Raw genomic sequence first — 115343 nt, 5'->3', positions numbered from 1 at the left:
GCGCCGTAGCATGTGGGGAGTCCGGCGCCGTTGCCCACCTCTGCGCTGCCGGCCATCTCACCTGGCTGTCCCACCTCTTCCCTGCCCCCGCTCTGTCACCCCGCCGAGTCCGCTGTTCCACACCCGGTTCTCCCCCGCCTGGTTTCACTTCCCGCCGATGGGTAGCCGCCGCTGCATCCCCTCGTAGACGGGGTACAGCGGCCTGTACAGCCGGTACGGCGTGTGCCTCGCCACCGCGCGGAGCACCCGGTGTTTCAACTTCGGGCCCGCCTGCGCCGTGTACTGCTCGAAGTCGGCGTTCCGGAGCCACCGGTAGAACTCGCGCACCTCGCGGGGTTCCTCGGACACGTCCTCGGGGACCCGTTCCTGTATCTCCCCCCAGAAGTACGGCTTGTCGCCCCTGAGGTGCCACTCCGCGCTCTCGAAGCGCGACTGGATGTCCGCCAGCACCTCCTTCGAGTAGTCGTACCCGAACTCGTTCGGGTCGACGCCCTCCAGGTCGAGCGCGACCATGGTCCGGTAGCACTTCTCGCAACCGCTGCAGTTACCGCCCGCGTCGTCGTAGATGCACGTCCGGATGTCGAAGTCCTGCGTGTCCGCTCGCTCGGCGTGGGACGCGAGCAACCCGACCTTCTCCTGGCGCGTGAGCTCGAACCCGTCGTGAACCGCGGTCGTCCCTGTCCACGAGACGCGCTCGTCGATGGTGGGGTGCGAGCCCCAGGCGACGTCGTACCCCTTCGTGTGCGTCGACGCGATGTGCAACTCGCCGATGCCGCGTTCGTAGGCCAGCGGCGCGCAGAGGCTCAACAACCCGATACCGTGCCCGACGTCGCTGTACCAGCTGCCGTCGTAGTGCGGGCGGAAGTGCGCGTCGAGCATCGTCACGTTCAGGAACGAGAGCATGTTCGACCGCACCGTCCGGTGTTCGAGCCCTCTGTCGCTGGCGAACTGCGACAGGTACCGCATCGTCTCCCGCCAGTGGTCGTCGTCGTCGGCGTCGACGGACCACCCGTGGACGCTGAGCAGCGTCGGGTCCTCCTCGTGGTGGCGGACGTACGTCGCCAGCGAGTCGACGCCGCCCGTGAACAGTTGGGCCGTCTCCTCCCCGTCCCGGTCGGGGGACTCCTCGACGACCTCCCGCGCCCTGATCTCGGTCGCGTCAGTGACGAACGCGGGATGCATCTCGACGAGCGCGTCCCTGACGGTGGGCAGCGACTCGACGTACTCGCGGTCGACGACGCCGACGGACACGTCCGCGCCCACCGCCCACGCGACGGGGCAGACGTGCCCGAGGACGGGAATCGCCAGAACGCCCTCGGGAACGCTCGAGACGTCCTGGTCGTACTCGACGACGAACGGTCCGTCGCCGAAGAATCGATTCAGGCTCGGTGGCACGTCGACGTCGCATTCCAGTGTGTTGCCGTCCGCTCTGACGTCAGTGATGGAGATGGTGGCCATGTGTGCTGTCGGTGTGTCTGGTCGAGGTCCGGCACCCCACCGGGTCGACCGTTCGTCCGGGCTGAATGACGGAAATCCGGAGTAAAGTTATCCGTCACCATCTGTTCCCAGTACAGTTCCACGTACTCACGACCTCGCGTCCAGTTGCGTCCTGTCTACGAACTCTGGGTCCAGTTGCGTCCTGGCCCACCTCCTCCCAAGCAGCCTCGTCTGGTCTCCGTCCACGGCCGAACGCACGCCCCAGACGACAGCTACAAGGTTCATCCGGGTGACTTCCCGGCAGCATGGACGTCGACACCGCCGCCCGGACGACGACCGACGTGACCGACGCCGTGAGCGAGGCGGTCGTGACCGACCGCGCGTTCCTCGAGACCGTGCTGTCGGGGGCGCTCGCCCGCGGCCACGTCCTCCTCGAGGACGTCCCCGGCACCGGAAAGACGCTCACCGCGCGCAGCCTCGCGAACGCGCTCGGCCTCGAGTTCACCCGCATCCAGTTTACCCCCGACCTCCTCCCCGCGGACATCACCGGCTCGCACGTCTACGACGCCGACACCGAATCGTTCGACTTCAACCCCGGTCCCGTGTTCGCGAACGTGGTGCTGGCCGACGAGATCAACCGCGCCCCGCCGAAGACGCAGGCCGCACTCCTCGAAGCAATGGAGGAAGGACAGGTCAGCGTCGACGGCGAGACGCGCCAACTTCCCGACCCGTTCTTCGTCATCGCCACCCAGAACCCCGTCGAGCAGGAAGGGACGTTCCGCCTCCCCGAAGCCCAGCGCGACCGCTTCGCAGTGAAGGCCGACATCGGCTATCCGGACCGCGGCGGCGAGCGCGAACTCATCGACCGCCGCGCCGACCGAACCACCACCACGCCCGAAGTCTCGCAGGTCGTCGAGGACGACGCGCTCGCGCGCCTCCAGACCGTTCCCGAGACCGTCACCGTCGCGGACGGCGTGCGGGACTACGTCGTCGATGTCGGGCGCGCCACCCGCGAGGACGACCGCGTCGAGGTCGGCGTCAGCCCGCGCGGCATCCAGAAACTGTTCGAGGTCGCCCGCGCCCGCGCCGTCGTCCACGGCCGCGACTACGTCACCCCCGACGACGTCAAGCAGGTCGCCAGGCCTGTGCTCGTCCACCGCCTCGTGCTCACCGGCCAGGCGAACGTCGAACAGACCGACGCCGCGGACGTCGTCGCGGACGTCCTCGACCGCGTGGACGTGCCGGCGGTCTCCTGACCACTCGGCAGACCAGAACACTTCCGCGCCACCCGGCTATCGGTGGTGGCATGCGACGCCGTCAGTTCCTCGCGAGCGGCACAGCCCTCCTCTCCGTCGCGCTCGCCGGCTGCGCCCACCCACCCGTCGTCCTCGACATGGACGAGGCGACGGCGTGCGACATCGCCGACGAGGTTTCGACGACGGCCGACCCCGCCTCCGAGGTGCACGCGGTCGAGTACGCCGACCTCCCGGCGGCGGACCGGAAGCGTCTCGACTCGGTCGTTCCGGAGACCGAGTCCCACAGCCAGGACGGGTACGACGTCGGCGTCGGGTACGGGACCGCTTCGGAGGTCGGGGACGAGTCCGTGTTCGTCCCGGAGCGCCGGTACGACATCCTCGTCTACGACGGGAACCGGTATCGCGTCGCGGTCGACTCGCGGACCGCGTCCGAGGCGACGTACCGCTACCAGGTGACCGAGGTGGCGTCCGGCGTCGAGGCGTTCGCCGACCAGGTCCGCGACCGGTACCTGTTCACGCTCTCGTGTGTCTCCGACGCCGAACGCGGCGTCGTCGAGACGGCGACCGACGGCGGATACTTCGAGGACAGCGACGCCTTCCGGTCGGTTGTCGACCGAATAAGGGGCCACGAGGCGATTCGCGCGGACGACTCCTATGGGACGTGGCTCCTCGAGTACGACGGCACCGAGTACCTCACGTACGTCGAGTGGTAGTGGACGTGCGCTTTCGTTTCTCAGGTGGATAGCGCGACCGAAGTGACGCTACCGCTCTCCCCGCACGTCACTCGCCGTACGTCTCCCACAGGTACGCCACGATGTCCTCGCTCTCGTTCATTCCGTCGACGCCGCGCTCGGTGTCGACGAGCACCGGCACCTCTGATTGCCCGCTCACCTCGCGAACCTCGTCGCGCCGGAACTGGAAGAACGAAACTCGGTGTGTTTCGTACTCCAGCCCGAGGTCCGAGAGCGCCCGATTGACCTTCCGGCAGTACGGACAGAACGGCTGTACGTACAGTTCGAGCATACCGGTGATTTGCATGCACCCGGCATAAACCCCGCTTCCAGACCATCTGGTAAATAGCGTTAGGAGCGCGAGCGTGAACGTACTACACATGGCCGAATCCGGACAGACGGCGGTTGTCCACTACACCGCGCGCCTGGCGTCGGGGCCGGACGCGGGGGCGCTCGTCGACACGACCGACGTGGACGTGGCGCTCGCCGAGGACGCGTACGACGGAACCCGCGACTACGAACCCCTCGAGTTCGAGGTTGGCGCGGGCGAGACGTTCGACGCCGTCGACGATGCGATGGGCGAGATGGAGTCCGGTGACACCCGGACACTCACACTCGGCCCCGACGACGCGTTCGGGCCGTACAGCGACGAGCGCGTCGTGGAGGTGCCCCGCGAGGGACTCGAGGAGCGAAGCGGCGTCGAGGTGACACCCGGCGAGATAGTCGTGAGCGACGCCGGCGATTCCGGGTGGATTACCGACGTCTCCGAGGACACCGCCACCGTGGACTTCAACCACGAACTCGCGGACGAGCGCCTCGATGTCGAATTGCAGGTACTCGACGTGCGTTGACGTCCTGTTGAGGCGATTCCATTCCGTCACTCGCCACACCCCGGGAGGAAAATAAGATACTCCAAAGTATTGTACTCTGAAGTACGATACTAGGTAGTACAATTAACACGGGTATTATACCCTGCGAGCGTGTTGTCCGACCATGACCGGTTTCGTGGACCGAACTGAAGAGCTGTCGAGACTGCGTTCGCTGTACGACTCGGACGAAGCCGAACTCGCGGTCATCTTCGGTCGACGACGCCTCGGAAAAACAGCACTCGTCAGAGAGTCACTCAGAGACGACGACGCTGTCGTTTACCAGGCGAAACAGAAGACGAGTGCACTCCAACGGCAGCAGTTCGTCGACACCGCCGCGGACTCCTATCCCGGAATCACCCGGATTCGTGAGGACTGGGAAGCGATCCTGGGTTATCTCACCGAACAGGACGCCACCATCGTTCTCGACGAGTTCCCCTACCTCGTCGAACAGGACCAGAGCCTCCCGTCCGTACTGCAGGCGATGTTCGACCACGAACTCGACGACTCGAGTGCGACAATCGTGCTCGTCGGCTCGTCGATCAGCATGATGGAAGACGCGGCGCTCCTCGGTAACAGTCCACTCTACGGTCGGTCGTCGCTGAAACTCGACATCAGGCAGCTTCCGTTCGACGCCGCGATGGAGTTCTTCGACGACACCGACACCGCAGACGAGCAGGTCTTCAGATGGGGGGTCTTCGGTGGCGTTCCGTACTATCTCGAAGAGGTCTCGCCCACTGCGACGCTCGCGGAGAACATCCACCGAACGATCCTCTCCCGTCACGGGACCCTCCACAACGAACCGGACTACGTGCTTCGCATGGAACTCACGGAGCCAACTCGGTACTTCTCGATTCTGGAGGCGATCGCCGGCGGGAGCACGAGCCGAAACGAGATCTCCGGCACGACGGGAATCGACTACAACCAGCTTTCGAAGTACCTCGACCGGCTGTCTCGGCTGCGACTCGTCGACCAGCACGTTCCGGTCACCGAGCAGAAAGAACGAAGCAAGCGAAGCCGATACCGCATCCGTGACCCCTTCTTCCGGTTCTGGTTCCACTTCGTGTACGGAACCGGGGACCGATACGACGAACTCGGTGGCGGCGCTTACGAGGCGCTCATCGAACCCGAGTTGGCGGACTTCGTGAGCCACCCGTTCGAAGACCTCTGTTGTTCTGCGCTCCGAACGCTGTACACAGACCACACGATCACGGACACGGGTCAGTGGTGGTACCAGGACCACGAGGTCGACGTGGTCGGACTGAGTGCCGGCCGCACGTTGATCGCGGGTGAGTGCAAGTTCCAGCAGTCTCCGCTCGGGTACGACGCGTTCTCGAAACTCCAGAGTCACGTCGAGGAACTCCGCTGGACACCCAGCGACGGCCGTGAGCGGACTGTGGAGTACGCCCTCTTCTCCCGGAGTGGATTCACGTCGTCTGTCGAGAGCGCTGCCAGTGAGCGGGACGACCTTCGACTGTTCACTGCCGAAGACGTCACCGCTGCGTTGAGAGCGTGAATCCCGTGCTCCCGAGCACCAATCGTTACTACTCCGTGGTCGCGTCTGTCGTCGTCATTCCATGGTCGCGTTGCCGGTCGTCGGCGCCTGCGTCGTCTCGTTCCCCGTCGTCTCACTGCCGGTCGTTCCGGACTGTAACTCTTCGACGGTGACGTTCACGCCGTGGGGCACGTACGCGGTGTTCCCGTAGCCGTCCTGGTTCCAGGGGTACTTGTTGTTCGTGATGCCGCGCAGTCCCTCCTCGGGGTCGGAGACGGTCGCTGGTTGCGTGCGGCCCTGGCCGTCCGTGGCCCGCGAGACGAGCGTGTGCTCGCCGGGTTCGGGCGTCCAGACGTATCGGAACAGCCGCCACGAGTACTTCCCGACGTCCGGCTGGAGGAACTCCGCGTCGTTCCAGGAGTCGCCGCCGTCCGTCGACACCTCGACGCTCTCGACGCCGTCGTCGCCCGCCCACGCGACGCCCACGACCTCGACGTTGCCGTCGCGCCGCGGCGACACCGTCGCGCCCTTGCCGGGGAAGCCGATGAGCGACTTCACGAGCTGGTCGTACATGTAGGCGTTCTGTATCTTGTCGGTCGCCTGCATCTGCTCGTACGTGTCGAAGATGTCGATGGACCGGTACTGCTGGGCCTCCTCGTCCTGGGCGGGGATGATGCGGTAGGAGTACTGCTGCCAGTGGGTGTACGTGCGCTGGTCGCCGTCCTCCCACTCCTCGCCGTACACCATCATGTCCATGACGTGCATCCGGTCGACCCACTTCACGTTGTTGTTGCCGAACCAGCCCGGAACGAGAAAGCGCACGGGGTGGCCGTGGTCGGCGGGGATGGGGGCGCCGTTCATCTGGTAGACGAGCAGGCAGTCGTCCATCACCTTCGACATCGGGATCGACCGCGTGAAGATGTCCTCGCCCTCGGGGGCGTCTCCGCCCATCACGGAGAGCCACTTCCCTTCGGAGGTGTCCGCGCCGTACGCCTCCAGAATCTCGCTCACGGGTGTGCCCGTCCATTCGGCGTTCCCCACCGCGCCGAACGTCCACTGGTTTCCGCCGACCTGAGGCTCGAAGTACGCTCGGCCGTTCCCTGAGCATTGCATCGTGTGGAACACCGTCTCCGTGGAGAAGCCGTTCTTGAGTTCCTCGATCGACAGTTCGACCTCCTGGTCGACCATCCCGGTCAGGGAGACGGTCCACTCGCTCTCCTCGATGCTCGGCGTCGGGTAGTGATTCCGGATGTAGAACTCCTCGGCGGGCGTCACCATCGTGGTGTACGTCGCGCGCTCGGCGGCCTCGGCGTTCTCGGGCTCCGGCGAGAGGATGCGCAGGCCCGGGTACTTCTCCTGGAGTGACTGCCCGTCCGGGGGTTCCTCGGTCGTCGTGCCGGGCGCTTCGGTCGTCTCGCCCGGCGACGTGCCGGGCTGCCCCGACGGGAAGTCCTCGGCGCTCGGACACCCCGCGAGTAGGCTCGTCGCCGCTACGGCGCCCGTCGCCTGCAGGAATCGTCGTCGCTTCAGGAACCGCTCGCGCGTCCCGTCACCGCTCGATTCACCCTCACCGCCGCCGCGGCCTTCGTCGCCGTCCGGCCGCTCCCCCCTGTCATTTGGTGGCATAACTCACTAGAGTACGTGTCAGCCACGCCATTGGTCGTTTTCTCGGGATGGTTGCGGCCAGCCGACCACCTACTGCTCGGTTACGGTGACGTACCCGACCATCCCCTGGTCCGAGTGTGGTTCACAGACGTAGACGTACTCGCCGGCCACCGTGAACGTGTGCTGGAACGTCGCTCCGACGGGTTCGATGGCGTAGTGCCGACTCTCCTCGTAGGACGCGAACGGCTCCGCACCCGCGGGATTCTGCACCTTCTCGGACGCGCCGGGAAGCGATGTGACGTTGTGGCCCGCGCTCTCGAACGTCCACCGGATGGTGTCACCGACCGTCAACTCGACTCGCTCCGGGGCGAATCTGAGCCGGCCTTCCGGACCGACCGCAACGTCCACTACCTCGCCCGGCGGCGTCGCGGCGGTCGTCTCCGGCGCGCTCGTCGTCTGCGTGGACTCCGTCGGCTCCGCCGTGGTCGGCTCTTCGGTTGTCGGCTCCGCCGTCGTCTCCTCGGCGGTCGTCTGCGGACGCTGGGTCGTCTCGGGGGCGTCCGTCGTCCCCGCTGGCGTCGTCTCGCGTGCCGTCGTTCCAGGCTCCTCTGTCGTGGCCGGTTCGCCCGTCCCATCCCCGAAACTCGGCGGTCTCGCGCAGCCAGCGACCAGCGCTATCAGTCCCACCGTCCCACCGCTGCGGAGCAGTTGCCGTCTCGTTGGCATACACACCGCATCGTCCGCGGTAATTGTCAACGCACGGACTGGCGAGGCCAAACCGACGCCAATCGGCGGGTAACGCGCCGCCACCCGGCATCGACTGGGCAGTATCGATACCCGTTCTGGTCTCCGTTTCGACAGGTCTCGATTGCCGCTCTCAGGATTCCTGGCTGTCCGCCGGCGCGCACGCGTGCTCCACGAGGCGGATGCGCTCGGTCGGGTCCGGCGCGCCGAGGCGAACCCGCTCGGTGACGTAGTGGGGCGCGACCCGAACGAGCGTGGACTCGTGGTTCGCGCTCCACTCCGTACACAGGTAGTCCGCGAACGCGTGCTGGAGCGCGACGTCGTCGCTCCGCCACAGGTCCACGAGGTACTTCCGCCACCGTGCGGTGGGGTAGGTGGCGGCGACGTCCGGCGGTTTCGTCCACCTGACGGCGCCGCCGTGGAACGCGTCGACGCGTTCGCTTCGCGCGCCCTCACTCGACGCGAGTTCGCCCGGGACGACGTACCACCCGTCGACGTTCAGTGGCTCGGGAGCGAACATGTCCCACCGGCGCTCTTCGGGGTCGACGGTCGACGCGACGCTGTCGGGCGTCGCGACCAGGCCGACGGACATCGCCGTCCAGACGAGCACGAACGCCAGGAACACCGCCGCGACCGCCGGCGTGACGCGCGCCCTCCACCGACCGACGGCCGCCCGCAGGCCGCCACTGGTGTCGATTCGAGCGCTCGCTGTCGGCCGCCTCGGCGCGAACGGCAGCGCGCCGGCGAGCCGATTTCGCGTGCGCGAGAGTGCGTTCTGGGGACGCTCCGGGACGCACGCTGCGAGTTCGTTCCACACCACTGGTGGGAGGAACGGAACGAGCGCGACCACCGAGATGAGCGGGAACAGGCCGAGTTGCATCGTGAGCAGCATGCCGAGGTGGACGCTCGCGAACAGCCCCGCAAACACCGCCCGACGCCGCCCAGCCAGTACGATGAGTAGTGGTGACGCCACGAGCATCGTGAGCCACACGTGGCTGGCCATCTCGAGGAGCGCCGGATACTGCGCCAGGGCGTCCCCCAGGAACACGGTGAACTGGTCGAGGGCGAACACCACCCGCACCGCGTCACCCGACAGCCAGGCGTCCCCGCGGAGTTTCAACACCGCGTTGACCACGTACACCAACACCACCTGGACCAACAGCGCCGCAGACGCCACGCTGGCGACGTGGTCACGCACACTGGAACGTCGGGACGCCCCGGCCGCGTCGACGCTCCAGCGCGCGCCCAGCGGCAGGAACGCGCCCCACAGCAGGAGTCGCCGTAGGAGGGAGTCGCCGGCGTTCAACACCAGCGGGTTGCGGGCGTGGAGGGACGCCAGCAGGACTAGCGAGACGACGGTTGCGAGGCGCGTTCTGTAGCCGACCAACAGACACAGCGCGGCGACGCCCGCCACCGCGAACAGCACGACTTGAAACCACGCTGCGCCCGATAGGGCGTGCAGGGAGAACGCTGCAAACGCCGGATACTGTTCGGCCAGCAGTGGTCGCGGCAAAACACCCGCGTCCGTGTAGAACGCGGTCAGATTTCGTGCGCGCAACGCCAGGTCCGCGAGCAACAGCGCGCCCACGCCGACACGAAACGCCGCCAGCGCCCGCGCGTCGACGCTCACGCGGCGAGCCAGCGCTGCGCGAACTGCGGGGAGTCCGCGCCGGAGTCGTGTCACTGTGCCCGCTTCCCCCATACCGGTTGTCGGTGGTTCACCGAATCCGGACAAGTACCTTGTGGATGGTCGCGGTGTTGTCTGCCTCGCGGGCTCGGCTGATTGTCAACTGACTCGCGAATACGACGACACAGCCCGGAATATCCGCCCCCTAAGTCAATTTATGCCCGGTAGGTAGATTTAGGTGGGTGCACTCGCAACGCTACGTCAACATGGACGCCGAGGACTTCGCGGACGGGCCGGGAACCGTCGACCGCCACAACGGCCTGCCGTGCTACCGTCCGGCGAGCCTCCCCCCGGACCTCGAGTTCACCGACGACGCGATGCGGGTGTACGGCGACGCCCAGTACGCGCTCGGGCGCCTCGCCACGCTCCACCGCAGCGTGGACAACGAGAACCTCCTCATCGCGCCGTTCGTCGTTCGCGAGGCCGCCACCAGCTCCCAGATCGAGGGCACGAACGTCACCGTTTCGGACATCATCCTCCACGACATCGAGACCTCCCCGGAGCGAGCGGCCGCCGACTCGAAGGATGTCCGCGAGGCGTACAACTACGTCGACGCGGTCCGCGAAGGCTTCGCGCGCCTCGAAGCCGGCGAGGACATCTCCGTCGAGTTGATCTGCGACCTCCACGAGACGCTGCTCAGTGACGCCCGCGGCGTCGACGCCAACCCCGGCGAGTTGCGCGACGTTCCCGTCTACATCGGGTCGCCCGACGGCTCCGCGGCGAACGCGCGCTTCGTCCCCGCCAACCCGGACACCGTCGAGATTCTCCTCGAACAGCTCGTCACGTACATCAACAGCGGATCCCACCCGCCGCTCGTGGACGTCGCCATCACGCACTACCAGTTCGAGACCATCCATCCGTTCTACGACGGCAACGGCCGGCTCGGCCGCCTCCTGATGATGCTCCAGTTGTACGACGCGGGCCTCCTGCCGGAGCCGTACCTCTATCTGAGCGCGTACTTCAACCGCCGCCGTCAGCGGTACCTCGATTACCTCCTCGAGGTGAGCCGCGACGGCGCGTGGGACCAGTGGCTCTCGTTCGTGTTGAACGCGATCGCCGAGCAGGCCATCGACGCCTACGACTGTGGCGTGGAACTCCAGTCCCTCCAGGAGACCTACCACGCGAAGTTCCCGTCCCGTCCCGCAGTCCGTGACGTCGTCGACTACGTCTTCGAGGAACCCTACCTCACGGCGCCCCGCGCCATCGACGCGACTGGCCGCTCCCGGCAGGCAGTGTACGACGCCGTCGACGCGCTCGAGAGCGAGGGCATCGTCGAACAGGTCTCCGGCTCGGAGCGCTACCGCGTGTACGAGGCTCCTGAGGTGCTCGCCGTCGTCGGGTCACCGTGACCGCGAGCCGACGACCCACCAGCCAACGGGCCCCGGACACGCCACCGCGTCCGCTGTTCTTCGCGTCGTCGTCCCCGGGTCCGACCGTCACTCCGCGAGCGCGGCGACGAGCGCGGCGACGCCGATAGCGCCGCCCACGAGCACGGCGAGCGCCGTCGCCCCGTCCGGCGTGCCGACGCCAGCAGTGAGGTCGTGGAGGACGCTCGTGCCGTAGTACGCGACGAGACCGACGCCGACTGCCGCGCCGACGTGCACGAACTCGGCGCGGGCAGAGGGCGCGCGCCGGTCGAGTTCCGCGACGAGGCCGACGCCGTACTCGCCGACGTCCCAGACCACCATACCCGCGGCGACGAGTGCGAACACGAACCCGGGCGCCGCGTTCTGGACGCCGGCGAACGCGCCGGCGAGCACTAGGCCGGCGGCGGCGACGGCCGCGGGCGCGCCCCGCTTCGGGATGGCGCGCAGCCGTCCCAGTCCGGCGAACGCGAGCAGGAGCGCCGAGAGACAGACGAGCGGGACGACGAGGCCGAGGAGCGCGAGCGTCGGCGTGCCGAACACTCGGATGGTTTCGCCAGCCAGTTCTCTGGACTGTTCGGGGAGCGCTTCGACCACGCCGCGGACGAGCGGCTGGGCGTACACGACGCCGACGACGACGGCGAGCACGCCACTGCCCGCCGTCGGCGCGACCCGACGCAGGCCGTCGCTCACGTCACCGGTGACGAGGCGCGCGAGTCGCAGGCCGCCAGCGACGACACCGGACACGGCGACGACGACGAGCAGCACGACTCGGAGCACGCTCGAGGACGCCATTCCACCGACGAGTGCGAGGAGGGCGTCGGGGAGCGGGTCCACGAGCCCAGTGCCGAAGCCGAAGACGAATGCCACCAAGAACAGGCCCCAGAGCACCGCCAGCAGTCGCCACACGGAGAGACAGACCGACACGACGGTCTGGCTCGCGCGAGCCACCTGGCTCCGGCGCGCTCTCGGCGCGAGTTCCGCGAGCGGCGCGGCGGTGACTCCCCCGGCGAGCGCGCGAGCAGCGGCGGCGAGCACCACCACGAACACCACCACGTCGACGCCGGTTCCGGTCGGCGCGACGACGAGACGGGCGACGGCCCGAGACGCGCCGGCGACGACGTCGACGAGCGGAGCATCCGACCCGATGTTTCCGAGGAACGCCACGACCGCCGCAAGGAACGGGAGGATCGTCGTCGCGACGACGACGGAGAACGCGCGCCCGACCGCTCCGCCGCCGACCCCGCCGGTGAACGCCGCGACGGCGCCGAACCCGGCGGCGGCGAGCGCCACCAGCACCAGCGGGTCGAGCACGCCCTCCAGCAGCGGGAGGTCGGCGAGTGAGAACCCGGCGGCGGCGAGCACCGCGACGCCGCCGACGGGCATCAGCATCGACGACGCGAACACTGCGAGCGGTTCGTCCCGGGACGCCAGCCCGGTTGCGAGTCCGAGCACGCCGCCGCCCGCCACGGCGAGGAACGCGAGCACGTCGTAGGTCACGGCGGCGTCGTTCGCGGCGAACACGACCACCGCGAGAACCGCGAGGCCGGTGAGCGTGGACGGTCGACGAACCACTGTCGCGTCGCCGGTCATCGTTTCCCATCCTCGACGGCGGCAGTGGCGCGCGCGACGGCCTGCGAGAGCGACTCCTCGGGCGACCAGTCCACCACTCGCGCGCCGGTCGCGCGCAGCGAGTCGACGGCGAGCGCGCGGTCCGCCGCCGCCAGCGTGTTCCCCGGCGTGTCCGTCGCCGTCACGTCCGGGCAGACCGCCGTCACGCGGTGGTCGTCCGCGCGCAGGCGGCGCGCCAGGTCCGCAGCGAACCCGTCGAGCGCGGGCGAGCACACCACCACCTGCACGCCGGGTTGTAGCCGCCCGGCCAGCCGGCCGATGCAGTCGTCGCCGCCGTCTGGCGCCGCAGCAGGGGGCGCCCGCTCGCTCGCTTCGCCGTCGCTCGACCCCGGTTCGTCCGGGCCGGAGCCGTCTTCGTCGCCGGCCTCGCTCTCGACGTCCGTTGCGTCCGCCGGCGATTCGAGCGCGGTATCGAGCACCGTCGCCAGGCGCGCGTGATGTGCGTCGCCGGTCCCCGGCGGCACCCACGCGGGGTCGTCTGCGTCCGTCAACGGGTCGTCGACGCCGAACACCGCGACGCCGACCTGGTGGCCCGCAGCCTCCAGCGGGCTGACCGCCTGCGCCGCGGCGTAGGCCGACAGCGACGCGCCCGAGGGCGTCCCCGACTGCGCGGCGATGTCGCTCTCCTCGCGGGCGTCCACGACCAGCACGACCGCCGCCGCGCGGCGCTCCCGGTAGTTCACCGTCGAGAGGTCGCCGGTTTTCGCGTACCGCCGCCAGTTGATGCGGCTCACGGGGTCACCGTGCTGGTAGTCCCGCGTCGAATGGAACTCGATGCCCGGACCGCCCGTGTCCGTCGGGAGCGCGCCCGCGTGCGCCGTCGTCTGGCGGCGGAGCGGCAGGTCAGCCACGTTCACCCTGCAGACCAGTGCGTCGTCGCCGTCCGCGGGCCGGCGGACCGTCCGGTCAGCCGACGCGCTCGCGCCGCGGACGCGCACCGTCGGCGGGTCGAAGGCGAACTGCCCGCGGTCCGCGACGACTGCGTACGAGAGCGTCGTCTCGTCGCCGGGCGGGAGCGCGAACGCCCCCTCCGTCGTCCCGGACACGACCCGCAGGTCGTCGGGGACGCCGTCCACGACGCGCACGTCTGCGAGCACCGAGTCCGTCTCGTTGCGCACCGTCAGCGTCACCGCCACGCGGTCGCCCGGGAGCGGTGACGACTCGGACAGCGTTCGCTCGACCCGCACACCCTCGGCGGGCGGCGGGGAGGAGAGCGCGCCGTACGCGACGAACACCAGTGGAATTGCCGCCGCGACGAACAACGTCGCCCGGCCGCTCGCCACGCCCGCCGCCACGAGCACGAGCGTCGCCAGCAGGCCGCCCACGAACCGCGAACTCCGGGTCACTGCGACCCCTCCGTGGCGAGTCGGTGCGCGGCGTCGACCGCCCGCTTCGCGCGCCGCCGGTACGCGCGGTCCGGGTGGACCCACCCACGGAGGCGCTCCCGGAGCGGGAATCGCGGCGCGCGCTCGTCGCCCGCGAACGCCGCCGCGACGACGTCGTCGGTCCACGCGCCCTCGGCCACCGAGTTCCGGGCGTCCTCCCGCGAGACGCCGTGACGACGGGCGTAAGCGCGAACCGCTGTCTCTCGCACGCGCTCCCGGACGTCCTCTCTGGCGCCCTGCACGTCCGGCGTGGCTACGTCCCGTGACGCCAGTTCGAGGTCGTCGTCGAACCGTCCGCCGGAGTTGTCAGCGTCGCCCTCGTCTCGCGTTCCCGCGAGTCGCGACTCGCCGTTTCTCCGGTCGTTCCGCCGCCGCCGGGCGAACGCGTACCCGAGCAGTCCCACGCCGAGCACGCCCGTCACGACGGTCGCATCGACAGCGGTCACGACCCCGGTGACGGCGGCTGGCGCGAGTCCGACCGCCGCCCCGACGGCGAACGCCACGCCGGCGACGCCGACCGCCGCGAGCACCGTCTCGCGCGTACTGACGCTCATCGGTCCCCCTCCGCGCTCTGCTGGCCGCTCTCCTCCTCGTCGCTATCGCCGAGTTCGCTCAGCGCCGACTGCGCGCGCTCCGCGTGCTCGCGCTCCGGGCGACCACCGTAGGCCGCGTCGCGGAACGCGTTCGTCAGCGCGTACACGGGGCGCTTCGGGAACCCCGAGCGTACCGCACGCCGCGCCACCTCGCCGGGCGTCTTCGTCTCCCAGCGCTCCACGCCGACGAGCGAGACGAACCGCCACCACACGGACTGCAGACGCCCCGACGCCCCGGCGTCGTCGCCCCGCTGGTCGTCTGACACGCCGCTCGTGCCGCCCGAGCGTTCCTCGCGCACCGCGGCGAGCACGCCTGTGAGCCACGCCCGGACGGCCGGCGCGCGGACCCGTCCCGGGAGCGACGCCAGCCACTCCAGGACGCCGCGCCACCCGTCCCGGGACGCGTCCCGGAACTCCGCCGCGAGTTTCTCCAGCGCGTCCGCGACCCCAACCACCGCGCGGACCGTTGCTGAAGCGGCCTCGTTCACCGCGCGAACGAGCAGCGTCACCGCGTCGTCTACCGTGACGCCTCGCCGACGCACGGCACGGACGCCGCCGGCCAGCGCCACGAGAGCCGCGAGAACCGTCACCGCGAACGCCGGCAGCACGCCGTCCACGTACGTCACTGCGTGCTTGTCGGCGGTTGCGGACGACACCTGTGGAACGCGGGAGAGCGGGATCTCGAAGTTAACTGTTCCGTCCTCGCCGGTCCGCCCGACGACCTCCCCGTCGAGTTCCACGACGGCGCCGGTCACCGCCTCACCGCCGGACGTCACGCGCGCGGTCGCCTCGGTCCACGGCAGCGGCGCGACCAGCGACGGCGACACCGACACTACCAGTCCGTCGACCGGGTACGTCTCCGTCTGCGTGATGTCCCCCCTCGACGCCGTCACTTCGAGGACGCCGCTGGCGTCCTCCGGGATGGTCACCTCGAGGACGCCGCGCTGATTCGTCTTCCCGACCCGCTCCCCCGCCAGCCGGATTGTCGCGCCCGGGAACCGCTTGCTGCCGACGAACGCCTGCAGCGTCACTGTCGACCCGGGTTCGACGTCGCTCCGGAACTGGAAGCTCACGTCCGCGTTGACCGGGAACGTGTGGTCGGTCCCGTTCTCCCCACTGTCGTTCCCGAACGCGTCGGCGTCTTGCGCTGTCACTCTCCCACCCTGATCTGTCGACCTTCCGTTTCGCCCCGTCGCGGCCTCGATTTCTCCCGCGATCTTCGGTGGGGGCACGTTCGCGACTACCGCGCGGTCGACGCCGGGTGGACTTCCGACTGTATCGAGGCGTAGCCCTCTCGCCGTAGTCACCCCACCCGCGGACGGACCGGCCACGAGTTCTGCAGCACCACCCGTCGCCGACACGTTCGTCCCCCGCAGGTCGATGTCGATCTCCTCCGCGTACGGCACCGTGAACGCCACCTCGCCGTCGTGGTCGGTCGCGCCGACGGACTCACCGTTCACCGTCACAGAGACGCCCGACACCGGTTCCCCGGCTGCGGTCACCGTCGCGGTGACGCGCTCGCCGGGCGTCGCGGTTCCGTTCAGGCTCACCCGGTACGTCGAGTCGCCGCGGAGCGCCTCGTCCGTCGCCTGCCGTGGTGCGCTCGGCGTCGGGTCGAAGCGGACCCAGCCGACGCCCTCGAAGTACACCTCGACCCACGCGTGGGCGTCCGCACCGCGAACGAGGTATCTGTTCTCGCCGACGCGTTCGCCGCCCGCGTAGCCGACGACGTACCGCGCCGGGATGTCCTGCGTGCGCAACATCACCGCCATGCTCGACGCGAAGTGCTCGCAGTAGCCCGCGTTCTGCTCGAAGAGGAACTCGTCCACGACGTTATCGCCCGCCGCCGTCCCGTTCGACAGCGAGTACATCTTCGACTCCTCGAGGTAGCGCTCGACGGCCTTCACCTTCCCGTAGCGCGTATCCGCGTCGTCCGTCACCTGCGCGGCGAGCGACCGGACCCGGGACGTCGTCGACACCTCCGAGTAGTCGGAGGTGGGGTAGCCTCTCGTCGACTCGTCACCGTCTCCGGCGGCCGTCAGCGCCTCCTCGCCCCGTGGTGGCTTGCTCGCGGCGACCTTGTAGGTAGTTCCGGGTTCGAGTCCGGACGGCGCACGAACACTGCCAGTGGTCCAGTACTGGAGGTCGACGTTACAGTCCTCCCCCCAACCGCAGTCCGGAACGTCGCTCAGACTCACGTCGAGTGGCCGCCAGACCACCGGGAGGGACGTCGTCGACCGCTTCAGCGTCACTGTGTACGTCATCGACAACTCCCGAGTCTCCCGCACCGGGTCCGAGGCGCTCCCCGTCCTGTACGCACCATCCCGATTCTGCCATCCAGATCCGGTGTACTCGACGTACGCGCCGGTCCGCCAGTACGTCCGGCTGGGTGCCGTGGCCACGAAGTGCGGTTGGCTCGCCAGCGCTCGCGCTGACTTCGATATCGCGCCGCCGACGCTCGTCGACTGGCCGGGAGTGAGTGCGCCGAGCAGGCTTCCGGCGCCACTCGGTGTCTGTGGTGGCTCGTCACCGAACAGCCAGTTCAGGGCGTCCATCTCCAGGAGGAACTCCGGCACCTGGCTCGGTGCCTGCGGGGAGTCGAGGCCGCCGAGCGGCGTGTCGCCCGCGAGCGCGGGCGCTGCCGTCGACGCGGCGATCAGGCCGAGGACACAGAGGAGGGCGAGCACCGCGCGCCGGGTGTCGGGACCAGGGGCGTCGTCGCTCATCGTCCACCTGTTTCCGCGCCCGTGTACCTATATCTCCCGGAGAGTCAACTGGTCACTTTCTCTACGGTGCCTCACGACTCTCCGCTCGCCGCTTCGAGTGGTTGCTGTGTCGCTCTCCACCGGCCGACCCAGGTAGTCAGTATGGTCAGTAATACTGTGCAGTTTTATTGGCTAGTGTTTCTGTAGGTGATGTCGTTTGTCCGCACTGTTTGCCACCCCCGATATGTCTGCTGGCTTGTCTGGGTCTTCGACATCTTTCACGTCTCCGGTACCAGTCAACGCGGCACCTCCTGATCGTCGCCACATCTAGAGAGTACGTCCAGGCAGTACGTCTAAATGTACTGTCTGCGCAGTATTACTGGTCAGTAGTACTGTTCTTCTAAGGTCGGTTCCTGTCTCGACAGCTCCAGAAGAACTACGTTGGCAATCTGGCCCGTTCGTTCATCTCGATCGATTGGCCAGACATTGTCTACAGTTCAGTTAGTCAGGCGGTCTGGCCAGTTCTTCTACCCAGGCCATACACTCAATGTGTGTAGTCGATTTGGTCAGTACAGTTGACTGGATGTATTGGCCAGTCGGTCTGGATGGAATTGTTGAACAATCCTGCTGTCTGGGCCTCTTACATAATACAACTGGCCAGATTTATTGTCCAGTAATACTGGTCAGTCTGTCTGAATGGTCTGCCTGGGCTTCTCTCGTGGTCATCCCACTCTCGTCACTCGATCTCCGAAACGCCGACGACCGAGAGCACGGCCTGTCCGAGTAGCACGACTGCCAGCACGCTCGCCGCGAACAGCGTCGGCGCCGCGAGCAGTCGCGCCGTCCGGTACGGGAGCACGAGACGACTGAACCCGAGCACCACGAAACTCACGAACACCAGCCCGAACAGCACGGCAGACAGTTTCACGAAGGTGTTCCGGCGCATACTCCCTATCGGTCGACCTGCGGTTTAGGCGTACTGTCCTACGCCGCCGACTCGTGTCGCTCGTAGCGCTCCTCGAAGCGCGCGCGGCACGACGAACAGCAGAAGTGGTGGCGCTCGCCGCCGACCTCCGCCGTTTCCCCCTCGTTCGTCACGGTGTTCCCGCACTCGGCACACGCGAGCGCGATGTCGTTCCCGACGCTCGGGTTCCACGCGGACTCCGCGAGCACCTCGACGTCGTACGACCCGAGGACGTCGCGGTCGACAACGTCGGTCACCCAGGAACGGACGTTCTCGACGGGAACGTTGGCCACGCAGACGACGTCCCCGGACGCCGTGACGAACACGTGCTCGACAGCGTCGGCCGCACTGACCGACTCGCGGACCGCGTCCTCGTCGCCGGGCGTCGGCGACAGCGTCACGAGCACCTGACTGCCACCCCGGAGCGCGGAGTGGTCGACATCAACCGTAAATCGGTTTATGATGCCGCTCCCCCGGAGCTTCGAGACGCGCTCTGAGACCGCGGGTGCCGACAGGCCTACGTCGTCCGCGATGTCACTGTACGGTCGTCTCGCATCCGCTGCGAGCAACTCGAGGATTCTACGGTCTGTCTCGTCGAGTTCGGCCATACGCCCGGTTCGAACCGGACACCCAAACCGATTCCGGGGCAACACGCTGGAATCCGAACCCGAGGCCGGGTTCGACTCCGCGTTCGGCGTGTTGTTCGCCGGTGGGTGCTCGGACCGTCATCACACTCATCGTCCGGTGTCGTCACTCCTTCGTCGTCCGGTGTCGTTAACCCGCTCTCGCCCGTACGTCGGGTATGAGCAAGCAAGCCACGTTCGGCGGTGGGTGTTTCTGGTGTATCGAGGCGGCCCTCGAGGAACTGGACGGGGTGACCGACGTGACCTCCGGGTATGCAGGCGGCGACACGGAGAATCCGACGTACCGGGAGGTCTGCCGGGGGGACACGGGACACGCCGAGGTCGTCCAGGTCACCTACGACGAGGACGAACTCTCCTACGAGGACCTCCTGGAGGTCTTTTTCACCGTTCACGACCCGACGACGGTGAACCGCCAGGGGCCGGACGTCGGGTCGCAGTACCGCTCGATCGTGCTCTACCACGACGACGAGCAGCGCGAACTCGTCGAGGCGTTCGTCGCGGAACTCGAGGAACGCGACGCGTTCGAGGACTCCATCGTCACCGAGGTAGAGCCTTTAGAGGGGTTCTACGAGGCCGAAGACGAGCACCAGAACTACTACGAGAACAACCCCGACGCGGCCTACTGCACGGTCAACATCGCGCCGAAGGTGTCGAAGGTCCGGGAGCAGTTCGCCGAACAGGTCCAGTGACGCCGCACCGATAGTATACGGGCGGTTCAGCGGTTCAGGACGTCCCGCAACTGCTCGCGTCCGTGTTCCTCGCGGTCGGTCCGTTCTTCGTCGTCGACGAACTGCGAGCGGTCGTGTTCGACGACGAACGCTGTGACCCGCTCGATGCGCTCCTCGCTCACGTTCTCGTCGTCGGGGACGCTGTCGCGGACCCACGACTCGATGTGCTCGCGCCGGTCGTCGGTGCGCTCGGTGTCGTACCGCACCCAGTCCCAGTACTGGACCGCGATAGCTCGCCAGAAATCGCGTTCGTCGACCAGCCAGTCCTCGACGAGCGTCGTCGCGACGTCCGCGCCGTCGCCCGCGGCGACGATCGCCTGATCGGTGGTGCCCACGAGAGGACCGGCGGCGTACACGCCCTCGACGGCCGTTCTTCCGTCGTCGTCCGCGGCAACGTGCCGGCGGTCCGCCCCGCGGAACAGGTCGCCGTCGTCGAGCGCGTGGAGGTACTCCGCACCGTACTTCGTGGTTGCGAGCACGCGGTCGGTGCGAACTGGGTCTCCCTCCTCGCGTTCGACGAGGAGGTCGCCGTCGACGCGAGTGATACTGCTGACGTGGTCGTCCGCGTACGCACAGCCGGTCTCCTCGAGATGGCGACGGGTGAGGTCGCGGAACGTCGAGACACTGACGCCGCCCGGGAACCCGAGGTAGTTCTCGAGGTGCGCGCACCTGTCGAGTGAGGCGCGGCCGCGGTCACAGACGAGCACGTCGAGGCCGGCGCGACCGAGGAACACGGCCGCCGAGGCGCCCGCGGGACCGCCGCCCACGACCACCGCGTCGTGGTTACGGGGCATTCACACCTCCGCTGTGCTGTCCGGCAGCCAGCTCCGTCTGGGGTGCTCGCTGCCCGTCGTTCGTTCCGGCCACTGCAATCATGGTTTAGGTCAGCCTAATCGGCCGGATAGGCGTTTCGGTTCTGGGGACCACCGGCGGGACGTTAGCTCACTCGTGGCAGTGCGCGTCTGTGTGCGCCTCACCGACCGCTTCGACTGTGGCGTGCCCGACCCCGAACTCCGCCTCGAGGCGCTCGTGCACGTGCTCGACGACCCGGTCGCGCTCCGCGGTGGTCTCACAGTCGTCGACGAGGTAGACGGTGGCCACGAGCAGGTCGCTGTGGAGGTGCCAGAGGTGAACGTCGGGAACGCGCTGGACGCCCGGGACGCCGGCGACGACCGCTCGCACGTCGCCCGTGGCGACCGGACTTTTCTGGAAGAGGACGGCGACGCTCTCGCGGAGCACGCCGACCGCCGACCACACGATGAGCGCCGCGACGGCGACGGCCGCCAGCGGGTCGAACAGCGAGATTCCGGTGACTGCGACGGCGGCGGTGGCGACGATGACGGCGACCGACCCCGCGGCGTCCGCGAGCAGGTGGACGTACGCGCCGCGCTCGTTCAACGAGAGGTCCTCGCCCTCCAGCACGTAGACCGAAAAGAGGTTGATGCCGAGGCCGAACGCGCCCAGGAGGATGGTCATCTGGGCGTTTATCGCGGTGGGGTCGAGGAACCGCTGGTAGGATTCGTAGAGCAGGTAGCCGACGGTGGGGACGAGCAGCAACCCGTTGACGAACGCCGCGAACGGTTCAGCCCGGGCGAGACCGTACGTCCAGCGCTCGCCGGGGTCGCTGCGCGCGACGACGACCGCCGCGGCCCACGCGAACACGTACGCGGTGGCGTCGAACAGCATGTGGAACGCGTCGCTCAGGAGGGCGACCGACCCGAACGCGAGGCCGCCAGCTAACTCGACGACGAACCCGACGGCGTTGATGGCGGCGACGACGCCGAGCGTGCGCGCGCTGTCGCTGCGCTTGTCGTGGCTGTCGTGGTCGTGATTCCCGCCGTGGTCGTGCTTCCCGTCGTGGCCGTGACTGTCGTGTTTGTGGCTGCTGGGGTCGCCGTCGCCGGGCTGGTCGGCGCTGTGGCTACTCTCGTGTTCGGCGTCGCTGTCGTCGCGCTCGCCGGGACCGTGACGTTCGTCGCCGTGTCCCACGCGGTGTCACTCCCGTTCGAGTTCGGGTTCGACCCGGGAGAGGCGCATCGCGTTCCCGGTGACTGCCGTCGTCATGCCGGCGTCCCCGACCAGCACCGCCGCCCAGATGGGGACGTATCCCAGGGGGACGCCCGCAGCGAGCACCGCCTTCGCAGCGAGACTCGTCCAGACGTTCTGGCGGATGACGCCGTTCGCGCGATGCGAGAGGTCGTAGAGATACGGCAGGCGCGTGAGGTCGTCGCCCATCAGCGCGACGTCTGCCGTCTCCAGGGCGGTGTCGGTGCCCGCCGCACCCATCGCGATGCCGACGGTCGCGGTGGCGAGCGCTGGCGCGTCGTTCACGCCGTCGCCGACCATCGCCACTGCGTCGAACTCCTCGGTGAGGTCGCCGACGGCCTCGACCTTCTCCTCGGGCAGGAGTTCGGCGCGGAACTCGTCGACGCCGACCTGCTCGGCGATGGCGCGCGCGGTGCGCTCGTTGTCGCCGGTGAGCATCACGGTGCGCTCCAGGCCGAGCGATTTCAGGCGTTCGACGGCGGCCGCGGCCTCCGGGCGCACCTCGTCCGCGACGGCGATGACTCCCTCCACTTCGTCCGCTGTTCCGACGAGCACGACGGTCTTGCCCTCGGCCTGGAGTTCGGGGACGAGTTCCTCCAGCAGGTCGAGGCAGCCGTTGCGCTCGCAGAGGTTCTGTGACGTCCGGGTGACCACTCCACCGTCCGTCGTCGCGTGGACGTGCGAGAGGTCGAAGCCGAGTTCGTCGAACAGGCCGGGTTTGCCGGCGTAGTGGGTCGTTCCACCGAGCTCTGCGGTGACTCCCTTTCCGGTGATGGACTCGAACCCATCGACGTCTCGCTTTTCGACGTCCGCGTCCTCGGCGTGCTCCACGATGGCGTCACCGATCGGGTGCTCGCTCCGGGATTCGAGGCCGCGAGCGCACCGCAGCACGTCCTCCGCTGTGTTGTCGTTGAGCGGCACGACGTCGGTGACAGTGAGTTCGCCCTTCGTGAGCGTGCCCGTCTTGTCGAACGCGACGGCGTCGACGTCCCCCATCGACTCGAGGTATCGCCCGCCCTTCACGAGCACGCCGTTGCGGGCCGCGCTCGTCACGCCCGAGACCACGGAGACGGGCGTCGAGATGACGAACGCGCAGGGGCACGCGAGCACGAACAGAGTGAGGCCGCGCACGACCCAGGTCGCCCACGCGCCGCCGAACAGGAGCGGCGGGACGACACCGACGAGGACTCCGGCGGTGACGACGACGGGTGTGTAGTAGTCTGCGAACCGCTCGACGAACTGCTCGCGGTCGGTCTGCTCTGCGTTCGCGTCCTCCACGAGGTCCACGACTCGCGCGAGTGTGTTGTCCGTCGACTCGGCGGTCACCTCTACTTCGAGGTAGCCGCCCTCGTTGATGGTGCCCGCGTACACCTCGTCGCCCTCGGCCTTGTCCACGGGCACGCTCTCGCCCGTGATGGGCGCCTGATTCACCGCGCTCTCGCCCTCGACGACGTCGCCGTCCATCGGAATCTTCTCGCCGGGACGCACCACGACGACGTCGCCGACGTGGACGTCCTCGACGGGGAGCGTGCGTTCTTCACCGTCGCGTCGAACCGTCGCCTCGTCCGGCGATAGCTCCATCAGCTCCCGGATCGAGCCGCGGGCCTTGTCCATCGAGTAGCGCTCCAGGAGTTCGGAGACGCTGAACAGGAACGCGAGGGTCGCCGCCTCGAAGTAGAGGCGCTCCCCGAACGCCACGCTCGCCGCGATGGCGCCGAGGATGGCGATGGTCATCAGCAGGTCGATGTCGAGGCTCAGGTTCTTCAGCGAGTAGTAGCCGTTCCGCACGATGGCCTGTCCGCCGACCGCGACCGCCGCGAGGAACGCCGCATCCGCGACGAGCACCTCGGTCCCGAGCACCGTCGCGACGACGGCGTTCTGGCCCGTCAGGAGGAACTCGAAGACGAACCCGAGCGCGACGAGCAGCCCGCTCGCCCACGTTTTCAGCGCCCGCGTGCTCGTCCACACCGACTCGCTGGCTGCTGTGTCCGCGCCGCCTGCGCCACTCGAAGCGTCCGCGCCGTCGCTCCCGTCGCCCGACCGCCCGACGACCTCGTAACCGGCGCCCTCGATGGCCGTCGCGACCGTATCCTCGTCGCTCCGCTCGGTGTCGTATCCGACGACCGCACGCCCGGTGGTGGGCCGCGTGTCGATGCGCTCGACGCCGTCCTCGCGCTCGAGCGCGTTCTCGACTTTCCCCGCGCAGGACGCACAGTCCATATCGGGGACTGCGAACTCCACTGTGCGCTCGCCTTCGGGTGCGTCGCCCGCTCCGTCGCGCCCCCTGTGGCCGTGGGTGTGGTCGTGTTCCCCGTCGTGGTCGTGCTCGTCGCCCGACGGATCCGATTCGGTCATTGGCTGAGCGTAGCCACTACTAGGTTATTAATTCAGCTGTTACTAGAGCCGGCACAGGTGGCACGTACTAGCAATGTACTGGGTTCGAGTTATTAACTCCGTGTCGTACTCGAGACCAGCGGTGGGCGGTTCCGGGGTGACCCGGCGCTGGCCCGACGACATAAGTGGCTCCGCTGAGTGCCGCTGCACATGGACGAAGTACTCGAAGCCGCGGAGATGGCACAGGACGCCGGACTCGAGGGCGCGTTCGTGTGGCTCTTCCGCATCATCGGTCTGCTCGCCGTCCTCGCGGGCTTGGCGCTCTGGCTGTTCGCGAACTGGTCGCTGCTGTGGATTCCCGCCGCGCTCATCGTCGCCGGCGTGCTGTTGCTCGCCATTCCGCAACTGTTGCTCGAACTCCTCGAACTCGCGGGGTAGGCCGGCCTGGCAGAACAGTTATCTGAACTAGCTCTGTCGCTCCACGCATGGCAGTCAATCCGCGAGCGAGACGCGCGCTGACCCACCCGTCGGTATGGGTGGTATTCGCGCTACTCAGCGCCTTCTGGGTGGTCGCTCTCGTCGACATTCCCGACGGCAGCGCACTCCTCGCCGTGGTTCGCGCCCTCGCGCTCCCGGGCTACCTCGTCGTGATCGCGGTGAACCTTCTCAACGCGGCCACGCTCGACCTTGCGTCGACGAACCCGGTGTTGTATCTCGCCATCCTGCTGGCGTTCTACGGCGTGTCCGTCGCGCTCGGCGCGGGCGTTCGCGCGGTTGCGCGACGGCTATCGTGACGCTGTCGGGACCGTGTGGCTAAGGCCACTGATCAAAAAAACCTCGAACCGTTGTTCGCCAGACAAGCAGACAGACCGTCCCGGAGCGTAGCAGTAACCCCGAACGGTGCCCGCGGTACGTCAGTTCTCTCGCTCGTTCACCAGCCCCGAGTGCCCGTCACCAGCGAGTAGACGGTGTTCCCGTGCTCACCGTACACCATGACGGCCGTGAAGGTGTACTCCCCGCGCGCCTGCTCGTTGTGGAGTGCGAACGACGAGGCGTTTCCATCGGCCCCCGCAGTCACGTAGACGGCGTCGCCGGACTCGAGTCGCGCGTCAGTGGTGACGGTCCCGTGCTCGCCAAGAGGGCTGATGTGGGGCACCCGGTGCTCGGTCGCGTTTTCCACGTAGACCTCGAACGACACGTTCGCCGGGAGGGCTGGCCCGCCGGTGTTCCGGATTTCGAGCGCGTGCCCGTCTTCGACCACCGAGATCGAGAGATGTGGGAGGTCGCCCATCCACGGCGGCGGCCCGGACCAGTCGACGCTGGTGTCGAGCGTCATCGACTCCTCGTAGGATTCTTTGCTGTCGTCGATCTCCTGGACCATGGACATATCGACACTGTAGATGACGCCCTCGGGCGTGACGAGCGCCGTCCCCTCGTACGACGTCGTCGACAGTTCCTTCGCTTTCTTCGAGGGTTCGTCGGCGGTGAGTTGGACGAGCGTCCGGCCGTTGCGTTCGACGGTGCCGTTGACGCTGTAGTTCCCGGCCATGAGGGCGGAATCGAGGTGGAGCCGTGGGCCCACGAATGGGCCGTTTGGTCTACAGTAGTTGCCGTAGGAGGTGGAGTTCTGCGTGACGGTGTACACCGTTCGGTTGGGGACGGCGGCCCGGCTGTAGCAGTTCGAGCGCGTCAGGTAGGACTCCGTCACAAACTGCTTTCCGTCGGTCGTGCGATTGACTGTGCGGTAGGTCGGCATCCCGCCCGCGGCGTGTGCGAAGCGGCGGACGACGTGCTCGTTCGCGGTCTTCGATTCGATAGTGTGCACTACCGATTCGTTCGCCGTCGCGTCGAAGTGCGCGTTGAGGAGGGTGGTGCGGTTCGTGAGCGTGCCGTTCGCCGCGACGCCCGGCGGGTACTGCTCCACGCTGGCGTTCGGCGACCAGGTGCCGGTCGAAGTTGTGGTGGCCGGGGCGCTGGTCGTGGTGGTGGCACCGGTCGTGGTGGTGTCGGGCGACGTGGTAGTGCTAGTCGGGGTCGTCCCGCCGCTACAGCCGGCGGTGACGAGGAGGAGGGCGACGCAGACGGCGAGCGCCGCGCGTCGTGTCGGGGACCTCATAAAACGAAACCACAATGTAACACTGTAAATACTTCGTGGTCTACCGATTGTCTTCCCTACCTTGTCTCCTGATTCTCTGTCGCTGTAGCGGGGCCTTCGACGACGGCCGACGAACCGGGACTGCTTCGACGTCCGAACACCCACCACCATGTACACACGAGTCATCGTCTCCATCGATTTTGCGCCCCAATCACAGACTCGTTTCTCCAGGTTCGTCCCCACCAAACAACACACTCTCGCCGTTTCAGCCGGAGAACTTATTCCCGATACGGCCGTCGTACAGGGGACGATGGCTTCCGCGAAGGAGAACTTCAGGACGGCGGTGAACAAGACGCCGAGCCGCCACGAACGCGAGGACGCGATCGACGACCTGATCTCGGCCGGCGAGTGCGAGAAACTCGCGCTGCTCGTGCAACTAAGTGGCCTGCGCGGGTCGCTGCGCCGCCGCGCGCTGAACGGCATGGCGGACGCCGACTGTGACGACCTGCTGGCGACGCTCGCGGAGACCGGCGGCCTCGAGGAGTCGCTGCAGGAGGACGCCGAGGAGTTGCTCGAACGTGAGGGATAATCTCGGGTCGCCGGACCGACCCACTAGCGCTTCCTGTGACGACGGCGTCCAGACTCCCTCGCGTACTCACCACGGTTTGAGTCCGCCCTGAACAGCGAGAGCGAACTTTGGATTTCAAAATCTACGCACCGAGACACCCCGAAGATTCGTGCCACAATCGAGTTAGTCCGGTAACCCGTATTTAGAGACATGGACCGAACGGACTACGCGATACTCTCGGTCATCGCGCTCGCGACTGTCGCCATCGGCGTGTTCACCACGACGAAGCCGTTGTCGACGTTCTTCGTCGAGAGCACACGGCAGTTCGTGACGACGACCGCCGCGATGGCGTGGATCACGTGGTGGGCGCTGGTCATCGGGTTCGCGATCGCCGGCGGCGTCGAAGCCTGGACCTCCGGTGAGACCATCTCGAACCTCCTCGAGGGTCACGGCCCGCGGGAACTCGGCTACGGGACGCTGTTCGGATTCGTCTCCTCGTCGTGTTCGTACAGCGCCATCGCCACTGCGAAGAACCTCTTCAAGAAGGGCGGGTCCGCCGCCGCCACCCTCGGCGCGTTCATGTTCGCGTCGACGAATCTCGTCATCGAGATCGGCGTCGTCATCTGGCTCCTGCTCGGCTGGCAGTTCCTGCTCGCCGACATCGTCGGCGGGTTCATGCTCATCGGCCTGATGGCGTTCGGATTCATCTACCTCGTCCCCGACGAGGTCGTCGAGCAGGCGCGCCAGAACGTCCTCGACGAGGACACGCTGACCGCTCGGGACCCCGTCTGCGGGATGGAGGTCGACCCGGAGAACGCCGACTACTCTATCGAGCACGACGGCCAGACGTACTACTTCTGCTCTGCGTCCTGCAAGGACAGTTTCGACCCCGAGGAAGCGAACACGACCATCCGCGAGCAGGCGACGTCGCTCTCGGGATGGAAGGCGCTGGCGGACAAGCAGTGGTCCGAGTGGGGGATGCTCTGGGACGAAATCGCCATCGGGTTCGTGTTCGCCGGTCTCGTCGCGGGGTTCATCCCCGAGCAGGTCTGGACGACGGTGTTCTCCGGAGCGACGTTCGGGCTACCGGTGTACGTCTTCTGGACTGCAGTCCTGGGCGCTGGCATCGGCGTCGCCACGTTCGTCTGTTCGGTGGGGAACGTTCCGTTCGCCGCGGTGTTGTTCAGCAACGGACTCCCGTTCGGGTCGGTGCTCTCCTACATCTACGCCGACCTCATCGTGCCGCCGATCGTGGACGCGTACCGCGAGTACTACGGCACGAAATTCGCGGCCGTCCTGTCGGGGATGATATTCGCCGCGGCGGTGCTTACGGGGTTCGTCATCCACTTCCTGTTCCTCGGCGCGGGCATCATCCCGGACCCGTCGGCGGTCACCATCGCGGAAGTGGAGATCGAGATGGGGTACAAACTGGTGCTCAACGTCCTCGCGACCGGACTCTTCCTGGTCCTCTACTGGCTCCACCGCTCGGACGTCGCGGAGGAAGGACACGGCGAGCACGCTCACCCCGCCGACTGACCGGTCACTCGAACATCGCCCCGGCGAAACGCCGGAGAACCACCTAGCGATTCACGATACCCCATGACCTTCGAGTTCCTGAACTTCCTCACGAAACCGTGGTTCGTCGTTCCCTGGTACACCATCGGACTGCTCGGCGCGGTCTGGGTGTTGCGCGACACGCTGTCGGTCAACACCAACGTGAACACCGCGCTGAAGGGGGCGTGGCCCATCATCGTCTTCTTCTTCTCGGTGATCGGACTCGCCCTCTACTGGTGGACGTGTCGCCCGCCGGGTATCGCCGACGTGGAGGGCGAGGACGCGGCGTCGGCCCACCACGAGTACGTCTCGAAGCCACGCCGGAAGGTGACCGGGGCCGTGGTCCACTGCGTGGGTGGAGACGGCCTCGGTATCATAACCGCGATGGCCGCGATGCGCCTGCTCGACACCTCCTTCTGGGTCGAGTTCTGGGTCGAGTACGCGGTCGGGTTCGCGTTCGGATGGTTCCTGTTCCAGTCGGTGTCGTTCAAGAAGATGGAGGACATCGGCTGGGTCGAGGCCGTCCTGAAGGGTGGGCGTGCCGAGTTCTTCTCGATGATTACGGTGATGCTCGGGATGGGACTCGTGATGCGGTACGTCACTCCGGCAGTCGCCGGGCATCCGCCCCCGGACCCGACCGAGGCCGCGTTCTGGGGCTTCGGGGCGCTCGGCCTCCTGGTCGGCGCGGTTTTCACGTACCCGATGAACGCGCTGCTGGTCAAGATCGGCTGGAAGCACGGGATGGCCTGACGCGCCCCGGGTGTCGACACCGCCGCCCCTACTGCAGTTCGGGTTGCTCGGACTCCTCCCGCCAGAACTTCTCCCCGTTCTCATAGCTACACTGCGCACACGAGGCGTCTCGACGCACGAGGAGTTCGTCGGGCGCCTCCGGGTGCTGGTCGCGTTCCAGTTCGACCTCCTCGCGCCGCAGCGAGAACACCGCACCGCACTGCGGGCACTGGGAGTCGCGACGCAGTCCGAGGTACACCGCGCCGACGGCGAACGCCACGAACGCCGGAATCACGTACTCGGGGATGCTGAACGCCTCGCTCGGGAAGTTCGCCTGCACGTCGGTCCAGAGCCAGTACGCCACCGCGCCGGCACCGCCGACCGTCGCCGCGCCGAAAATCACGTCGAAGAACTTCGGCGGGATGACCCGGGACAGCACCCGGAAGATGACGGCGAGGCCGTTGAACTGCGCGGTCCCGGTCCGGTTGTGCGGTTTCGGGTGGGTGTGGCGTTTCCTGTGGCCGTTTGCCCCGTGGTCGTCGCGTTCGTCCCCCGACATACGCGAGGCCACTCAGTGTCGGCACGTCAATGTTCCGCCGGAGTGTCACTTCGAGGGTGTGGCTAAGGCCACCAATTCAAAACACGCCGCACCGCTGTTCGCCAGAACAGCGGACACACCGCCATATGAAAATCGGCGACTGTGTGAGAAACGTTCATACCGAACCCTCACTTGGTAGAAGGACGAGTGATACCGGATGACAGATTCAGATGAGGAGTCCGGCCCGTCGGACGAGAAAAAGAGCAACTCGGACTCCGATATGGATCGGGCGAGTTCATCGATCTTTAGATCTTTCGCGACTCTGAACCTGCCGTCGAAGGAATTGGCTTCGTCTCTCGCGACCCTGAACCAGCCGTCGGAGGAACTTGCTGCATCTCTCGCAACCCTGAACCAGCCATCGAAGGAACTTGCTGCATCTCTCGCAACCCTGAACCAGCCATCGAAGGAACTTGCTGCATCTCTCGCAACCCTGAACCAGCCATCGAAGGAACTCGCCGTTAGTCTCTCTACGGCAACTACGACACGAAAAAGCACCGCGAATCAGTCAGAACCAGACTGGTTGGCCGAAGCAGGAATTGAGATTACAGTTTCTATATCGCTATGGATTGCTGATTCCCTCGGCATCTCTGATACAGAGGTCGTAGGGAAAAACGCCACCAGAGCGTCAACACTCCTCCTGATTGCTTACCTCGCGGTCTCTTATTATGATCCCTCTCCTTCTCTGAATCAAGTTGTCTTTATCTTCGGAATTCTTCATAGTACGTTTCCTTCCGCCGAAACAGAAAGCTAGTCTGACCAGAACTGAGATTTTTCCTTCAACACTGGTTCTCTTCTAGGCTAACTACACACAACTCCACGGGGTCAGATGCGCTGAGAAATCGATTCCTGAATGTGCACACGAAACACCGATTTCCGTGTACACGCCCTTTTCCCTATTCTCGAACCCTAACACACCCCAAAGAAGCCGATTCGCCACGACGCCGCCCGCCCTGAAACCCGCACAACCAACCATCTGTACACACGAACGCCGATAGCCGACTGACTGCAACGTCTCGGTAAACACGCTATCGGACGCCGACACCCAACACCCGGTGTGCCCATCAGCAAGACGCAGTTCGAGCAGGGGGAGGAGCGCTACTCCATCGAGAACGAGATCGTCCACTTCCTCCACGAGCACGAGGAAGCGTACAACGTCCTCGAGATCACCGAGGCGGTCATCGACACTGGGTGGTCCGAGGCGAACGTCGAGGAACCCGAACTCGACAGTATTGTCGGGTGCGTGCTGGACCTCGCGACGGTGAGTTCCATCCTCGACACCCTCGTGGACAACGGGATGCTGGAGCGCCGCATCGTGGACGCCGGGCACGGCGAGCGAAGCTACTACCGCGGCCCGTGACCCGCTCGCTGGCCACGGCGCTCCGTCGGCGCCCTCAGAACTGGAGGTGCGAGGACGACCCCGGCATGTCGTCGTCATCGTCGTCCTGAATGCCGCCCTCGTGGGCGAACTCGAGTTCGTCGTCCGTCAGGTAGACCACGCCGTCCTCGACGGCAATGTCGACGTCCACGAGGTCGGTGCCGGCGGCCTCGCCGTTGTCGCAGTGGCCCGTGCAGGCGTCGTACATGGAGCCGTGGCGCGGGCAGATGATCTCGTCCTCGCGGATGGCGGCGCCCATCCCGCGGTCGAGGCGCTGGTCGGGTTCGTGCAGGCAGAAGTTCTTCCACGCCACGACGCCGTCCGCGAGGCGCACGAGAATCACCTCCTCCTCTTTGCCGTTCCACTCGCGCGCCGTGAACAACCACGACCCCTGCTCGGGGACGTCCGCCACGGCGACGAGCTCCGTCGCGTCCTCCATGCCCGGTGGTGGCGTGACCCGCCACCTTGAGTTTAGCCGTTCTGGCGGACGACGTGCCGAACCCACACCTCGTGAGTGGGCGTCGCCGTGTGTCCGGCGAAGTGGATGGTGCTGGTCACACTCCGGGGGGCGACGGCAACCAATTCGGCGAACGACACCTCCGGTTCGGAGACGACGTTCCCGTCGCTGTCGACGCGCGTCGTCACCCGCAGGGTGATGACCGCTGACCCGTCAGGGCCGCTGCCGTACCCGCCGCCGTATCTACCGTCGACTCGCTCGTCGACGTGGTCGTAGACGGCGTGTGTGGCGATCCCCGCGCCTTCGCCGCGCGCCCAGTCGTCGAACGACTCGTACCCGTACTCCAGGACCCCGTCACCGGACGAGATCGCCGAGTAGCGTACGGTGTCGTTCGACTCGACGTACACGTACTTCGAGTCCGTAATCGTCTCCTCGACCGTTATCGGGTCGGCTTCGCCGCGAACAATCCGCCGTCGGTCGCGGGCCGTCGTCGTGCTATCGGTGCTGGTGGCGGTCATCGTTTCGCTCGAGGTTTCTGGTGTCGAACTCGTGGAGGGCAGCGTTTCGTCGGGGTCGCCGCTGCTGGCCGGAACGTTGGTACAACCGGCGGTCGCGACCGAACCGCCGAGGGCGACGGCCGCATTGCGGAGGAACTGACGTCTGGAGGACATCACACAAAAAATGAAAGCCGAATCACAAATGCCTTCGGGGGTATGCGGCCTACTCGAAGCGCTCGACGGCTTCGGCGTAGCGCTCGCTGGGTTCGCCCCAGTCGACGACCTCGAAGAAGTTGCTGACGAAGTCGCCGCGGTCGGGACCGTAGTCGTAGTAGTAGGAGTGCTCCCAGACGTCGAGCGCCAGCAGGGGATGGCTGCCCCAGAGCGCGCCCTGGTCGTGCTTGTCCACGACGACGTTCCGGAGCTGCTCGGAGTGGCTGTCGTAGACGAGCAGCGCCCAGCCGCCCGCGGCCGAGGCGGCGGCCTCGAACTCGCCCTTCCAGGCCTCGTAGGAGCCGAAGTCCGCTTCGATGCGGTCGCGGAGGTCGCCCGACGGCTCGTCGCCGCCTTCCGGACTCATGTTCTGCCAGAAGAGGGAGTGGAGAACGTGGCCGGAGCCGTTGTGCGTGACGTCGCGGATAGCGCCCGCGGAGGAGCCGAAGTCGCCGGCTTCGCGGTTCTCGGCGAGCGTCTCCTCGGCGGCGTTCCAGCCGTTCACGTAGCCCTGGTGGTGGGTGTCGTGATGCCACGTGAGCACCTGCTCGGAGACGTGCGGTTCGAGTGCGTCGTAGTCGTAGGGAAGCGGCGGCAGTTCGTAGTCAGACATCGCACTCGGATGGAGACGCGCCGCCCCCTTGGTGGTTTCCGGAAACGCGTTTCACTTGGAACGTTGACACGCTACGAGGGGCAGGGCTGGGAGTACAGTTCCACGCGCTCGGTGGGGTCGGGCGCGCCGAGACGCACCGGCTCTTCGACGTAGTAGACCGAGACGTTCACCAGGTCGGACTCGTGGCTGGCGTCCCAGCGCGCACACAGGTAGTCCGCGAAGCCGCGCTCGAGGGTATCGCCGTTGCCGCGCCACACGTTTGCGATGTACTTCCGCCACCGCGCGGTGGGGTAGGTGGCGGCGACGTCCGGCGGTTTCGTCCACCTGACGGCGCCGCCGTGGAACGCGTCGACCTGCGCTCCGGACGCCAGTCGACCGGGCGCGCGCACCCACCCGTCGACGCTCAGCGGTTCGGGCGCGAACATGTTCCACCGATAGTCCGGACGCTCGTTTCCTGGTTCCGGGTTGACCGAGTCCGGAATCGTCACGAAGCCCAGGGACGCGGCGTTCCACGCCAGCGCGACGACGAGCAGACACGCGAGCGCCGCCGGAACCACGGTCCCCGCCCATTGGTAGAGTTGCTCTGGCAGCGAGTGGTCTGCGAACGCGGGGAGCGCGTCAGCGAGGTCGTCGAGGAGCGCGACCGACGGCACGGACACCCAGTCCCAGACAACTGGCGGGAGGAAGGGGACGAGCGCGACCATCGAGATGAGCGGGAACAGGCCGAGTTGCATCGTGAGCAGCATGCCGAGGTGGACGCTCGCGAACAGGCCCGCCAACACCGCCCGACGCCACCCCGTCACTACCAGCAACAGCGGCGAACACACCAGTAACACCAGCCACACGTGGCTGGCCACTTCGAGAACCGCCGGATACTGCGCCAGGGCGTCCCCCAGGAACACGGTGAACTGGTCGAGGGCGAACACCACCCGCACCGCGTCACCCGACAGCCAGGCGTCCCCGCGGAGTTTCAACACCGCGTTGACCACGTACACCAACACCACCTGGACCAACAGCGCCGCAGACGCCACGCTCGTAACCCGGGGCGCCAGCGCCGTCCAATGGTCTGCTGGGCCTCCGCTCTGTCCGGCCACCTCACCCTCCTTCGAGGATGTTCTATCTGCTTGCGTCGCGGCGCTCGCCCCGGACGGCGTTGACTGTTCGTTCGCGGCCTGGCGGTGCCGAGCGTCGACGCTCCATCGCGTGCCCAGCGGCAGGAACACGCTCCAGAAGAGGAGTTGGCGGAACAGTGAGTCCCCACCGTTGAGTACGACCGGATTCCGGGCGTGGAGGGACACGAGCAGGACCAGCGAGACGACAGTGGCCAGCGTCGTTCGATACCCTATCAGGAGCGCGAGCGCGGCGACGCCTGCCACCGCGAACAGCACGACTTGAAACCACGCTGCGCCCGATAGGGCGTGCAGGGAGAACGCTGCAAACGTCGGATACTGTTCGGCCAGCACCGCCCGCGGCAGCACTCCCTGGTCCGTATAAAACGCCTTGAGGTGCCGCGCCCGCAAGAGCAGGTCCGCGAGCAACAGCGCGCCCACGCCGACACGGAACGCCGCCAGCGCCCGCGCGTCGACGCTCACGCGGCGAGCCACTGCTGTTTGGATCTGCGACCCGAGAGCGCGAGCGCTCATCGTGTGCGCGTTCGCCCGTCTGGGTTAACAGCGTGCCGGTTGCCTGACCTCTCGAGTCTTCTCGACTTCCGCACCAGTCAGGGGTCCTCCCTTGGTCGGCGGGTGTAGGACAACATTACCTCCTGTAACACTATGTTACTCAACCACAAGACTTACCCCCAGTTGAGGTAAGCCTCGCCATGGAGCGCCGCCAGTTTCTGGCCCGCTGTGCGGGAGTAGGCGGAGCCTTACTGGGGCGAGACGTCCTCGAATTTCTGCGGCAGAACGTCGGCGTCACGACCGACTACACGGCACGCGGAAAGCCGCGCTTACCGCGTGCGACGGGTGTGACGGGACGGGTGACGGGCGTGGAGAAAACGACCGCGAACGTCGCCGTGACCGGACGCGCACCTCACAGCCGGGTTCGTGTCGCCGTAGTCCGTCGAACCTACCCGGACCGAGAACCCGTGAGTGTGGGCGTCAGCGACCGGGCGCTGAGAGTCGACGCTGGCGCTTCGGAGACGATTCGCGTCCGAATCCCCCGGAACGACCCTCCGTCGGGCGCGTGGTTCTACGAGGTGCGCGTCGAACCCGAAGCGGACACCGACCGCCCGGCGTACCTCTGTGAGTCGCGACCGTACCGGTGGACAGGAACGTCGAGCGCCGACCCGGAACCCGCTGACCGCGTCGTCGCAGCGCCCGGGCCGGCCACCGAGAACCACTTCGAGCGACGCCTCGACGACAACGAGTACGCCCTCGCGTATTGCTGGCAGGGCTCCAGGGGGGCAGAGTGGTCGGTCCCGTATCGCGTCCGCCGGTCCACCTACGAGGCCGCCGTGGCCGGCGAGCGCGGGTACGTGAAAACGTACGAGGAGTCGCTCTCGAGCCCGGTTGTCCGGGGTCTCGTCGACGCCCTCGCGGACGCCCGCCGGACGTCGCAGCCAGCACAGGCCGGAACCGACGCGAGCGAATCGCCGGTACTCGGCGACCTCGACGCTCGCCGGCGGTTCGTCGAACTGGTGCGGTTCGTCCAGCACGTCGATTACGCCCGCGACGCCGCGACCCTCGACACGTACGACTACAACAGGACCGTTCCGGAGACGCTCGTGGCCGGCGTCGGCGACTGCAAGGACCTCACGCACCTGCTCGCCGGCCTCCTGTCGACGGCCTTCGACTGCGAGACCGCGCTCTTGTTCCAGTCGGGCCACCTCCTCCTCGGGGTCGCCGCCGCCGACGTGCCGGCGCTTCCCTACGAACCGGACTCCGTGGTGCTGGGCGGCCGAGAACTCGTCCCCATCGACCCCTCTCTGGACGACCGGATCGGCCACCGCACCGACGAACCCTTCGTCGCGGCATACGGCGGCGGTGAGTGGTTCTACCACGATGTCGGGGCGTTGGGGCGTGGCGTCGGCGACGTGGCCAGAGACTGGCTGAAACTGGCGACGCCGTTCGCGTAGCCGCCCCGCGCCGGACTGGGCTACCAGTAGCGCGGTCACCGGCGCACACAGTCGAGTGCCGTGTCGGTTCTCACCGGCGGGCCGAGTAGTCCGCAGCTCCCAGTGGCTTCGTGACTGTGACGTTACGCCATCGTCGCGTATCGCTACCAGTTCCGGGTCGGATGGGTCGAACACGCGACGAACTTTTCCAGCGGTGACACGAACGCGGGTCGTGGACACCGACCGTCGAGTGGGGTGGGGGAACGCGACAGCGCCGGCCAGCGTCGACCATGAGTGAGCGTCGCTTCGACGAGTTGCGGTCGACGCTGCTGGTTCCCGAGGAGAACCCACTCGTCCGGTGGTTCCTCCTGACCGGCCGCCGGTTCTCCGTGATGGTCGCGTTGATGGTGCTCGTGTTCGTGGTGCTGATCGGCCTCTCGTTCGTCCTACCCGTCGAGATGCGCCGCCTCCTCACCGAGACGTCGACCGGCATCACGCTGTTCAGTTCGCTGCTCAGCGGCGCGATTCTGCTCGTCTCCATCGTCGTCTCCATCAACTCCGTCGTGCTGTCCCAGGAGATGACGGACCTCGAGGACCAGGAACAGCGCATCACCGCATCCCTGGACTACCACCGGCGTATCGAAGGGTTCATCCAGGCGGACATCACGCCGGCGCGGCCCGCGGACTTCCTGCAGGCGGTCATGTACGCCGTCGCCACGCAGGTCTACGACCTCGAAGTGATCGCCCAGGACAGCGACAACGAGGCGTTCCGCGCGGAAGTCGAGGAGTTCGCCGACTACGTCGCTAGAGACCTGCGGCAGTCCCGGAGCACGCTCGGCACCGCGAAATTCGGGACGTTCAAGGTGCTCCTGGCCGGCCTGAACTACAACTACTCTGGCCAACTCCAGGCCGCCCGGAGCCTCAAGAACAAACACGAGGGGACCCTAAGCGACGAGGCCGAGGCACAGGTGGACGAGATCATCGACACCATCAAATCCATGGGCACCGGCCGCGAGTACTTCAAATCCCTCTACTACAAGCGGGAACTCGCGCACCTCTCGACGCGACTGCTGTACGTCTCGCTGCCCGTCATCGTCTTCACGTCCTACGTGATGCTCGCCCTCGACGCGGCGCTGTTCCCCGACGTCTCCTTTTTCGGCGTGTCGCCGCTCCTCATCTCGGTCACGTTCGCGTACACGGTCGCGCTCGCACCCTACCTCCTGTTGACCGCGTACATCATCCGGGCGTCCGCCGTCACGCTCCGCACGCTCGCCGCCGGTCCGTTCATCCTCCAGAAGGGCGACAGTATCGGCTCGCTCGACTGGACGGACGCCGAACAGTCCCACGACTGGGAACTGCTAGAGCAGATGGACGACGAGTGACCGCCCGGGACCGCGCTCGAAGCACGCCGATACATCCGGAGAGCGCAGGCGAATGAGCCACCGCAGACGTCAGCCCACGCAGACTCCCCCTCAACTCAGGTCGAGCGGGCCCACCGAGAGCGTCTGCTTCGCGATGGTCGCGAGTCGCAGGATGTACGAGACGAACAGGAGGAACGGCAACGTCGAGACGGCGAACGCGGCGCTCACGAACCAGAGCATCGTCTCGACGCCGAGCACCGTCCCGGTGAACGTCGTCGCGTCGACGAAGACCACCACGCCGCCGGCCACCGTGAGCGCGACCACGGTGGCGTACAGGATGGCCCGCGAGAGTTTCACCAGCGCCCACTGGATGTAGAGGTTCTTCACGTACTCGCGCGCCGGGCCGTACATCGTCAGCGCCTCCAGAAGGTCGCGGAACGCCGCCCGCTCCTCGCTCGACAGTTCGCTCTCGTGGTTCATTCCGAGTCGCCGGAGGTCGTGCATCTTCACGTCGTAGTTGTAGTCGAGCGCGGCGGCGAGCACGTCGTACGTCCCGAAGTCGCTTCCCGACAGGTGGGCGCGGGCGTGCTCGGCGTTCTCGGAGAGGTCTCCGACGTACTCGTCCACGCGTTCGCGGAGTGTGTCGTTCTCGTGCCCGGCGAGGGTCTCCCGGAGGGCGACTGCGCGCTGCTCGGTCGTTCCGATGAGCGCACTCAGGTACGCCGCGGGGTCGGCGGGCGACACTTCGCCGAGCAGGTCGTCCGTGTTCTGCCGGAAATCCATCGTCGTGTCCATCCTGCTGCGCTGGGTGCCGAGCGACCCGATTTCCTGGGAGAGCACGAGTTGGTTGATGGAGACCACGAGCGTGGTGACGGTGATGATGGCGCCGACGAGACTGCTGAACACCGTCTCGACCATGTCGCTGGTCTGCATCGTCTGGTTCAGCGGCACCGGCTTCGACACCCCCCAGAGCACGAACGCCGCGAACACGAGGAGGGCGAGGCCGCCGGCGACGACCCACCGGTTGGCGGACACGAGCACCCAGAACCAGTACGCGTCGACGTCCGTTCGCTCGCGCAGCGTGTTCGCCGTGCTGACGTCACCCTCGGCGACTGAGTCCTCCGAGTCGGGCCGGTCACTTCCAGTCGACCGGTCCCCCGAGTCCGAGCCGTCACTCATCGCCAACCGGTCGCTTGAACAACAGTAGTTTCGTACCGCCACGGTCGTAGCTCACCGTGCCCGCGAACTCCCAACCCTGCGCACCCAGTCGGTTCATCTCCTCGGTCGGGTCGACGGTCTCCCGCTTGGTCAGTCCCTTCGGCGGCTCTAGCGTCTGGTACTCCCATTTCTGTGCCATTTTCGCTCGTCTGGTGAGTACGACACGCAGGAAAATGGCTCTGCTGGGCGTTCAGCGGTGTTCCGGGCGCTTCGCGCTAGGCACTGGGACTTCCATAATTCCGTATTGTAGAATAGAGTTTACGATGATATGGCGGGAACAACACCAGTAACAGCTTAGTTTGGTTGTCCAGACCAGACAATCTACTTAGCGAAACACTTACCTGGTAAACACGAAACCACAGAATAGGGATATCCCCGCGCATCTCACGAGCGAACCCCCAGCGCGGGCGATGCAGACCCACGCTGACGATGACCGACCAGATCAACTGGAGCCGACAGACGCTCCCCGAACTCGAGGCGACGTACTGGGACACCATCGCGCCCGCGCTCCGCGAGGCCGGCCACGACCCCCACGAGCGCCCCACCTACGAGACGCTCGTGGACCTCGGGTTCTCGGGCATCGCGTACGCGCTCCGCGAACACCACGACACTACGCTCGGCGACTTTTTCGACGGCATCGACCTCGAGAGCCAGCGCGGGTTCGCGTGGGACATCGGCCACGAACCCACGGTGTCGGCCCTCGAAACCTACGTGGACGTGCGCCGACGCCGGCGGATGGCCGACTCGACGGCTGACACGGTGCGGTCGCGACTCGCTCGCTACGCGCGCACGTACGCGGAGGTTCACGACACCACGGACTTGGTCGGTCCCGTCGAGGACGAGGCCGACCGCCTCGACGGCCGCCGCCGCGCGCTCGCCGTCTTCGACGTACTGAACGACGAACTGTCGACGGACGCCTCGAAACTCAAATACCTCGGCGACGTCCGCCGGTGGTACGAGTGGCTGGTGGACTCCGGCCGCGCGGCGTACAACCCCCTGCGGCGCGCCGAGAAGGAGTTCGACTGGGAACGCAGCGAACCCGACAACGCCGCGCTCGACGCCGCGGACGTCCGGACCCTCCACGAGACGGCGTCGACGCCCGAACAGGTCCTCCTCGTCGTGGGGCTCGCCGGGTGGGGACTGCGCCCGAACGAACTCGCCGCGCTCCACGCCTCGCAACTCGAACTCTCCCCCGAGGAGGGCGCGCCGTACCTCGAATTCGAGGAGCGAAAGAACGGCCCCGGGACGGTGTCACTTCTGTTCGGCGTCGACGCCCTGGAGCGCCGCATCGACGAACTTGCAGTGGACGACTGGGGTGGCTACCTGTTCCCGTCGGCGCGCTCCGCGAGCGGACATCTGGTCACGGAGACGGTCGCGAACCGCTTCGAGTCTCTCGCCCGCGAGGCCGAGGTGCGCGTCGACGGTGCGGTGCCGACGCCGAAGATGGGCCGGCGGTTCTGGTACGCGACGTACGCGACGGCGCAGGCCGAGGTCCTGGAGAACCTCTCGGCGGTCGCCGAGGAGCAGGGCAGTTCGAGCGCGCGCGTCGTTCACCGGAACTATCTCTCGGAGGACCGACGCCGAGAACTCCGCCGGAAGCACATGCGTTCGGCGCTCAGCGACGCGTTCGGCGGAATGTAAACTCTATACGAATATATCCACCTGATTGCCGTGTAGCGACCACGATTTGACGTTATCGGTCGGCGCTGTCCCGTCGAGGAACCGCTGGTGACGGTCGGGAACGAACTCAGCGGGATGACGACTGTCTCCTGGGGTTGGGGCGTCCGGAAGTAGCGTTCTGTGCCCGCGCTGGTCCGCACATTCACTGCCGCGCCCCGCGACGAACCGATTGCCAACATTGTTAACAATGTGTGACAATCTGTCGGCAATGACCGACCAAATCCGCGTGCTACACGTCGACGACGAGTCGGGTTTCGCGGAGATGGCGGCGGAGTTCCTCGAGCGCGAGGACGACCGCATCGAGGTGCTCACCGCGACCAGTGCGGCGGCAGGCCACGAAGTGCTCCGTGAGCGAGACGTCGACTGCGTCGTTAGTGACTACGATATGCCCGGGACGAACGGCATCGCGTTCCTCGAGGCGGTCCGCGAGGACCACCCGGAACTCCCCTTCGTGCTGTTCACAGGGAAGGGCTCAGAGGAGGTCGCCAGCGAGGCCATCTCCGCGGGCGCGACGGACTACCTCCAGAAGGAAGGCGGCACCGACCAGTACACGATTCTCGCCAACCGCGTGTCGAACTACGTCGACACCGCGGACGCCAAGACCCAGCGCCAGCGCCAACTCGACGCCATCGAGGCCGCCGAGGAGGGAATCAGCATCCTCGACTCGGACGAGTGTTTCATCTACCTGAACGAGGCGTACGCTGATCTCTACGGCTACGATATCGACGAACTGGTCGGTGAACACTGGCGAAAGCTGTACCCCGACGACGAGATTCCTCGCGTCACCGACGAGATACTGCCCGCGCTCCACGACCGGGGAAAGTGGCGCGGGAAGACCACCGGCCTGCGCAAGGACGGCACCACGTTCGTCGAGGACCACACGCTCGCGACGACCGACCGGGAGGAACTCGTCTGCACGGTCCGGGACGCCACCGACCGGAACGAACGCGGGCACGCGCTCGCCGCGCTCCACGAGGCCGCGACCGACCTCGAGGCGGCGGACTGCGCCGAGGAGGTGTACGACATCCTGGTCGACGCCGCCGAGCGCATCCTCGACTTCGACCTGGTCGCGGTCGACATCCTCCACGACGACGTACTGGTCCAGGAGGCGTGGTCGCTCGACCTCGACACGGAGGGATACTACCAGGAGACGCCGCTCGAGGAGGACACGTTCGCTACGCGCGCGTTCCACCAGCAGGAGACCATTCTGGTCGAGGACCTCGCGGCGTACGACATCACGCCCGCGGACCCCGAGTACCGGTCGGCGCTGACCGTGCCCATCGCCGCCATCGGCTCGTTCCAGACTGTCTCCCGGGAGGAAGCGGCCTTCGACGACGTCGACCGCGAACTCGCGGAACTCCTCGTGGGGCACGGCCGAGAGGCGCTCACTCGCCTGGAGACCGAGCAGGAACTCCGCGAGCGAACCCAGGAGCTAGAGCGCCAGAACGAGCGCCTAGAGGAGTTCGCTGGCATCGTCAGCCACGACCTGCGGACGCCGCTCAGCGTCGCGGAGGGGCGTCTCGAACTCGCCCGCCAGGAGGGCGGCGACGAACACTTCGAGGAGGTGTCGGGCGCGCTCGACCGGATGTCGACGATCATCGACGAGACGCTCACGCTCGCCCGCCAGGGCCAACTCGTCACCGAACGCCAGCGCGTGTCGATTCCGTCACTCGCCCGCCGCTGCTGGTCCCGCGTGGCGGCCGACGACGCGGAACTCGAGGTCACGGACGACGGGGTCGTGTCGGCGGACCCCGAGCGTCTGAAGCGAGTGTTCGAGAATCTCTTCCGGAATGCGGCAGAGCACGGCGGCGACACGGTCCGTGTCGGGGTCACGTCCGATGGGTTCTTCGTGGCGGACGACGGCCCCGGGATTCCCCCGGAGGAACGCGAACGGGTCTTCGAACGCGGGTTCACCACGAGCGAGGACGGGACGGGGTTCGGACTCTCTATCGTCTCCGAGATCGCGGACGCACACGGCTGGGACGTCGAGGTCTCGGAGAGCGAGTCCGGGGGTGCGTGCTTCGACGTCACGGGCGTCGAAACAGGGGAGTCCGCGGACGGCGAACTTGCCGAGTTCGTGGATAGCGAGCCCGCCGAGTGACCTGGGATTGACCGTCGACGCGCGGACGGTTCTGGGAATGGAGCGTCCCGAACCTTGTGTTTGGACAACACTTGTTCCGAGTTCTCCGAAGGTATTTACCGAAAGATGGGATTACGGAGGGGTATGGCACCAGGCATCGAGGCCGGCGTGTTATCGCTCGTTCCAGCGCTACTCGCTATCAGTCTTGCCTGGCGAACCCGAGACGCGCTCATCGGGTTGTTCATCGGAGTGGTGGCTGCTGGCGTGGTGTACGGTGCGCTGAACCCCTCGTACGTCGGTGTTCCGGCGGACCTCGTGTCCGTGGGACCACAGCTCGCGGAGGTGTACCCGCAGGCCGAAGACGGCAGTCCGTGGACGGTCAGCCTCGGCGGCGTCCTTCTCGGCGCGCTGTTCGGCCTGAAGGCGGTCCCCGAGATAATCGCGACGGCGCCGCTGTTCGGCTCGTGGTACGTCGAGAACGTGTTGCTCGCGCTGTTCGCTATCGGAGGCATGATCGGTCTGATGATCCGGTCGGGCGCGATTCAGGGCGTCCTCGAGGCGCTCGCAGCGCGCGTCGAGAACACCGCTGACGCGGAGAAGGCGGCGTTCCTCGCGGGCATCGCCATCCACATCGACGACTACTTCAACTGTCTGGTGGTCGGCTCGATGATGCGTCCGCTGACCGACACGTACAACGTGTCGCGCGCGAAACTCGCGTACTACGTCGACTCCGCGGGGTCGCCGGCGGCGCGCCTCGCGTTCTACTCGACGTGGGGGGCGGCGATGGTTGGGTTCATCGGCGCCGGCCTGGAGCAGGCCGCGAGCCAGGGGACACTTCCTCCCAGTATGGGTGAGTTCGTGAACAACGGCTCTGCGGTGACCGGGGCGGTGTGGCCGCTGTTCTTCAACACGCTGTTCACGGGATTCTACTCGTGGTTCGCGCTCGGCATCGCGGCGCTCGTGGCGTGGCAGGTCGTTCCGAACGTCTTCGAGATGGGCGAGGAAGAAGAGCGCGCACACGCCGGCGACGGCGTCGTCGGCCCGGACGACGACCCGATGATCTCCGAGGAGATGGACGAGTACGAGATGTACGAGGGCGCGACCCCGGACTGGCGGAACTTCGCGGTCCCCATCGCGACGATGATCATCGTCGGTCTCGGCGCGATGTTCTGGCGGTCGAGCCCCGTGCTGTACGTCGAGGGCGCGACCGGCACGACGCTCCTCCAGGTGTTCGGCTGGCAACTCGTCACACCGCCCGCGGGGCCGCTGTCGTTCAACATCGGCGGCGTCCAGCTTGGCGTCGCGTCGTTCGCCGCGTTCGCGCTGGCGTTCGTCATGTACCGCGCGCAGGGCAACATCCCCTCGAACGACGACGCGACGAGCGCCGCACTCGTCGGCTTCAAGGGTATTCTGCTCGCGGCCATCATCCTGATGTTCGCGAGTTCCATCCAGAACGCGGTGACGGTGCTCGGCATCGCGACGTTCATCACCACGACGTTCGGCGGGATTCCCGCGTTCGTCGTGCCGGTGACGGTGTTCCTCGTGACGAGTTTCGTCAGTTTCTCCGACGGGTCGTCGTGGTCGACGTACGGTATCATGTTCCCAGTCGCCATTCCGCTGGCGTTCGCGACGGGGGCGAACCTGCCGCTGGTGCTCGGCGCGGTGTTCAGCGGCGGCATCTTCGGTGACCACACGTCCCCCATCAGCGACACCACGGTGCTCGCGTCCTCGACGTCCGGCAGTGACCACATGGTCCACGTTCGGACCCAGATCCCGTACGCGCTCGCGAGCGCTGCGCTCGCCGCGTTCCTCTTCCTCGTGTTGGGGATTGTCGTGCCGGAAGGATTCCAGATAGTTCCGTACTGAAAGCGGCCGATTTTTCGCTCGGAATTCGGGCAAATCGGCGAGTTGTCTGCCGATTCTGGTGTGGGAGTAACGACAGGTTCGTGAACCATCAGCTACCGTTACTTGCGAACGCCGTTCGTATCGTTGTCACTAACAAAGCATTCCGGAGCAGACACGTACTCTATGGCAGAACCAAACGAGGCTGGTGAGCCAACGGAGAAGGTGGAGAACAGTGAGGAGACGAACTGGACGACGTCGCGGCGGAGCGTTCTCGCGGGCATCGGTGGTGCGGGCGTCGCGTTCGGCCTCTCCGGCATGCTCAACACGCAGGAGACAGCGGAGTATCGGCTGGACGGACGCGTATCGGCGTGGATTGGACGGTCGCCGGAGGCGATCTCCGGACAGGAGAACCCGACACTCGACCTGCAGGCGGGCACCGAGTACGAACTCACGTGGGAGAACGTCGACGGGCAGCCCCACAACTTCGTCATCCGGAGTGAGAGCGGGAACACGCTCGTGCGCTCGGAGATCATCAGCGAGCAGGGCGCGACACAGACGGTGACGTTCACGGCGACGCCGGAGATGGCGACGTATCTGTGTGAGGTCCACCCGACGACGATGGTGGGTGACGTGGCGGTGAGCGGATCGATGCAGACGACCCAGCAGCCACAGACCGAGCAGCCGCCGGCGGGCGGCGGATTCTTCGACCAGGGCACCGAGGTCGGCACGCAGATGGTCGCGACGGGCATGACGGCTCCCACGGACTTCGCGTACCCGGAGGATGGGAGCGGGCGGCAGTTCGTCACCGACCAGACCGGGCAGGTGTGGATCATCACGGATGACGGCCGGATGGAGGAGCCGTTCATCAACATCCAGGAACGGATGGTGGAACTCGGACAGTTCTACGGGCTGTACGCGAGTCCGGACCAGGCCTACGACGAACGTGGCCTGCTCGGTCTCGCGTTCCACCCGAACTTCGCGGAGAACCGCAAGTTCTACCTCCACTACTCGGCGCCGCCGACCCAGGAGCTCATCGACATCAACTGGGACCACATCGAGGTGCTCTCGGAGTTCACGGCCAACGAGGACATGACGAGTGCGGACCCCGAGAGCGAGCGCAAACTCCTCAGCATCCCGTCGCCCCAGTACAACCACGACGCGGGGCCGATGGCGTTCGGGCCGGACGGCTACCTCTACTACCCGATGGGGGACGGTGGCGGCGCGAACGACGACTTCTACGGGCACGCGCCCGACTGGTACGAGACGAACAACGGTGGCAACGCCCAGGACCTCGTGACGAACATGATGGGGGACATCATGCGCATCGACGTCGACAGCCAGGAGGGCGAGAAGCCCTACGGCATCCCGGACGACAACCCGTTCGTCGACGTGGAAGGCGTCTACGACGAGATCTACGCGTACGGGTTCCGGAACCCGTTCGGCATCTCCTTCGACAGCGAGGGCAACCTGTTCCAGGCCGACGCCGGCCAGAACCTCTGGGAGGAGGCCAACGTGGTCGAGAAGGGTGGCAACTACGGCTGGAACGTCAAGGAGGGGACGCACTGCTTCAGCACCGCGAACCCGAGTGACCCGGAGGCCATCACGGAGTGTCCGGACACCGCGCCGAGTGACGCGCCGTACAACGGCGCGGAGCTCAAGGACCCCATCGTGGAGTACCCGCACGTCTACCAGGGGAACCGCGTCGGCGTGGTCATCGTCGGCGGACACCGCTACGAGCAGTCCACCATCTCCGGCCTCCAGGGCAAGTACATCTTCGGGGAGTACAACGGCAACCCCGCCGGGCAGGCGCCGGGCGGGCGCGTGCTCGCGGCGACGCCCCCGGAGAATATCGGTCAAGGCGGCGACGGCGGCGGCACCCAGACCACAGAGGCGCCGGGCAACGAGACGGCGGGGAACGAGACGAGCATGGAGACGACGGCCGATGGTGGAACGACGATGGGCAACGAGACCACCATGGGCAACGAGACGACGACCATGGAGACCACGGACGCTGGTGGGAACCAGACCACCGACGGCGTGCCGCCGGAGGGCCCGGAGGTCGTTCCGCGGGACGAACTCTGGCAGATGGAGGAACTCGTGTTCGCGGGCGACTTCCAGTGGTACGTCCGGATGTTCGGGAGGGGACGCGATGGCGAGATCTACGTCCTCGTCAGCAAGAGCGGCGTGCCCGAGGGCAACTCGGGATCCGTTCTGAAACTCGTGCCGCCGGAGCAAGACGAGTCCGGCGGAGCGGCCGGCACCACGGAGGCTCCCGGCAACGAGACGACGGGTAACGAGACCACCATGGGCAACGAGACGGTGACCGGTAACGACACGGTGACCGGCAAGGGAACGACGGAGAACGGCGCGACCAACGACACCGCCGGAAACGAGACCCTGAACGGCAACGACTCCGAGAACGGCAACAGCGGCGGGGGCGTCGCGACCGGGATGGAGACGCCCGGGTTCGGCGTGCTCACGTCCGCGGCCGCGGCCCTCGGCACCGGCGCGATGCTGCTCAACCGGGGTAGCGACGACGACGAGGAGTGACACCGCGACGAGTAGCAGCGCCGCGACGACTGCCGGCACGCACCCGCTGAGTTGGGTGCGTGCCGAACCGAACGCCACTCAGTGACAACCACCACATGACTGCCCACGGACCCGACGACGGCACGACCGGAGAGCAGACGTCGGTCTGGCTCGACACCACGCCGGAGACCGACTACGGCTCGCTGTCCCAGGACGTCACGGTCGACACCGCTGTCGTCGGCGGCGGCATCGTCGGCGTGACGACAGCGTTCGAACTCGCCGAGGCCGGGCAGTCGGTGGCGCTCGTCGAACGCGACCACGTTCTCACGGGCGTGACGGGCCACACCACCGCGAAACTCACGGCCCAGCACGGCCTCGTCTACCGCTACCTCCTCGACGAGTTCGGGCGGCGGCGCGCCCGCCAGTACGCGACGGCGAACCAGACCGCCATCGACGACGTGGAAGCCCGGGTCGAGGACCTGGGCATCGACTGTGATTTCGAGCGGACGGCGGCGTACACGTACACCGAATCCGCCGACGACCGAGAGCAGTACCGCTCGGAGGCCGACGCTGCGAGCGCGCTCGGCCTTCCGGCGTCGTACACGGAGTCACTGCCCGAGGAACTCGACGCCGCAGGCGCCGTCCAGTTCGACGACCAGGCCCGGTTCCACCCCCGGAAGTACCTGCTCGCGCTCGCGGACGAGGTAGACGATGGCGACAGCCACGTCTTCGAGCGAACGACCGCCGTCGACGTGGAGGACGGCGACCCGTGTCGCGTCACCACCGACCGCGGAACGGTGATGGCCGACGACGTCGTGCTGGCGACGCACTTCCCGATTCACGACCGCGCGCTGTACTTCGCGCGGATGCACCCGAAGCGCTCGTACGTGCTCGCAGTAGAACTCGAGAACGACCCACCGGACGGGCTGTACTACCGGCCCGGCGACCCCTACTTCTCCGTTCGGCCGGTGTCGACCGCCGAGCGGACGGTGCTCGTGGGCGGACAGAACCACCGCACGGGGACCGGCGGGAGCACCGAGGCGCGGTACCGGCGACTCGAGCGGAGCGCACGGGACGCGTTCGACGTGGCGTCGATTCGCTACCGGTGGTCGACCCAGGATCAGGTGTCAGTCGACCGCGTCCCGTTCGTCGGCTTGCACGCGCCGTTCGCCGATCACGTCTACGTCGCGACCGGGTTCGGCGGGTGGGGGATGACGAACGGCACCGCTGCCGGGCGGGTGCTTTCGGACCTCGTGTTGGAGGGGGAGTCGCCGTGGCAGGAGGTGTACCGCCCAACCCGGTTCGAGGCGACTGCGTCGACGCGCGCGCTACTCAGCCACGGAGCGGCGACTGCGAAGCACCTCGTCGGCGACCGGTTCGAGCACCAATCGAAGGAGGACGTGCGTGCGTTGGGGCGCGGCGACGCCGGTATGTTCGAGGTGGAGGGCGACCGAGTTGCGGTCTACCGCGACGACGACGGCGAGGTACACGCGGTGTCCGCGGTCTGCACGCACATGGGGTGTCTCGTCCACTGGAACGACGCCCATCGGACCTGGGACTGTCCGTGTCACGGCTCCCGGTTCGACCACGACGGGAGCGTCATCGACACGCCCGCCGTGGACGGACTCGAGGAGTACGACGGTGCGCTGTCGGCCCTCGAGTCGACCGACCGGACGTGAGCGTGGCCACGAAGGGGAACACCGGCCGTTAGTCGTACACGTCTTCGACCGAGTCTCGCGTGCTCAGCCACGTTCCGAGGGTGGCTCCGTAGATGGCGTGCCCGACGTGGAAGACGAGCGCGCTGTCGCCTTCGAGTTCGTCGTCGAGTACGCGTTCGAAGAGGACGCGAGAGCCGAAGACCGAGAGGAGGAGCCCGTACGCGACCCCGGTGCTGACGCCGACGACTCCTCGTCGGGAGGGGAATCGCTCGGCGACGACGGCGAACAGCGCGCCGAACACGCCGCCGGCGCCCGCCCCGTAGGCGGCGTGTAACAGGAGCCCTCGAAGGGGGTAGGAGTCGGCGTCCTCGTCGCCGAGGTACGTCGCCCAGAACTCCGACGTCGGCGGCAGAGCGTGGAAGACGGGCAGTCGGTAGACCGTCATGACGGCGGTGGCGACGAGTCCACCGACGACGCCGTGATACACCGACCAGAGCATCGCCGACCGTGACGGGTACCACGAACGCGGACTGACGGTTCGAACTATTCGCTGGAGACTACTCGTGCGTGTCATGCTGACGACTGTTCGTGCGTGTCATGGTGCTGTCCGCGTGTGACGTTCTGGTGGTTCCGCGGTGAACGCGGAGCCCGCTGTTCTAGAGCAACAGCGAGATTACCGCGAGCACCAGGAAGATGAGCACGAGAATGCGCGCGATCTCCATGCTCATGCCGGCGATGCCGCGCGCGCCGAGCAGCGCGGCGAGTATCGCGAGTACGAAGAACACGATGGCGTAGTAGAGGAAGTCCCCGGAGAACACCTGCAGCGGTGTCAGGGACGACAGTACGAACGCGGCGCCGGAACGGGTTGGGGCGAGCGATGGTATCATGGGCGTGGTGGCGGATCGACGAACGTCTCGCACTACGATTGTAAGTCGTCGGTTACCGGCCGCATCGCCGTCGATGTCGGTGACGTCTGGCTGTCGGTGTCCGGGGCCACCGAGTTCGGGCGCTGACTTCGCGGTGTCTCGGCAGTGATTCCTGCCGACCCAACCAGTAATACTGATTGGACAGTACATTTGGTATTTCTGCTCGGCATTACTATCCGATAATACTGGGGCCGGGTGGCTCCACGTCAGTCGAGTCCCCGAGGCCGAAGTCGGCTCTTGACCTCCGGGGAACTCCGCGTGGATTGTCCTGCGTTTAGGAGTGTTTTTGTCGCGGTGTTCGGTATCTACACGCATGGACTTCGGACTGACCGACGAGCAGAAAGCTATCCGGGACGAGGTGCGCCGGTTCGGCGAGAACGAAATCGTGCCCGTGGCGACCGAGTACGACGAGGCAGAGAAGTATCCCTACGACGTCATGGAGAAGGCCGCGGAGGCCGGCCTGCTGGGGCCGAGTATCCCTCTCGAGTACGGCGGCGCGGGCTACTCCCCGGTGGAGACGGCCATCATCGTCGAGGAACTGTTCGCGGCTGACCCCGGCATCGGGCTCTGTATCTCCAGCGCCGGGTTCGGCGCGGAAGCCATCATCGCGTTCGGCACCGACGACCAGAAGGAGCGCTGGCTCCCCCAGATCGCGTCCGGCGAGGCCATCATGGGCTCGGCCATCAGCGAACCCGACGTCGGCTCCGACGTCTCCAGCGTCTCCACGAGCGCCGAGAAGGACGGTGACGAGTGGGTCATCAACGGCAACAAGATGTGGATCACGAACGGCTCCGTGGGTGACTTCTACGTCGTGCTCTGCCAGACCGACCCCGAGGCCAGCGGCCGGTACAACGGCTTCAGTCAGATCGTCGTGGAGTCCGACCGCGACGGCTTCGAGGCGGACAAGATCACGGGGAAACTCGGAATCCGAGCGTCTGACACCGCGGAACTCATCTTCGACGACGTGCGCGTCCCCGAGGAGAACCTCGTCGGCACCCGCGGCGGCGGGTTCCTCCAGCAGATGCAGTTCTTCGACGAGACGCGCACGATGGTCGCCGCCCAGGGCGTCGGCATCGCCCGCGGCGCGGCCGAGCGCGCCCTCGAGTACGCCCAGGAGCGCGAGCAGTTCGACCGCCCCATCTCGGAGTTCCAGGCAATCGAGCACAAGCTAGCAGAGATGCACACGCAGACCGAGGCCGCGCGCACGCTCACCCAGAAGTCCGCGTGGAGCGTCGAACACGAGGACGGACAGCTGACGGCGCTCGCGTCGATGGCCAAGGAGTTCGCGTCCCGAATCGCCGTCGAGGTGGCCGACGAGGCCGTCCAGATCCACGGCGGCGCGGGCTACGTCAACGACTTCGACGTCGAGCGGTTCTACCGCGACGCGAAGATCACCCAGATCTACGAGGGGACCACGGAGATCCAGAAGAACATCATCGCCCGCGAACTGCTGGAGTAGCGCGCCCGCCGCCCTTTCCGTCCACTCGATTCTGGTAGTCCGACTCGACTCATCACGGCTTCGGAATCGACACAGCTCACAGGCCTTCGGGACCGACGCGACCCACAGACCGTTACGAACCTACGCCCGTAACGACATGGGCGTCAGATCTCCTCGACTCGGTTGTCCACGCAGTCGACGGCCGCGGCGTCCTCCGGCAGGAGCGCGACGACCAGGAACTCCGCGTGCTCGGCCACGTACTCCACGAGCGCGGCGACGCGCTCGCTGTCGATGGCCTCCAGAGAGTCGAGGAGCACGAACGGCACGGTCTCGTGGAGGTTGTGGACGAGGTAGCCAGCGAGCGCGAAGATGAGGCCGGTGACCTCGCGTTCGCTCTCGGAGAGGTGGTCGACCGAGTCCTCGTAGGCCGCGCCGTCGCTCGCGCGCACGACGTGCAGGTCGAAGTCGCTCCGCTCGACGGTTTCCCGGCCCTCGCGGACGGTCGTCGTCGTGCGCTCGATCCAGATGCGCTCGATGTTGTCGTACGCTAGCAAGTCGAGGACGGTCTCCATGTGATCGTTGAACGCTTCGACGGCGTTCTCCTCGACGCGGTCCACGCGCTCCCGGAGCGACGTCAGTTCGGCGACGACCTCCGCCCGGCGTTCCTCGAGGTCCTCGCGCTCGGCGAGCCGCTCGGTCAGCTCCGCGACCGTCTCCCGGGCGTCCGCGAGGTCGGATTCGACGCGCTCGAGTTCGACCTCAAGTTCGTTCACGCGCTTCGCGGTCTCGAGTGCCGTCCCGGCCTCGTCGTCTGCCTCCGTCGCCGCCTCGAGGTCGGCGACGGTCGTCTCCAGTTCCTCGCGCTCGTCCTCGAGGTCGGCGACGCGGGCCTCGCGCTCCTCGATCTCGTCCTCTACGTCCTCGATCGAGGCCGTCACCTCCTCGTAGCGCTCCCGGGTCGCTTCGGCCTCGCGGCGCCGCTCGGTGAGCGCCTCGAGTTCGTCGGCGACGTCGCTCTTCCGGGAGAGCTTTTGCTCTCTGAGCTCCGTGAGCTGGTCGACGGTCTCCTCGATGCGTGACGTCGCCACGGTCGTCCCGCACGTCCAGCAGACGCGCTCCTCGCTGTCCGCGACGAGCGCGTCGGTGACCGTGCCACCGTCCGAACGATGGTCCTCCCCGGACGCCTGCTGTCCGTCCGCGAGCGCTCCGCCGACCGCACTCGCGTCCTCGAGCATCTCCTCGTTGAACCGGATAATTCCCTGGAGGTCGTTCACGGTTGACTCCAGTTCCTCGCGCTCCCCGCGGAGGTCGTCGATCCGGTCGTCGAGCGCGTCCACGTCGGTGTCGCCCTCGGGGAGCGAGTCGCGCTCGGCTTCGAGGTCAGCGCGCTGGTCGCGCAGCGACTCCAGGCTCTCCCGCTCCGTTCGCAGTCGGAAGCGGAGGTCCTCGAGGTCCGCGCGTGCCTCCTTCAGTTCCTCGAGCGCGGGCGACTCCCCGGCGTCGTCGGCGTCGTCGAGGTCCTCGCGCGCGTCGGCGAGGCGTTCGCGGACGTCAGCGCGCTCGCTCTCGAGTTCGTCGACGCGTTGCTCACGGTTCGCCTGCCGGGACGCGACGTCCTCGAGGTCCGCGAGCGTCGAATCTATCTCCCGCTTCTCGTCTTCCAGGCGCTCTATCTCGGCGTGGAGGCTGGCCGTGTCGACGGGTCGCACGATGATCTCGCGGAGGTCGTCGCCGTGCTCGACGGCGCGCCGCGCCTCGTTCGACTCCAGCAGGAACGCAAACAGGTCCGCGAGATCCGGGTCGTCGAGCACGCCGTCGCCGCCGAACACCACGTCGCCGTCGACCCGAGTGAGTGTCCGCTCGTAGCGCTCGCCGTGGAGGTCGAGTTCGACGCGTCCCTCCTCGGCGTCGCCCTTCAGGCTCGCGTTCCGGCTCCCGAGGGCCGCCATCACGGACTGCAGGAACGACGTGCGGTTCGTCGCGTTTCGACCCTCCAGCACGTTCACGCCCGGTTCGAGGGCGACGGTCGCCTCCTCGATGCCGCCGACGTTCCTCGCGTGGAGGCGTGCCCCGGGCTGTCGGTCCGCGGACTCGTCCATACACCCCGGGAGTTCGTGCTGGCCTATAGTTCTTCGTCTCCCGACCGGATCACGTCACGACTGCGTGCTCCGGCGGTCAGACTCGCAGTCACAGCCACCGCGTTCCAGCAACTCGACGGCCTCGTAGTCCGCGCCGCAGTCCTGGCAGAGCACGCGGACGTTCACGAGCACGTCGAACTCCCCGACGTCGATGCGCTCGGTCGACGCGGAACGCTCGACGGCGTCGGCCGTCACGGACCCCGTTCGTGCCTGGAGTCGCCGGAGCGTCTCCACGTCGCTCTCGATCTGGTCTGCGGCGTCGCTCTCGCGCTCCGCGCCGCGGTACCGCCGGAGGTACGTGTGGACGGCCTGGTGGGAGACGAAGTCCCCGAGTAGCGAGTCGACGTCGACGCCGTCACGCGACAATTCGAGGCGCTTCTGGGTGCGCGCGCCCTCGCTGACGTCGTCGTCGGTGAGCACCTCGTAGGTGGTCGTAACGTCCTGCTCGACGGGGTTGTGGCCGGCGTTCGCGAGCGCGACCCTGAGGAGTTGGCGGTTGAACTCGTCGGCGAGCGTGCGGAGACTCGCGCGTTCCTCGCCCGCGCCGGTCCAGCGACGCTCCAGGTGTGCCCCCATCTCCTGGAGGTCGTACGTGACGATGAGGCGACCGACCTTGCACCGGGTCTCGTCGGGGGTGTCAGCGTCGGTCATCGACAGTGTGTTGTCGGCGACTCTCAAAAACGACCCGGGTCACGATTCGTCGACGACGATCTGGCCGTCACTGAACACGGTGACGTCCCGGTCGCTGTACGAGAACGAGATCGACCCGCTGCCTCGCTGCGTGCCGTCGTGGCGCGGGGCGAACAGGGCGTTCAGCGCGTCGGTGTCGATGGTCTTGTCGAGGCTCTCCAGGTCGGTCGGGCGGCAGTTCCGAGCGCGCGCGACGGCCTCGACGATGGTGGTGCTCGGTGTCACGTCGCCCGACCAGTCGACTCGGTCGATGTGTTCGACTGTGGAGTAGTGATCGTTGTCTTTCATTTCTGGTCAACGATGACCCGTGTTCCGGTAGAGGAGCACCAGGTACCGATGGGTAGGCCGTTGTACCACTAAAATGTTTACCAGCACACCGGGAATAATGTTGGTAACATTACCTTATTAGGCCGGGAGCGTGCTCGGTTCGGCGGTGCGACCGCAGTCGGCTGTCACCCCGTCAGCGGACGGAGGCAGTGACGTCCGAGCGGAGCCACGCGTCGTCGTTTTCGGGGTCCGAGATGACGACGCCGTCGTCCGACGTCTCCAGGCGGAGCGGGACGGTAGGTGTCGACTGTTCCACGGTTGGCAGAGGTTACGAGGGCGAACGCGTAAATAGACCGTGATACGCACTGAGGTGGTTCGCTGACCCCGGCGCGAGCGGTGTCGGTCCGGTTCTCGTGGCGTACAGACCGCATAACAATCTCCCGTGGACGAGGAGTGTGAGTGTGTCGAAGGAGTCCGCTCGAAACCGCGTGACGCGGCGTGACGCCCTGCGGTGGCTCGCGACGGGAGTCGCCGCGTCGGTTGCCGGCTGTGGCACGCCCGACTCGGACGCGACGCAGACGAGTCCGGGGACGAACGGTCCAGCGACCGGCGCGCCGACGACCGGTGACGCGGCCACGGCGAGTCCGGCGAACGACCTCGACAGGTCCGCGTTCTCCACGGTCGTCGACTTCGGGGAACTGGACGCGTCGGATGGAACGCGCTCTATCGTGCCGATTCTGGAGGAGAAGGTGACCGACGACAGCCTCGTCCGTCTCCCGCCTGGCCGATACCTGATGACCGGTCCCTGGAACGTGAGCGACGTCGATAACGTCGCCGTGGTCGGGGACGACGCCACTATCGTGGTGCCGCCGGGGTTCAGCGACAACCTCTTTTCGCCCGGCCCTGGGAACACGTCGGGGTTCCGCCTGGAGGGGCTGACCTTCGATTTCACCCACCGGAACACGGGCGGACGCGTACTCCACGCGAAAGTCGACGACGGCCTCGTCGTGCGCGACATCTCAGTCCGGGGCACGCTCGACGTCGTGGACAACATCATGCGGGTCGACGTCACCGACCCTGACGGCTCCGCGCTCGTCGAACGCCTCCACCTCCCGGACGGCGCGGTGGCTGGCACGGGTGCCAGCGGCGTGCTCGTCGGCGGGTCGAACCGCGGCGACATTCGCTTTGCGGACTGCCGGATACAGGGGTTCCCCGACAACGCGCTGTACGCGTCCCCCGACGAGGGAACCATCGAGGTGTTCGGCGGCGTGTACATGAACAGCGGCATCTCGAACGTGCGCATCCGTGGCGACAGCCACGTCCGCGGCGTACACGTCCGGTGTGACCGCGCGCCCGAGGGCTTCCCGAACATGCGCGGCATTCGTCTGCGCGGCGGGTCGAACGTGCTAGTAGAGGACTGTACCGTCGAGATGCTGGACGTCACGTACAGCGACGGCGCGATCACGGTCTCCTCGCAGACGGAGGGCGCCACCATCCGGAACACCCACGTTCGCACCGACGCCGACCGCGTTACTGGCCTCCGCGCGAAACCACTCGTCAGGAAGTCGAACCCCGACGCAGTTCTCGACGTGGAGAACGTCACGTTCACCGGCACCGCACGCGATGGGGCCGCCGTCCAGGTGACCGAACGCGACAGCGTCACCATCCACAACGTCTGCATCCAGGAGAGTGGCGAGAGTCGGAACGGGATCGGCCTCTTGGACGCCAGCGACGTCCGCATCGCAGACTCCTACGTCGACGTGCCGGGCGTCCCGATCCACGCCGTGGACTCCGCGTACATCACGTCGAACGTCGAGACATCGAATTCCGGCGACCTCCCAGGGTACTGTCAGGGGTGATAGCCGGCGTCGCGGCGCTGTTCGGTTGCAACCGCCCGCTACGGTCCGGGCGCCGTCACTTCATCCACTGGTAGACGTTCGCCGCGAACCGCATCGGGTACGACCCGCGTTCGAGAGCCTCGTGGGTGACGAGGTCGGGAGCGAACTTCGATTTGTACTTCGCGAGATTGAGTTTGTTCGCGCCGACGAGGTCGAACGTCTCCACGCCGCGGTCCATCGCGTCCTGCATCATCGTCCAGACGGCGTAGTCGTTCACGCCGACGTCGACCTCGCGGGTCGCGAACGCCTGCCAGTAGTACGCGGTGTCCCCGGACTCCAGGAGCACCCACCCGCCCGCGATGTCACCGTCGACGCGCGCCTCGTAGACGTACGCAGCGTCCTCCGGCATACTCTCCCAGAGGTCCACGACGAAGTCGGCGGTGATGTCGAAGGCCGCGTCCCGGTCGTCGTGGAGGGCCGCGAGTCGCGGCAGAAACCACCTGACAGTGTCCGCATCGCCCTCACGGACCTCACAGTCGGCGTCCCGGCAGTCCCGGACCGAACGCCGCGCGTCGCTACTGAACGCGTCGAAGAGGTCGTCGCGGTCGGTCGTGAGGTCGACGTGGTACGTGTGACTGACCGTACTCTCGAACCCGTTCCAGACGAACGGGCGCGAGTCAGGGTACTGCGCAGCGGGCTTCACGTGGTAGTACAAGGGTCCGTGCTCTGCCTCGACGTCGTCGAGCACCGCCTGCACGAAGTGGCGGTTCTGGCGTTCCTTGCGCCGCGTCTTCGTCTGGTTGTCCGCGATGACCGGGCCGAGGTAGGTAACCTTGAGCCCGGGCGGCGGAGAGAACGCCATGGTCACGGGGCCGCGGTGTCGCAGGAACACGGGGAACACGCCGACCCGCTCCTGGCCCTTGTAGCCGACGTATCGGTAGAGGTCGGCGTCGGCGTGGTCCGCGAGCACGTCGAGGGCCTCCAGCGTGTGGAACGGCGTGCCGTGTGGTGATTTGTCGACGAAGCGGTTCCATTGGTCGAGGTCGTCGTCTGTTGCTAGTCTGACGTCGAGAGCCATTATTCGAGGTAGCCGAGGTTCGAGAGGTGTTCTTCGACGCGGGCGTCGTCGGTCGCCGCCGCGTCGGCCGCGTCGAACGCGGGATAGGTGTCGGTGCCGGGGTGGTCGAACCCGGGCAGGACGCTGCCGTCCATGTGGTCGGCGACGGGGAGGCCGAACGCCGCGAGGACGGTGGGCGCGACGTCGAGGAGGTGGGCGCCGCCGGGGTCGGCCGACGCGGTGACGCCGTCGCCGGCCGCCGCGACGACGCCGTGTGGTTTGTGGTTGTAGGGTTCGGAGGGGTCGCCGAAGCGCTCACCGTGGATGGACGCCGAGAGGAACTGGTTCCAGTTGGCGGGAACGAGCACGACGTCCGGCGCGTCCTCGACGTACGGGCCGTCGAAGACGGCTTCGCGGGGCAGCACCCGGTCGAAGACGGGGCCGCCGTCGGGAAGGCGGAGTGCTGCGAGTTCGTCGATGACGTCCGCCCGCACGGCCTCGTACTCGTCGGGGTCGACGACGCCGTCAGGTTCCCGGCCGGCGACGTTGAGCCGAACCCCACATTCGACCCGCGAGCGCATGAACGCGGCCGACTCCGAGAAATCGACGTGTTCTGCGCCCGCGCGGACGGCGTCGCTGGGCGCCACGCGGAGCGCGAGGTCCGCCAGCCCCAGTCGGTCGAGGGCGCTCCCGAGTCGCTGGCTGGTGACGCCGACGGCCGAGAGCGCGCCGACCGCGCGGGCCAGCGTGCTGGGTCCGTCGTCACCCTCGCCGCGCAGTCGGGTCCGCGAGAGCTCGGACCACGACGGGGCGTCGCCCTCGTTCGTGGTTTCGGCGTGCCCGCGCTCCGCGAGGAAGTCGTTCACGCGGAGTTCGCTACCGGTGTACGGCCCGATGCCGTGGTCGCTCGCGAGCACCACCGTGTCCGGGTCGAAGGCGTCGATTGCGCGGCCGACCTGCTCGTCGACGGCCTCGTACACCGCGGCGACGAGTTCCTCTCCCCCGGGGTGTTCGTGGAACACGGTGTCGGTCTGCTGGAACTGGAGGAAGCCAAAGTCGGGGTCGACGCGTTCGACCAGGTGACAGAACGCGTCCCCCCGGGATTCGACGAGGTGCTCGTACTCCGCCCGGGCGTCAGCCGGGTCGTCGTGGTGCTCGCCGTAGACCGAGTACGGCCCGAGCTCGGCTTCGACGTCGTCGAGCACGCCGTCGGGGTGGCCGCTGGCATCCTCGGGCGCCGTGTACCCGGGAATCAGCGCGCCGTCGAACGGCCGGGGTGGATGTGTGACGGGGACGTTGACGACGACGCTCGACAGCCCGTGGTGGTCCAGGAGTTCCCAGAGTGCGTGCTGTCGAACGCGGGTTCTGTTCACGACGTCCCAGTCGTAGCCGTCGAACGAGAGGAAGCCGTACGCGCCGTGTTTCCCGGGGTTCGTCCCGGTGAACAACGACGGCCACGCGCTCGGTGTCCAGGGCGGGAACTGCGACTCGAGTCTGCCTCTGACGCCGTCTGCGAGCACCGACCCGATGGTCGGCAGTCGCCCGTCCTCGAGTAGGGGGTCGAGGACGGCGTCGCAGGCGGCGTCGAGGCCGACGAGGAGCACACGGTTCTCGGAGGCCTCGGTCATGTACCGGTGAAACGCCACCGAGCGGGTTTGTTATGTGTCTCCTTCCGGCTTGTACTCACTTGCTTCCAAACGTGTCGGGCTGGCCGCTCGTAAACGGAGGTCGGCAACGGCCGCTCGCGTCGGTGTTCGCGACGGCGCTGCGCTGTCGAACCGCCCGGGGTTCGGCCGGAATCCGATAGACGGAAGCGGATTACTTGCTGGCTTCTCGCGTGGCAGACGCCGCATAACAAACCTGTGCGGCGGAGAAATTCACCGATAGATGCACGTCTGCAGACACACTCGCGCGGGCGCCGGACGAGGCCACGGAACGGTGGGGTGGTCACTGGATGCCTGACGGTGTTCGAACGCTCGTGCTGGGGTTCGACGCGCTCGACGACCGGTATCTCGACCGGTTCGAAGACGTCACGCCGACGCTCTCGAGACTGCGGGCCGAGGGCGTCTCGGCCCCGTTGGACTCGACGCATCCGCCCTGGACCGCCAGCGCGTGGCCGTCGATGTACACGGGCACTGACCCGAGCCACCACGGCGTCTACGGCTTCTTCACGTACGACTACCCCGACGACGGCCGCCTGGTCACGCGCAACGACGTGGACGCGCCCGCGCTCTGGAACTACCTCTCCGAGCGCGGCGTCCGGTCCACCGTGCTGAACGTCCCGGTGACGCATCCGGCGGAACCCATCGAGGGCGCACTGATTCCGGGCTACCTCGGGGGCGAGGCCGACGCGGGACACCCCGAGGGAATCCGCGACGACCTTTCTGCCGCTATCGGCGAGGAGTACCGGATATACTCCGCGGGGGAGGTGGCCGAGGACTCCGACGAGAAACTCCAGGGGTACCTCGACCTGATCGACGCGCGAAAGCGGGCCGCCGTCGAGTTGTTGTCCGACCGGGAGTGGGAACTGGCGGTCGTACAGGTCCAGAAGACCGACGCGGTCTTCCACAACTTCGACGACGAGGCAGCGTTTCGCGCGGTGTACGAGGCCGCCGACGACCTCGCTGCGGCGACCATCGACGCGGTCGACGGCCCGGTCAACGTCGTGGTCTGCTCCGACCACGGCATGGGGCGAAAGGAGGGGTACCAGATACAGCTCAACGACGTGTTGCGCCGCGCGGGCTACGTGGAGGCCACGAGCGACACGGGCACCGTCTCCATCGGCGCGGAGAAACGCCGACTGATGGGGGCGGGCGAGGGAACGGGAGCGGGAACGGACGAGGGCGACGACTCGTCGTCGCTTCTCACCGGCGGCGTCAGCGCCGTCGAGGGTGCGCTCTCGCGCGTCGGTGTCACGCCAGGGCGGGTGTACGCGCTAGCGGCGGCCGTCGGCATCGAGGACCTGCTCGTCGACGTGATCCCCGACGAAGTCCGACAGTCCGCCGGCGAAGGGGTCGACTGGCGCGCCTCGCGGGCGTACTGCCGGAGTTCCTCCCACCTCGGCGTCCGCATCAACCTCGAGGGCCGTGAGCCCTCGGGGACCGTTCCACAGGCGGAGTACGAGCAGGTCCGCGACGACCTGATATCTCTGTTGACCGACCTGGAGACGCCCGACGGCGAACCCGCCTTCGAGTCCGTCCTTCCGCGCGAAGCCGTCTACGACGGCCCGTACGTCGAGGACGCGCCGGACGTGATCGTCTACCCCCGGAACGCAGACCACGTGTTGTCGACGAACCTCTACGGGCGCGAATTCGTGCCGGCTGACGTCCACGACCACGACCCGACGGGCGTCTTCATCGGCCACGGCCCCGGGTTCGACCACGCAGCGACGCCGGACCGCCTCTCGCTGACCGATGTCGCCCCCACCGTCATGGCGCTGCTGGGTCACCCCGTCCCACAGCGGATGACCGGAACGGCCCCGCGGGACGCCCTCTCGGTCCCCACCGAGCGGGCGGACTACGGTGACGTGCCCTTCGGCACCGACCGCGCGGTCGAGGACGCCCGCGAGGAAGTGACGGACTCCCTGGCGGACCTCGGTTACATATGAGCGCCGGCGCGGACGAGAACATCTCCGCGCTGTTGTCGAGTGCGACGCTGGTCCTTCTCGGCGGCCTCGTCTACTCCGGGTCGACGCTCGTCGAACGGGTCGTCATCGGTCGCCTGCTCACGCCCGAGGCGTTCGGCGAGGCGAGCATCGGCATCGCCATCGTCCGCCTCGGCGCGACCCTCGCGATGCTGGGGTTCGGCCAGGGAATCGCACGCTACATCACGCGGTTCGACGACTCCGCCGACCGGCGCGGCGTCTGGGTCAGCGCGGTCGCCGTGGTCGGCGTCGCAACCATCGCCGTGACGGCGCTCTTGTACGCCAACGCCGCCGAAATCGCTGCCCTCCTGTTTGAGAGCCCGGACTCCCCGCGCGTCGTCCAGACGTTCGTCCTCGCGCTCCCGTTCCTCGTCGGGATGCGACTCGGCCTCGGCGGCATCCGCGGCATGGAACACACTGTCTACCGGACCATCGCCCGGGATTTGCTGTTCCCGCTCGGCCGGATCGCGCTCATCGTGGCGCTCGTGGCGGTCGGCTACGACCTCGTCGCGGTCGGGTACGCGTACCTCGTCGCCGCCGCCGCGTCCTGTGTCGTTGCACACTACCTCCTGCACCGCCTCCTCCCGCTCGTCGGACAGTTCCAGACGCACGCGCGAGAACTGCTCCGCTTTTCCGCGCCCCTCGTGGTCGCCAGCATCCTCGGCCAGTTGCTCACCCGGACGGACACCATCATGCTCGGCGCGCTCACCAGCAGCCACGAGGTCGCGATGTTCAACGCCGCGCGTCCGCTCGCGGGCGGCATCCTGATGGTGCTGTCGTCGTTCGGGTTCCTCTACCTCCCGATGATGTCCCGCCTCGACGCGGGGTCAGAGCGCGAGCAGATGGACCGCATCTACCAGACCACGACGAAGTGGATATACGTCGTCACGTTCCCCGCGTTCCTGACGTTCGTGATGTTTCCGGCGGACGTGTTGCGCGTGTTCTTTGGCCCGGCCTACACCGGCGGCGCGCCCGCGCTGGTCATCCTCTCCATCGGCTTCTTCGCGAACGCGATACTCGGCCGGAACCGGGAGACGCTGTCCGCGCTCGGCCTGACGACGTACCTCCTCGTGAGCAACACGCTCGCGTTCACGGTCAACGTCGCCGCGAACCTGTTGCTCATCCCGCACTACGGACTCGTCGGCGCGGCAGTGGCGTCGGCCGCCTCGTTTCTCGTGATGAACGCCGTCGTCTCGGGTATCCTGCTCGTCGGCTACGACATCTCGCCGTTCTCGTCGTGGTCCGTCCGAGCGTACGTGGTGCTTCCGCTGACGCTGTTCCCCCCGGCTTACGCGCTCTCGAAGTTCATCACGCTGACGGCGGTCACGCTGGTGCCGTTCCTGGTCGCTGCCGGCGCCGCGACCGTCGCAGTGGTCTCGCTGGCGGGCTGTCTCCAGTCGGAAGACTGGATCGCCCTGGAGTTCGTTGAGGACCAGATCGGCCTCCAGGTGCCGTACGTCCGCCGGTATCTCCCCCAGCGGTGATGCTCCGACGGCTGGGCGTCCCCCGCGATGACGCCTCGCCGCTGGGGCGTCTTACCTGGCGACGCGTAGCGAGCGGACTCTCTCCTTCAGGAGTTGACGGATGTCGGTCCAGTCAGTTGGTCTGCTCGATGGTGATGAGGGCGGCGCCGTCGACGTCGACGGACTCGAGGTCGCCAGCGAACCGGTAGGCGTCGAGTTCGTCGCCCACAGTCCCCGTGACGGTCGTTCCGGAGATCTGGTCGCTGGCCTCCAGGTCGCCGAGGTCGGTGCTCTTCTCGACGGTGTCGCTCACCTCGAAGGAGTACGTCGCCTCACCGGTTGCTCGCGTGCCGTCCACGACGAGGCGGTTGGGGAGCGGCTCGGACCCGAACTCTGCGGGGTCGATCTCCGTTCCGTTCACGGTGACGGTGACGTCGTCCGGCGCGGGCACGTTCAGCTCCGTGAGGTCCCCGGAGAACGAGTAGTGGTCGACGCTCCACCAGACGGCGCCGTCGACCGAGCTCTCGGAGACGCTGTCGTCCGGGTTGATGTCGCCCCCGGCGTCGACCTCGCCCGAGACGGCGAAGGCGTAGTCCTTAGCCGACTGCCCCCATCCCTCGAAGACGATCTCGTTGGGGTAACTGTTGAACGACGCAGGGTCTACCCTGTTCCCGTCGACGTACACCGTCAGTTCGTCGAGGTTGTCGCTCGTGAACTCCGTGACCTTCCCGGAGAACTGGTAGCTGTCGACCGAGGAGAACATCGTGCCGTCGACGGAACTCGTGTTGACGGTGTCGTCCGGGTTGATCATCGAACCGGCCTGGACCTCCCCGGACGTCTCGAAGTGGTAGTGCTTCTCGCCGGACGTGGATCCCTCGACGGTGAGTGTGTGCTCGAGCGAGGACGTGTCGCCCCCGCTACTCCCGTTTCCCGACGTGTCATCGGAGTCGGTCGTTCCAGTACTTTCACCCCCGGAGTCGGTGGACGTGCCGTCCGTGATGTCCCCACTGCCGATGTCGATGTCGAGTTCGGACAGCGACGTGGCCGGGGATTCGGCGCTGGACCCGGAGACCACGTTCGTGGCGGACTCGAAGCCGGTGACGTTCTGGTTCCCGCTCCCGGTGACGTGGACGGTGTCAGCGGTGAACGACCCGCTCTCGACGTAGGCCGCCGTCCCGCCGGTGTTGTTCTCGATGTAGAGGTTCTTCACGTTCCCGCTCGGTCCGTTCGCTCGCGAGGGCACGAGGAACGGCGAGGAGGCGTTCGACGTGATGTGGACGTTCTCGATGGTGACGTTCTCGCCGGGGTAGCGCACGCGGACGCCGCGCCCGCTCTTCGCGCCGTTGTAGTAGGCGGGCACCTCGTCCTGGACGATGACACAGTCCCGAATGGTGTCCCCGGTGCCGCCGAGGCGGACGGCGTCGATGTTGTTGTTCTTGAAGAAGGACTTCTCGACGGTGACCTGCCCGCCGCCGCCGTCCGGCTTGCCGTACGGGCCGGCGTAGAGGCCGTTGTTCGGGAAGCCCTCGACGTGGCAGTTGGTGAGGTGGACGTGGCCCTGGTGCTCGTGGCCGACGTAGATGCCGATGGCGCGACCCTTCCCCTCCTCGCCGTCGGGGAGGTTGAAGTTGTCGAGCGTGACCGTCGAGTCCGGGTCCCGGGCGTCGAAGCGGAATCGGCTCTTATTGTCGTTCGAGTTGATCGGCCCGCGGACGGTGACGTTCCGGATGGTGAAGTCGCCGCCACCCACCGCGAAGGCGTTCACGTTCCAGTAGTCGCCAGTGAAGTCGAAAGAGACGTCGCCCTCGCCGACGAGCGCGGCGTTCTGGTAGCTCCCGTCGAGACCGCTGCCCTGCCACTCGTACGTGCCAGCGGGGACACGAACTTCCACGCCGCTCTCGAGGTGCTGGGCGAGGTAATCGTCGATTACGTCCCCGCTCTGCAGTCCCTCGTCGCCGAGGTTGACCGTGGTCGCTGCGGCCGCCCTGTCGACAGCGCCGGCGGACAGCAGCGAGGCACCAGCGACGCCGCTCGCGAGCAGTTTCGCGAAGCCGCGCCGGCTGGTAAGTATATCTTTATCATCATAACTTTGGCTTTCGTCTGATGCCATGGTCTGGTATGATATACGTAAATGCCATAAGCGAATTCACGGGTTCATCCGTCGATAACGGTCAGTTCAGAGCCCGATGCTTACCAGTTGACGATGAAGGCGGGATTCGACGGTAACCACACGTTATCTCATCCGCGACCGAGGTAAGCCGACCCTAGCGCGTGGCCGCCCGACCCACCGGTTCCGCTGTGACAGTCGACCCAGGGGTCACTCGCGGTAATGGTCACGTACCACGGTGGCCGTAGTCACCAGAATTCCGCGTCGAGTTGGTAATGAACTGGCCGTAAAACCACGTCGTTGTCACCTCAGCCTGGCAATAACTTCGGCAGAAGACCTTTTTGCGTAACCCTATGCTACCATTCTATGGCAGCAGCCCAGTATCGACGGACTATGAAGAAACAACTCGTTACCAGCACCCAGCCGACGAACAGGGGTGACGGCGCGTCCAGCAACTCGCGCATGGGCAGTGCTGAGACCAGCGAGATCAGGTTCGGAAGCCGGTCAGACACCGGTAACGGGGCGCTACTAGTAGACGACCACTCCGAGGCGTCTCGAGTCGTTCTGTCCGACGACGTCGCCGATGGGGGCAACTGAGATGCTTGATGCACCCGGCGAGTGGGACGAGGTCCGGTCGGACCCCGACCCGGAGGACGACCTCGGCTACGAACCACTCGAGTGGGATCTCATCAGGACCGAACAGATGGGGGAGGACCAGTGGGTGTTCCTCCCGGAGGATGGCGACCTCCTCGAAGAGGACGCCTTCATCGTCGCCAACCCCAACGCGGTCTGTGATCTCGCCACGAAACTGTAGACCGCAGTCGCCGGCCGTCGTCGATGTCGCGGAGTAATCCGGGCTTACTTCGCTCGCAGTAGGAGCTTTCTTCGCGCCAGCGATGGGGAGTAGCCACGGCAATACAAAGCGCCCGAACGGAGTACCGCCTTCAGGAGCCGACGCGCAATCGACTGCGGCGTCGGCACGACATCAGCATGACATACCAGGACTACTTGGAGCGGAAACCGCTCATTCTGACGGTGGCGACGACCGGCGGCGTGCACGGAAAGGACAGCAACCCGAATCTCCCCGAGCAACCCGAGGAGATTGCCCAGCAGGTCCGCGAGTGCGAGAAAGCGGGCGCGGCCATCGTCCACGTTCACGGCCGCGACGAACACGGCGAGAACGACGCGAGTCGCCTGCAGGCGGTGAACGACGCGATCCGCGCGGAGTGTGAGGACATCGTCATCCAGAACACGACCGGTGGTCAGAGCAGCCTCGAGAAGCGATTACAGGGCATCCGGACGGACCCACAGCCGGAGATGGCGAGCCTCGACATGGGGCCGTTCAACCGCGACCAGCACATCATCACCCAGCACACCCGTCACAACATCGAGGCGCTCGCGAAGGAGATGCGCGAGAAGGGCATCAAGCCGGAACTCGAGGTGTTCAACAACGGCCACCTGAACGAGACCCACCAACTCGTCGAGAAGGGGCTACTCGAGGAGCCGTACTACGTGAACATCATCTTCGGGAGCGGCACGTTCTCGATGCCGAGCCCGGAGAACGTCCTGAATCTCGTCCGAAACCTCCCCGAGGGCGCGGAGTTCAACCTGCTCGCGACCGGCCAGCACCAGCTCCCGCTGACGACGCTCGCCATCATCCTCGGCGGGCACGTGCGCGTCGGCATGGAGGACAATCTCTACTACGAGCGCGGCCAGCAGGCCGAGAGCAACGCCCAGCTCGTGCGGCGGACCGCGCGCATCGCCGAGGAACTCGGGCGCGACCTGGCGACGCCCGACGAAGCCCGCGAGATACTCGGCATCCCCGAGTGACCGGGCAGGCCCACCTCAGTACCGCTGTAACGCCGAGCGACGTTCTATTTTCGAGTGATGGCCGAACGACGACGAGATGGCGCCAATTGGTGACGGTATCACCCGCATAACAACGTCGACTGGTGACCTGTCCTGACCCATGGGTTGCCCGTTCCTCGAATACCGATCGAGCGACGACGAGCACGAGTTCGACCACGAGCGGCCGTACTGCGCGGCCCAGGACTCGTTCGTCTCACCGATGATGGCGGACGTCTGCAACGACCGCGACCGCTTCGACCACTGCGAGCACTGCGACGTCTACCGCGAGGCCGTCGAACCGACCGCCGAACCCCAGCCGGCCGACGACTGAGGCGGGCGACGGGTCTATGACAGCCAGCGGCGGCAGATAGACGTTCTGTAGCGGGAAACGGCTGAAAAGACGAGGATTACTGAACGACGATATCGAACCCCCAGGTGTACGAGTTCTCGCCGATGCCGAAGGAATCCGTGACGTGGTACTCGCCTTGGGCGAAACACGTGCTGTTCTCGGGATGGTTCAGAACGTGGAACACCCGCGAGGTTGGCGTTGCTGGTGTTATCTCCCGGCCCCAGCCAATCTGCCGAATCATGCCGATATCTGAGTTCGCCGTCCAGCAGCCGTCGACGCGATCACTGGGCACGAACGACTCGACATCGTCGTCCGCCGGAAGATAATATTTCGAGCCGTCGACGGTCAACTCGCTCGGAATCACCAGCAACTCGTTCGTTCCCTGTTTCTGTTTGGCGATAGGGCTGCTCAACGGGGGGTACGGTCCGAAATTGGCCTGGATAGGACGTTCACTCTCGAAGGTCACCTTGAGGGATGGTGGTTGGGTCGTGCCGATATCTTGTGTGACGGAGAGTGATACTGTCAGGTCTGACTCGGGGGGGAGTTCGCCACCTGAAACCTGCATTGATTGTTTTTGTGAGGAGGAGTCAGTTGAACGCTGCTTGAGGCAACCGGCGAGTGTGAGCATGGACACAGAACCAAGTTTGGTGAGAGCCTGTCGACGGTACATTGATGGAATACGATAGATTATGTTGCGAACTTGTTAGAGTTTGTCCCTTCCTAGGTGCGGAATCTTCAGATTGAACTGATTTTCGACATACTCTGCGGACGTCGCAACGGGTTCGTTATCCTCCTTCGAGATGCCGGCGTGGACGCCACCGATGTAGATGTAACCGTTGTCGTACTTGTAGTGAGGGCCACCGGAGTCCCCTTCTTTGGTATCACCGATGCTGGTCTTGAACTGGTAATCATTCTCATTCGGCCCCATTCGGATGCCTGTTGGGTAGACATCGTGGTGGCCGGTTCTACATCCCTGAATGTTGAGCGAGTAGGATTCATCGCCAATGGACCCTTTAATTGCGTTATATGGAATGATACCATCGATTTGTTCCGGTTTTCGCCCACCAGAGTCGTTGGCGAGTTGAGTTCCTTGGGAGATTCCCTCGTTATGGTACGCAAAGCCGGCATCAAAGTATCCCGATTCCCAATCCCAACCGTGGGTCCCAACAACCTCCCCGTATTGCGGTTGGTTGACTTCATTGACATCAGATGGGTGTGCTCTATCAATGAAGTGGCCAGCACTTATCATGGCTTTTCCGTGATTGTCCTCGCGTACTGCACCGCAGGTTGAGGTGCCGAAATAGTTAGCCAATTCGACCTGAATGCCGAGTTCGCATCCTCCGGGAATACTGCCGTCGTAGTCCGAGTCATAGTAGTGCTGTGGGATGACATGGACTTCTTCGACATCAACGGGGAATTGTTGCTTGTATTCATGTTGCCCGGATCCGACGACACCCTGTGCCTTCCGTGGAGTGGCGTCGTGAATTGCATCCAGATCAGTTGTAGAGTCTGTGTACCCCTCCAGGGTTGTAGATACTATGACAATCCGGTTTGCAACGGAGTCTCCATCGCTTCGAACTTCCACGCCGACATCGTCCTGCTTGCCGCCAAGTTGTTTTTCGACGGCTTGCTGAACACGTTTGGCAGCGTTCATCGCGGCGTGGTTAATCTGCCACCGGTGCCGGGGAATTGTACGGTAGATGGGAGCACGTCCTGTTTCATCAGCGTCTTTGAATGTGGCGTCGGGATTGTTGTACGCGAGGAGGGCTACTTCGGGTACCTCGTCAGAAATGTCACCGACGGTGTCCGCAAGTGATTCCTGTGAGAGGTAATTCAATGCTGTAGCGGAGACCCCGATTCCAGAGAGGGTTTTGATGAATCGACGTCGGCCCATTCTGTCGAGTTTCCGTATTTTTTCCGACATGAATTGGTAACTATGATGTAGGAACTTAAACTTAACTAATAGATGAATTCGTCCTAATGGTGGTCAAGAAATAGTGGGAGTAGCATAGCTAGGTGAGGGAAATTTCCAGAAGAGTAGATGCATGGATGAGTGTGAATTATATACGCAGACTCCACCAGAACCACCCCGTAGCGCGCTTTGTGCGTGCTCCAGACCACGAAAGCAGAATTATACCAAAACAGTGACGAGACGCCGGACGAGCCCGCCGTAGCAAACGCATAACTATACTCTCGAGACGGCTACGCGGTTCCAATGGCAGCAGCGGTGAGTACGCGACAGCACCAGGACGGCTACGTGACGCGCCCGTTCGAACGCGCCGACACCCAGGAGTTCCTCGAACTCTACGACGACGTGTTCGGCGGCGGGAGTCGCGAATGGTTCGAGTGGAAGTACGAGAACAACCCCTACGCGGACGAGATACCCGTGTTCGTCGTCGAACACGAGACCGACGGCATCGTCGCCGCGCGCCCCCAGGTTCCCTTCGAGATGCGCGTGAACGGGCGTACGGTGCCGGCGATCCGGTTCGGCGACACGATGGTCCATGAGGACCACCGCCGGAACGGGCTGTTCCAGCGCTCAACCGAGCACGCCCTCGAGTACTACGCCGACAAGGGGGTGGCCTTCGGCTTCAACTTCCCGAACGCGTTGTCGCGCCCGGGCTACCTGGAGTCCGGCGGGCGGGTCATCGCGAAGGTGCCGACGGCGTACCGCGTGCAGAACCCCACTGGATTCCTCGACAGGGACGTTCCCGGCCCACTCGCCACGGCCCTCCGGTCCGGCGCGCAGGCGATTCTCGGCGCGCGCGCTGCGGTGAGCGACACGAGTGGCTTCGACGTCGAGCGCCACGACGCGATCCCCGCAGCCCTACTGGAATCCCTGTACGAGCGAGCGGTCCCGCCGAGCATCCACGCGTCCCGCGACGAGCGGTTCTACGGGTGGCGCTTCGAGAATCCGAACTGGGAGTACCACGCGTACGTCGCCCGCGACGGCGACCGACCGGTGGCGGGCCTGGTCACGGGGACCGGCGCACCCGTGGACAGCCAGATGACAAACGTGATGGAGGTGATGCCACTCTCCGGCGGACGGGAGCGCACGAGAGCCCTGAACGCGCTGTTCTCGTGCGTCACCACAGACCACGCCGACAGCGACACGATCGTCGTCGCCGGGCGGAGCGTTCCGGAGTCCGTGCTGTCGACCCACGGCTTCCTGCGGGACGACCGTCCGCCGCTCTCGCTCGCGACGACGCGCACGCGACTCGTGGGATACGACGTCGCCGGCGACGAACCGTGGTCGGCGGCGGGCGTCGACCTCACCGAACCCCGGAACTGGCGGGTGAACCTGAGTGAGCACGATACGCGCTGAGGACCTGACCGAGCGCGCCAACGAACTGGCGACCCTGGGCGCACGCCGCCTCCGCCTCGCGGCGGTCCGCGCGTGGTTGCTCTGCACGCCAGACGCGCGAGCGCTCGACCACGAGCGGGCGCTCGACGCGGTCCCCGAGGACCCCCACGTGTTGTTCGTCTGCCTCGGGAACATCTGCCGGAGTCCCTTCGCCGCGCGGTTCGCGGAGCGGGAGGCCGAGCGCCGCGGCGTCCCGCTGACCGCGTCGTCCACGGGGTTCATCCAGCGGACCGGGCGTCCGACGCCCGCGCCGGGGGTCTCCGTCGCCGCGGAGTACGGCGTCGACCTCACGAAACACCGCTCGACGGTACTCGACGAGTCGGCCCTGGCGGCCGCCGACGTGGCGTTCGTGATGGACGCGCGGAACTACCGCGACCTGACGCGGGCACACCCCGAGAGCGACCCGTTCTTCCTGCGACCGCTCGCGACGCGCCAACCCCACGCCTTCGAGGTGTCGGACCCCGACCGGGAGGGACGGGCGGCGTTCGAGCGCGCCTACAGCACCATCGCGAAGGCGGTTCGCGCACTGGTCGCCGACCAGGCCGACCGGACCGAACCGGCCCAAGAGCCGGAACCGGTCGAACCGTGAGGGAGCGAACAGGAGCCAGCGACGAGATACCGGCGGCGCTGATTCCAGCGCTCGAGGCCGGCGGTAGCCTGGCCTGCGTGCGGTCGCTGGGTCGTCGCGGGGTGCCCACGGTCCTGCTCTCGCACCGCGGCGACGAACCCGTACTCGAATCGAAGCACGCGACGGAGACCGTCACCGTGCCGGATCCACAGACGGCGTACCGGGAGTACCGGGACGCGGTGCTCGACGTCGCGGCGCGCGAGGACGTGGTGACGTTCCTGCCGTTGCGGGACATCGACGTCCACCTGCTCGCGGACGCCCGCGACGCCCTCGACGACCACCTCTCGCTCCCCGTCGCGGACCCGGAGACGCTACGGACGGCGAGTGACCGCGTGCGTCTTTTCGCCGCCGCCGACGAGGCAGGCGTCGCTGGACCGGAGACCGCGCTGCTCGACGAGTGGAACGACTGGAGCGGGCGAACGGTCGTGAAGCCACGGCACGGCGTGTTCGTGGCGGACGGCCGCGCCGACTACCGCGCGAAACCGGAGTTCTTCGACGGCGAGCGGCCGGACGTCGACCGCCTCGTGGAGACGATGGGCCACGTACCGGTCGTGCAGTCCTACGTCCCCGCCGGCCCCGAGCAGGGTTTTTTCGCGCTGTGCGACCACGGCGAGCCGGTGGCGACGTTCCAACACCACCGCGTCCGCAGTTACAGTTACAGCGGCGGCGCGAGCGTCTACCGCGAATCAGCCGAGGACGCAGACCTCGCTTCGGCGGGACTGGCCGTGCTCGAACAGCTCGACTGGCACGGCCCCGCGATGGTGGAGTTCCGGCGCGACGAGCGCGACGGCACCCCGCAACTGCTCGAGGTGAACCCCCGGTTCTGGGGGTCGCTCGCGCTCGCCGTTCACGCCGGCGTCGACTTCCCGTGGCTCTACTACCAGCTCGCGCGCGGCCGCTCCCCGGACCTCGTCGAGTCCTACCGCGTCGGCGTCGGCAGCCACGTCCTCACCGGCGAATTGAGTTACCTCTACAGCGTCGCCACGGACGACCACGCCCACCAGGAGCCGCCGTGGCTGCCGGGCGAAGTGGCGCGCGTCGCTCGCTCGCTCGCGACCGACCGCAACTTCGACGTGCTGTCGCGGCGCGACCCGCGGCCGTTCGTCGCGACGGCAGTGCGACTGCTCGCATCCCAGTAGGCGGCGCACGGAACGCCAAAAATTGAGTGCCGACCAAGCGCGACGGCGCGGCCGGCGCGGGCTTCGAGGAGGCTGTCGGCGTGACTTGACCGACCCCGCGCCGGCAAACCGTCGGACGGACGCGGCTACGCTGCCGTCGTCCTCGGGTGTCTGCGGTGGTTCCGGTGACGTTCCCGGACCGCGACGGCGGTCCAGAACGTCAGTCGAGTTGACTCACACCTGTGTGCTGTCCCGCGACGCGAACGGATTCGGCCGCGCCAGTGCCCCGCACCACGGACTCGCGTTCTATCCCGGGGCCTCGCGTCGAACGTCGGACGCCACGAGCGGACACCCGTGAACGGCTACACGCCAGAGTGTCGTTGTTATACACCCGTTTTGTCGATGGGTCAAGCGCTAACCCTTCGTTGTTCGGGACTAATCCCGGCTTAGACGACGTTCTTGTGGTATTCTATCAGCAGCAAGTGGCCACGTCGAACGTCTGTGACCGCGTCGAATGTTCGTGACCGTGTGAAACGGTGACCCTCGACTGTCTGTCAGCAGTCGTGTCGCGCCGTCCTGCCGGCCGCCGCCCGCTCCGAGGACGCGGACGCCGTCCGCTCGGCGACCGCCTGCATCGTCTCGACGGTCACATCGCCCGCGTCGCGGTGCGCCGCCACGGCCGTCAGCACGCGGTTCATGCGACGTTCAGCCGAGGCGTCGACGAGATTGTTCGGGTGCAACCAGAGGTGGAGGACGCCCTCGTCGCTGGCGGCGGCGTCGAGGCCCGCCTCTACCTGACGGAGAATTGGGTCACCACGCACTGGCGTGACGATGTCCCGCGGTCGGTCCTCGAACCCGTAGAGGAACAACGACGCCGGCACGTTGACGAGGCCGTGTTCGTCACGTTCCGGGTGGACGAGCGGGGGGGACCGGGAGTCTACGAGCGCGTTCCGGAGTTTCTCGACGCTCGACGCGGGCGACGGGTTCGCGCCGCGGTAACACCGGATGCCTGCGTCAGCGAGCACGTCCTGGTGGGCGACGTTGTTCCGCGGGAAGACGAAGGAATGAGTGTCCACGCCGAACTCGCGTGCCGCCGCGACGCTCGCCTCGACCTCTGCCCGCGCGACGTCACGCGTCACGTCGCCGAACTGTACGTGACTGTACGTGTGACTGGCGAGCTCGTGGCCGACGTCGGCGTCCCGCACGTCCGTGATGAGTCCGCGCCCGAACCGCAGGTCGGGGCGGTCGCGCCACGACCCGCGCTCCCGGCGGAACCAGTCGGGGCCGAGCGGGTGGTCGGCGTGCGTGCGGTCGCAGTGCCGCTCGAAGAGGTGCCCGACGACGGCCCACGTCGCGGGCACGTCGTGCGCGTCGAACAACGAGAGGAGACGCTGCCAGCCACCCCGGGCGGCCGCGACGCGGCGGGCTGGTGGGTTTGCGAGGTCGTGGAAGCCCCAGCCGAGTTCGGCGTCCACGCTGATGACGACGGTTCCCATGGGGAGGGTGACAGGCCTATCACACTTTAGTAACCGGGTGATTTCCCGGCGTTCGTCACTGCCTGCGGCGACCAGGCGGACGGCTGAACCAGCCGAACTCGGTGTTAACGGCCTGGAAGCAGCCGTTCTCGCCGGCCAGACGGCGGCAGCGGCGTAACGAGTCGCCTACTGGGGTCAGGTTCCCCATAACAAAGCTCGGACGTGGACATGCTCGGGTAACGCCCGCCTGCCGCGAGTACCGGTGTCGGGCCATTCATCATGAGTTGCACACGACGCGACTGGCAACGAGGAGGTGTACCGGCGTGACCGATGCTACGGTCGGCGCCGACGGCGTGATCCAGGCCGGCGTGACGCTCGGCGACCCCGACGGGCAGAGTCGAGGCGAGCCGCCGGTCATCGGCCGAAACGCCACGATACGCTCGGGCACGGTCATCTATCCGAACGTCGTCGTCGGGGACAATTTCGTCACCGGCCACGACGCGCTCGTCCGCGAAGACACGACCATCGGCGACGACGTCGTCGTCGGCACGCAGACCGTCGTCGATGGCGACACGAGCGTCGGCGACCGCGTGAGCATGCAGACCGGCGTGTACGTCCCGACGAACACGACCATCGAGCGCGACGTCTTCCTCGGCCCCAACGCGACGCTCACGAACGACCCGCACCCACTCCGCGAGGAGTGTGAACTAGTCGGCCCGACGCTCGAACACGACGTCTCGGTCGGCGCGAACGCGACGCTACTCCCCGACGTCACGGTCGGAGAGCGGTCGTTCGTCGCTGCCGGCGCGGTCGTCACCGAAGACGTCCCACCGGAGACCCTCGCCGTCGGGACGCCCGCGGAGTTCGAGTCGCTCCCCGGCCCCCTCGACGCCCCCAACAGATGAGCACGATACCAATCGCAGACCCGAGACTCGACGGAGACGAACGCGAACGCGTCATCGACGTGCTCGACGGCGGCCAGCTCGCGGACGGCCCCGAGGTGCGCGCGTTCGAGGACGAGTTCGCTGACTACTGTGACGCCGACCACGGCGTCGCCACCTCGAACGGCACCACGGCGCTCCACGCGATGCTGCGGGCGGCCGGCGTGGGTCCCGGCGACCGCGTCGTCACCACGCCGTTCACGTTCGTCGCCACCGCGAACGCCGTCCGGCACGTCGGCGCGGAGCCGCTGTTCGTGGACGTCGACCCCGAGACGTACAACATCGACCCGTACGCGACCGAGGACCTCATCCGCCGGCTGGACGGCTCCGTGGACGCGATTCTCGCGGTCCACCTGTTCGGCCTGCCTGCCAACATGGGGGCGCTCCGCGAAGTCGCGGACACGTACGACTGCACACTGCTCGCGGACGCCTGCCAGGCTCACGGCGCCGAGTACGACGGCCGGCGCGTCGGCACGCACGCGGACGCCGCGTGTTTCTCATTCTACCCGACGAAGAACATGACGACCGGCGAGGGCGGCATGGTCACGACCGACGACGAGGGTATAGCGGCCCGCACACGGAGTTTCATCGACCACGGACGCACGGGGTCTGGGACGTACGACCACGCAGACGTCGGGCACAACTTCCGGATGACGAGCGTGGCGGCCGCCATCGGTCGCGCGCAACTCGAACAGTTGCCCGGGTTCGTCGAGGACCGCCGCGCGAACGCGGCGTTCCTCACGGACCTGCTGCGAGAGTCGGCGGTCACGACACCTCACGAGCCGCGGGGGTCCTCGCACGTCTACAACCAGTACACGGTGCGTTCGGACGACCGCGACGGCCTGCGAGAACACCTCGAAGAGGCCGACGTGGACACCGCCGTCTACTACCCGACGCCCGTCCACCAGCAGCCCGCGTACAGCGAAGTCGCCGCCGACGTGCCGGTCGCTGAGAGACTCGCCGACGAGGTGGTGTCGCTGCCCGTCCACCCGGGGCTGTCCGGCGACGACCTGGAGCGAGTGGCGAACGCGGTCACGGAGTACGGGGAACGATGAGCATCCAGCGAGTCCGAGCGGGCGTCGTCGGCGTCGGCAGCATGGGACGGAACCACGTTCGCGTCCTCCGGGAACTGCCGGAGGCGAACCTCGTCGGAGTCGCGGACGCCGACGCGGACCGCGCCGCGGACGTCGCGGAGAAGTACGGCGTGCCCGCGCTCGACGTCGCGACGCTGCTCGCGCGCGTCGACGCTGTGGTCGTCGCGGTGCCGACGCCGTTTCACGCGGAGTTGACCGAACAGGCCATCGACGCGGGCGTGAACGTGCTCGTGGAGAAGCCGTTCGTCGCCGAACGCAGCGAGGGCGAACGGCTGATCGAGCGCGCCGAGGACGCCGGGGTGGCCCTCCAGGTCGGCCACGTCGAGCGGTTCAACCCGGGCGTGGAGACGCTCCGGGACGTCGTCGGCGACCGCGACCTCATCGCCGTGGACGCGCGGCGGGTCGGCCCGCCGCCGGACCGCGACATCGAGGACAGCGCGGTGCTCGACCTGATGATACACGACATCGACGTGCTGCTGTCGATCGTCGACAGCGAGGTCGAGACCGTCTCCGCGGTGGGCGCACGGGACAACCGCCACGTCACCGCGACGTTCGGGTTCGCGGACGGCACGATGGCGTCACTGACGGCGAGTCGCGTCACCCAGCAGAAGGTCCGCGAGCTGTCGGTGACCGCCGACGACTGCCGCGTGAACGTGGACTACACGAGCCAGCACGTCGAGATCCACCGCCACTCGCTGCCGGAGTACGTCGAGACGGACGGCGACGTGCGCTACCGGCAGGAGAGCGTCGTCGAGCACCCGACGGTGCAGACGGGCGAACCGCTGAAACGCGAACTGTCGTCGTTCCTGCACGCCGCGCGCACCGGGTCGACGCCCGAGGTTACCGGCGCGGACGGCCTCCGGGTGCTCGACATCGCGAAACGGGTCGACGAGTTGGCGGCCGCGAACGACGAACAGGAGGTGACGCTGCAGTGAGCGAAGCGCGCGGCTCGGGACTGTACGGAACGGCCGCGGGCGACGACGCGCTCGGCGCGGCGTTCCGCGCGGGCGACGTGCCGGTCGCGGTGTACGGCCTCGGGAAGATGGGGTTGCCGCTCGCCGCGGCGTACGCGGACGTCTGCGGGGACGTCGTCGGCGCGGACGTCGACCCCGAGGTGGTCGCGGCGGTGAACGACGGCGACTGCCACGTCACTGGCGAACCGGGGCTACCGGAACTCGTTGGGGACCTCTCGGAACGCGGCGCGCTCCGCGCCACGGACTCGCCCGCGGAAGCGGCGAGCGAGGCGTCCTGGCACGTCGTCATCGTGCCGACGCCAGTGACCGAGGACCGCGACCCCGACCTCTCCATCCTCGACGCCGTCGTCGACGAGATCGCGGGCGAACTCGACCCCGGTGACACGGTAGTCGTGGAGTGTACGGTGCCGCCGCGGACCTGCCGCGAGCGCGTGCTGCCCGCTCTCGAATCCGGGAGCGGTCTGGAACGGGGCGAGTTCGGCCTCGCGTTCTGTCCGGAGCGCACGCTCTCCGGGCGCGCCCTCGAGGACATCACGGGCACCCACCCGAAGGTCGTCGGCGGCGTCGACGACGAGAGCACCCGGGTCGCTCGCGTGGTCTACGACCAGATTACGGACAACCGCGTGATTCCGGTCGGGGACGCCGCGACGGCGGAGGCCGTGAAGGTGTTCGAGGGTCTCTACCGGGACGTCAACATCGCGCTGGCGAACGAACTCGCGCGCTTCGCCGACGAGACGGGCGTGGACGTCCGGGAGGCAATCCGCGTGGCGAACACCCAGCCGTTCTGTGACATCCACGACCCCGGCCCGGGCGTCGGCGGTCACTGCATCCCGTACTACCCGTACTTCCTCATCCGAGAGTTCGAGACGAGCGCACCGCTGCTCCAGACCGCCCGGGACGTGAACGACTCGATGCCGCGGTTCACGGTCGACCAGACCGTCAACGCGCTCTCGAAGGACGGGACCGCCATCGGGGACGCGACGGTCGCGGTGCTCGGCCTGACCTACCGCCCAGGGGTCGACGAGATCCGGGCGGCGCCCGCGAAGGGCGTGGTGTCCGGGCTCAGCGACCTCGGCGCGCGCGTGCTCGGCGTCGACCCCGTGCTCACCGACTGGGACGCCTTCGACTGCGAGCGCGCCGAGCTCGCAGACCTTCCCGAGGACATCGACGCGGCGGTCGTCGTCACACCCCACGACGAGTTCGACGACCTCGACTGGGCGGCGTTCGACCCGATGGTGGTCGTGGACGGCCGGGACACCCTCGACCTCGCCGACACGGACCACACCGTCTACACGCTCGGTCGCGGGTACGAGGGAGTGAGCGCCGCGGACGACGACGCCGAGGAACGCGCCGTGCGCGGCGACGGAGGCGACGAGGATGCGTGATTTCACGCTCGCCGCGTACGGCGAACTGCTCGACGCCTGTCTCGACGCGGGCTTCGAGCTCCTCACCGTGCGGGAGTACCTGACCCGCGAGACGCTGCCCGAGCGGTTCGTGGTGCTCCGCCACGACGTCGACCGAAAACCCGGAAACAGCCTGGCTACCGCTCGCATGGAGGCCTCGCGGGGCATCCGGGCGACGTACTACTTCCGGACGATCAAGAAGACGTTCCGCACGGGCGTCGTCCAGCAGGTCGCAAACGCCGGCCACGAGGTCGGCTACCACCACGAGGACGTGGACCGCGCGGACGGAGACCAGAAGGCGGCCCACCGGCACTTCGAGGACAACCTCGCACAGCTCCGGCGGTTGTGCGCCGTCGACACCGTCTGTGTGCACGACAACCCGCTGACGGGCCGCGACAACCGCGACATCTGGCGGGGCGAACGGACGCCCGCGGACTACGGTCTGCTCGGGGAGGCGTCTCGTCTGCCGGACGGCGACGACGAGGCATCCTTCTCGGATGCCGGGCGGACGTGGCGCGACAGCGCGCCGACCACTGCGCCCCGGACAGCCGCGACCGACGGCGGCGCGAAGCCGGTGCAGGCCGACTCCACGTGGGACCTCGTCGGACTGCTCGAGGACAGCGAGGTCGAGCGGGTGTACCTCTGCACGCACCCGAACCGCTGGGCGGACAGTTACAGCGAGTACGTCGCGGAGCGCGCGCGAGACTCCGCGGTGAACGCCGTAAAGTACGGATTCCACATGCTACCATGACACGGACACCAGACGCGAACGCAGTAAACGCGACCGCCGGAGACGCCAACCCGGTGAGTCACCGATGAGAGTACTCGTCGACGTCACGCATCCGGCCCACGTCCACCTCTTCCGGAACGCCATCGTCGAACTCTGCGCGGACGGCCACGACGTCCACGTCACGTCCCGCGAGAAGGACCTCACGACCGACCTGCTCGACCTGTACGGTATCCCCCACACGCCCATCTCGGCGCGGGAGGGCGGAACGCTGGGGCTGGTGCGGGAGTGGACCGTCAGGGAACTCCGGACGGCCCGGGTGGCTCGGGCGTTCGACCCCGACGTCGTGCTCAGCCACCTCAACCCGTCCGCTGCGCACGCCGCGTGGCTCACCGGTGCGAGCGCCGTCGTCTTCCACGACGACTACGAGCAGACACACAAGGTGGCGCGCGTCACGACCCCGTTCGTCTCCGCGATGGCGACGCCGTCGCGCATCGAGTGCGACCTCGACGAGCGCCACGTGCGCTACGACGGCTACCACGAACTTGCGTACCTCCACCCGGAGCGCTTCGACCCGAATCCGGCGCGCCTCCGCGCCCAGGGCGTCGACCCCGACGACGAGTACTACGTGCTGCGATTCGTCTCCTGGGAGGCCCACCACGACATCGGCGAGCACGGCCTCGACCGCGAGGCCAAGCGCGAACTCGTGGAGTATCTGGACGACCGCGGCACCGTCTACATCACGACCGAGGGCGACCTCCCGGAGGAGTTCGCGGCCCACCAGTTGCCCTGCGACCCGACCGCGATACACGACCTGCTGGCGTTCGCGAACCTCTACGTCGGGGACTCCCAGACGATGGCGACCGAAGCCGCGGTCCTCGGGACGCCCGCGGTGCGTTCAAACTCCTTCGTCGGCGACGGCGACATGAGCAACTTCGTCGAACTGGAGGACTACTACGGGCTGCTGGTCAACGCCGCCGGCCCCGACGAGGCGCTCTCGGCAGTCCGCGACCTCGTGTCTGACCCGGAGACGCCCATCCGCTGGGAGCGCCGCCGAGAGCGCCTCCTCGAGGAGAAGATCGACGTGACCGACCTGATGCTGGATCTCGTCTACGAGCACGGCGGCGAGACGCGCTCGCCGGACCGCCGTGAGGTGACGGCATGAAGGTCGCGTCGGTCGTCGGCGCGCGCCCGCAGTTCGTGAAGGCCGCGCCGGTTTCGCGGGCGCTCGCGGCCGCCGGCCACGAGGAACTGTTGGTGCACACCGGCCAGCACTACGACGACATGATGTCCGGCGTGTTCTTCGAGGAGTTGGACATCGACGAGCCCGCGTACAACCTGGACGTCGGGAGCGACTCCCACGGCCGACAGACCGGTCGGATGCTGGAGCGCTTCGAGGCGGTCGTCGAGGACGAGGACCCGGATGTCGTGCTCGTCTACGGCGATACGAACTCGACGCTCGCGGGCGCAGTCGTCGCCGCGAAGCGCGACGTGACGCTGGCGAACGTCGAGTCCGGCCTCCGGAGTTTCGAACAGTCCGAACCCGAGGAGGTCAACCGCGTGCTCGCCGAGCAGGTCTCTGACGTGCTGTTCGCGCCGACCGACAGCGCAGTCGAGAATCTCGCGAGAGAGAACGTCACCGGCGACGTCCACCAGGTCGGGGACGTGATGCTCGACGTGATGCTGTGGGCGCGCGACGTCGCCCGCGACCGCTCGACGGTGCTCGACGACCTCGGCCTGACCGATGGCGAGTACGCGCTCGCCACCGTCCACCGCGCGCAGAACACGGACGACTCCGACGTGCTCGCGGACGTCATGACGGGACTCGTCGAGGCGCCGGTCGAAGTCGTGTTGCCACTCCACCCGCGCACCGAGGAGCGCCTGCGCGAGTACGGCTTCTACGACGACGTCGAGAGCGGGCTGACCCTGGTCGACCCGCTGGGGTACTTCGACTTCGTGCGCGCCCTCGAGGGCGCATCCCGGGTCGCCACCGACTCCGGCGGCGTCCAGAAGGAGGCGTTCTTCCTCGACACGCGGTGTGTCACGCTCCGCGAGGAGACCGAGTGGGTCGAGACCGTCGAAGCGGGATGGAACACGCTCGTCGGGTCCGACCCGGACGCCATCGTGCGCGAACTCGGGACCGACGACGTGCCCGACGAGAAGCCCGACCTGTTCGGGGACGGTACCGCCGCCGAGCGCATCGCGGCGGTTCTCTCGGAAGGCGACACGGCAGCGAGCGTCGAGGAACGCAGTCCGGTCCGCTCGACGGACGGAGGCACACCAGAATGAGCGAGTTCGCGGTGCTGCTGAGCCACGACGTCGACCGCGTGCGCAAGACCTTCCAGGCGCCGTACTACGCGCTCCGCGACCGGAACCCGCGGCACGTCCTCGACCTGCTACCCGGGCGGAACCCGTACTGGCAGTTCCCGACCGTGATGGGCCTGGAACGCGACCTCGGCGTGCGCTCGGCGTGGTACGTGCTCTCCGAGCGCAGCCTGCGGGAGCTCCCGTTCCGGGAGTGGCTCCGGCCCGCGAGCTGGCCGCGGTACCTCGGGCGGTACGACGTCGACGACCCGGCCATCGTCGAGGTGCTGTCGAGGCTCGCCGACGGCGGCTGGGAGGTCGGACTCCACGGCTCCTACGACTCGTACGACGACCCCGGGTTGCTCGCAGCCGAGAAACGCGAGGTCGAGGCCGCGCTCGGCCGTTCGGTGACGGGCGTGCGACAGCACTACCTCAACCTCGACGCGCCCGAGACGTGGCGCGCGCAACGCGACCTGGGGTTCCGGTACGACACCAGTCTCGGGTCGAGCACGGAGTACGGCTTCCGGCACGGTTACGAGCCGTTCCGGCCGTTCGACGACGACTTCGTGGTGTTCCCGCTGACCGCGATGGAGTGTGCCCTCCCCGACCCCGGCGAGGACTACGCGGCGGCCACGGACGCCGTCGACGACCTGCTCGCGGAGGCCGAGCGCGAGGACGCGGTCGCGAGTTTCCTCTGGCACCCGCGGTACTTCTCGCGGGACTTCCCCGGGTACGCTCGGCTCTACCGCCACCTGGTCGAGGAAGCCCTCGACCGGGGGGCGTGGGTCGGGCCGCCCGGCGAGTACGCAGAGCGTATCACCGACGAAGAATCGATAGCCGGCGCCGAGGCGGCGCCGTAGGGACGCGCTAACAAAGCGGGATACGACACGTTCGTAAGTCAACAGTAAAACGCATGCGAGTGGAACAACTGTCACGGGAGGAGTACAGCGACGCGCTACCGAGCAGCGGGTTCGAGGTGTTCCACACCCCCGACGCGCTGGGTGCGCTGGACAGACACACTGACGCGGAGCTGCGGTTGTACGGCGGCTTCAAGGGCGACCGACCGGTCGCGCTGTGGCCGACGTTCGTGAACGAACGGCCGGTCGGCACGACCATCACGTCCCCGCCACCGGGGATGGGCGTGCCGCGACTCGGGCCGCTGACGATGCCCGCGAGCCCGAAGCGACGGAAGCAGGAGAAGGTCAACCGGGAGTTCACGAGCGAGGTGCTCTCGGACCTCGGTGCGGACGGACGGGGCACCGCGTTCCGCGCCATCTGCGGCGCGAACTACCCCGATCCGCGGCCGTTCGTCTGGGACGAGTTCTCGGTCACGCCCGGGTTCACGTACGTCCTCGACCTCGAGGACGCGGACACCGAGGAGGTCAAGCGGTCGTTCTCGAAGAGCCTGCGGCGCGAGATCAGGGACGCCGAGGACCTCGACGTCGCGGTGACAGTCGAGGGCGTCGACGGCGCACGCGAGGTGTACGAGACGACCCGGGAGCGCTACGAAGAACAGGACCGGACGCTCTCCCCGGAGTGGCCGTACGTCGAGGACCTCGTAGAGTCCCTCGACGACCGCGCGCGAGTGTACGTCGCCAGAGACGACGACGGCGAGTTCCTCGGCGGCATCACCGCGCTGTACTCGAACGACCACGCCTACTTCTGGCAGGGCGGCACCCGTGCCGTCCACGACGGCGTGAGCGTCAACGGCCTCCTGCACTGGCACATCGTCTCGGACCTCGTCACCGAGTCGCCGAACGGCGCGACCGGATACGACCTGATGGGCGCGAACACCGAGCGCCTCTGCCAGTACAAGGCGAAGTTCGGCGCGGACCTCCAGCCGTACTGGACCGTGGAGACGGATGGCGCGGGGATGGGCGCGCTGAAGACCGCCTACCGGATGGTGAACCGATGAGCGCGGCGAACCAGTCTGCCGGGCGCGGCAGCGGCAGACGCCCCAGAGACGACGACCGGGGACACGGATGACGGGAAGCGGTGGCACGCAAAGCGCCGCGACGACGTCTCCGCGAGGAGAGACTCGTCACGAGCGGAGTGACGTGACGGCGCGGAGCGACCGACCTCGCGTCCTGAACCTCGTGACCAGCGAGTCCGCGCGGTTCTTCCGCGAACAGCGCGACGAACTGCTCGTCCAGGGCGTCGAGAGCGAAAGCGTCGAGGTGCCACAGCCGACCCCGGGCCGGCGGTCGCCCGTCGACTACGTACGCTTCGGCCGGCGGGCGCTGGCCCGGGCGAGCGGCGAGTTCGACGTCGTCCACGCGAACTACGGGCTGACCGCGCCGGCCGCGTTCGCCGCCTCGCGGGCGGCGGGGAACCTGCCGGTCGTGCTCTCGCTGTGGGGGAGTGACCTCTACGGCCCCGCAAGCGGTCTGAGTCGCGTCTGTGCGAGGTTCGCGGACGCCACCATCGTGATGAGCGAGCGGATGGCGCGCGACCTCGACCAGTCGTGTTTCGTCATCCCCCACGGCATCGACACTGAGAAGTTCTACCCACGTGAGCAGGGCAACGCGCGCGCCGACGTCGGGTGGGCCGACGACCGACGCCACGTCCTGTTTCCGTACGGGACCGACCGTGACGTGAAAGACTACCCGCGCGCTCGCCGCGTCGCCGACCGTGCCGCCGAGATGGTTGACGCGCCCGTGGAACTCCAGACCGTCACGGGCGTCTCCCACGCCGGCATGAACGCCTACTACAACGCCGCCGACGCGCTGCTCCTCACCTCGAAGCGAGAGGGGTCGCCCAACGCCGTGAAGGAGGCCCTCGCCGCCGACGCGCCCGTGGTCGCGACCGACGTCGGCGACGTTCGCGAGCGCCTCGAGGGCGTCACGCCGGCGTTCGTCGGCGACGACGACGCCGAGTTGACCGCAGCCCTCGCGCGCATCCTCCGCAGCGGCGAGCGCTCGAACGGCCGTACCGTCGTGGCCAGCGAGTGCTCCGTCGAGACGATGGCCGAGCGGATCCGGGAGGTGTACCGGCGTGTCCGCTGAGCGCGCGCCGATGCGGGCGGGGACCGCACAACACGAGCCCTCGACTGACGCCACAGCAGCGCACACGCGCGGCCTGCGAGTGCTGTTGACCGTCGGCTTCCTCGCGCTCGCCGCCGGCGTGGTCGTCGCCCGAAGCTCCCCGGCGGCGGCGTACGAGCTCTCCATCTACGCCCAGACGCCCCTCGGGTTCTGGCTGCTCGCGGGCGTAGCGGCGGCCACCGCGGCCGTCGCCGCGACCGCCGGCCGGGGGTTCCTGCGCCGACTCGCCGCGTTCCTGCTCGGCCTCACGGCGCTCTCCGTCGCCTCCCTCCCTCTCATCCGGGGGTACTACTTCTACGGCGGCGGGGACTCCCTGAGCCACCTCGGGTGGGCGCGGATGCTCGCGGACGGCCGCCTCGACCCCACCACGTTCCTCTACCCGGGCGTCCACTCGCTGTCGGTGTTCGTCGCCCGCCTCACCGGCCTGTCGCTCCGGACCAGCATCACCGTCGTGGTGCTGCCGGTGTTCACGGGGCTGTTCCTGCTGTTCGTCGCGCTCCTCGTGCGGGCGCTCGCCGACGACCCGGGGCGGGGCGTGCTGTTCGGCGCGCTGTCGGCGGCGCTCTTCTTGCCCATCAACAACATCAGCGTACACACGAAGGTCCACCCGACGAGTCAGGCGATCTTGTTCTCCGCGGTCTGCTTCTACGTGCTGTTCCGGTACCTCACGAGCGACCAGTCCGACGGGTTCTCCCCGACGCCGGTCGGCGCACTGCTCGCGCTGACTACTCTGGGCGTCCTCGTCGTCCACCCCCAGCAGGCGCTGAACTTCGTCGTCGTGCTCTGGGTCGTCGCGGCCGTCCAGTTCGTCGGGCGCCGACTCGGCCTCGACCACGCCGTCGCCGCGCAACGCCGGGTGTACGGGCAGGCTCTGTTCGGACTCGCCGCGTTCGGGTTCTGGGTGCTCAACAACGAGCGGGTCGCCGGCGCGCTGTTCGGCACCCTGAACTCGGTCGTCGCGGGCGGCGAGGCCGCCGAAACGGTGACCCAGCGCGCGGGGTCGCTCGCGGTCATCGGCACCAGCATCGAGGCACTGTTCCTCAAACTGTTCGCCGTCTCGGTCGTCTACTGCGCGCTCGCCGCGGTGTTGATGCTCGCCGCGAGCACCGACCGCCTCGACGGCGCGCCGAGTCGCACCGCGATGGTCGGCTACCTCACCGCGGGGTTCGTCCCCGTCCTCGGCGTGTTCTTGCTCACGTTCTTCGCCAGCGTCGGCGACATGTACTTCCGGTATCTCGGATTTATCATGGTCATCGCCACCGCGCTCGGGGCGGTGACGCTGTCGAAGGCCGCGGGCCGAGTGCGCGCGCGGTTCAGCCGTCGGACGGCGGGGGCGCTCGTGCTCGCGCTGTTCCTCGTGCTCGTTCCGCTCGCCGCCGCCACCGTCCACCCATCGCCGTACATGTACCAGGGCTCCGGCCACGTCACCGAGCGAACGATGGACGGCTACGCGACGACGTTCGAACTCCGTGACCCGGAGGTCGAGTTCGCGGGCGTCCGCGGCGGCCCGCGACGGATGGTCGACGCCTACTACGGCACCACCACGGAGACCGCCCAGTCGTTCCCCGGCTACGAGGCGTCCGTGCCGTACGCCGTCTTCGGGCACAACGTCACCGAGTACTACGACGGCCGGCGGTACATGCCCGTGACCGCCGCCGACCACGTGCGCGAGGTCCGCCTGTACGACGGCCTCCGGTTCTCCGCGGCGGAGTTCGCCTCCATGGAGACGACACCCGGGATACACCGCGTGCAGTCGAACCCCGGGTACAGCCTCTACCTCGTCGCGTCGGACGGGGGCGACACGTCCCGGGCGTCCGTCGGGAACGAAACCGCGTCGGCCACGATAGCGAGAACAGAGGTGATAGCGGTCGCAGGACGCGGAGTCCAGCGATGACCGACCTTCGCGGAGGGCAACGTTGAGTCTCTCGGACCGCGTCAGCCGCGGCCTGCGGGCGGAGCTCGCGGGACAGGCCGTCTCGATGGGCGCGAAGGCCGGCCTGATGGTGTTGCTCGCGCGCTACCTGCTCACGCCCGCCGAATGGGGGTTGCTCCAGTTCGCGCTCCCCATCGTCGGCGTCCTCGCCGTCTTCGGAACGCTCGGCCTCCCGAAGTCCGCCGCCCGCTACGTCACCGAGTACGCCGAACGCGACCCAGGACAGATCCCCCACGTCGTCGGGCAGACGCTCCGCTACCTGGTCGCGCTCGTGGCCGTGGTCGGGGGCGCGCTCGCGGTCGGCGCCGACGCGCTGGCGAACTGGCTGAACACGCCCGCGGTCGCCCCGTTCCTGCTCGTCGGCGTCGGATACGTCGCGTTCCGGTCGTTCTCGAACCTGACCGGTCTGCTGTTCCAGGGGTTCAACCGGGTCGACTACAAGGCCGTCGTCACCGTCACCACCGCCGTCGTACAGCTCCTCGCGGCGGTCGGTCTCGTTCTCGCGGGCTACGGCGCGCTCGGCGCGTTCGTCGGCTACGTCGCCGGGTTCGCGGTCGCCGCTGTCGTCGGACTCGTGATACTCCGGCGGCGCGTGCTCGCCAACATCGAGGCGGCCGACGAGGTGGACGCGGACCTCACGCGGCGCCTCCTCGAGTACAGCGTTCCGCTGACGGCGACCCGGGGCGCGAACGTCCTCGACAAGAAGGTCGACGCCATCCTCGTCGGCGTCCTTCTCAACGTCACCGCGGTCGGCTACTACGCGCTCGCCAAGCAGGTCGCGGACTTCGTGTCGATGCCCGCGACGGCGTTCGGGTTCACCATCAGCCCCGCCATCGGCGAGCAGTCCGCCGGCCGCCGCGACGACCGCGCCGCCAGCATCTACCAGGAGAGTCTTCGGCACCTGCTCCTGTTGTACGTACCGGCGTGCTCCGGCATCGTGCTCGTCGCCGAGCCGATGGTCCGGTACGTCTTCGGGAGCGCGTACCTCCCGGCGGTCCCCGTCGTCCAGGTGTTCGCGGGCTACGTGCTCCTCGACGCCGTCAACCAGATGACCAGCGACACGCTCGACTACCTCGGACGGGCGCGCTCGCGGGCCGTCGTGAAGTCGGTGATGGCGGTGTCGAACTTCGTGTTGACGCTCGCGCTCGTCCCGGTGCTAGGCGTGCTCGGCGCCGCCGTCGCCACCATCGTGACGTACGCGACGTACACGGTCGCGAACGTGCGCGTCATCCACGACGAACTCGGCCTCGACGGGGTCCGACTGTGCACGGACCTCGCCGTCGCCTGCCTCGTCTCTGTCGGGATGGCCGTCGTCGTCCTGGTCTCGCTCCCCCTCGTCTCCGGCGTCCTCACGCTGTTCGCCGTCGTCGGCGTCGGCTTCGGCGCGTGGGCGGTGCTCGGCACCGCCTCGGGCCTGCTCGACGTCCGTCGCGTCGTCGGCGTGCTTCGGTGACCCTACGGCATCGGCGTGCTTCGGTGACCCTACGGCATCGGCGTGCTTCGGTGACTCCGCGGTATCGACGTGTTACGGTGACTCCGAGTCCTCGGCGGTGACCGACCCGGCGCGAGGGTTGCGCGCTACCGTGACTGGCGACACCGGCCGGTGGTTTTCAGTGTTTGGCGTCGTATACGTCCTATGACAACTGACGGCGGGGAGGGCGCCGACGACAGTGAGTCGACGTCGGGCCGCGACAGCCCGGAATCAACACCCCCGGACGAAGACCAGACACAGTCGACCGAACCCTACGAGGACCGGGCCGAGAAGTCCTACCGAGAGATTCTGGCCCAGGAACTCGAGCGCGGTGTTCTGGAACTCAACAGGCCGCGAGCCGGCATCTTCCTCTCGGGCCTGTCGGCGGGCCTCGACATCGGCTTCGGCCCGCTGCTGATGGCGGCGATACTCGCCACGCCGACGACTGGCCTGTCCCCCGTCCTGCTCGACCTCATCACGTCGAGCGCGTACGCCGTGGGCTTTATCTTCGTGGTCGTCGGCCAGTCGGACCTGTTCACCGAACACACGACGCTGGCCATCATCCCCGTCCTCGACGGAAGTGCGTCGTGGAGCGAACTGCTCCGCGTCTGGGGGTTGATCTACAGTTCGAACCTGATCGGTGCCACCGCGTTCGCCGCACTCGCCGTGCTCCTGGGACCGGCGTACGACGTCGTCACCGCGGACGCGTTCACCACGCTCGCGACCCCGCTCCTCGAGTTCTCGTGGTGGGCGACGCTGCTGGCCGCGACGTTAGCGGGGTGGCTGATGGGGCTGCTGACGTGGCTCGTGAGCGCGTCTCGGAGCACCATCAGTGCGCTCGTCTCGGTCTGGCTGGTGGCGCTCGTCATCGGCTACATGCACCTCCCGCACTCCATCGCCGGCACCGTCGAGGTGCTGTTCGGCCTCTTCGGCGGCCGGGGCGTCTCCGTCCTGGATTTCGGCCGGTTCCTCCTGCTCTCGACCGTTGGGAACATCGTCGGTGGAACGGTGTTCGTCGGCCTGCTGAAGTACGGCCACGCGACCCAGGGCGGCCGAGAACAGGGCGGCGACACTGACAATCCGGAGACACAGTCGTGACCGAACTGGCGCCACCCCGAGATGCGTGGCGGCGCTTGCAGGAGTAACGCGACTGGATGAGGGCGCCACGACTGATTCGGCTCGGCGCTCTGTCCGCACCAGCAACTCGTCACAAAGTATTCCGACGTCAACCGCGAAGGAACGTACATGCGAGTGCTCGTAGCAGGGTCTCACGGACAGGTCGGACAGCACGTCACGCGCTTCCTCGCGGAGCGCGGCCACGACGCCCGGGGCATGGTCCGCGACGAGGACCAGACCGAGGACATCGAGGCGCTGGGCGGCGACCCGGTCGTCGCGGACCTGACGGCGGACGTCTCGCACGCGATCGAAGGGAGTGAGGCTGTCGTGTTCGCCGCCGGGTCGGGCGGCGAGGACGTCTGGGGCGTCGACCGCGACGGTGCCGTCCGCCTCGTCGAGGCCGCCGAAGAGGAGGGCGTCGAGCGGTTCGTGATGTTGAGTTCCATGGGCGCCGACGCGCCCGAAGACGGTCCGGAACCGCTCCGGGAGTACCTGCGTGCGAAGGCCGACGCCGACGAGCGACTGCGCGAGAGTGACCTCACGTACACCATCGTGCGACCGGGAGAACTCACGAACGAGGACGGCACGGGCCGAGTGCACGTGGGCGAGCACCTCGACGCGCGCGACGGCGACATTCCCCGCGAGGACGTGGCGAGAGTGCTCGTCACCGCACTCGAGATGGAGAGCACGCACGGCCGCACGTTCGAGGTGTTGTCCGGTGACGAACCTGTGGAGTCGGCCCTGGATCGCCCGTTCGGGGAGTGACGCGGTTTCCGAGCGTCTCCCGCCAATCCTCCGGAAGCAGGGGGATACTCTTTCACCCCGGAGACTGTACACGACTGTGTGAATCAGACACATGGCCGAGGACGAGGACACCACTGAGGACGAGAACGGCACCGACCACCGCGTGGGCCACGGCGACCACAGCAGCGCCGACAACGGCCACGACCACGGGACCAGGAATGGTCACGACCGGACCGCCGACGAGGGGGACGAGCGCGAGGAGAGGAAAACAGAGGAAGAACCCCGAGTCGAGCAGTCGATGCTCGAATCAGCGGCCGAGGACACCAACCACGAGGCCGGTAGGCACGACCGGCACCCGGTGCATCGCGACAACGACGGGCACAGCGGCCACGGCAGACACGACGACAGTAGCCACGGAGAACACGGTGGCGGCAACGGAGAACACGGTGACGGTCACGGCGGAATGCACGAGGGCCACGAGCAGATGTTCCGCCGGCGCTTCTTCGTCTCGACGCTCCTCTCGATTCCGGTTCTCCTGTACAGCGAAACCCTTCAGGGGTGGCTCGGATTCACGGTGCCGGCGTTCCCGGGCAGCGAGTGGATAAACCCCGTCTTCGCGGTAATCGTCTTCGCCTACGGTGGCGTCCCATTCCTTCAGATGGCTCGGCCGGAACTACGGGATCGCTCGCCAGGGATGATGACACTCATCTCGATGGCGATCACGGTCGCGTTCGTCTACAGTCTGGCGAGCGTCGTCTTCCCCACACAGTCGGCGTTCTTCTGGGAATTGGTGACGTTGATCGACATCATGCTGTTGGGCCACTGGATCGAGATGCGCTCCGTGCGCCGAGCGTCGAGCGCGCTCGACGAACTGGCAAAGCTCATGCCCGACACGGCAGAGCGAATAACCGACGGTGGCGAGACCGAGGAAGTGCCGGTGGGCGAGTTGTCGGAGGGCGATCTCGTCCTCGTTCGGCCCGGCGCGAGCGTCCCGGCCGACGGCGTTGTCGAGGAAGGTGACTCCGACCTGGACGAGTCGATGATCACCGGCGAGTCCAGACCCGTCTCGAAGGAGCCTACCGACGAGGTCATCGGTGGCACTGTCAACGGCGACGGGAGTCTCCGTGTTCGAATCGGCGCCACTGGCGACGAGACGACGCTGGCGGGTATTATGCGCCTGGTCGAGGAGGCCCAAGAAAGCAAGTCGAAGACGCAGGTCCTCGCCGACCGCGCCGCAGGCTGGCTGTTCTACGTCGCCGTGGGGGCGGCAGCCGTGACCGCTATCGCGTGGACTCTCGCGGTCTCGTTCGATGCAGAGGTGATCGAGCGCGTCGTGACCGTTCTGGTTATAGCGTGCCCCCACGCACTCGGGCTCGCTATCCCGCTCGTCGTCGCGATCAACACGTCGCTCGCGGCCCGGAACGGCATGCTCGTTCGAGACCGGATTGCCATGGAGGAGGCACGGAATCTCGACGCGATCATCTTCGACAAGACCGGGACGCTCACCGAAGGCGAACACGGCGTGGTCGGCACGGCGACCGTCGACGGGGTCAACGAAGACGAGGCCCTGGCGCTGGCCGCCGCCGTCGAGAGCGATTCCGAGCACATTATAGCGCGGGCGATCCGCGAGGCCGCCCACGAGCGGGGAATCGACGCGCCCGATGCTGATGGCTTCGAGGCGATGAAGGGGCGGGGCGTCCGGGCGATGGTCGACGATGACGAGATATACGTCGGTGGCCCGAACCTCCTGAATCACCTCGACAGTGACGTTCCGTCTGCGCTCCAGACCTTCGCCGAAGAGGCCGGTGAGAACGCACGAACGGTCGTGTACCTCGTCCGCGACGGTCAACTGATAGCCGCTTTCGCCATGGCGGACGTGATCCGCGAGGAGAGCTACCGGGTCGTCGACGCGCTCCACGAACTCGGCATCGAAGTGGCGATGCTGACCGGCGATTCCCAGGACGTTGCCGACGCGGTGGCCGACGAACTGGGCATCGACACGGTCTTCGCCGAGGTGCTGCCCGAGGACAAGGACGAGAAGGTCCAGGAACTCCAGGACCAGGGGAAACTCGTCGCGATGGTCGGCGACGGCGTCAACGACGCGCCGGCGCTGACGCGGGCCGACGTTGGGATTGCCATCGGGAGCGGCACCGACGTCGCCGTCCAGTCGGCCGACGTGATTCTCGTCCAGAACAACCCGATGGACGTCGTGCGACTCGTGAAACTGAGCAAGGCGAGCTACCGGAAGATGCAGGAGAACATCGTGTGGGCGGCCGGGTACAACGTCTTCGCGATTCCGCTCGCCGCGGGCGTGCTCGCCCCCATCGGCATCCTGCTCTCGCCCGCGGTCGGCGCGCTCCTGATGTCGCTGTCGACGGTCATCGTCGCCGTCAACGCCCAGTTTCTCCGCCGGGTCGACCTCGACCTGTCCGGCCTCCCCGGCGCGTCCGCACCGCGGAGCGCACAGCCAGCGGACTGACGGGACTGTGGCGACAGTGGTCCCGCGAGCGCTGACGTGAGCGCCGGGGCGACTGTCGGGCCACCGCGGCGCGGGACGAGTGCGGCGTTCAGACGCGCTCGACGAGCGTGGCGATGCCCTGCCCGAAGCCGATGCACATCGTACAGACACCGTACCGGCCGCCGCAGTCGGCCAACTGGTAGGGGAGTTTCCCGAGGAGCGCCGCGCCCGTCGCGCCGAGCGGATGACCGTGCGCGATGGCGCCGCCCCAGACGTTCGTTCGCTCCCAGTCCGCACCGGTTTCCGCGAGCCACGCGGCAACCACGGACGCGAACGCCTCGTTCACCTCGAAGCGGTCGACGTCGGAGACGTCGAGGTCGTTCTGCTCGAGCAGTTCCTCGGTCGCTGGAATCGGGCCGGTGAGCATCGTCGTCGGGTCGACGCCGACGACGTGGGAGTCGACGATGCGCGCCATCGGCTCCCAGCCGTGTTCCGCGCAGGCGTCGCCGGACGCGACGAGCGTCGCCGCCGCGCCGTCGACGATGCCCGAAGCGTTGCCCGCGTGCACCACGCCCTCGCCCGCCTCGCGGAACACGAGCGGCAGGTCTCCGAGCGTCTCCGTGTCCGTGCCGGGTCGCGGGTGTTCGTCCTGGTCGACGACGACCGACTCACCGTCGAGGGTGGTCTCCACGGGGACGACGTGGTCGTCGTGTTTGCCGCGTTCGGCGGCCGCCTGCCAGCGAGACTGGGAGTCCACCGCTATCTCGTCGAGTTCGCGCCGTGACAACCCCCACTCGTCGGCGATTCGCTCGGCGCCCTCGCCCTGCGTGGTGAGTTCCGCGAACTCCTCGAAGTACGTGTCCGTCACGACGTCCGGGTCGGCGTACGTGTTCCCCTCGGCGGCCGAGTCCGCGCCCAGGGGAACGCGAGTCATGTGCTCGACGCCGCCAGCGACGAGCACGTCGTGCATCCCGCCGCGTATCTGGCCCGCGGCGAAGTTGACTGCCTGCTGGCCGGACCCGCACATGCGGTTGAGTTGGACGCCGGGGACTCCCTCGCCCCACCCGGCGACCATCGGCGCAATGCGCCCGATGTTCGTCCCCTGCTCGCCGACCGGGCCGACGCAGCCGTAGACGACGTCCTCGGCGTGCTCGCTCCCCGTGAAGTCGTTTCGGGCTTCGAGCGCCGAGAGCGGCGCCGCGGCGAGGTCCTGGGGGTGGGTGTCGCGGAACGAGCCGCCGTTCTTCCCGAACGGCGTCCGAACCGCGTCGACGATGTACGCTTCGTGCACAGTTCGACGTTCGCGCGCGGAATCTTGACCGTTCGGGTCGTCGCGAGCAGCCGGGGGAACCAGTGTCTGTGTTTGGGCGTGAAACCGACCGGCTTCTCAGTACCCCTGCGCGTTGCCGTCCTTCCGGGGCTCGGTGGCGGCCGACAGGGTTCCCTGCTGGTTGCGGGCGATCTGTGCGCCCCCGAACAGGTCACTCGGGAGGAGCGCGACATCGTGGTCCCGTCTGGCGAGTTTCGCGGCGGTGTGGGAGTCGAAGGAGGATTCGACCGCGAGCGAACCGTCCTCGCGGTAGCGCCACCGCGCCTGGTCGAGGGCGGCCTGCAGCGGCAGGTCGTGGTCGACCAGATTCGAGACCACCTGAACGTGACCCTGTGGCTGCATGTAGCCGCCCATCACGCCGAACGCCGCCCAGTCGTCCTCGCCGAGTTTCGCGACGGCGGGAATCAGTGTGTGGAACGGGCGCTTTCCAGGTTCCAGAGAGTTCGGGTGGTCCGGGTCGAGCGAGAACGACGACCCGCGGTTCTGGAGCGCGATGCCGGTGTCGCCGGCGACCAGCCCGGAGCCGAAGCCCGCGAACCGGGAGTTGATGAAGGAGACGACGTTGCCCTCGTCGTCGGCCACGCAGAGCAGGACGGTGTCGGCGTCCTCGGCGTTCGCGCCCGGCACGCCGAACGAGACGCCGTCGTTGCAGGTGTCACCCACTGCACCGGCGCGTTCGGCGGCCCACTCCTTCGAGGCCAGCGGCGGGTGGTCCTCGAATTCGGGGTCGGTGATGTAATGGTGGCCGTCGTGGAACGCGAGTTTCATCGCCTCCGCAAAGTAGTGAGTGCTGTCGGGCGAGCCCAGCGGGTGTTCACCGGCGCCGAGTTCCGCGGCGACGTTGAGCGCCTCGAGGGCCACCAGCCCCTGGTTGTTCGGCGGGAGTTCGTACACCTCGGCGCCGTTGTACGTCGTGGAGACGGGGTCGAGGAACTCCGGTTCGAAGTCGGCGAGGTCCTCGGTGGTGAGGAAACCACCGTGGGACTGGACCTCCGAGGCGATGGCGTCGGCGACATCACCCTCGTAGACGACGTCCGCCCCCTCGTCGGCGATCCGCTGGAGCGTGCGCCCGAGCTTCGGGAGCGTCACTTCCTGGCCGACGTCGGGCGACGCACCGTCGAAGAGGTAGGCGTCGCGGGCGTTGTCGTCCTCGAACAGTTCCTCGCCGTGGTCCCACGCCGACGCGATTCCCTCCGTCACCGGGTAGCCGTCGGTCGCGTACCGGATGGCGGGCTGGAGGAGTTCGCCGAGGTCCTGGGTGCCGAGTCGCTCGACGGTCGCCTCCCAGCCGCGCGCGGTGCCTGGGACGGTGACAGTGTGGGGGCCGGTATCCGGCATCTCGGCGTTCTCGGGGGCGACGTCCTGGTCGTCGGCGACGGCCTCGCGGACGTTCTCGATGGTGGCGTCGGCGGGAGCGGGACCACACGACCGCATCGCGCCGACGTCGCCGTCGGCGGTCCGGTAGCACGCGAACACGTCGCCGCCGAGCCCGGTGGACGTGGGTTCGACGACGTTCAGCGCCGCAGCCGTCGCGACGGCGGCGTCGAAGGCGTTGCCGCCGTCTTCGAGCACGGAGATGCCGGCCTGCGCGGCGAGTGGTTGGCTGGTCGCGACGACGCCGCGCTGCCCGTAGACGGTAGAGCGGCGCGACGAGAACCGGTCGAGGTCCGGTGCCTGCATATCCGGGTGGAGGGAGCTACCGATGGAAAAACCAGCACCGGATATGTTCGCGCGGGGCTCTTTGCCGTTGCCGCCGAACCCTCGACCATGACGTTCTCACTGTGCGTTCGCGCGGAGACACCCGACGGCCCGGCGTTCGGCGTCGCCGTCAGCACCGACGCGCCGGCGGTCGGTGCGCTCGCGCCGTACGTCAGCCACCGCGGCGCGGTCAGCACGCAGAGTTTCGTGAACGTGCGCCTCGGTCGGCGCGGAATCGAGTTGCTCGACGACCTCGCGGTCACGGACGCCCTCGACGGCGTGCTCTCCCGGGACGAGAACGCCGAACTCCGGCAACTCCACGGCGTCGACGACCGCGGGGACGCGTACGCGTTCACCGGCGACGGCTGCGAATCGTGGTGTGGCCACGTCGTCCGCGAGGACGAGGGCGTGACCGCGGCGGGGAACATGCTGGCGAACGGCGACACGCTCGAGGTCGCCGTCGACAAGTTCCTCGGTTCGGCGGCGGCCGCGTCGAACGACCCCGTTCCGGACGCAGACCTCGTGCCCCGACTCGTGGACGCGCTCGCCGCCGGCCGGGACGCGGGTGGAGACAAACGAGGGCACACGTCGGCGGCGGTCACCGTCAAGGCCCCGGAAACGACCGTTTACCACGACCTCCGCGTGGACGAACACGACGCCCCCATCGAGGAACTGCGGCGGGTGTACGAGGCCGCGGAGGCGGCCAGCGGCGAGTTCACCGAGGAGAAGAAGTCACGGATTTTCGACTGACGGCGGCGTCGGCTCCTCGAGGAGGAACGCGGCGGCGCCGGAGAGGACGGCGAGCGCGCCGCCGACGAGGAACGTCTGGTTCCAGCCGAGGCTGACGACCAGCGCGCCCGTGACGGTGCCGCCGAAGACGCCACCCCACATCTTTCCGGAGTACAGCAACGCGTAGTTCGCACTGGAGTGTTTCTCGCCGTAGTAGTCGCCGACGACGCTCGGGAACAGCGTGTACTGGGGGCTCCAGAAGAACGTCGCGGCGACGACCGCGGCCACGAACGCCGCGCCCGCGCCACGGACGCCGAAGTAGACGACCCCGAACAGCGCGATGCCGAGCACGAGGAACGTGCCGCCCATCGCGTTCGTGCGGTCGACGTGGTCGCTCGCGGCGCCGAGCACGAGGCGGCCAATACCGCCCGCGAGCGGGAGAAGCGTGGCCGCCGCGGTGGCGATGCCGGCGGCGAGTCCGGCGTGGTCGGCGTACGAGACGACCTTCCCGGTGAGCATCAGGCCGGCGCCGGAGACCGCGACGAACATCGCGTACATCAGCCAGAACGGCCACGTTCGAAGCATCTCCTTCCACGTGAACTGGGTGCCCACGTGGTCCACGCTGTCCCCGTCGTGTAGCCAGTCCTGCGGGGGGTCGCGGAGGACGAGTGCGCCGACGAGGACGACCACGAAGATGAGCGCGCCGACGTGCTGGAGGACGTCAACGTACGCGGAGTCGGGCAGTCCAGGTCCGGTGTTCGCGCGGACGTACGGCACGAGCGCGGCGCTCCCGCCGGCGAACGCCATCGTGCCGACGCCGGCGGTGAGACCGCGGCGGTCCGGGAACCACTTGAGTGCGGTGTTGACCGCGATCGTGTAGACGATGCCGACGCCGAGCGCGCCAAGCGAGTACGCCAGGTAGATCTGCCAGACCGACTGCGCGAGCGACAGGCCGACGTAGCCGCCGCCCGCGAGGAACGCCGCGATGACGCTGATAGAGCGTGGACCGTGGCGGTCCCGCCACCACCCGACCGGGAACTGACTCCCCGCCTGCACGACGACGAACAGCGTGAACACCGTAGAGAGCGCGGCGCTCTGGATGCCGAGCTGGCGCGCGACGGGGTCGCGGAGACTGCTCCAGACGTACTGGTAGGGGCCGACGACCGCCATCATGCCGGCGGCCGCGAGCACGAGCCACCACCGAGAGAACCCGAGTGCGTCCTTCGCGCGGGCGGCGTGGTCGACGTCACCACCCTCACTCATCTGTGATCACCGTAGAGCGGCGTAGCTGTCATCGTCTCCAGCAGGACACTCCCCGAACATGGACCCTGACCCGATTATATCCGGCGACGGACCGAACTGTATGACGCCCGTACTCGGGAACGCGGCCGTCAGCCGTCGGTCTGTCATCCACTTTCCGCGCGAGAACGAATTCGGCGCAGGAGGCGACTACCGTCCGCTCACCGGCCGCGTGAGGCGAGGTAGTCGCCGACCTCCGCCATCACTTTCTCCTCTGCACGCGTGAGGTGTTCCCACGTCGTCGTCTGGGCAAGTCCAACCTCGTCGGCAATGTCCTCCACGTTCACGTCCGACCCCTCGTCGTAGTATCCGACGTTCGTGGCGGTGGCGAGGACCTCCCGCTGGCGGTTCGTGAGGTCGTCGAGCATGCGCGACCGGGCGAGGTGTTTCTCCGTGGTCAGTTCGTCTAGGGAGATGTCCCGGACGAGTTCGGTGTCGTTCCCGGCGTCCTCGAGGGAGGCGACGATGGTCGCCAGGTCGTCTGTCTCGTCGAGGTACAACGTCCAGTGTTCCCAGCCGTTCTGGATCGTCGTGCCGACGCGGTAGTGGACGCCGTGGTCCGCGAGTCGCTGGGCGATGCTGTCCCACTGGTAGCTGTCGTACGTGACGCCGAAGAACACGCGGTCGTTCTCGAGGGGGGAAAAGCACTCCACGTCGTTCACGGGGTCCGCGCTCGCGAACTCGTCGAGGAATGCCTCGACCCGGCCCGTGGACCCCCGGATTTCTACGATTCGCTTGCGTTCGGCGGCGCTCCCACTCAGCGAGGAGACGCTCCGGAGCGTGACTTCGGGGTGGGACGCGCTCACGTCGCTCTCCGGTTCGCCGTGGTGCCTGACCCGGAGTGTCACTTCCCGCATCGAGGGCGGGTATGAGCCGAAGAGGTTTACAGTTAGTGCAGCGGGGACGCGACCAGACTTGCGGGTATCCGGATATACACGGCATCAGTACCAAACAGTTCCCGTCGATACCTGTGTGTAGTTGGCTCATGGTAGATACTGACAACCTAACTGACGAAGAACTCAGCGGCCCCACCATCGGACGACGGGCCACCATCTCCCTGCTCGGCTCGGCCGGTCTCGGATCTATTGCCGGCTGCCTCGGTGGCGGTGGCGACGAACCCTCGACCGACGACACCAGCCAGGGCGGCAGCGTGAAGCGCGGCGGCCGCCTCAAGGCAGGGTGGTACACCGGGAGTATCGACGTCCTCGACCCGCCGTACATCAGCGTCGGCCAGTACTTTCAGGTGGCCGCGAACGTGTTCAGCGGGCTCGTCACCCTCGAGAAGGACCTCACGATCCGGGGCGACCTCGCGAAGGACTGGACCGTCAAGAACAACGGGAAGACCATCACCTTCGACCTCCGCGAGGGCGTGAAGTTCCACAACGGCACGGAGTTCACGTCCGCGGACGTGGAGTACACGCTCAGGCGCACCATCAAGCAGGATACGCCCGCCGCGAGCAAGCTCTCGTCGCTCCAGCCTATCGACGACGGCGGCGTCGAGACGCCCGACGACTACACGGTCACGCTGAACTTCACGCACGCGATGGCGCCCGCACTCGTCTACCTCACGCGCGGACCCGGCCGGGCTGCCACCATCGTCTGCAAGGAAGCCATCGAGAAGATGGGTGCCGACCAGTACGGCATCACGCCCGTCGGAACGGGACCGTTCGAGGTCGCCAGCCACTCCATCGGGAGCAAACTGAAACTCGACGCCTTCGACGACTACTTCGGCACCGACGAGAACGGCAAGAGCCTCCCGTACCTCGACGGCATCGACATCAAACCCATTCCGGAGGCGGCGACGCTGGTGAGCGCGCTCCAGTCCGGCGACATCGACTTCGCGAACCTCGTGCCGCTCCAGAACGTCAGTCAGGTCGACTCCGCGAGCGGCGTGAACGCGCTGCGCGCGCCCGGTATCAACTGGTACGGATTCGCGATGAACCAGCGCCGCGAGCCGTTCGGCGACGTGAAGGTCCGGAAGGGAATCGCGAAGGTCATCGACAATCAGGCGTACATCGACACCGCGTTCTTCGGGAACGCGACGGTCGCGCGCGGCCCCATCAACAAGGGGACCAACTGGGTGTACCGCGAGGACAAGCCGGACACGCAGGCCTACGACCGCAAAGAGGGCAAGCGCCTCCTCGAAGAAGCCGGCGCATCGAGCGCGAGTTTCAGCATCCTCACTACCTCGAGCAGTCTCCGGAGCGCGAAGGCGCTGCGTCAGCAGCTCAACGCCGCCGGGCTCGACGTGACCATCGAGCAGGTGACCTCCTCGACGTACTGGAACCGCTACCAGAAGGGCAACTACGACGCCACCATCTCCGGGAGCGTCGGCGACCCCGACCCGGACCAGTCGCTGTACAACTTCTACCGGCTTCCGAGCAAGGACGGCGTGTGGAACTGGGTGGACTACCAGGACCAGGACGTTCACAACTGGCTCGAAGAGCAGCGCCGCGAACTCGACCGCGAGAAGCGCGCAGAGACGCTCCAGCGCATCGAGGACCGCCTCATCGAGGAGGTCCCGCACGCGTACCTAATGCACCAGGACGACATCGCCGGAAAGAACGACTCCGTGAAGGGGTTCACGCACATCCCCTTCCTGCGGAACTTCCACCAGGTCTGGTTGGACGAATAGATGCGGCGATACATCGCAAAGCGCGTCGCTCACGCCGTGTTCATCATGTGGCTGGTGGCGACGACGGTGTTCTTCGGGCTCCGGCTCATCCCGGGCGGTCCCGTGCGAACGATGCTCGGACAGGAGGCTACGCCGCAAGCGGTCTCCGCGCTCCGCAAGAAACTCGGCCTGGCTCAGCCGCTGTACGTCCAGTACGTCGACTGGATGATGGGGTTGTTCACGGGCGACTTCGGGACGTCCATCACGAGCCAGCAGTCCGTCGGAGAACTCGTCAGCGCGGCGTACCCGCGCACGCTCTCCATCGCGGTGGTCGCCATCGTCATCGGACTCACGGTGGCCATCGCCACGGGCATCCTGAGCGCGACGAGGAAACACGAACCCGTGGACCACGCCGCCACCACGGCGGCGTTCCTGGGCATCTCGATGCCGGCGTTCTTCACGGGCATCGTGCTCGCGATCGTGTTCGGCGTCCACCTCGACTGGCTCCCGATCGTGGGGTACACGCCCCTGAGGGAGGGAGTGGTGCCGTGGTTCAAGAGCATCATCCTCCCCGCGATAGCGGTCGGATTACCGTACGCCGCGGCGGTGATGCGGATGATGCGGTCGAGCCTCCTCGAGGTGTTGAACGAGCCGTACATGAAGACGGCGCGCGCGAAGGGCGTCGGAAGCCGAGTGCGCCTGTACAAGCACGCGCTTCAGAACGCGCTCATCCCCGTCGTGACGGTGGCGGGCATCCAGCTCGCGCTCATCCTCATCGGGAGCGTCACCGTCGAGATCGTGTTCGGCATCAAGGGCCTGGGTCGCCTCCTCGTGAACTCCATGCTCGACCGGAACTACCCGGTGGTGCAGGTCACCATCTTCCTGGTCGCGGCGGTGATGGTGTTCACGAACCTCGTCGTCGACCTGACGTACACCGTCATCGACCCGCGCATCCGCGTGGGAGAGACCAATGAGTGACGAGCAAACAGAGAGCGACACGCCGCCGGTTCCCCAGGAGTACCAGGAAGACGAGTTCGTCGAGGAGTACACGCCGACGTGGCGGAAGATCGTCGACGGCATCCTCGCGGACAAGATGGCGTTGGTCGGCGCCGTCGTCGTCGCGGTGTTCGTGTTGACGGCCGTGTTCGCGCCGCTGGTGGCGCCCTACGACCCGGGCGCGACGTACTCGCTGATGAAAGAGCCGATGAGCCACTCCGTCGGCAACTTCGACGCAGACCCCCAGACCGAGCGCGTGCTCCACGTGCTGGGCACCGACTCGTACGGGCACGACATCCTCAGTCGCGTCGTGTTCGGGGCGCGCGTGAGTCTCGGCGTGGCGCTCGCGACGGTGGCCGTCGCGTTCACCGTCGGCACCACGCTCGGACTGCTCGCCGGGTTCTACGGCGGGTGGGTGGACTCGGTCATCATGCGGTACGTCGACTTCCAGTGGGCGTTCCCCGAACTCATCCTCGGCATCGGCATCATCGCCGTGATGGGCGGACTCGGGGTGGAAAACGTCATCATCGCGATCGGCATCGCGTACATCGACGACTTCGCGCGCCTCGTGCGCGGCGAGGTGCTGTCGATCCGCGAGGAGGAGTACGTGACGGCCGCGCGCGCCATCGGGATGACCGACCGGCGGATGATGCTGCGGGAGATACTCCCGAACGCGGTGGCGCCGCTCATCGTGCAGGCGACGCTGATGATTCCGCTCGCCATCCTCGCCGAGGCTGGGTTGTCCTTCCTGGGCCTGGGTGTGCGGCCGACGACACCGACGTGGGGACTGCTGCTGTCGGACGGCAGGATGTTCATCCGTCGGGCGTGGTGGATCTCGGTGATTCCCGGTCTCGCGATCATGATCACGGTTCTCTCGTTCAACATGTTCGGTGACGGCCTCAGAGACGTGTTCGACGTGAGCGAAGGGGAGGTGGAGGAGCGATGAGTGACCCCCTGCTGTCGACTCGTGGGCTCGAAACGCAGTTCGACACGCCGCGCGGCGTCGTCGAAGCCGTCGACGGCGTCGACCTCGACATCGGGCGCGGCGAGATCGCCGGTCTCGTCGGGGAGTCCGGGTCCGGGAAGAGCGTGCTCGCGGAGAGCACGATGGGCCTGGTCGACGACCCCGGGGAGGTCGTCGGCGGCGAAGTGCGGTTCCGGTCGGCGGACGCCGTCGAGACGCTCGCACGGGAATGCCCGGACGCCGTTCGCACGCCCGACGACCCCGTAGAGAGCGGGTTCGTCGTCGTGGAGGACGTCAACGTTGCGCCGGACGTTCGGGACGATTCGCGTGCGACCGACGGTGCCGGCGCGGCCGGAGATGTCGCGAGCAATCACCCAGCAGCGGTCGGGGACGACGTGGAAGTCGAGAGCGGCTACGTGGACCTGCGCCGCGCCGACGAGGCGGCGATGCAACACATCCGCGGCGGGAGCCTCGCGATGGTGTTTCAGGACCCGATGAACTCCCTGAACCCGACGCTCAGCGTCGGCGAACAGATCGCCGAAACGGTGCGGCTCCACCAGGACGTCGGAGAGTCCGTGAGCCTCGGCGCGGAGTTCAAGCGAAAGCTCCTGGGTGCGGCGAAGAACTCGGACGCGTGGCAGCGGGCCATCGAGATGCTGGAGGCCGTCGAGATTCCGGAGCCCGAACGCCGCGCCGAGGAGTACCCCCACGAGTTCTCCGGCGGGATGCGCCAGCGCGCGATGATAGCGATGGCGCTGTCCTGCGAACCGGACCTGCTGGTGGCAGACGAACCGACGACGGCCCTCGACGTCACCATCCAGGCCCAGATCCTGGACGAACTCGCGGGCCTGAAGGAGGCCTTCGACACGTCGATCCTGCTCATCACGCACGACCTCGCGGTCGTCGCGGAGACGTGCGACGTCGTGAACGTGATGTACGCGGGAGAGATTGTGGAGCGCGCGGACGCCCGCGAACTGTTCGCGAACCCCCAGCACCCCTACACGCAGGGGCTCATCGCGAGCACGCCGAAACTGGAGGCGCCGACCGACGAACTCGAGCCGATTCCGGGGAACGTCCCGGACCTCGTGGACGTCGACTACGCGTGTCACTTCGCGCCGCGGTGTCCGGAGGCCGACCGGGAGTGCTACGAGCGCGAACCCGACTTCCGCGAGGTCGGCGACGGGGGCGGCCACGAGGCGGCGTGTCTCCGCCGCGGCCCCGAGGAGGACCAGCTGTGAGGCACCAACTGGCAGGGATCGATTGTGAGAAACCGACTGAGAGGGACCAACTGTGAGCACTGACACACCGAACGAGTCGACCACAGACGCGACGGCGACGGACGCGCCACTCGTGGAGTTGCGCGACCTGAAGAAACACTACGACCGCTCGAGCGGCGTCCTCGACGACCTGCTCGGCGCCCCGCCGAGCGTGAAGGCCGTCGACGGCGTCGACCTGACCGTCCGCGAGGGCGAGACGGTCGCGGTGGTCGGCGAGTCGGGCTGCGGGAAGTCCACGCTCGGACGTACAGTCCTGAACCTCGAGAAGCCGACCGCGGGCACCATCGAGTACCGCGGTGAGGACATCACGGGGCTCTCGGACGACGAGATGCGGCCGTATCGCCGCGACCTCCAGATGGTGTTCCAGGACCCGCTCGCGTCGCTGAACCCCCGGCAGACCGTCCGTGACATCATCACCACGCCGATGGAGGTCCACGGGGTCGGGGACAGCGACGAGGAGCGCGCGGAGCGCGCAAAGGACCTCCTCGAGCGCGTCGGCCTGAAGGCGGCCCACGTCGACCGCTACCCCCACCAGTTCTCGGGCGGCCAGCAACAGCGCATCGCGGTCGCTCGCGCGCTCACGCTCGAACCCGACCTGCTGGTGGCGGACGAACCCGTGAGCGCACTCGACGTCTCGGTGCAGGCCCAACTCCTGAACCTGTTCGGGGACCTGCAGGCGGACCTCGGGCTGTCGATGCTGTTCATCAGCCACGACATGAGCGTGGTCCGGCAGGTCGCCGACCGCGTCGCCGTGATGTACCTCGGCGAGATCGTGGAGGTCGCACCCGTCGAGGAACTGTTCGACGACCCCCATCACCCGTACACGAAGAGCCTGCTGTCTGCGGTGCCGCGCATCGACCCCGACCGGCGCACCGAACGCACCACCCTCGAGGGGACGGTGCCGTCGCCCGCCGACCCGCCGTCTGGGTGCCGGTTCCACACGCGGTGTCCCGCCGTCGTCCCGCCCGACGACTGGACCGCGGACCAGGAGACGTTCCGTGACGCGTTCACGTTCCGGTGTCGCGTACTCGACGGCGAGATCGACCCCGACGCCGTTCGCAGCCGACTCGAATCCCGGGGACAGGCCACAGACGAGGACGCAATCGCCGACTACGTCGTCGAGTCCGCGCTCCCCACCAGCCTCGACGCCCTCCCCGAAGCGAAACGCGACGCCGTCCGCGAAGCCGCAACGTGTCTCGCGTCCGGTGACGTGACCGGCGCGGAGAGCGCAGTCAGAGACGCGTTCCCGTCGCCGTGCGAGCAGGAGACACCAGTGACCACGGCAGTCGGCGCGGGTCACGCCGCGGCCTGCCACCGCGTCGGTGACGGGAGGGAGTAGTTCGCGATGGAACGAACGACGATATCTCACGAGGACGCGTGCATCCACGAGTTCTCGCCGGACCTCGAGGCCGCCGACACCGTCGAGGACGGGGCCTCACTTACGTTCGAGACGATAGACAGCCTGGACGGCGAGATCCAGACCGAAGACCAGGTTCTGGAGTCGGTCCCCGACGACGTCAACCCCGCGTCCGGCCCCGTCGCGGTCGAGGGCGCGACGCCGGGCGACGTGCTCGAGGTCGAAATCGAGGAGGTCCGCGTCAACGAGGACCGCGGTCGCGTCGTCACCACCCCCGGGTTCGGCCTCCTGCAGGACCACGACGATATCGAACACCCACACACGCGAATAACGGACGTCGAGGGTGACTCCATCACGTTCGGTGACCTCGAAATCGACATCCAGCCAGTCGTCGGGACCATCGGCGTCGCCCCCGAGGACGACACCTACTCGACGCTCGTCCCACACGACCACGGCGGTAATCTCGACACGACCGACGTGACCACTGGGACGACCGCGTACTTCCCCGTCTTCCAGGACGGCGCTATGCTGGCGATGGGTGATTCGAAGGCGGCGATGGCCGACGGCGAGATGTGCGGCACGGGCGCCGAAATTGGGACCGACGTCGACGTGACCGTCCGGGTCATCGACGACCCCGAGGTTACCCTCCAGCGGCCGCTCGTGGAGACGGCCGATAGCTGGAAGACCATCGCGAGCGCCGAAACGATGGCGGACGCCGTCGAACGGGCGAACCGCGACCTGGTTCGCCTGCTCGAACGGGAACACGACCTCGACCCCACCGACGCGTATCTGCTCTCCAGTCTCGTCGGCGGCCTCGAGATCAGCCAGGTCGTCGACCCCCTCGTCACGGCGCGGAACGCGATTCCGAAGCAGTACCTCACGAACCCGTTCTGACCCACCCCTCGTCGCTCGGCAGCGGCAGCGGCCGGGACGGTCGCCGTGGAGCAAGCGGCCGGGTCGTGTGTACGAATTCCGCGGGCTCACCGCGTTCGAGCCTCTCAACCCCCAGCGAGGGCACCTTTATTCGGTTCGCGGTCGAACGACTCCGCATGGGTGTGACCATCGAAGTGAGCGAGGAGCTAAAGGAACGGATGGACCAACACGTCAGGGAGGACGAGGCCTACGAGGAGTTCCTCGAGGAGCTGCTCAACCACTACGAGGCAGAGGGGGAGTCCCTCTGGGAAGGGTACGGCGGCGAACCGTAAGACGGCGGTACGCGTCGTCGGTCACACACAGCGTCTCGACGCACGGCTCCCTGACTGTCTGGGTTCCTCGAGCCGGAGTGTCGACGAGAACACCCCTGGTCGGCGACGGCTGACCGGGGAACCAGATGGGAACCACTCCTGAACTATCGTTTTCCTCGTTGGTTCTGTCCGTGTGGACGAGGGAGCACGATGACACACCACCAACAGCACGCCGGGCAGAGCACGCAGACGAATCTCTACTGGACCGCAGTCGACCTCCCCGAGGAGAGCCGGGTGGCCGTGATACAGACGTTGAACCGGGCGCTCGCGGCGACCACCGACCTGCAGTCCCAGGCCAAGTTCGCGCACTGGAACGTGAAGGGACTGGACTTCTACCAGCTCCACCTGCTGTTCGACGAACTCGCGGAGACGCTCTCCGAGCACGTCGACCTGCTGGCCGAGCGCGCCACCGCGCTCGGCGGCCAGGCGATGGGAACGACGCGGATGGCTGCCCGAGAGAGCCACATCCCTGAGCCGCCGGCGAACGCAGTCGACGAGGGCGAGTACCTCGAATGGCTGACCGACCACGTCGCCCAGCACGCGAACGCGCTCCGCCGGCACATAGACGACACGGCGGGGTTCGGCGACGAGGACACCGCCGACCTGTTCACCGAACTCTCCAGGGAGGTGGACAAGTACCTCTACTTCCTGGAGTCCCACCTCCAGACGGCCGTCGAGGGGCAGGTGTCCGCGACCGGCGGGGAGACGGGAGTTGGCGGTAACCGGCCGAGTGGTGGACAGACCGGCGACACGCCGATGGGCGATTCGCGGATGGGCAGCGCACAGTCGAGTGGCACACGTGGTGCCGGCACACAGTCTGGTGGCGCGCAGACCGGCGACACGCAGTCCGGCGGCGCGCAGACCCGCGGCCGGCGTCCGGCCGGTGCCGACGGTGGCACGCGGTTCGAGGAGCGAGGACGGCGCACGCAGCACAGGGACTGGTGACACCGGCGGACGAGTCGAACGCCTGTGACACCGGCGGACGCCACCAACTACCACGTCGACCCGGGCGCCTGGAAGGTCGTCAGTCGCTGGAAGGCCGTCAGTCGCTGGAAGGTCGTCAGTCGCTGGAAGGCCGTCAGTCCTCGTGCCGGTCGGACGCCGCGTCCGGGGGTTAACGCGGACGACGCGCTGACTCCGGCGTCCGAGCGAGTGGCCTGCCGCATCCGGACGCGTTTTGCCGCAGGTCGCCCTACGCGTGGTCGTGGACGCATCCATCGTCGACCTCGCGCCGATGCCCGCTGACGGCAGTGCGACCGAGGCGTTCGAGCGCACCGTCGAGCGCGCCCAGCACGCCGAGGACCTCGGGTACTCGCGGTTCTGGGTGGCCGAACACCACGACTTCACCGACTCCGTCGCGAGCACGACGCCGGAGGCGCTGATCTCCCACGTCGCCGCGAAGACCGAGGACATCCGCGTCGGGTCGGGGACCGTACTGCTCAACCACTATAGCCCGTACAAGGTCGCGGAGACGTTCAGCGTGCTGGACGCGCTCGCGCCGGGCCGCATCGACCTCGGGGTCGGACGCGCGACCGGGAGTCCGGCGAGCGACCTCGCGTTACAGCAGGACCGCAGCCAGCAGCGCCGCGGCACCGACGACCACGCCGAGAAGATCCACGAGGTCGCCGCCCACCTCTACGACGGCTTCGAGGCTGACCATCCGTTCAGCGACCTCCAGTTAGCGCGCGCCGCGGAGACGATTCCGGACGTGTGGGTGCTCGGTTCGAGTCCCTCGAGCGCCGCCATCGCGGGCGAACTCGGGCTCCGGTACTGTTTCGCGGCGTTCATCCGGCCCGGGCCGGCAGTGGAGGCCTTCGAGACGTACCGGGAGAACTTCGAGCCGTCGTCGTTCGGCGCCGGCCCCGAGGAGCCCCGTGGCGCGATAGCCGTGAACGTGACGTGCGCGCCCACCGACGAGGAGGCCGCGCGGTTGCGCGCGACGGCGGAAGCCTCCCACGAGTTGCTCCGGAGCGGACGCGTCGACCAGTTACCCCTCCACTCCGTCGAGGACGCCATCGACGTGCTCGGGGGCGTCCCTGACCCGACGCCGATGCCCATCGAGCCGGGGGAGTGGCCGCGTGCGGTCTCCGGGAGTCCGGAAACCGTCCGCGAGCAACTCGACCAGATGACCGACCAGACCGGCGTCGAGGAGGTCGTGATCCAGAGCCAGTTGGCCGACCACGAGGACACGCTGCGCTCTCACGAACTGCTCGCGGACGCCCTGGACCTCACGCCGCGGTGACGGCGGTGTCATCGCGGTCCGTGGGCGATACTCGGATGGAGAAACGATATGTGTCCGCTGGCCCGAGAATCCACTAATGAGTGACTCGGAGGGGACGGCCGACTCGAAGGACACTCGCCAGGCCATCATGGAGGCCACCTTCCGCGCGCTGAGCGAGCACGGGTACACGGACCTGCGGGTGCGGGACATCGGCGAGGAGATGGAGCTGTCCCGTCAGCTCATCCACTACCACTTCGACGGCAAGTACGACCTGCTGTCCTCGTTCCTGGAGTACGTCATCGACCAGTACGAGGGGAGCGTCGAGGTCGAGGCGGCCGGCAGGCCGCGCGCGGAACTCGACGCCCGCATCGACCAGTGTCTGTTCGGCCCCGGGTTCGACGAGTTCACGCACTGGGACCGCATGAAGGTGTACCACGAACTGTACGCGTACGCCCAGAACGACGACGAACACCGGGAGCTGTTCGACGAGCACTACGACCGTCTGCGGGGGAGCATCGTGGACGTCGTCGAGGACGGCATCGAGCAGGGCGAATTCCGGGACGTGGACGCCGAGTTGCTCGGGCAACTAATCACGGACGTGATTCACGCGGCTCGCGAGCGACGACTCTCGCTCGGTCACGAGGACGCCCCGGCGGAGGCCCGGGAGGCCATCGACGAGTTCGTTCTCGATTCGCTGTATCCGACGAATTGACAGTCTCCTTCGTTCCTACAGGAGGGCGGTCCCCCAGAAGACGATGAAGAGAAGAAGGCTAAAAGCGAAGATGAGTAACAGGGCGAGCGCGCCTCTGGACTGCCCAAGAGTGGGGACTCGAGGCGTGTCACTCGGAAAGTAGGGCGCGAGCGGATTTCGCTTGTCGGGGCCATCCGCCATGACGTGAGGTACGAACGACCAGAGCATAGTTCTTGTCTCCGTGTGGCCTCTGCCTACCAACCTGCGCAGAGATCTGATAGCCGCTGAGGAGTTCGACCGAGCCAGGACCTGCGGGCGGGTAGGCGATAGAACAGATCGAGCGCGCTCTGGTCGTCGGTTCGAGGAGCGTAGACGGATGCCGGTCGAATACCTGAGTGTGAGAACGGCGACGCGAATCCGTCCACGACTCCGGCAGCACCTCACTGCCAGTGTCGGCTACTCCCGCCCGTGGTAAAATTTTACCGACTGGTAAACTAAGGTCGGAGTGGTCGTCGGACGCGGGTCGTGCCGGGTCGAGTGCGGGTCAGAACACGAACGGACCGCGCTGCTCGATGGGTTCGCCGTGTGGACGCCCCGACACGGCGACCACCCGGAGTGAGTCCTCGGTCTCGAGTTCGACGCCTCTGGCGTCGGTGACGGGCAGCACGTCGCCCTCGGTGAACGCCGCGCCGTCGACTGTACCGTCGCCGGAGACGCCGTAGAGGAACCCCGACCAGTCGTCGGGCACCGACCACGTCCACGAGCCGGTCACCTCGACGTCGAGGTACTCCATCGGCGTGTGCAACTCGAGTGGTGACCCGCCGCCGACCACCGTCGTCACCGTCGCGCCGTCCACCTGTTCCGTCGGGAGGTCGGCGGCCGTCGCGTCGACGTAGTCGGGGTCGGCGTCCTTCTCAGCCTGGGGGAGGTTCACCCAGAGCTGGAGACCGTTGCATCCCTGTCCGTCGGCGGGGAACTCCGAATGCCGGATGCCGCTTCCGGTCGTGATGCGCATCGCGTCGCCTTCGGTTGCGGTGTTCGTGACGCCGAGGGAGTCCTCGTGGGCCATCCCGCCCTCGACCATGTACGAGACGATCTCGAAGCCGCGGTGGGGGTGCATCGGGAACCCCTCGTTGGGGTCGATGTAGAACCGCTCGAACAGCACGAACGGGTCGAGGTTGCTCGGGTGGTTGTTCGTCGGGAACGCGCGGTTCGAGTTCACGCCCGTGCCGTGGCGGACGGCCTCACCGGGCAGCGGCCCCTCCGCGCCGGTCTCGGACTGGTCCATACGCCGCCGTTCGTTTACCGGACGGTAAAGCGTGTTGGAAGGGGAGAGCGGCCCGGGTTGGCAGGCGGCTTAGACGGAGGCAACGGTCGCATCGAGGGGGCACGAACCGGTGGCGCTCTCTGGGACCTTCTCCCTTTTCCGGTCGTGTACCATCTGGTAAACCGCAATGCCCAGTGATTTCTCGATCGACGCCGACTGGAACGCGCTCCACATCGACGGCGAGTGGACGGCCAGCGAGAGCGGAGACACCCTGGCCGTCGAGGACCCCTCGACTCGCGAGACCGTCGTTGACGTTCCAGCGGGGACGAACGCGGACGTCGACGCCGCCTACGAGGCGGCCGCGGACGCACAGGAGGAGTGGGCGGAGACGCCGCCCGCGCATCGACAGGCCGTCGTCCAGCAGTTCCTGCAGGCACTCGACGCGCACAGCGAGGAGATCGTCGACCTGCTCGCCCACGAGGTCGGCGGGTCGCCGCTGATGGGCGAGACGTCCATCCAGATCGCCTCCGACCACGCCAGCGAGGCGGCGACGCTCCCGCGCCGGATGAAAGGCGAGCACGCCGACTCGAACATCCCCGGCAAGGAGAACCTCGTCCAGCGCGAGCCGAAGGGCGTCGTCACCGTCATCTCGCCGTGGAACTTCCCGCTGAACCTCTCGATGCGGGCGGTCGCGCCGGCCATCGCCGCCGGGAACAGCGTCGTCCTCAAGCCGTCCACGAACTCCCCCATCACGGGTGGCCTGCTGTTCGCGAAACTGTTCGAGGAGACCGACCTCCCGGACGGCGTCATCAACGTCGTCACCGGGAAGGGGTCAGACATCGGTGACCGCGTCGCCGGCCACCCCGAGAGCGACGTCGTCTCGTTCACGGGGTCGACGTCGGTCGGCCAGCACGTCGCGGGACTCGCGGGCGAGAACCTCGCCATCCCCGCGATGGAACTCGGCGGAAACAACGCGTTCGTGGTGACCGACGACGCCGACCTCGACCGGGCCATCGACGCCGCGACCTTCGGGTCGTTCGTCCACCAGGGCCAGGTGTGTATCTCCATCAACCGGCACGTCGTCCACGAGGACGTCTACGACGAGTACGTCGAGCGACTCACCGAGCGCGCAGAGGCCCTGCAGACCGGGAGCGCCCACGACGAGGACACCGTGATCGCCCCGATCATCGACGAGTCCCAGCGCGACCAGATGCTCGAGTTCGTCGAGGAGACCGTCGACGCCGGCGCCACCCTCGAAACCGGCGGCGGGACCGTCCAGATGGAGGGCGTCGAGGACTCCCTGCTCGTCGAACCCACCGTGCTCTCGGACGTCACCAACGACATGTCCGCGGCGTGCAACGAGCACTTCGGCCCCATCGCTCCCGTCATTCCGTTCTCGGACGTCGACGAGGCCGTCGAGATCGCCAACGACACGGAGTACGGGCTCTCGGGCGCGGTCCACGCCGGCGACCTCGAGGTCGCGAAAGACATCGCCGACCGCATGGAGACAGGGAACGTCCATATCAACGACCAACCGATCAACGACGAAGCTCACGTCCCGTTCAGCGGCACCGGCGACTCCGGCATGGGAACGTACAACAGCGACGCGTTCCTCCACGAGGTCACGGAGACGAAGTGGATCTCGATCCAGCACGACCACCGCGACTACCCCATCTAGGGACGCCGACTGCTGACCGTCGGCAACGCACCGACCGTCAGTAGATGCGGTCGGCCGCTAGTTCGGCCCCCTCGTCGAGCGCCTCGAGTTTCGCCCACGCGATCTCGGGGTCCACCATCCCGAGGCCGGCCTGCGTACCGAACCCGCAGTCGGGCGCGGCGACCAGCGGCGTCGCGTCGTCGACTGCGTCGGCAACCCGCTCCAGGCGGTCAGCGATGGTCTCGGGGTGGTCGATGATGTTCGTCTTCACGTCCACGACGCCAGGAATCAGCGTCCAGCCGTCGGGAACCGGGTGCTCGTCGAACGCGCGGTACTCGTGCTGGTGGCGGGGGTTGGCCTGCTCGACGCTGAGTCCGGTGATGTCGGCCTCGTAGACCTCCGGGAGCAACTCGGCCAGGCCCGTGTCGAGGTGGTGAGGGCCCTCGTAGCTCCCCCAGCAGGTGTGGAGTCGGACCTGATCTGCGGGGACGTTCGACAGCGCCTCGTTGAGCGCCTCGACGTGGAGGCGCGTCGCCGCCTCGACCGCCTCCAGGGGTTCGTCCGCGTACGCCGCCGTGTGGCCGACAGTGAGCAGTTCCGGAGCGTCGATCTGGAGGGTCGCGCCGGTCTCCGCGACGAGTTCGTACTCCTCGGCCATCGCGTCCGCGACCGCGAACAGGAACTCCTCGTAGTCGCCGTAGTGCTCGTCGACGTGCGTCGCGGTGACGACGCTGGGAGAGGCCGAGGTCACGAACGTGTCCTGGAAGTCGGCGTCGGCAGCGGAGAGGGCGTCCCGGAACTCCGCGAGTTCGGCTTCAGCCTCGTCGTGGCCGGTGTACTCGACGGGACCGGTGATGACTGGTTGCATCGAGAGGTCGATGACGTCCGTTTTGAACGTCTCCTCGGCGTAGTCCGGGAACTCCTGGAGGTCGGCCCAGAGCTCCTGCTCGCGCTTGCCGTCGATGCCGCTGAGGCGGTCCGCGACGTACCAGTTGAACGAGACCCTGGACTGCTCGCCGTTGTTCGCGACGTCGATGCCGGCCTCAGCCTGACGTTCGACGACGTCCCGGGTGGCCTCCGCGACGGTCGCGTCCCAGTCGTCCTGGTCTACGTCCACTCCGTCCTGTTGTTTCTCGAGGAGGTCGAGCAGTTCCGGCGGTCGAGGTAGACTGCCGATGTGCGTCGTGGGGATGGTGTCGTGGTTCGCCGTCATCTGATAATCGGTAATAATCGTTGGGAGTAATATAACTCACGGTATTCCGCCTGGTGCAGAGCCTGCTGGGATTCCTACCCAATAATACTTGCCAGTATTCTAATCCAGTAAGACCCGCCAGTATTCCAGTCCAACCAGCACGACACGGTGTCCCGGTACCGGAAAGCGGTGCTGTGCCTCGAGTGGTTAGTCGGCGTCCACCGCGTCGACGGTGCCGTGTTCGCCGCGGGCCGCCTCGCGGTCCGGGTGGGTCTCGCGCATCCAGGCGAGCGTGACGAGGCCCGACGCGAACATCGCCGCCGCCACGACGTAGAACGCGGCGGTCGTCGACACCAGGTCGGCGGTCACGCCGATGACGATTGCACCGAAACCGTAGCCGGCGTCGCGCCACATCCGGTACACGCCGAGACCGGTCGCCCGCCACGACGGATGTGCGGCGTCCCCGACGACCGTGATGAGGTTCGGGTAGAGCAGCGCCATCCCGGTGCCCGTCACGGCCGCCGTGCCGATCCACAGCCAGTAGCCCTGGACGAGCACTGTCAGGAGCACGCCTGCGCCCGCGACGAACATCCCCGCGACGACCGGCGGTCGCCGGCCGACTTGGTCGGCGAGGCGACCCGTGTACAACTGCAGGACACCCCAGACGCCGCCGTAGACGCCGACGACGACGCCGACCTGTGCGAGCGAGAGGCCGGCGGCCGTGAGGTACAGCGGGTACGCAATCCAGACCAGCGCATCCACGAACTTCTCGACGCTACCAGCCTGGGCCGCCGCGAACAGCGTGCGGTCGCCGTAGGTCGCGCGCTTCAGGACTTCGGCGAACGGCAAGTCGGCGTCCTCGCTATCGGCCTGCTCGTCGGCCTCCGCTCGCGCGTACGGCAGCGTCTCGTCTACGAACAGCACGGCGGCGACGAGCGCGAGCACGATGACGGCCGCGAGGAAGTAGAACGGTTCGGGACGGAGACCGTACTGCGCCGCGATGACGCCCGTGACCCAGGTGCCGACGGCGACGCCGCCGTAGCCGAACGCCTCGTCCAGTCCGACTGCGAATCCTCGCGCGTCGCTCCCCGCGAGGTCGATTTTCGCGTTCACGCTCATGCTCCACGCCAGTCCCTGGTTGACGCCGAGGAGCACGTTTCCGGCGACGATCCACCACCAGTTCGGCGCGAGCACGAGGATCACTGGAATCGGCAACGCGACCAGCCACCCGGCGACGAGGATGGGCTTCCGACCGTAGGTTTCCGACCACTTCCCACCGTAGAGGTTGAGTAGCGCCTTCACGAAGCCGAAGCTCACGACGAACGAGGCGATGACGAGCACGGACTCGACGCCGAGGACGTCCCGGCCGAGCACCGGCACGACGTTCCGCTCGGCGCCGATGGTGAGCCCGACTGCGAACACGGTCAGCAACTGGAGTGCGAACTGCCGCCAGTTGCGCCTGATTCCCTGTGAGTAAGACATAGGTGCGAAGAAACTGGAACGGCGTTAGTTCGCGGCGCAGTTGTTGGGACCGAGTTCGAGCGCCTCGACGTCGCTGCCGGGCTGTTCTTTGCCCCAGTTGATCTGCTTGATCTCGTTGTAGTTCGCGGGTTCGTCGGCCAGGCTTTCGACGATGGTTTCGACGAACGCCGATTCGTCACCGTCCTCGACGTAGCTCAGGAGTTCGTTCGTCGACTCCGCTGTCAGGTCGCCGAGGTCTGTCGCGAGCGGGCGTGCCGTCTCGTCGCTGAAGTGTCCGGGGAGAACGACGGTGTCGTCGTCGCGGTCGACGAGGTCGTCGAGGCTGTCGAACAGTCGGCTCGCAGCCTCGCGGACGGCGTCCTCGCTGCTGTCCTCGAGGTCGGGGCGGCCGACGCTCCGGAGGAACAGCGTGTCCCCAGAGAGCAGCGCGTCCTCGAACGCGAAGGAGACGCTGCCTGGCGTGTGGCCGGGCGTGTGGATGACCTCGAGTTCGCGGTCACCGACCGGGATAGTGTCGCCGTCGGCGATTTCGCTGACTTCCTCGAGTTCGCCGGTGTCCTCGCCGTGGAGGTAGTACGGGACGTCGAGTTCGCCGGCGAGGCGGCGCGCGCCGGAGACGTGGTCGGCGTGGGCGTGCGTGTCCGCGACGCCGACGATGTCCAGGTCGCGCTCGTCGGCGGCGTTCAGGTAAACGTCGACGTACTGCGTGGGGTCGACGACGACCGCTTCGCCGTCGTCGTGGGCGAGATAGGAGACACAGCCCGTGCCCGGGCGCACGACCTGAACGACGCCGTCGGCGTCAGGCACGTCGTACTGGCGGTGGACGCGCCCCCAGCCGTTCATCCCGTTGTCGATGGATTCCGCGTCGTAGCCCTGCTCGCGGAGGAACTCTGCGGCGCGCGCGGACGTGACGCCACCGACGCAGACCACCGCGATCTTTCGGTCCTCGGGGAGTTCGTCGAGGTGGGCCTCGAGACCGGAGTAGTCGTACTCCAGGAGTTCGTCGTACACGGGAATGTTCGTGCTCCCAGGAATCTGCCACTCCTCGTAAGCGTCCTCGTTGCGCACGTCGAGGATAAACGGGTCCTCGTCATCGTCGGCGACTCGGCGTGCGACCTCGGACGGCTCGGTCGTTGTATTGCTCATTACACCCAATACTATGCAGTCACTTCGGCATAAATCTGTTGGCACAAGCAGTCACCGACACAAACGAACCAGCAGTACGGTGTTTCCATTCGTGGTATTCAGAAGCCGAGCAGCTCTATACCGACCCGCAGGAAGTAGTATCCACAACACCATCTATTTCACGACACGCCCACAACTGTGGTACATGGGTCACCACACGTTCGACGCGTCGAAGGCCGCAAAACTGGAGGACGCCGCCGAACGCTACCGGTACGTCTCGCGGGAGGAACTCCACTGGGCGCTCGACCTCACCGACGACCACACTGTCGCCGACCTGGGCAGCGGCACCGGCTTCTACACGGACACCATCGCCCCGCACGCTGCCCGCGTCTACGCCGTGGACGTCCAGGAGGCGATGCACGAGTACTACCGGGACAAAGGCGTCCCCGAGAACACCGAACTCGTGACCGCTGGCGTCGAGGACTTGCCGTTCGCGGCCGACCACCTCGACCGCGCCATCTCCACGATGACCTACCACGAGTTCGCGAGCGACCAGGCGCTCTCAGAACTCGAGCGCGTGCTCGCACCCGGCGGCCGCCTCGTCGTCGCCGACTGGTCGGCAGACGGCACCGGCGAGGACGGTCCGCCGCTCGCGGAGCGGTTCACCGCCAGCGAGGTGACCGCCGCCCTCCGCGACGCCGGCTTCCGCATCGAGTTCACAGCTACCCGCCCCGAGACGCTCCTCATCGCCGCCGTCAACGATGCGTAGCGTCGGCCCGGCGCGGCTCGACGACCGTCGGACCGACGACGACGTCTTCGTCCTCGACGTCCGTCCCAGAGAGGCCTACCGGCAGGCCCACATCCCGGACAGCCACAACGCGCCTGTGTACCACGAGTTGCGACGTGGCGAGACGGACGCCCTCGACGCTCACCTCGACGCCGTCCCCGACGACGCGGCAGTCGTCACGGTGTGCAAGGCCGGCGTCGTCGCGCGAAAAGCCACCGACCACCTCGACGAACAGGGGTACTCTGTGGCGACTCTCACCGGCGGGTACGCGGGCTGGCAGCAGTACGAACGGAACACACGCCTGTATCGCGTCGCCTCGTTTCTCCGCGGACTGATTCAGTGAGAAGACGAGTGGTCTCTCCGGCGTTTCGATCGGCGGCCGGCGCTGATTCTGCCTACGACGTGGTGAGCTGACACCACGTCCCTGTCTGGTCGTCACGCAGGCGGCAGACGGCCGCGAGCACGACGGCGCCGCTGACGAGCAGCGCCGAACCGAAAATCAGTACGGTGC

At 67.3% G+C, this 115343-nt stretch carries 103 protein-coding genes (1 of these 103 running past the window's edge); 60 read left to right on the top strand and 43 right to left on the bottom strand.

The window, feature by feature from the left end:
* Nucleotides 1–144: 144 nt before the first annotated feature.
* Nucleotides 145–1458, bottom strand: a complete 1314-nt coding sequence (locus LT970_RS13825; RefSeq protein ID WP_232688774.1) for a hypothetical protein — start codon at nt 1456–1458, stop codon at nt 145–147.
* Between the two features lie 284 nt (nt 1459–1742).
* On the opposite strand from LT970_RS13825, the gene LT970_RS13820 reads away from it, so the two are divergent.
* Entirely contained in the window at nt 1743–2693 is a 951-nt protein-coding gene (locus LT970_RS13820; RefSeq protein WP_232688773.1) for an AAA family ATPase, read from the top strand.
* A 50-nt stretch (nt 2694–2743) separates the two neighbouring features.
* Nucleotides 2744–3406 (top strand): hypothetical protein, encoded by a 663-nt coding sequence (locus LT970_RS13815; protein ID WP_232688772.1) that lies wholly within the window; start codon nt 2744–2746, stop codon nt 3404–3406.
* A gap of 67 nt (nt 3407–3473) precedes the next feature.
* Here the strand turns inward: LT970_RS13815 and LT970_RS13810 are convergent, their stop codons facing one another.
* Nucleotides 3474–3716 (bottom strand): glutathione S-transferase N-terminal domain-containing protein, encoded by a 243-nt coding sequence (locus LT970_RS13810; RefSeq protein ID WP_232688771.1) that lies wholly within the window; start codon nt 3714–3716, stop codon nt 3474–3476.
* Nucleotides 3717–3804: 88 nt separating this feature from the next.
* Here LT970_RS13810 and LT970_RS13805 point away from each other — a divergent pair, with 88 nt between their 5' ends.
* Nucleotides 3805–4275 (top strand): FKBP-type peptidyl-prolyl cis-trans isomerase, encoded by a 471-nt coding sequence (locus LT970_RS13805; protein WP_232688770.1) that lies wholly within the window; start codon nt 3805–3807, stop codon nt 4273–4275.
* A gap of 142 nt (nt 4276–4417) precedes the next feature.
* A complete protein-coding gene (locus LT970_RS13800; RefSeq protein WP_232688769.1) occupies nt 4418–5806 on the top strand; it encodes an ATP-binding protein in 1389 nt (462 codons plus the stop codon).
* A 54-nt stretch (nt 5807–5860) separates the two neighbouring features.
* Here the strand turns inward: LT970_RS13800 and LT970_RS13795 are convergent, their stop codons facing one another.
* From LT970_RS13795 to LT970_RS13785, 3 genes are all read right to left on the bottom strand, one after another.
* Entirely contained in the window at nt 5861–7411 is a 1551-nt protein-coding gene (locus LT970_RS13795; RefSeq protein ID WP_232688768.1) for a molybdopterin-dependent oxidoreductase, read from the bottom strand.
* A 69-nt stretch (nt 7412–7480) separates the two neighbouring features.
* The gene (locus tag LT970_RS13790) at nt 7481–8116 is read right to left on the bottom strand and encodes a plastocyanin/azurin family copper-binding protein (protein WP_232688767.1); all 636 of its coding nucleotides are present in this window, start codon (nt 8114–8116) and stop codon (nt 7481–7483) included.
* Nucleotides 8117–8267: 151 nt separating this feature from the next.
* Nucleotides 8268–9818 (bottom strand): HTTM domain-containing protein, encoded by a 1551-nt coding sequence (locus LT970_RS13785; RefSeq protein WP_232688766.1) that lies wholly within the window; start codon nt 9816–9818, stop codon nt 8268–8270.
* Between the two features lie 185 nt (nt 9819–10003).
* Between LT970_RS13785 and LT970_RS13780 the strand changes: the two genes are divergently transcribed.
* Nucleotides 10004–11170 carry a Fic family protein gene (locus LT970_RS13780; RefSeq protein WP_232688765.1) on the top strand — a complete coding sequence of 389 codons (1167 nt, stop codon included), beginning with the start codon at nt 10004–10006 and terminating at the stop codon, nt 11168–11170.
* Nucleotides 11171–11257: 87 nt separating this feature from the next.
* Here the strand turns inward: LT970_RS13780 and LT970_RS13775 are convergent, their stop codons facing one another.
* The 6 genes from LT970_RS13775 to LT970_RS13750 all read right to left on the bottom strand — a co-directional run bounded on the left by LT970_RS13775 (nt 11258) and on the right by LT970_RS13750 (nt 19072).
* A complete protein-coding gene (locus LT970_RS13775; RefSeq protein ID WP_232688764.1) occupies nt 11258–12778 on the bottom strand; it encodes a DUF7519 family protein in 1521 nt (506 codons plus the stop codon).
* Nucleotides 12775–14163, bottom strand: coding sequence for a DUF58 domain-containing protein (locus tag LT970_RS13770; protein ID WP_232688763.1), 1389 nt, complete (start codon nt 14161–14163; stop codon nt 12775–12777). Before LT970_RS13770 ends, LT970_RS13775 begins: the two co-directional genes overlap by 4 nt.
* Nucleotides 14160–14756 (bottom strand): DUF7269 family protein, encoded by a 597-nt coding sequence (locus tag LT970_RS13765; RefSeq protein ID WP_232688762.1) that lies wholly within the window; start codon nt 14754–14756, stop codon nt 14160–14162. Before LT970_RS13765 ends, LT970_RS13770 begins: the two co-directional genes overlap by 4 nt.
* On the bottom strand, nt 14753–17521 hold the full coding sequence (locus LT970_RS13760; RefSeq protein WP_232688761.1) for a transglutaminase domain-containing protein: 2769 nt from the start codon (nt 17519–17521) through the stop codon (nt 14753–14755). The genes LT970_RS13765 and LT970_RS13760 overlap by 4 nt, the downstream gene beginning before the upstream one ends.
* Before the next feature lie 715 nt (nt 17522–18236).
* Complete coding sequence (locus LT970_RS13755; RefSeq protein WP_232688760.1) at nt 18237–18446, bottom strand: hypothetical protein; 210 nt, start codon at nt 18444–18446, stop codon at nt 18237–18239.
* A gap of 38 nt (nt 18447–18484) precedes the next feature.
* Nucleotides 18485–19072, bottom strand: a complete 588-nt coding sequence (locus tag LT970_RS13750; RefSeq protein WP_232688759.1) for an AsnC family transcriptional regulator — start codon at nt 19070–19072, stop codon at nt 18485–18487.
* A gap of 194 nt (nt 19073–19266) precedes the next feature.
* Here LT970_RS13750 and msrA point away from each other — a divergent pair, with 194 nt between their 5' ends.
* On the top strand, nt 19267–19797 hold the full coding sequence (msrA, locus tag LT970_RS13745) for a peptide-methionine (S)-S-oxide reductase MsrA (RefSeq protein WP_232688758.1): 531 nt from the start codon (nt 19267–19269) through the stop codon (nt 19795–19797).
* A 26-nt stretch (nt 19798–19823) separates the two neighbouring features.
* Here the strand turns inward: msrA and LT970_RS13740 are convergent, their stop codons facing one another.
* From LT970_RS13740 to LT970_RS13730, 3 genes are all read right to left on the bottom strand, one after another.
* Nucleotides 19824–20630, bottom strand: a complete 807-nt coding sequence (locus tag LT970_RS13740) for an FAD-dependent oxidoreductase (RefSeq protein ID WP_232688757.1) — start codon at nt 20628–20630, stop codon at nt 19824–19826.
* A 148-nt stretch (nt 20631–20778) separates the two neighbouring features.
* Nucleotides 20779–21825, bottom strand: a complete 1047-nt coding sequence (locus LT970_RS13735; RefSeq protein WP_232688756.1) for a cation diffusion facilitator family transporter — start codon at nt 21823–21825, stop codon at nt 20779–20781.
* Between the two features lie 6 nt (nt 21826–21831).
* Nucleotides 21832–24237: a heavy metal translocating P-type ATPase gene (locus LT970_RS13730; protein ID WP_269785482.1), complete on the bottom strand. Its 2406-nt coding sequence runs from the start codon at nt 24235–24237 to the stop codon at nt 21832–21834.
* A 189-nt stretch (nt 24238–24426) separates the two neighbouring features.
* On the opposite strand from LT970_RS13730, the gene LT970_RS13725 reads away from it, so the two are divergent.
* Both LT970_RS13725 and LT970_RS13720 read left to right on the top strand, forming a co-directional pair.
* Nucleotides 24427–24654 (top strand): hypothetical protein, encoded by a 228-nt coding sequence (locus LT970_RS13725; RefSeq protein WP_232688755.1) that lies wholly within the window; start codon nt 24427–24429, stop codon nt 24652–24654.
* A gap of 47 nt (nt 24655–24701) precedes the next feature.
* Nucleotides 24702–25010: a hypothetical protein gene (locus tag LT970_RS13720; protein WP_232688754.1), complete on the top strand. Its 309-nt coding sequence runs from the start codon at nt 24702–24704 to the stop codon at nt 25008–25010.
* A 137-nt stretch (nt 25011–25147) separates the two neighbouring features.
* On the opposite strand, the gene LT970_RS13715 is transcribed toward LT970_RS13720, so the two are convergent.
* Entirely contained in the window at nt 25148–26332 is a 1185-nt protein-coding gene (locus LT970_RS13715) for a hypothetical protein (protein WP_232688753.1), read from the bottom strand.
* Between the two features lie 289 nt (nt 26333–26621).
* On the opposite strand from LT970_RS13715, the gene LT970_RS13710 reads away from it, so the two are divergent.
* From LT970_RS13710 to LT970_RS13700, 3 genes are all read left to right on the top strand, one after another.
* Nucleotides 26622–26900, top strand: a complete 279-nt coding sequence (locus LT970_RS13710; protein WP_232688752.1) for a hypothetical protein — start codon at nt 26622–26624, stop codon at nt 26898–26900.
* Between the two features lie 189 nt (nt 26901–27089).
* Complete coding sequence (locus LT970_RS13705; protein ID WP_232688751.1) at nt 27090–28415, top strand: permease; 1326 nt, start codon at nt 27090–27092, stop codon at nt 28413–28415.
* A gap of 63 nt (nt 28416–28478) precedes the next feature.
* Nucleotides 28479–29183 (top strand): DUF4396 domain-containing protein, encoded by a 705-nt coding sequence (locus tag LT970_RS13700; protein ID WP_232688750.1) that lies wholly within the window; start codon nt 28479–28481, stop codon nt 29181–29183.
* Nucleotides 29184–29211: 28 nt separating this feature from the next.
* On the opposite strand, the gene LT970_RS13695 is transcribed toward LT970_RS13700, so the two are convergent.
* On the bottom strand, nt 29212–29721 hold the full coding sequence (locus LT970_RS13695; RefSeq protein ID WP_232688749.1) for a hypothetical protein: 510 nt from the start codon (nt 29719–29721) through the stop codon (nt 29212–29214).
* Between the two features lie 196 nt (nt 29722–29917).
* Here LT970_RS13695 and LT970_RS13690 point away from each other — a divergent pair, with 196 nt between their 5' ends.
* Both LT970_RS13690 and LT970_RS13685 read left to right on the top strand, forming a co-directional pair.
* The gene (locus tag LT970_RS13690) at nt 29918–30511 is read left to right on the top strand and encodes a hypothetical protein (protein WP_232688748.1); all 594 of its coding nucleotides are present in this window, start codon (nt 29918–29920) and stop codon (nt 30509–30511) included.
* A 303-nt stretch (nt 30512–30814) separates the two neighbouring features.
* Nucleotides 30815–31117, top strand: a complete 303-nt coding sequence (locus tag LT970_RS13685; RefSeq protein ID WP_232688747.1) for a hypothetical protein — start codon at nt 30815–30817, stop codon at nt 31115–31117.
* Nucleotides 31118–31151: 34 nt separating this feature from the next.
* On the opposite strand, the gene LT970_RS13680 is transcribed toward LT970_RS13685, so the two are convergent.
* From LT970_RS13680 to LT970_RS13665, 4 genes are all read right to left on the bottom strand, one after another.
* Nucleotides 31152–31574 carry a Rieske (2Fe-2S) protein gene (locus LT970_RS13680; protein WP_232688746.1) on the bottom strand — a complete coding sequence of 141 codons (423 nt, stop codon included), beginning with the start codon at nt 31572–31574 and terminating at the stop codon, nt 31152–31154.
* Nucleotides 31575–31606: 32 nt separating this feature from the next.
* The gene (locus LT970_RS13675) at nt 31607–32263 is read right to left on the bottom strand and encodes a hypothetical protein (RefSeq protein WP_232688745.1); all 657 of its coding nucleotides are present in this window, start codon (nt 32261–32263) and stop codon (nt 31607–31609) included.
* A gap of 49 nt (nt 32264–32312) precedes the next feature.
* On the bottom strand, nt 32313–32915 hold the full coding sequence (sod, locus tag LT970_RS13670; RefSeq protein ID WP_232688744.1) for a superoxide dismutase [Mn]: 603 nt from the start codon (nt 32913–32915) through the stop codon (nt 32313–32315).
* A 71-nt stretch (nt 32916–32986) separates the two neighbouring features.
* Nucleotides 32987–34558: an HTTM domain-containing protein gene (locus tag LT970_RS13665; protein WP_232688743.1), complete on the bottom strand. Its 1572-nt coding sequence runs from the start codon at nt 34556–34558 to the stop codon at nt 32987–32989.
* 452 nt (nt 34559–35010) lie between these two features.
* Here LT970_RS13665 and LT970_RS13660 point away from each other — a divergent pair, with 452 nt between their 5' ends.
* Nucleotides 35011–35994, top strand: a complete 984-nt coding sequence (locus LT970_RS13660) for a hypothetical protein (protein WP_232688742.1) — start codon at nt 35011–35013, stop codon at nt 35992–35994.
* 269 nt (nt 35995–36263) lie between these two features.
* Complete coding sequence (locus tag LT970_RS13655) at nt 36264–37355, top strand: DUF7972 family membrane protein (RefSeq protein ID WP_232688741.1); 1092 nt, start codon at nt 36264–36266, stop codon at nt 37353–37355.
* A gap of 90 nt (nt 37356–37445) precedes the next feature.
* Here the strand turns inward: LT970_RS13655 and LT970_RS13650 are convergent, their stop codons facing one another.
* A complete protein-coding gene (locus LT970_RS13650) occupies nt 37446–38513 on the bottom strand; it encodes a DUF7972 family membrane protein (RefSeq protein ID WP_232688740.1) in 1068 nt (355 codons plus the stop codon).
* Nucleotides 38506–38691: a DUF4177 domain-containing protein gene (locus LT970_RS13645; protein WP_232688739.1), complete on the bottom strand. Its 186-nt coding sequence runs from the start codon at nt 38689–38691 to the stop codon at nt 38506–38508. Before LT970_RS13645 ends, LT970_RS13650 begins: the two co-directional genes overlap by 8 nt.
* A 302-nt stretch (nt 38692–38993) precedes the next feature.
* Here LT970_RS13645 and LT970_RS13640 point away from each other — a divergent pair, with 302 nt between their 5' ends.
* From LT970_RS13640 to LT970_RS13620, 5 genes are all read left to right on the top strand, one after another.
* Entirely contained in the window at nt 38994–40193 is a 1200-nt protein-coding gene (locus LT970_RS13640; protein ID WP_432419619.1) for a site-specific integrase, read from the top strand.
* Nucleotides 40194–40440: 247 nt separating this feature from the next.
* Nucleotides 40441–42333 carry a hybrid sensor histidine kinase/response regulator gene (locus LT970_RS13635; protein ID WP_232688737.1) on the top strand — a complete coding sequence of 631 codons (1893 nt, stop codon included), beginning with the start codon at nt 40441–40443 and terminating at the stop codon, nt 42331–42333.
* A gap of 123 nt (nt 42334–42456) precedes the next feature.
* Entirely contained in the window at nt 42457–44178 is a 1722-nt protein-coding gene (locus LT970_RS13630) for a Na+/H+ antiporter NhaC family protein (protein WP_232688736.1), read from the top strand.
* Between the two features lie 162 nt (nt 44179–44340).
* Nucleotides 44341–46707 carry a PQQ-dependent sugar dehydrogenase gene (locus tag LT970_RS13625; RefSeq protein ID WP_232688735.1) on the top strand — a complete coding sequence of 789 codons (2367 nt, stop codon included), beginning with the start codon at nt 44341–44343 and terminating at the stop codon, nt 46705–46707.
* 95 nt (nt 46708–46802) lie between these two features.
* Entirely contained in the window at nt 46803–48365 is a 1563-nt protein-coding gene (locus LT970_RS13620; RefSeq protein ID WP_232688734.1) for an FAD-dependent oxidoreductase, read from the top strand.
* Between the two features lie 28 nt (nt 48366–48393).
* Here LT970_RS13620 and LT970_RS13615 read toward each other — a convergent pair whose 3' ends face one another.
* Together LT970_RS13615 and LT970_RS13610 are read right to left on the bottom strand one after the other, a co-directional pair.
* A complete protein-coding gene (locus LT970_RS13615) occupies nt 48394–48843 on the bottom strand; it encodes a DUF6789 family protein (RefSeq protein WP_232688733.1) in 450 nt (149 codons plus the stop codon).
* Nucleotides 48844–49000: 157 nt separating this feature from the next.
* Nucleotides 49001–49231 (bottom strand): DUF1328 domain-containing protein, encoded by a 231-nt coding sequence (locus tag LT970_RS13610; RefSeq protein WP_232688732.1) that lies wholly within the window; start codon nt 49229–49231, stop codon nt 49001–49003.
* Between the two features lie 352 nt (nt 49232–49583).
* Here LT970_RS13610 and LT970_RS13605 point away from each other — a divergent pair, with 352 nt between their 5' ends.
* Nucleotides 49584–50729, top strand: coding sequence for an acyl-CoA dehydrogenase family protein (locus tag LT970_RS13605; protein ID WP_232688731.1), 1146 nt, complete (start codon nt 49584–49586; stop codon nt 50727–50729).
* Nucleotides 50730–50872: 143 nt separating this feature from the next.
* Here the strand turns inward: LT970_RS13605 and LT970_RS13600 are convergent, their stop codons facing one another.
* The 4 genes from LT970_RS13600 to LT970_RS14645 form a co-directional block, all read right to left on the bottom strand.
* Nucleotides 50873–52807: an archaea-specific SMC-related protein gene (locus tag LT970_RS13600; protein ID WP_232688730.1), complete on the bottom strand. Its 1935-nt coding sequence runs from the start codon at nt 52805–52807 to the stop codon at nt 50873–50875.
* A 54-nt stretch (nt 52808–52861) separates the two neighbouring features.
* The gene (gene rdfA / locus LT970_RS13595) at nt 52862–53497 is read right to left on the bottom strand and encodes a rod-determining factor RdfA (protein WP_232688729.1); all 636 of its coding nucleotides are present in this window, start codon (nt 53495–53497) and stop codon (nt 52862–52864) included.
* Between the two features lie 39 nt (nt 53498–53536).
* Nucleotides 53537–53824, bottom strand: coding sequence for a DdfA family disk-determining factor (gene ddfA, locus LT970_RS13590; protein WP_232688728.1), 288 nt, complete (start codon nt 53822–53824; stop codon nt 53537–53539).
* Nucleotides 53825–53996: 172 nt separating this feature from the next.
* Nucleotides 53997–54119, bottom strand: a complete 123-nt coding sequence (locus LT970_RS14645; RefSeq protein ID WP_269785481.1) for a DUF7331 family protein — start codon at nt 54117–54119, stop codon at nt 53997–53999.
* A gap of 139 nt (nt 54120–54258) precedes the next feature.
* Here LT970_RS14645 and LT970_RS13585 point away from each other — a divergent pair, with 139 nt between their 5' ends.
* Complete coding sequence (locus tag LT970_RS13585) at nt 54259–55662, top strand: right-handed parallel beta-helix repeat-containing protein (RefSeq protein WP_232688727.1); 1404 nt, start codon at nt 54259–54261, stop codon at nt 55660–55662.
* 55 nt (nt 55663–55717) lie between these two features.
* Here LT970_RS13585 and LT970_RS13580 read toward each other — a convergent pair whose 3' ends face one another.
* Together LT970_RS13580 and LT970_RS13575 are read right to left on the bottom strand one after the other, a co-directional pair.
* Nucleotides 55718–56719 (bottom strand): lipid II:glycine glycyltransferase FemX, encoded by a 1002-nt coding sequence (locus LT970_RS13580; RefSeq protein WP_232688726.1) that lies wholly within the window; start codon nt 56717–56719, stop codon nt 55718–55720.
* Nucleotides 56719–58326, bottom strand: a complete 1608-nt coding sequence (locus tag LT970_RS13575) for an alkaline phosphatase family protein (protein ID WP_232688725.1) — start codon at nt 58324–58326, stop codon at nt 56719–56721. Before LT970_RS13575 ends, LT970_RS13580 begins: the two co-directional genes overlap by 1 nt.
* A gap of 326 nt (nt 58327–58652) precedes the next feature.
* On the opposite strand from LT970_RS13575, the gene LT970_RS13570 reads away from it, so the two are divergent.
* Both LT970_RS13570 and LT970_RS13565 read left to right on the top strand, forming a co-directional pair.
* Nucleotides 58653–60305, top strand: coding sequence for an alkaline phosphatase family protein (locus LT970_RS13570; RefSeq protein ID WP_232688724.1), 1653 nt, complete (start codon nt 58653–58655; stop codon nt 60303–60305).
* Nucleotides 60302–61825 carry a flippase gene (locus LT970_RS13565; RefSeq protein WP_232688723.1) on the top strand — a complete coding sequence of 508 codons (1524 nt, stop codon included), beginning with the start codon at nt 60302–60304 and terminating at the stop codon, nt 61823–61825. The genes LT970_RS13570 and LT970_RS13565 overlap by 4 nt, the downstream gene beginning before the upstream one ends.
* 112 nt (nt 61826–61937) lie before the next feature.
* Here the strand turns inward: LT970_RS13565 and LT970_RS13560 are convergent, their stop codons facing one another.
* On the bottom strand, nt 61938–63914 hold the full coding sequence (locus tag LT970_RS13560) for a right-handed parallel beta-helix repeat-containing protein (protein ID WP_232688722.1): 1977 nt from the start codon (nt 63912–63914) through the stop codon (nt 61938–61940).
* A gap of 363 nt (nt 63915–64277) precedes the next feature.
* Here LT970_RS13560 and LT970_RS13555 point away from each other — a divergent pair, with 363 nt between their 5' ends.
* The 4 genes from LT970_RS13555 to LT970_RS13540 all read left to right on the top strand — a co-directional run bounded on the left by LT970_RS13555 (nt 64278) and on the right by LT970_RS13540 (nt 66090).
* Nucleotides 64278–64508: a hypothetical protein gene (locus LT970_RS13555; RefSeq protein ID WP_232688721.1), complete on the top strand. Its 231-nt coding sequence runs from the start codon at nt 64278–64280 to the stop codon at nt 64506–64508.
* Complete coding sequence (locus LT970_RS13550) at nt 64495–64725, top strand: hypothetical protein (RefSeq protein ID WP_232688720.1); 231 nt, start codon at nt 64495–64497, stop codon at nt 64723–64725. Before LT970_RS13555 ends, LT970_RS13550 begins: the two co-directional genes overlap by 14 nt.
* A 176-nt stretch (nt 64726–64901) precedes the next feature.
* Complete coding sequence (locus tag LT970_RS13545; protein ID WP_232688719.1) at nt 64902–65741, top strand: beta-keto acid cleavage family enzyme; 840 nt, start codon at nt 64902–64904, stop codon at nt 65739–65741.
* Between the two features lie 139 nt (nt 65742–65880).
* Entirely contained in the window at nt 65881–66090 is a 210-nt protein-coding gene (locus LT970_RS13540) for a hypothetical protein (protein ID WP_232688718.1), read from the top strand.
* A 76-nt stretch (nt 66091–66166) separates the two neighbouring features.
* Here the strand turns inward: LT970_RS13540 and LT970_RS13535 are convergent, their stop codons facing one another.
* Both LT970_RS13535 and LT970_RS13530 read right to left on the bottom strand, forming a co-directional pair.
* Entirely contained in the window at nt 66167–66736 is a 570-nt protein-coding gene (locus LT970_RS13535; RefSeq protein ID WP_232688717.1) for a hypothetical protein, read from the bottom strand.
* Between the two features lie 75 nt (nt 66737–66811).
* Nucleotides 66812–68032, bottom strand: coding sequence for a hypothetical protein (locus LT970_RS13530; RefSeq protein WP_232688716.1), 1221 nt, complete (start codon nt 68030–68032; stop codon nt 66812–66814).
* A gap of 291 nt (nt 68033–68323) precedes the next feature.
* Here LT970_RS13530 and LT970_RS13525 point away from each other — a divergent pair, with 291 nt between their 5' ends.
* The 3 genes from LT970_RS13525 to LT970_RS13515 are packed head-to-tail and all read left to right on the top strand — an operon-like array spanning nt 68324 to nt 71239.
* Nucleotides 68324–69433: a GNAT family N-acetyltransferase gene (locus LT970_RS13525; protein WP_232688715.1), complete on the top strand. Its 1110-nt coding sequence runs from the start codon at nt 68324–68326 to the stop codon at nt 69431–69433.
* Nucleotides 69414–70061, top strand: coding sequence for an arsenate-mycothiol transferase ArsC (locus LT970_RS13520; RefSeq protein ID WP_232688714.1), 648 nt, complete (start codon nt 69414–69416; stop codon nt 70059–70061). Before LT970_RS13525 ends, LT970_RS13520 begins: the two co-directional genes overlap by 20 nt.
* Complete coding sequence (locus tag LT970_RS13515) at nt 70058–71239, top strand: carboxylate--amine ligase (RefSeq protein ID WP_232688713.1); 1182 nt, start codon at nt 70058–70060, stop codon at nt 71237–71239. Before LT970_RS13520 ends, LT970_RS13515 begins: the two co-directional genes overlap by 4 nt.
* Before the next feature lie 533 nt (nt 71240–71772).
* On the opposite strand, the gene LT970_RS13510 is transcribed toward LT970_RS13515, so the two are convergent.
* On the bottom strand, nt 71773–72714 hold the full coding sequence (locus LT970_RS13510) for a polysaccharide deacetylase family protein (RefSeq protein ID WP_232688712.1): 942 nt from the start codon (nt 72712–72714) through the stop codon (nt 71773–71775).
* Nucleotides 72715–73016: 302 nt separating this feature from the next.
* On the opposite strand from LT970_RS13510, the gene LT970_RS13505 reads away from it, so the two are divergent.
* The 15 genes from LT970_RS13505 to LT970_RS13435 all read left to right on the top strand — a co-directional run bounded on the left by LT970_RS13505 (nt 73017) and on the right by LT970_RS13435 (nt 90923).
* The gene (locus LT970_RS13505) at nt 73017–73598 is read left to right on the top strand and encodes an acyltransferase (RefSeq protein WP_432419616.1); all 582 of its coding nucleotides are present in this window, start codon (nt 73017–73019) and stop codon (nt 73596–73598) included.
* Nucleotides 73595–74689: a DegT/DnrJ/EryC1/StrS family aminotransferase gene (locus LT970_RS13500; protein WP_232688878.1), complete on the top strand. Its 1095-nt coding sequence runs from the start codon at nt 73595–73597 to the stop codon at nt 74687–74689. Before LT970_RS13505 ends, LT970_RS13500 begins: the two co-directional genes overlap by 4 nt.
* Entirely contained in the window at nt 74686–75663 is a 978-nt protein-coding gene (locus LT970_RS13495; protein ID WP_232688877.1) for a Gfo/Idh/MocA family protein, read from the top strand. The genes LT970_RS13500 and LT970_RS13495 overlap by 4 nt, the downstream gene beginning before the upstream one ends.
* Nucleotides 75660–77087, top strand: coding sequence for a nucleotide sugar dehydrogenase (locus LT970_RS13490; protein ID WP_432419618.1), 1428 nt, complete (start codon nt 75660–75662; stop codon nt 77085–77087). Before LT970_RS13495 ends, LT970_RS13490 begins: the two co-directional genes overlap by 4 nt.
* Nucleotides 77080–77856, top strand: a complete 777-nt coding sequence (locus LT970_RS13485; protein ID WP_232688876.1) for a hypothetical protein — start codon at nt 77080–77082, stop codon at nt 77854–77856. Before LT970_RS13490 ends, LT970_RS13485 begins: the two co-directional genes overlap by 8 nt.
* 64 nt (nt 77857–77920) lie before the next feature.
* Entirely contained in the window at nt 77921–78997 is a 1077-nt protein-coding gene (locus tag LT970_RS13480) for a DUF354 domain-containing protein (protein ID WP_232688875.1), read from the top strand.
* Nucleotides 78994–80121 carry a non-hydrolyzing UDP-N-acetylglucosamine 2-epimerase gene (wecB, locus tag LT970_RS13475; protein ID WP_232688874.1) on the top strand — a complete coding sequence of 376 codons (1128 nt, stop codon included), beginning with the start codon at nt 78994–78996 and terminating at the stop codon, nt 80119–80121. The genes LT970_RS13480 and wecB overlap by 4 nt, the downstream gene beginning before the upstream one ends.
* Nucleotides 80118–80996, top strand: a complete 879-nt coding sequence (locus LT970_RS13470) for a polysaccharide deacetylase family protein (protein ID WP_232688873.1) — start codon at nt 80118–80120, stop codon at nt 80994–80996. The genes wecB and LT970_RS13470 overlap by 4 nt, the downstream gene beginning before the upstream one ends.
* A 53-nt stretch (nt 80997–81049) precedes the next feature.
* Nucleotides 81050–82051 (top strand): GNAT family N-acetyltransferase, encoded by a 1002-nt coding sequence (locus tag LT970_RS13465; protein ID WP_232688872.1) that lies wholly within the window; start codon nt 81050–81052, stop codon nt 82049–82051.
* A gap of 142 nt (nt 82052–82193) precedes the next feature.
* The gene (locus tag LT970_RS13460; protein ID WP_232688871.1) at nt 82194–83141 is read left to right on the top strand and encodes a glycosyltransferase family 4 protein; all 948 of its coding nucleotides are present in this window, start codon (nt 82194–82196) and stop codon (nt 83139–83141) included.
* A complete protein-coding gene (locus tag LT970_RS13455; RefSeq protein WP_232688870.1) occupies nt 83131–85074 on the top strand; it encodes a hypothetical protein in 1944 nt (647 codons plus the stop codon). Before LT970_RS13460 ends, LT970_RS13455 begins: the two co-directional genes overlap by 11 nt.
* A 22-nt stretch (nt 85075–85096) precedes the next feature.
* Nucleotides 85097–86566 (top strand): flippase, encoded by a 1470-nt coding sequence (locus tag LT970_RS13450; protein WP_232688869.1) that lies wholly within the window; start codon nt 85097–85099, stop codon nt 86564–86566.
* A 183-nt stretch (nt 86567–86749) separates the two neighbouring features.
* On the top strand, nt 86750–87682 hold the full coding sequence (locus tag LT970_RS13445) for a formate/nitrite transporter family protein (protein WP_232688868.1): 933 nt from the start codon (nt 86750–86752) through the stop codon (nt 87680–87682).
* Nucleotides 87683–87829: 147 nt separating this feature from the next.
* Complete coding sequence (locus tag LT970_RS13440) at nt 87830–88465, top strand: SDR family oxidoreductase (protein WP_232688867.1); 636 nt, start codon at nt 87830–87832, stop codon at nt 88463–88465.
* A 91-nt stretch (nt 88466–88556) separates the two neighbouring features.
* Complete coding sequence (locus tag LT970_RS13435; RefSeq protein WP_432419617.1) at nt 88557–90923, top strand: copper-translocating P-type ATPase; 2367 nt, start codon at nt 88557–88559, stop codon at nt 90921–90923.
* Between the two features lie 88 nt (nt 90924–91011).
* Here LT970_RS13435 and LT970_RS13430 read toward each other — a convergent pair whose 3' ends face one another.
* Together LT970_RS13430 and LT970_RS13425 are read right to left on the bottom strand one after the other, a co-directional pair.
* Nucleotides 91012–92193, bottom strand: a complete 1182-nt coding sequence (locus tag LT970_RS13430; RefSeq protein ID WP_232688866.1) for a thiolase family protein — start codon at nt 92191–92193, stop codon at nt 91012–91014.
* A 96-nt stretch (nt 92194–92289) separates the two neighbouring features.
* Nucleotides 92290–93912: a gamma-glutamyltransferase family protein gene (locus LT970_RS13425; protein ID WP_232688865.1), complete on the bottom strand. Its 1623-nt coding sequence runs from the start codon at nt 93910–93912 to the stop codon at nt 92290–92292.
* Between the two features lie 87 nt (nt 93913–93999).
* Here LT970_RS13425 and LT970_RS13420 point away from each other — a divergent pair, with 87 nt between their 5' ends.
* Nucleotides 94000–94680, top strand: coding sequence for a DUF1028 domain-containing protein (locus LT970_RS13420; RefSeq protein ID WP_232688864.1), 681 nt, complete (start codon nt 94000–94002; stop codon nt 94678–94680).
* On the opposite strand, the gene LT970_RS13415 is transcribed toward LT970_RS13420, so the two are convergent.
* A complete protein-coding gene (locus tag LT970_RS13415; protein ID WP_232688863.1) occupies nt 94663–95922 on the bottom strand; it encodes an OFA family MFS transporter in 1260 nt (419 codons plus the stop codon). The genes LT970_RS13420 and LT970_RS13415 overlap by 18 nt on opposite strands.
* Before the next feature lie 197 nt (nt 95923–96119).
* A complete protein-coding gene (locus LT970_RS13410; RefSeq protein WP_232688862.1) occupies nt 96120–96815 on the bottom strand; it encodes a helix-turn-helix domain-containing protein in 696 nt (231 codons plus the stop codon).
* Nucleotides 96816–96943: 128 nt separating this feature from the next.
* Between LT970_RS13410 and LT970_RS13405 the strand changes: the two genes are divergently transcribed.
* The 10 genes from LT970_RS13405 (at nt 96944) to LT970_RS13360 (ending at nt 107343) form a co-directional block, all read left to right on the top strand.
* On the top strand, nt 96944–98593 hold the full coding sequence (locus LT970_RS13405) for an ABC transporter substrate-binding protein (protein ID WP_232688861.1): 1650 nt from the start codon (nt 96944–96946) through the stop codon (nt 98591–98593).
* On the top strand, nt 98594–99550 hold the full coding sequence (locus tag LT970_RS13400) for an ABC transporter permease (protein WP_232688860.1): 957 nt from the start codon (nt 98594–98596) through the stop codon (nt 99548–99550).
* Nucleotides 99543–100514 (top strand): ABC transporter permease, encoded by a 972-nt coding sequence (locus tag LT970_RS13395; RefSeq protein WP_232688859.1) that lies wholly within the window; start codon nt 99543–99545, stop codon nt 100512–100514. Before LT970_RS13400 ends, LT970_RS13395 begins: the two co-directional genes overlap by 8 nt.
* Complete coding sequence (locus LT970_RS13390) at nt 100511–101770, top strand: ABC transporter ATP-binding protein (protein WP_232688858.1); 1260 nt, start codon at nt 100511–100513, stop codon at nt 101768–101770. Before LT970_RS13395 ends, LT970_RS13390 begins: the two co-directional genes overlap by 4 nt.
* 52 nt (nt 101771–101822) lie before the next feature.
* Complete coding sequence (locus LT970_RS13385) at nt 101823–103148, top strand: ABC transporter ATP-binding protein (RefSeq protein ID WP_232688857.1); 1326 nt, start codon at nt 101823–101825, stop codon at nt 103146–103148.
* A 6-nt stretch (nt 103149–103154) separates the two neighbouring features.
* Nucleotides 103155–104060 (top strand): acetamidase/formamidase family protein, encoded by a 906-nt coding sequence (locus LT970_RS13380; protein ID WP_232688856.1) that lies wholly within the window; start codon nt 103155–103157, stop codon nt 104058–104060.
* A gap of 155 nt (nt 104061–104215) precedes the next feature.
* Entirely contained in the window at nt 104216–104371 is a 156-nt protein-coding gene (locus LT970_RS13375) for a DUF7557 family protein (protein ID WP_232688855.1), read from the top strand.
* Between the two features lie 189 nt (nt 104372–104560).
* Nucleotides 104561–105355 (top strand): DNA starvation/stationary phase protection protein Dps, encoded by a 795-nt coding sequence (dps, locus tag LT970_RS13370; RefSeq protein WP_232688854.1) that lies wholly within the window; start codon nt 104561–104563, stop codon nt 105353–105355.
* A 259-nt stretch (nt 105356–105614) separates the two neighbouring features.
* Nucleotides 105615–106652, top strand: a complete 1038-nt coding sequence (locus LT970_RS13365; protein ID WP_232688853.1) for an LLM class flavin-dependent oxidoreductase — start codon at nt 105615–105617, stop codon at nt 106650–106652.
* 76 nt (nt 106653–106728) lie between these two features.
* Entirely contained in the window at nt 106729–107343 is a 615-nt protein-coding gene (locus LT970_RS13360; RefSeq protein ID WP_232688852.1) for a TetR/AcrR family transcriptional regulator, read from the top strand.
* A 523-nt stretch (nt 107344–107866) separates the two neighbouring features.
* Here the strand turns inward: LT970_RS13360 and LT970_RS13355 are convergent.
* Entirely contained in the window at nt 107867–108610 is a 744-nt protein-coding gene (locus tag LT970_RS13355; RefSeq protein WP_232688851.1) for a pirin family protein, read from the bottom strand.
* 166 nt (nt 108611–108776) lie between these two features.
* Between LT970_RS13355 and LT970_RS13350 the strand changes: the two genes are divergently transcribed.
* Complete coding sequence (locus tag LT970_RS13350) at nt 108777–110267, top strand: aldehyde dehydrogenase family protein (protein WP_232688850.1); 1491 nt, start codon at nt 108777–108779, stop codon at nt 110265–110267.
* A 37-nt stretch (nt 110268–110304) separates the two neighbouring features.
* On the opposite strand, the gene LT970_RS13345 is transcribed toward LT970_RS13350, so the two are convergent.
* From LT970_RS13345 to LT970_RS13335, 3 genes are all read right to left on the bottom strand, one after another.
* On the bottom strand, nt 110305–111459 hold the full coding sequence (locus LT970_RS13345; protein ID WP_232688849.1) for a cobalamin-independent methionine synthase II family protein: 1155 nt from the start codon (nt 111457–111459) through the stop codon (nt 110305–110307).
* 186 nt (nt 111460–111645) lie between these two features.
* A complete protein-coding gene (locus LT970_RS13340) occupies nt 111646–112920 on the bottom strand; it encodes an MFS transporter (RefSeq protein ID WP_232688848.1) in 1275 nt (424 codons plus the stop codon).
* 24 nt (nt 112921–112944) lie between these two features.
* Nucleotides 112945–114066 carry an MBL fold metallo-hydrolase gene (locus LT970_RS13335; protein WP_232688847.1) on the bottom strand — a complete coding sequence of 374 codons (1122 nt, stop codon included), beginning with the start codon at nt 114064–114066 and terminating at the stop codon, nt 112945–112947.
* Between the two features lie 184 nt (nt 114067–114250).
* Between LT970_RS13335 and LT970_RS13330 the strand changes: the two genes are divergently transcribed.
* Both LT970_RS13330 and LT970_RS13325 read left to right on the top strand, forming a co-directional pair.
* Nucleotides 114251–114814 carry a class I SAM-dependent methyltransferase gene (locus LT970_RS13330; protein WP_232688846.1) on the top strand — a complete coding sequence of 188 codons (564 nt, stop codon included), beginning with the start codon at nt 114251–114253 and terminating at the stop codon, nt 114812–114814.
* Complete coding sequence (locus LT970_RS13325) at nt 114807–115175, top strand: rhodanese-like domain-containing protein (RefSeq protein ID WP_232688845.1); 369 nt, start codon at nt 114807–114809, stop codon at nt 115173–115175. Before LT970_RS13330 ends, LT970_RS13325 begins: the two co-directional genes overlap by 8 nt.
* A 52-nt stretch (nt 115176–115227) precedes the next feature.
* On the opposite strand, the gene LT970_RS13320 is transcribed toward LT970_RS13325, so the two are convergent.
* Nucleotides 115228–115343, bottom strand: the final stretch of a protein-coding gene (locus LT970_RS13320; protein ID WP_232688844.1) for a sulfite exporter TauE/SafE family protein. Its footprint extends 883 nt past the window's final position; 116 of the gene's 999 nt are visible here — the last part of the coding sequence; its start codon lies off the right edge, out of view; the stop codon is at nt 115228–115230.

The sequence above is a fragment of the Halobacterium zhouii genome (assembly GCF_021249405.1).
Lineage (GTDB): Archaea > Halobacteriota > Halobacteria > Halobacteriales > Halobacteriaceae > Halobacterium > Halobacterium zhouii.
This window is presented reverse-complemented; position numbering and strand designations above follow the sequence as displayed.

Coding starts and splice junctions, on each gene's coding strand:
- LT970_RS13825 (WP_232688774.1), bottom strand. CDS start 1,458: ATGGCCACCATCTCCATCACTGACGTCAGAGCGGACGGCAACACACTG.
- LT970_RS13820 (WP_232688773.1), top strand. CDS start 1,743: ATGGACGTCGACACCGCCGCCCGGACGACGACCGACGTGACCGACGCC.
- LT970_RS13815 (WP_232688772.1), top strand. CDS start 2,744: ATGCGACGCCGTCAGTTCCTCGCGAGCGGCACAGCCCTCCTCTCCGTC.
- LT970_RS13810 (WP_232688771.1), bottom strand. CDS start 3,716: ATGCTCGAACTGTACGTACAGCCGTTCTGTCCGTACTGCCGGAAGGTC.
- LT970_RS13805 (WP_232688770.1), top strand. CDS start 3,805: ATGGCCGAATCCGGACAGACGGCGGTTGTCCACTACACCGCGCGCCTG.
- LT970_RS13800 (WP_232688769.1), top strand. CDS start 4,418: ATGACCGGTTTCGTGGACCGAACTGAAGAGCTGTCGAGACTGCGTTCG.
- LT970_RS13795 (WP_232688768.1), bottom strand. CDS start 7,411: ATGCCACCAAATGACAGGGGGGAGCGGCCGGACGGCGACGAAGGCCGC.
- LT970_RS13790 (WP_232688767.1), bottom strand. CDS start 8,116: ATGCCAACGAGACGGCAACTGCTCCGCAGCGGTGGGACGGTGGGACTG.
- LT970_RS13775 (WP_232688764.1), bottom strand. CDS start 12,778: ATGACCGGCGACGCGACAGTGGTTCGTCGACCGTCCACGCTCACCGGC.
- LT970_RS13765 (WP_232688762.1), bottom strand. CDS start 14,756: ATGAGCGTCAGTACGCGCGAGACGGTGCTCGCGGCGGTCGGCGTCGCC.
- LT970_RS13760 (WP_232688761.1), bottom strand. CDS start 17,521: ATGAGCGACGACGCCCCTGGTCCCGACACCCGGCGCGCGGTGCTCGCC.
- LT970_RS13755 (WP_232688760.1), bottom strand. CDS start 18,446: ATGCGCCGGAACACCTTCGTGAAACTGTCTGCCGTGCTGTTCGGGCTG.
- LT970_RS13750 (WP_232688759.1), bottom strand. CDS start 19,072: ATGGCCGAACTCGACGAGACAGACCGTAGAATCCTCGAGTTGCTCGCA.
- msrA (WP_232688758.1), top strand. CDS start 19,267: ATGAGCAAGCAAGCCACGTTCGGCGGTGGGTGTTTCTGGTGTATCGAG.
- LT970_RS13740 (WP_232688757.1), bottom strand. CDS start 20,630: ATGCCCCGTAACCACGACGCGGTGGTCGTGGGCGGCGGTCCCGCGGGC.
- LT970_RS13730 (WP_269785482.1), bottom strand. CDS start 24,237: ATGACCGAATCGGATCCGTCGGGCGACGAGCACGACCACGACGGGGAA.
- LT970_RS13725 (WP_232688755.1), top strand. CDS start 24,427: ATGGACGAAGTACTCGAAGCCGCGGAGATGGCACAGGACGCCGGACTC.
- LT970_RS13720 (WP_232688754.1), top strand. CDS start 24,702: ATGGCAGTCAATCCGCGAGCGAGACGCGCGCTGACCCACCCGTCGGTA.
- LT970_RS13715 (WP_232688753.1), bottom strand. CDS start 26,332: ATGAGGTCCCCGACACGACGCGCGGCGCTCGCCGTCTGCGTCGCCCTC.
- LT970_RS13710 (WP_232688752.1), top strand. CDS start 26,622: ATGGCTTCCGCGAAGGAGAACTTCAGGACGGCGGTGAACAAGACGCCG.
- LT970_RS13705 (WP_232688751.1), top strand. CDS start 27,090: ATGGACCGAACGGACTACGCGATACTCTCGGTCATCGCGCTCGCGACT.
- LT970_RS13700 (WP_232688750.1), top strand. CDS start 28,479: ATGACCTTCGAGTTCCTGAACTTCCTCACGAAACCGTGGTTCGTCGTT.
- LT970_RS13695 (WP_232688749.1), bottom strand. CDS start 29,721: ATGTCGGGGGACGAACGCGACGACCACGGGGCAAACGGCCACAGGAAA.
- LT970_RS13690 (WP_232688748.1), top strand. CDS start 29,918: ATGACAGATTCAGATGAGGAGTCCGGCCCGTCGGACGAGAAAAAGAGC.
- LT970_RS13680 (WP_232688746.1), bottom strand. CDS start 31,574: ATGGAGGACGCGACGGAGCTCGTCGCCGTGGCGGACGTCCCCGAGCAG.
- LT970_RS13675 (WP_232688745.1), bottom strand. CDS start 32,263: ATGTCCTCCAGACGTCAGTTCCTCCGCAATGCGGCCGTCGCCCTCGGC.
- sod (WP_232688744.1), bottom strand. CDS start 32,915: ATGTCTGACTACGAACTGCCGCCGCTTCCCTACGACTACGACGCACTC.
- LT970_RS13665 (WP_232688743.1), bottom strand. CDS start 34,558: ATGAGCGCTCGCGCTCTCGGGTCGCAGATCCAAACAGCAGTGGCTCGC.
- LT970_RS13655 (WP_232688741.1), top strand. CDS start 36,264: ATGAGTGAGCGTCGCTTCGACGAGTTGCGGTCGACGCTGCTGGTTCCC.
- LT970_RS13650 (WP_232688740.1), bottom strand. CDS start 38,513: ATGAGTGACGGCTCGGACTCGGGGGACCGGTCGACTGGAAGTGACCGG.
- LT970_RS13645 (WP_232688739.1), bottom strand. CDS start 38,691: ATGGCACAGAAATGGGAGTACCAGACGCTAGAGCCGCCGAAGGGACTG.
- LT970_RS13635 (WP_232688737.1), top strand. CDS start 40,441: ATGACCGACCAAATCCGCGTGCTACACGTCGACGACGAGTCGGGTTTC.
- LT970_RS13630 (WP_232688736.1), top strand. CDS start 42,457: ATGGCACCAGGCATCGAGGCCGGCGTGTTATCGCTCGTTCCAGCGCTA.
- LT970_RS13625 (WP_232688735.1), top strand. CDS start 44,341: ATGGCAGAACCAAACGAGGCTGGTGAGCCAACGGAGAAGGTGGAGAAC.
- LT970_RS13620 (WP_232688734.1), top strand. CDS start 46,803: ATGACTGCCCACGGACCCGACGACGGCACGACCGGAGAGCAGACGTCG.
- LT970_RS13615 (WP_232688733.1), bottom strand. CDS start 48,843: ATGCTCTGGTCGGTGTATCACGGCGTCGTCGGTGGACTCGTCGCCACC.
- LT970_RS13610 (WP_232688732.1), bottom strand. CDS start 49,231: ATGATACCATCGCTCGCCCCAACCCGTTCCGGCGCCGCGTTCGTACTG.
- LT970_RS13605 (WP_232688731.1), top strand. CDS start 49,584: ATGGACTTCGGACTGACCGACGAGCAGAAAGCTATCCGGGACGAGGTG.
- LT970_RS13600 (WP_232688730.1), bottom strand. CDS start 52,807: ATGGACGAGTCCGCGGACCGACAGCCCGGGGCACGCCTCCACGCGAGG.
- rdfA (WP_232688729.1), bottom strand. CDS start 53,497: ATGACCGACGCTGACACCCCCGACGAGACCCGGTGCAAGGTCGGTCGC.
- ddfA (WP_232688728.1), bottom strand. CDS start 53,824: ATGAAAGACAACGATCACTACTCCACAGTCGAACACATCGACCGAGTC.
- LT970_RS13580 (WP_232688726.1), bottom strand. CDS start 56,719: ATGGCTCTCGACGTCAGACTAGCAACAGACGACGACCTCGACCAATGG.
- LT970_RS13575 (WP_232688725.1), bottom strand. CDS start 58,326: ATGACCGAGGCCTCCGAGAACCGTGTGCTCCTCGTCGGCCTCGACGCC.
- LT970_RS13570 (WP_232688724.1), top strand. CDS start 58,653: ATGCCTGACGGTGTTCGAACGCTCGTGCTGGGGTTCGACGCGCTCGAC.
- LT970_RS13565 (WP_232688723.1), top strand. CDS start 60,302: ATGAGCGCCGGCGCGGACGAGAACATCTCCGCGCTGTTGTCGAGTGCG.
- LT970_RS13560 (WP_232688722.1), bottom strand. CDS start 63,914: ATGGCATCAGACGAAAGCCAAAGTTATGATGATAAAGATATACTTACC.
- LT970_RS13555 (WP_232688721.1), top strand. CDS start 64,278: ATGGCAGCAGCCCAGTATCGACGGACTATGAAGAAACAACTCGTTACC.
- LT970_RS13550 (WP_232688720.1), top strand. CDS start 64,495: ATGGGGGCAACTGAGATGCTTGATGCACCCGGCGAGTGGGACGAGGTC.
- LT970_RS13545 (WP_232688719.1), top strand. CDS start 64,902: ATGACATACCAGGACTACTTGGAGCGGAAACCGCTCATTCTGACGGTG.
- LT970_RS13540 (WP_232688718.1), top strand. CDS start 65,881: ATGGGTTGCCCGTTCCTCGAATACCGATCGAGCGACGACGAGCACGAG.
- LT970_RS13535 (WP_232688717.1), bottom strand. CDS start 66,736: ATGCTCACACTCGCCGGTTGCCTCAAGCAGCGTTCAACTGACTCCTCC.
- LT970_RS13530 (WP_232688716.1), bottom strand. CDS start 68,032: ATGTCGGAAAAAATACGGAAACTCGACAGAATGGGCCGACGTCGATTC.
- LT970_RS13525 (WP_232688715.1), top strand. CDS start 68,324: ATGGCAGCAGCGGTGAGTACGCGACAGCACCAGGACGGCTACGTGACG.
- LT970_RS13510 (WP_232688712.1), bottom strand. CDS start 72,714: ATGGGAACCGTCGTCATCAGCGTGGACGCCGAACTCGGCTGGGGCTTC.
- LT970_RS13500 (WP_232688878.1), top strand. CDS start 73,595: ATGAGCACGATACCAATCGCAGACCCGAGACTCGACGGAGACGAACGC.
- LT970_RS13495 (WP_232688877.1), top strand. CDS start 74,686: ATGAGCATCCAGCGAGTCCGAGCGGGCGTCGTCGGCGTCGGCAGCATG.
- LT970_RS13485 (WP_232688876.1), top strand. CDS start 77,080: ATGCGTGATTTCACGCTCGCCGCGTACGGCGAACTGCTCGACGCCTGT.
- LT970_RS13480 (WP_232688875.1), top strand. CDS start 77,921: ATGAGAGTACTCGTCGACGTCACGCATCCGGCCCACGTCCACCTCTTC.
- wecB (WP_232688874.1), top strand. CDS start 78,994: ATGAAGGTCGCGTCGGTCGTCGGCGCGCGCCCGCAGTTCGTGAAGGCC.
- LT970_RS13470 (WP_232688873.1), top strand. CDS start 80,118: ATGAGCGAGTTCGCGGTGCTGCTGAGCCACGACGTCGACCGCGTGCGC.
- LT970_RS13465 (WP_232688872.1), top strand. CDS start 81,050: ATGCGAGTGGAACAACTGTCACGGGAGGAGTACAGCGACGCGCTACCG.
- LT970_RS13445 (WP_232688868.1), top strand. CDS start 86,750: ATGACAACTGACGGCGGGGAGGGCGCCGACGACAGTGAGTCGACGTCG.
- LT970_RS13440 (WP_232688867.1), top strand. CDS start 87,830: ATGCGAGTGCTCGTAGCAGGGTCTCACGGACAGGTCGGACAGCACGTC.
- LT970_RS13435 (WP_432419617.1), top strand. CDS start 88,557: ATGGCCGAGGACGAGGACACCACTGAGGACGAGAACGGCACCGACCAC.
- LT970_RS13425 (WP_232688865.1), bottom strand. CDS start 93,912: ATGCAGGCACCGGACCTCGACCGGTTCTCGTCGCGCCGCTCTACCGTC.
- LT970_RS13420 (WP_232688864.1), top strand. CDS start 94,000: ATGACGTTCTCACTGTGCGTTCGCGCGGAGACACCCGACGGCCCGGCG.
- LT970_RS13415 (WP_232688863.1), bottom strand. CDS start 95,922: ATGAGTGAGGGTGGTGACGTCGACCACGCCGCCCGCGCGAAGGACGCA.
- LT970_RS13410 (WP_232688862.1), bottom strand. CDS start 96,815: ATGCGGGAAGTGACACTCCGGGTCAGGCACCACGGCGAACCGGAGAGC.
- LT970_RS13405 (WP_232688861.1), top strand. CDS start 96,944: ATGGTAGATACTGACAACCTAACTGACGAAGAACTCAGCGGCCCCACC.
- LT970_RS13400 (WP_232688860.1), top strand. CDS start 98,594: ATGCGGCGATACATCGCAAAGCGCGTCGCTCACGCCGTGTTCATCATG.
- LT970_RS13395 (WP_232688859.1), top strand. CDS start 99,543: ATGAGTGACGAGCAAACAGAGAGCGACACGCCGCCGGTTCCCCAGGAG.
- LT970_RS13390 (WP_232688858.1), top strand. CDS start 100,511: ATGAGTGACCCCCTGCTGTCGACTCGTGGGCTCGAAACGCAGTTCGAC.
- LT970_RS13380 (WP_232688856.1), top strand. CDS start 103,155: ATGGAACGAACGACGATATCTCACGAGGACGCGTGCATCCACGAGTTC.
- LT970_RS13375 (WP_232688855.1), top strand. CDS start 104,216: ATGGGTGTGACCATCGAAGTGAGCGAGGAGCTAAAGGAACGGATGGAC.
- dps (WP_232688854.1), top strand. CDS start 104,561: ATGACACACCACCAACAGCACGCCGGGCAGAGCACGCAGACGAATCTC.
- LT970_RS13360 (WP_232688852.1), top strand. CDS start 106,729: ATGAGTGACTCGGAGGGGACGGCCGACTCGAAGGACACTCGCCAGGCC.
- LT970_RS13355 (WP_232688851.1), bottom strand. CDS start 108,610: ATGGACCAGTCCGAGACCGGCGCGGAGGGGCCGCTGCCCGGTGAGGCC.
- LT970_RS13350 (WP_232688850.1), top strand. CDS start 108,777: ATGCCCAGTGATTTCTCGATCGACGCCGACTGGAACGCGCTCCACATC.
- LT970_RS13345 (WP_232688849.1), bottom strand. CDS start 111,459: ATGACGGCGAACCACGACACCATCCCCACGACGCACATCGGCAGTCTA.
- LT970_RS13340 (WP_232688848.1), bottom strand. CDS start 112,920: ATGTCTTACTCACAGGGAATCAGGCGCAACTGGCGGCAGTTCGCACTC.
- LT970_RS13335 (WP_232688847.1), bottom strand. CDS start 114,066: ATGAGCAATACAACGACCGAGCCGTCCGAGGTCGCACGCCGAGTCGCC.
- LT970_RS13330 (WP_232688846.1), top strand. CDS start 114,251: ATGGGTCACCACACGTTCGACGCGTCGAAGGCCGCAAAACTGGAGGAC.
- LT970_RS13325 (WP_232688845.1), top strand. CDS start 114,807: ATGCGTAGCGTCGGCCCGGCGCGGCTCGACGACCGTCGGACCGACGAC.